Here is a 111009-nt window from a genome sequence, read left to right as displayed (position 1 = left end):
CCGGCAGTTTTCCAATACGTGACATTCAGTTGCTCCTCAATGCCCGCATCAGGCGACGTAACACAGGACTTCACCACCGACACCGGTGGCGCGGGCCTTGCGGTCGGTCATCACGCCCTGGGGCGTGGTGACGATGGCCACACCCAGACCGTTCTGAACCTGGGGAATGGCGTTGCGACCGCGGTAAACACGCAGGCCGGGACGGCTCACGCGCTCGATGCGTTCGATCACGGGACGGCCGGCGTAGTACTTGAGAGCAATCTCAAGTTCGTTCTTGCCGTCGTTGCTCTTGACCTGGAACCCGTCGATGTAGCCCTCGTCCTTCAGGACCTGGGCGATCGCGGTTTTGACCTTCGAAGCCGGCATCGTCACGACGGCCTTCTCGACCATCTGCGCGTTGCGGATGCGGGTCAACATGTCGGCGATAGGATCACTCATGCTCATTTGTGGTTCTCCTAGGGCTTACCAGCTGGCTTTGGTGACACCGGGAATCTCACCGGCGAACGCCATTTCGCGGACCTTGGCACGGGCCAGGCCGAAATAGGCGAAGGTCCCACGCGGACGACCGGTGATCTCGCAGCGGTTGCGCTGACGGGTCGGGTTCGAATTGCGGGGCAGCTTCTGCAGACCCAGACGGGCCGCGTCACGCTCTTCGTCGGTGCGCTTGGCGTCGTTGGCGACGGCCTTGAGCTCGGTGTATTTCTTGGCGAACTTGGCGGCGAGTTTCTCGCGCTTGAGTTCACGTTGGAGTAGTGCTTGTTTAGCCACGCGCCACCTCAGTTCTTGAACGGGAAACGGAAACCAGCCAGAAGAGCCTTGCACTCTTCGTCGTTCTTGGCGGTCGTCGTGATGCTGATGTTGAGACCGCGCAAGGCATCAACCTTGTCGTACTCGATCTCAGGGAAAATGATCTGCTCTTTGACGCCGATGTTGTAGTTACCGCGGCCGTCAAACGCCTTGCCGGAAATACCGCGGAAGTCACGCACCCGGGGCAGCGCCACGGTCACGAAACGATCGAGGAATTCGTACATGCGGGCGCCACGCAAGGTCACCATGCAACCGATGGGCTGCTGTTCGCGGATCTTGAAGCCCGCAATGGCCTTGCGGGCCTTGGTCACCACCGGCTTCTGGCCAGCGATCTTGGTCAGGTCGCCAACAGCGTTGTCCATGACCTTCTTGTCGGCAACAGCCTCGCTCACACCCATGTTCAGCGTGATCTTGGTGATGCGGGGCACCTCCATGATCGACTTGTAGCCGAACTTCTCGACCAGGCTGGGGGCGATCTTGTCGCGGTAGATTTCTTGGAAACGTGCCATGTTCATGCCACCTTGATTTCTTCGCCGCTGGACTTGAAGACGCGCACTTTCTTGCCGTCGGCCAGGAGCTTGATGCCCACGCGATCCGCCTTGCCCGTGGCGCCATTGAAGATGGCCACATTGGACTGGTGAATCGGCATGGTTTTTTCAACGATGCCGCCGGTCACACCCTTCATGGGGTTCGGCTTGGCGTGCTTCTTGACGATGTTCACACCCTCAACCACCAGCTTGCTGTCGTCGGCGCGCAGCACAACCTTGCCGCGCTTGCCCTTGTCGCGGCCGGCAATCACGATGACTTCATCGCCACTACGAATCTTGTTCATGATGATTCCTCAGAGAACCTCGGGCGCCAGCGACACGATCTTCATGAACTTCTCGGTGCGCAGCTCGCGCGTGACCGGTCCGAAGATGCGGGTGCCGATGGGCTCCAGCTTGGCATTGAGCAACACTGCCGCGTTGCCGTCGAATTTGATCAGGGCGCCGTCTTGACGACGGATGCCTTTGGCGGTGCGAACCACCACAGCGTTGTAAACCTCGCCTTTTTTGACGCGGCCACGGGGCGCTGCTTCCTTGATGGTGACTTTGATGACGTCACCCACGCTGGCGTAGCGGCGCTTGGAGCCACCGAGCACCTTGATGCACATCACGGACTTGGCGCCCGTGTTGTCAGCAACATCGAGTCGAGATTGCGTTTGGATCATTTGATTTAAGTCCCAACTTGAATCCCCCCAGCCACCACGGCCGGGAGTGATCAGTCTTGGGCCCGTCGTTGCCAGCCGCATCAACCCTGCAGGCCTGCTGCAGACTGAACACGACCCGCGTCGGTGGGCGGATAACTTCGCCTTTTTACAGCGAAGCCGCAGATTATTGCACTACACCTTTGGATTGTCAACCGGCTTTTGCGCTCAACCGGCGGTACGGCTCGGCAAATAGTGGTCGCACAACGACAGGAACCGGTCAAGCTCCGGGTTCGCGACCTGTTCCTGGGCCAGGATGGCCGCGACGTCGGGCGCCATGCCCGCCGCCGCGCGGGCGTCCAGGAACAGGGCCCGCCAACGCCGGGCCAGCACATCCTCCACCGTGTGGGCGTGCTCATGGCGCGCGGCGTAGCGCACCATGGCCTCGGTCAGCCCCATGCCCAATGAGCGGTCGTGCCCCGGGCAGTCCAGCACCCTTTGACGCTCCGTTCCATACAGATGCAGGCCCGGTGGGGCATAGATCGGTGTGGCCGGCGCGCCGGCGGTGGGCGCGCCCAGCAGCGTGTGGCGTTCGCTCAAGCCACCGGGGCGCCGGGGCAGCAGTGCACTGGTAAAGCAACGGTCCAGCACATCTTCGGCCATCGCCCGGTAGGTGGTCCATTTGCCCCCCGTGACGGTGACGAGGCCATTGGCGTCCACCACGATGGTGTGTTCGCGCGACAGGACCTTGGTGCCGCCCTCGGTGGTTTCCGGTGGCGCCACCAGGGGGCGCAGCCCCACCCAGATGCTGCGGATGTCCGCTTTCGTGACCGGGCGGCTCAGCACGTGGCCGGCCTCGCTCAGGATGAAATCCAGTTCCTCGGCAAAGGCATCGGGTTCGCGGGGCAGGTCCTGGCGCGGCGTGTCGGTGGTGCCGAGCACCAGTTTTCCCAACCAGGGCACGGCAAACAGCACCCGGCCATCGCGCGTCTTGGGCACCAGCAGCGCGTGGTCGCCCGGCAGAAAGTCGCGGTCCACCACCACGTGCACGCCCTGGCTCGGGCTGACCATGCGTTTGGGCGCGTCCTGGGCACTGGCGCCGCTGGAATGGGCGCGCAGCTCGTCGACCCAGACGCCGGTGGCATTGACGACACACCGGGCCCGCACTGTGTATTGCTCTTCAGAAAAGCGATCGCTCACATCGAGCTCGGAGACCGGGTGGCCGGCGTCGTCCATACGGCGCACCGCCGTGACCCGGGCGTAGTTCAGCACCAGCGCGCCCGCGGCTTCGGCGGTGCGGGCCAGGGCCAGGGCCAGCCGGGCGTCGTCGAACTGGCCGTCCCAGTACTGCACGCCGCCGTGCAGCCCCTGGGGATTCACCCCGGGCAAGGCCTCCAGGGTCTGCCGGCGGTTCAGGAAGGCGGTGCGACCCAGCCCGGCGCGCCCGGCCATCAGGTCGTACAGCTTGAGCCCCACGCCGTAGAACGGGGTCTGCCACCAGCCGTAGGACGGCATGACGAAGGGCAGCGGCTGCGCCAGGTGGGGCGCGATGCGCAGCACCGTGGCGCGCTCGGCCAGCGCCTCGCGCACCAGGGCCACATTGCCCTGCGCCAGGTAACGCACGCCGCCGTGCAGCAGCTTGGTGGAACGGGAAGAGGTGCCGCCAGCGAAGTCGTGCGACTCCAGCAGCACCACGGAGAAGCCGCGCAGCGCGGCATCCAGCGCCACCCCGAGGCCGGTGGCGCCGCCGCCCACCACCGCCAGATCAAACAGGGTTTTTTGGGCCAGCGATTGGAGCAGTTCTGCGCGTTTCATGGTGTTTGGGGTGGCCCCTTGCGCCGGTGGGCGCAAGGGGCGGTTGCGACTCGATCGGTCAGGCGTCCTCAGCGGACCTTGCCGTTCTTCCAGGCGTTGAGCAGCTGGTCGTAGGCGATGGTTTCACCCTTGGGCTTCTCGTTGGCCAGCTTGGCCCACGGGGCACCCTTGTCGCTCAGCCACTTCTTGGGGTCTTCCTTCTTGTTGAGTTTGGGCGCGCAGCGGTCCATGCCGGCGCGTTCCAGACGGGCCATCACCTGGTCCATCTGTTCGGCCAGGTTGTCCATGGCTTGCTGGGGCGTTTTCTCGGCGGTCACAGCCTGGGCCACGTTCTGCCACCAGAGCTGGGCCAGCTTGGGGTAGTCGGGCACGTTGGTGCCGGTGGGCGTCCACGCCACCCGCGCCGGGCTGCGGTAGAACTCGACCAGGCCACCGAGCTTGGGCGCCATGTCGGTCATGGCCTTGCTCTGGATGTCGCTCTCGCGAATCGGGGTCAGACCGACGATGGTCTTCTTGAGCGAGGTGGTCTTGGCGGTCACGAACTGCGCGTACAGCCAAGCGGCGGCGGTCCTGTTCTCGTCGTGCTTGTCGAAGAAGGTCCAGCTGCCCACGTCCTGGTAGCCGTTCTGCATCCCCTGCTTCCAGTACGGACCGTTCGGGCCAGGCGCCATGCGCCACTTCGGCGTGCCGTCCTCGTTCACCACCGGCAGGCCCTTTTTGGTCATGTCGGCGGTGAAGGCGGTGTACCAGAAGATCTGCTGCGCGATCTGGCCCTGGGCCGGCACCGGGCCGGCTTCGCCGAAGGTCATGCCGCTGGCTTCTTTCGGCGCGTACTTCTTCATCCAGTCGACGTACTTGGTGAGTGCGTAGACGGCGGCCGGCGAGTTGGTGGCGCCACCGCGCGAGACGCTCGCACCCAGCGGCGTGCAGCCGTCGGCCGAGGCGCGGATGCCCCATTCGTCGACCGGTTTGCCGTTGGGGATGCCGATGTCGGCGGTGCCGGCCATCGACAGCCAGGCGTCGGTGAAGCGCCAGCCCAGCGACGGGTCCTTCTTGCCGTAGTCCATGTGGCCATAGATGGGCTTGCCGTCGATGGTCTTCACGTCTTCGCTGAAGAAGGCGGCGATGTCTTCGTAGGCCGACCAGTTGAGCGGCACGCCCAGGTCGTAGCCGTACTTGGCCTTGAATTTGTCTTTCAGGTCCTGGCGCGCGAACAGGTCGGCACGGAACCAGTACAGGTTGGCGAACTGCTGGTCGGGCAACTGGTAGAGCTTCTTGTCGGGGCCGGTGGTGAAGCTGGTGCCGATGAAGTCCTTGAGGTCCAGACCAGGGTTGGTGTATTCCTTGCCCTTGCCCGACATGTAGTCGGTCAGGTTCATGATCTTGCCGTAGCGGTAGTGCGTGCCGATCAGGTCGGAGTCGGAGATCCAGCCGTCGTAGATCGACTTGCCCGACTGCATCGAGGTCTGCAGCTTCTCGACCACGTCGCCTTCCTGAATCAGGTCGTGCTTGACGTTGATGCCGGTGATCTCGCTGAAGGCCTTGGCCAGCGTCTTGCTCTCGTACTCGTGGGTGGTGATGGTTTCGGACACCACCGAGATTTCGTTCACGCCCTTGGCCTTGAGCTTGGCGGCGGCATCGATGAACCACTTCATCTCGGCGGCCTGCTGGTCCTTGCTCAGGGTGGAGGGCTGGAACTCGCTGTCGATCCATTTTTTGGCCGCGGCCGCATCGGCCCAGGCCAGATTGCATCCCAGGGCCGCGATGGCCGCGACGGCCAGTGCGGTATGACGAAATTTCATGTTGTCTCCTCTAGCAATGTGCTTCCCCGGTGTTGACGCTGAACGGCTCGGCCCCGGGGAAGCAATGGGCCGAATTCAACGGAAAGAGAAAAACGGTCCCGAGTCGCGTTCAGCCTTTGCGCAAGGTCCAGACCAGCCAGACCATGGACAGCACGAACGAGATCCAGATGCTGGGCTCCTGCTCCAGCGACATCCACTCGGTGATCCAGCCGGCGATGCCGACGAAGGCGAGGTTGATGTAGGCCGCCCCGAGCAGGCCGATGAACAGGCGGTCACCGCGCGTGGTGGCCATGGGCAGAAAGCCCTTGCGCATCGTCGTGGGCGACTTGAGCTCCCACACCGTCATGCCGGCGAGCATCAGCACGATGCAGGTAAAAAATATGGCCACCGGCGTGGTCCATGCCATCCACTCAAACATGGTGGCCCCCCTGCGCGCCTGCGGCGCTTCCCCCCGCAGGGGGGACGACGCTGGCGGCCGGGCGAAGCCCGTTCCGCGGCGTCCACTGGACAAAGTCACTTCGCTCCAACATTGCAATTCCTTTCAGAGGTGCTCTTTGTCATACCCGTCCCATGGCGAAACCTTTGGCGATGTAGTGACGGACGAACCAGATCACGATCGCGCCGGGCACGATGGTCAGCACACCAGCGGCCGCCAGCGTGGCCCAGTCCATGCCACTCGCGCTCACGGTCCGGGTCATGGTGGCCACGATGGGTTTGGCGTTGACGCTGGTGAGCGTGCGCGCCAGCAGCAGCTCGACCCAGCTGAACATGAAGCAGAAGAAGGCCGCCACACCCACGCCGGCCTTGATCAGCGGCAGGAAGATGGTGAGGAAGAAACGCGGGAAGCTGTAGCCGTCGATGTAGGCGGTCTCGTCGATCTCGCGCGGGATGCCCGACATGAAGCCTTCCAGAATCCACACCGCCAGCGGCACGTTGAACAGCAGGTGGGCCAGCGCCACCGCCAGGTGGGTGTCCATCAGGCCGACCGTGGTGTAGAGCTGGAAGAACGGCAGCAGGAACACCGCGGGCGGGGTCATGCGGTTGGTCAGCAGCCAGAAGAACACGTGCTTGTCGCCCAGGAAGCTGTAGCGACTGAAGGCATAGGCCGCGGGCAGCGCCACCGTGAGGGAGATCGTGGTGTTGATCGCCACGTAGATCAGGCTGTTGATGTAGCCCGAGTACCAGGACTCGTCGGTGAAGATGGTCTTGTAGTTGTCCCAGGTGAAGGCCTGGGGCAGCAGGCTGAAGCTGGAGAGGATTTCCTGGTTGGTCTTGAAGCTCATGTTGACCATCCAGTAGATGGGCAACAGGGCAAAGATCAAATAGGCGATCAGGAAGACCGTGCGCTTCTTGAACCGGCGATCATTCATGGCCGCCCTCCTTCTCGGTTTGTCCCAGGCGTTGCATCCAGTTGTAGAGCACGAAGCAGAACAGCAGGATGATGAGGAAATAGATCAGCGAGAACGCCGCCGCCGGCCCCAGGTCGAACTGGCCCACGGCCTTCTGCGTCAGGTACTGGCTGAGGAAGGTGGTGGCGTTGCCGGGGCCGCCGCCGGTGAGCACGAAGGGCTCGGTGTAGATCATGAAAGAGTCCATGAAACGCAGCAGCACGGCGATCATCAGCACGCCGCGCATCTTGGGCAGCTGGATGTAGCGGAACACCGCGAATTTGCTCGCGCCGTCGATGCGCGCGGCCTGGTAGTAGGCGTCGGGGATGCTGCGCAGGCCGGCGTAGGCCAGCAGGGCCACCAGCGGGGTCCAATGCCAGATGTCCATCAGCAGCACGGTGAGCCAGGCGTGCAGGGCGTCGCCGGTGTAGCTGTATTCGATGCCCAGACGCTGCAGGGTGGCGCCCATCAGGCCGATGTCGGCGCGGCCGAAAATCTGCCAGATGGTGCCGACCACGTTCCAGGGGATCAGCAGCGACAGCGCCACGATCACCAGCGTGGCCGAGGCCTTCCAGCCGGCGGCCGGCATGGACAGCGCCAGCGCGATGCCCAGCGGTATCTCCAACAGCAGCACGGCCAGCGAGAACTTCAGCTGGTTCCAGAGCGCGGCGTGCAGGTCTTGGTCGCGCATCACGGCGGCGAACCATTCGGTGCCGACGAAGACGCGGCGCTCGGGCGAAATGATGTCCTGCACCGAGTAGTTCACCACCGTCATCAGCGGCAGGATGGCCGAGAAGGCCACGCAGATGAAGACCGGCAGGATCAGGAACCAGGCCTTCTGGTTCACGGGTTTGGTGGTCGCGCTCATGCCATGAGCTCCTCGTTCTTGTAGTAGCAGGTGTGTTCGCCCAGCACCTGCAGCCCCACCCGGTCGCCCACCGCGGGCGGCGTGGCGTCGGGCGCGAGCCGCGCCTTGAGGGTCTGGCCGGCGAGGTCGCAGGTCACCAGCAGGTAGGTGCCGATGTCCTGCACCTGGCGCACGGTGGCGGGCAAGGCGCCGATGGCACCGACCGGCACCAGCCGCAGGTATTCGGGGCGGATGCCCAGCTTGAGATCACCCGCGGGCAGCTCGCGGTCCGCGCTCAGACCGAGGCCGCCCACGCTGAGCGCGCCGTCGGCCACGTTCGCCGGCAGGAAGTTCATGCCCGGCGAGCCGATGAAGTGACCCACGAAGGTGTGGGCCGGCTGCTCGAACAAGGCCTCGGGCGTGCCCATCTGCACCACCTTGCCACGCGTCATCACCACCACCTGGTCGGCAAAGGTCAGCGCCTCGACCTGGTCGTGCGTCACGTAGATCAGGGTCAGCTTGAGCTCGTGGTGGATCTGCTTGAGCTTGCGGCGCAGCTGCCATTTCAGGTGCGGGTCGATCACGGTCAGCGGCTCGTCGAACAGCACGGCCGACACATCGGGCCGCACCAGACCCCGGCCCAGCGAGATCTTCTGCTTCTGGTCGGCGCTCAAACCCGCGGCGCGCATGTCGAGCTGGTGGCTCATCTCCAGCATCTCGGCGATCTGGCCCACGCGGGCCTGGATCTGGTGCGCCGGCACCTTGCGGTTCTTCAGCGGGAACGCCAGGTTTTCCGCCACCGTCATGGTGTCGTAGATGACCGGGAACTGGAACACCTGGGCGATGTTGCGCTGCTGCGGCGTGGCGCGGGTCATGTCCTGGCCGTCGAAGGTCACGCTGCCGTGCGAAGGCACCAGCAGACCCGACATGATGTTGAGCATGGTCGTCTTGCCGCAGCCCGAGGGGCCGAGCAAGGCGTAGGCGCCACCGTCTGCGAAGCTCATCTTCAGCGGCAGCAGCGCGTAGTCGGCGTCCTCTTTCGGGTTCGGCTTGTACGAGTGCGCGAGATCCAGATCAATGCGGCTCATTGGGAAACCTCCGTGCTTCGCACTGCGGTGCGAGCTGGCTTGGAGCGGTCCGGCGCGGCGCTCATCGCTGTGCTCCTTTGCGCTCGGGCGCGATCAGCAGATCCCCCGCCTGGTCGAACACATAGACCTGCGCCGGATTCAGGTGCAGGGTGATGGGGCTGCCGAGCTCAAAGTCGTGCACGCCGGTGAGCTGGGCCACCACCTCGCCCACGCCGGTGTGCACGTGCACAAAGGTGTCCGAGCCCGAGATCTCCGCCAGCTCCACGGTGCCGGGCAGGGTCACATCGCCCTCGCGCGGATGCACCCGCAGGGCGCTGGCGCGCACGCCCACCGTCAGCGCGCGGGTGGCGCGCTCCGGCAGGTTCACGGCCAGGCGCGGCCCGCCGCCCAGCTGCACGCCGCTGTCCACCACCTCGGCCGCCAGCAGGTTCATCGGCGGGTCGCTGAAGGCGCGCGCCACGCGGATCGACTTGGGCACGTGAAAGACCTCGGCGGTCGGCCCGTATTGCAGCAGCTCGCCCGCGTCCATCACCGCTGTGTAGCCGCCCAGCAGCAGGGCTTCACCGGGCTCGGTGGTGGCGTAGACCACGGTGGAGTCGCCGGCGGCGAACAGCTGGGTCAGCTCTTCGCGCAGTTCCTCGCGCAGCTTGTAGTCCAGGTTCACCAGCGGCTCGTCGAGCAGCATCAGGGGCGCGTTCTTGGCCAGCGCGCGGGCCAGCGCCACGCGCTGCTGCTGGCCACCGGAGAGCTCGGCCGGCAGGCGGTCCAGAAAGATGTCGATGTGCAGGCGCTCGGCGAGCTGCCGCACCTGGGCGTCGATCGCGGCGCGCGGCAGGCCACGCAGTTTCAGCGGCGAGGCGATGTTGTCGGCCACCGTCATCGAGGGGTAGTTGATGAACTGCTGGTAGACCATGGCCACGTTGCGTTCGCGCACCGGAACGCCGGTCACGTCGACGCCGTCCACCAGCACCCGGCCGGTGCTGGGCACGTCCAGCCCGGCCATGAGGCGCATCAGGCTGGTCTTGCCGGCCTGGGTCGCGCCCAGCAACACCGTGACCGCGCCGGGCACCGGGGTCAGGCTCTGGGGATAGAGGTGGACCGATGGTCCGACCGTTTTCCCCACGTATTCCAGAGAGAGCTGCATTTCAGGTCCAGAAGAAGGCCAGTCACCCGGGTCGGGTGTTTTCGTTTCGGCGATTCTATTGTTCGTTTATGTTCTTTTTTATTCGGTATTTACCCTTAAGGGCAAAAATAACTTTTCCGTTATGTTCGGGTTGTCCTGTTTCAGAATCCGCTTCCCATGAACCTCGCGCCCCGACACACCCAGTTGCTCGAAGACGTGCGCGCCCGCGGCCCGCAGACCATCGAAGCCCTGGCTGAACGCTTTGGCGTGACCCTGCAGACCGTGCGCCGCGATGTGCAGCGCCTGGCCGAGGCTGGCCTGCTCTCGCGCTTTCACGGCGGTGTGCGCCTGCCGGGCTCGACCACCGAAAACATCGCCTACCGGCAGCGCCAGGCCATGCAGTCCGAGGCCAAGCGCGCCATCGCGCGCGCCATCGCGCAGCGGGTGCCCAACGGCTGTTCGCTGATCCTCAACATCGGCACCACGATCGAGGCGGTGGGCCACGAACTGCTGCGCCACCGCGGCCTGCGCGTGATCACCAACAACCTGCACATCGCCGCGCTGATGAGCACCAACCCCGACTGCGAGGTGATCGTGGCCGGCGGCCTGGTGCGCGGCGCCGACCAGGGCATCGTGGGCGAGGCCACGGTGGACTTCATGCGCCAGTTCAAGGTGGACATCGGCCTGATCGGCATCAGCGGCATCGAGTCCGACGGCACGCTGCGCGACTTCGACTACCGCGAGGTGAAGGTGGCGCGCACCATCGTCGAGCAGTCGCGCGAGGTCTGGCTCGCCGCCGACCACAGCAAATTCAACCGGCCCGCCATGGTGGAACTGGCGCGGCTCGACGAGATCGACGTGATGTTCACCGACGCGTCGCCACCGCCCCCCTTTGGCGAACTGATGGCGCAGGGCCACGTCGAATGCGTGGTGGCCGACCGCTCGGACGACCCCGCCTGATCCCCACCACCTCAGCGAGACAAACCATGACCTACCTGCTCGCCCTGGACCAGGGCACTTCGAGTTCGCGCAGCATCGTGTTCGACCGCGACGGCCATGTGGTGGCCATGGCGCAGCGCGAGTTCCGCCAGATCTACCCCCAGCCGGGCTGGGTGGAACACGACCCGCGCGACCTCTGGACCACGCAGCTGGAGACCGCGCGCGAGGCGCTGGCCAAGGCCGGCCTGAAGGCCAGCGACATCCGCGCCGTGGGCATCACCAACCAGCGCGAGACCACGGTGGTGTGGAACCGCCAGACCGGCGAGCCCGTTTACAACGCCATCGTCTGGCAGGACCGCCGCGCCGAAAGCACCTGCGTGGCGCTGCGCGAGCGCGGCCTCTCCGACACCGTCTTGCAGAAAACCGGTCTGCGCATCGACGCCTATTTCTCGGGCACCAAGCTGCAGTGGATCCTCGACCACGTGCCCGGCGCGCGCGCGCAGGCCGAGGCCGGCGAGCTGGCCTTCGGCACGGTGGACAGCTGGCTGATCTGGCAGCTCACCGGCGGCGCGGCCCACGTGACCGACCACAGCAACGCCGCGCGCACCATGCTGTTCAACGTGCACACGCAACGCTGGGACGAAGAGCTGCTCGCGGCCATGACCATCCCGGCGGCCATGATGCCGACCGCCCTGCCCTCCAGCGCCCATTTCGGCGAGGTACGCCCCGAGTGGCTGGGCGCGCCGCTGGTGATCGGCGGCGTGGCCGGCGACCAGCAGAGCGCGCTGTTCGGCCAGGCCTGCTTCCAGGCCGGCATGGCCAAGAACACCTACGGCACCGGCTGCTTCATGCTGATGCACAACGGCGAACGTTTCCAGACCAGCCAGAACGGCCTGATCACCACCGCCGCCGCGCAGCCGCCCGGCAAGCCGCAGTACGCCTTCGAGGGCAGCGTGTTCATCGGCGGCGCCGTGGTGCAGTGGCTGCGCGACGGCCTGCGCGCCATCCAGTCCAGCAGCGAGGTGCAGGCGCTCGCCGAGAGCGTGCCCGACGCGGGCGGCGTGGTGCTGGTGCCCGCCTTCACCGGCCTGGGCGCGCCCTACTGGCAGCCCGACAGCCGCGGCAGCATCACCGGCCTCACGCGCGGCAGCACGATTGCCCACATCGCGCGCGCCGCGCTGGAAAGCATCGCCTTCCAGAGCGCCGCGCTGCTCGACGCCATGAGCCGCGACGCCGTGGCCAGCGGCGGCGTGCCGGTGAACGAGCTGCGGGTGGACGGCGGCGCCTGCGTCAACGACCTGCTGATGCAGATCCAGGCCGATCTGCTGGGCATTCCGGTGGTGCGGCCGGCCGTGATCGAGACCACCGCTCTGGGCGCGGCCTACCTCGCAGGCCTGCAGTGCGGGCTGTACGCCGGGCTGGACGAACTCTCGAAACAGTGGCGTGCCGAGCGGGTGTTCCACCCGACGCTCTCGCGAGAGCACGCCGCAGAAAAAATGGCGAAGTGGGAGCACGCGGTGCGCCAAACCACGGCGGCATAGCCGCCTCCCCCCGCGAAGGACATGAGCCACCCCCGCCGCGCTGCGCGCGACCCCCTCCAGGGGGCGGCACCAGAGGCCCGGCAAAGCCGGTTCCTCGGTGCCCATCGCCGGGATGGCCTCGTGCGTGACGGATCTCGCTCCGGCGAAAATGCTGGCATGAACACCTCCACCCACCCCATCATCACCTTCATCGGCGGCGGCAACATGGCCAGCGCCATCATCGGCGGGCTGGTCCGCCAGGGCCACCCCACCAGCGCTCTGCAGGTGGTCGAGCCCTGGGACGAGCAGCGCGCGCGGCTGGCGCAGCAGTTCCCGGGCATGACCGTGTTGCCCGCCGCCAGCGCCGACCTCAAACCCTCGGGTCTGGTGGTCTGGGCCGTGAAGCCGCAGACCTTCAAGGAGGCGGCGCTCGCCAGCCAGCCGTTCCTGGGCGACGCCCTGCACCTGAGCGTGGCCGCCGGCATCACCAGCGAGAGCATGGCCGGCTGGCTGCGGACGCAGCGCATCGTGCGTGCCATGCCCAACACGCCCGCGCTCGTGGGCCTGGGCATGACCGGTCTGATGGCGCGCGCCTCCGTGTCGGCGGACGACCGCGCGCTGGTCGAGCGTGTGGTCCGCACCACCGGCGAGCTGGTGTGGGTGAACGTGGAAGCGGACCTGGACGCGGTGACCGCGATCTCGGGCTCCGGCCCTGCCTACGTCTTCTATTTCCTCGAAGCCATGCGCGACGCGGGTGCCCGCATGGGCCTCACGCCCGAGGTGGCGCAGCAGCTCGCCATCGGCACCTTCATCGGCGCGGCCACTCTGGCACAACGCTCCAGCGAACCGCTGCAGACACTGCGCGAACGTGTCACGTCCAAGGGCGGCACCACCTACGCGGCGATCACGTCGATGGATGCGAGTGGTGTGAAAGCGAAATTCGAGGACGCCTTGCGGGCGGCGCAGGCCCGGGCCGCTGAACTGGGCAAAGAATTCGGCAAGTAGAGGCTCACCCCCCACGCCGCGCGCTCACACCCCGAGCACCACACCCACGAACACGGTGAACCCCAGCCAGTGGTTGAGGCGGAAGGCCTTGAAGCAGCCTTCGCGCGTGCGGTCCTTGATGAGGCGGTAGTGCCAGGCCACCTGGGCCAGCGCCACCAGCAGCATGGCACCCCAGACCCAGGGGTTCACCACGGACCACAGCGCGGCGGTCCAGATGCCCAGGAAGACCAGGTAGAACGCCGTCACCGCCGGCACGTCGGCGTCGCCCAGCGTGATGGCCGAGGTCTTCATGCCGATGCGCAGGTCGTCGTCGCGGTCCACCATGGCGTATTCCGTGTCGTAGGCCAGCACCCAGAACAGGTTGCCCGCCATCAGCAGCCAGGCCAGCGGCGGCACGCTGTGCCACACCCCGGCCCAGAAGCCCGGCGCGCTCCAGGGCGCCACGCCGGAGAACAGTTCCAGCACCGGGCCGCCGTTCACCGCCGCGAACGCCATCGGAATGCCGAAGCTGAAGGCCACGCCCAGCACCGCCTGCGGCATGGACACAACCCGTTTGGCGTAGGGATAGACCAGCGACAGCACGAGACCCAGCACCGACCAGGTGATGGTCGCCACGTTGGTCGTGAGCACCAGCAGGAAGGCCACGAAAGCGAGCACGGCGCCCACGCCCAGCGCCTCGCCCACGCCCACGCGCCCGCTGGTCACCGGCCGCTGTGCGGTGCGCTTGACGTGTTTGTCGAACTCGCGGTCGGCCACGTCGTTGACGCAGCAGCCGGCGCTGCGCATGAGGATGGTGCCGGCCACGAACACCAGCAACAGGTGCGGCCCCGGAAAACCACCCGCCGCCACCCACAGGGCGGAGAGCGAAGGCCAGAGCAGCAACAGCCACCCTGCGGGGCGGTTCCAGCGGATCAGGTCGAGGTAAAGGTTCAGTCGATCAAACACTGCAGGACTCAGCGGTCAGGTGGGCGCGCCCGGGATTCCAGCACACGGCAGAACCGCCCTTCAACAAGCTCAGGACGGGCTGCTGGTGTGGTCCCCCTGGGGGAAAACGCGAAGCGGCACAGGGGATCAAGACAATCGCTTCACGCCCGGCAGTTCGCAGGCATAGATCGCATTGCGCAGTTCGGCGATCGCCTCGTAGCGCGTGAAGCTGCGCCGCCAAGCCAGCACCACGCGGCGTGTGGGCGGCTCGCCTTCAAACGGCAGGTAGCGCACGTAGGACGAGTCGCCGAAGTCCTGGCCCGCGTTGGGCGCGCCGTCCAGCGCCGAGCTGGGCACGGACAGGCGGGGCACCAGGGTCACGCCCATGCCGGCGGCCACCATGTGCTTGATGGTCTCCAGCGAGGAGCCTTCAAAGCTCTTGCGGATGCCTTCGGTGTCGTTGGAGAAACGGGCGAACTCCGGGCACACCTCCAGCACGTGGTCGCGAAAGCAGTGGCCCGTGCCCAGCAACAGCATGGTCTCGCGCTTGAGCTGTTCGGAGGTGACGCAGCTCTGGCGCGCCAGCGGGTGGTTCACCGGCACCGCGGCCAGGAAGGGCTCGTCGTACAGCGGTGCGATCGCCAGATTCGTGTCCGGGAAGGGCTCGGCCAGGATGGCGCAGTCGATCTCGCCCAGGCGCAGCTGCTCCAGCAGCTTGACGGTGAAGTTCTCCTGCAGCATCAGCGGCATCTGCGGCGTGCGCTCGATCACCTGGCGCACGAGGTTGGGCAGCAGGTACGGGCCAATGGTGTAGATCACCCCCAGGCGCAGCGGGCCGGCCAGCGGGTCTTTGCCGCGTTTGGCGATCTCCTTGATCGACGCGGCCTGTTCCAGCACGGTCTGCGCCTGGCGCACGATTTCTTCGCCCAGCGGCGTCACGCTGATTTCGCTGGCGTTGCGCTCGAAGATCTTGAGCTCCAGCTCTTCTTCCAGCTTCTTGATGGCCACCGAGAGCGTGGGTTGCGACACATAGCAGGCCTCGGCCGCCCGGCCAAAGTGCCTCTCGCGCGCCACGGCCACGATGTATTTGAGTTCGGTGAGCGTCATGGCCGGTATTTTGCGCCGACTCCACAACGCGCCCCCACGATCGAACTTGTGCTCGATCAACAGGCGATTGGTGACAAATTGTTATATTGCCGTGCCGCACACGCCCAGAGCCGGGCCGTGGCTACGGCTCCACTGCACCAGACCCCTCATGGAGCGGATGAATATGAAAAAACACTTTTGGGCGCTCGCCCTCGCCACGCCCCTGCTGCTGAGCGCCTGCGGCGGCTCTGACGAGACCTCAACAACCGAACCCTATGTTGGCACCTGGCTGAAGTGCAGCCCACCCAGCAACGGTTCCGGCTTGGCGTTAGCGACGCTCTTGATGGTCGAGAAGATCGACAACTCGACGTTGAAGATGACCCCCGTGAGCTACTCCGGCTCCAGCCCCGACTGCAAGGACCTGGGTCTTTCGATCAGACCGTACGTCAGCTACACCTATGTCCTACAGGGCCCGAAGACCATCGGTGATGACGAGGGTGAGAGAGCAGCCATCGTCGAGGGTGTGGGTGCTCCTTTCAAGACCCTGCTGCTGATCAAAGGCGGCAAGCTCTATTTCGGAGACAAAAGCAAGCTCGATGCAGAGGGGTTCCCGGACGCATTTGCCTTCGACGAACCCTGGACCGCTCGGTAAATCCAATCTCGAAGGCTCATGCCTTCAGGTATTCGGCTTTGCTGCCCAACCAGCGGGCGATGTGCTTTTCGGCCGCCGCCGGGTGCTGCGCCAGCATGCGCGCGGCGGCGCCCCGGGCCCAGTCGAGCAAGTGGCCGTCGGTGGCCAGGTCGGCGAAACGCAGCATCGCCGCCCCCGACTGACGGGCACCGAGGAATTCGCCCGGGCCGCGGATCTCCAGGTCGCGCCGCGCGATCTCGAAACCGTCGCTGGTTTCGGCCATGGCCCTGAGGCGCTCGCGCGCGGTTTCGCCCAGGCGCCCGCCTTCGGGCGGGGTGTAGAGCAGCACGCAGGCCGACGCCGCCGCGCCGCGCCCCACCCGGCCACGCAGCTGGTGCAGCTGGCTCAGGCCGAAGCGCTCGGCGTGTTCGATCACCATCAGCGAGGCGTTGGGCACGTCCACGCCGACCTCGATCACCGTGGTGGACACCAGCACGCCCATGTGGCCACTGGTGAACAGCGACATCACCGCCTTCTTCTCGGCCACCGGCATGCGCGAGTGCAGCAGGCCGACCACGGTGCCAGACAACGCGTCACTGAGCTCGGCGTGCGTGGCCGTCGCGTTCGACAGATCGAGCGCCTCGCTCTCTTCGATCAGCGGGCAGACCCAGTACACCTGCCGGCCCTGCGCCACCTGGGCACGGATGCGTTCGATCACCTCGTGGCGGCGCTGGTCGGACACGACCTTGGTGACGATGGGCGTGCGCCCAGGGGGCAGTTCGTCGATGGTGGAGACGTCCAGGTCGGCGTAGTAGCTCATGGCCAAGGTCCGAGGGATCGGGGTCGCCGTCATCATCAGCAGGTGGGGCTCCTGTTCGAGGGGCCCTCGAACAGGCTCAGGACAGGCTTCGACAAGCTCAGCCCGAACGGGATCACCGGCAGGCGAAGTACCGGGCAGCGTCTCAGCCAACCCAACCTCCGTTCGCCCTGAGCCTGTCGAAGGGCTCGCCGAGCCTGGCCCCATCTTGGATCTCAATGCCAGCCGCTGCGCCACCCCAAACCGGTGCTGCTCGTCGATGATGGCCAGCGCCAGGTTCTGGAACACCACCTGGTCCTGGATCACGGCGTGGGTGCCCACCACCAGCGCGGCCTCGCCGCTGGCGATCAGCGCCAGCATCTCGCTGCGCTGCTTTTTCTTCTGGCTGCCGGTGAGCCAGGCCACGCGTTGGCCCAAGGGCGCAAGCAGCGGCTCCAGCCAGCCGACGAGTTTGGCGAAATGCTGCTCGGCCAGGATCTCGGTGGGCGCCATCAACGCGCACTGCCAGCCCGAGTCGATGGCGATGGCGGCGGCCAGCGCGGCCACCACCGTCTTGCCCGAGCCCACGTCGCCCTGCAGCAACCGATGCATGGGCACGGGGCGCGCCAGATCGCGCGCGATCTCCTCGCCCACGCGGCGCTGCGCGCCGGTCAAGGCGAACGGCAGCACCGCGAGCAGCTGTTCGTGCAAACCACCCGGCACCGCGCGCAGCGTGGGCGCGCGCAGGGCATCGCGCTCGCGTTTGGCCGTCAGCTGCGACAGCTGCTGGGCCAGCAACTCTTCGGCCTTCAGGCGCTGCCAGGCCGGGTGGCTGCGGTCTTCGAGCGCGTCGAGCGACACGTCCGGCCCCGGGTGGTGCAGGTAGCGCAGGGCCTCGCGCAGCGTCCAGGTGCCGTGCACCACCGCCTTCAGGCCGTCCAGCAACTCGGGGGGCAGGGTTTCGCTCAGGTCGGCGCGCGCCAGGCCACTGGCCACCACCTTGCGCAGGTAGGCCTGGGGCAGTTGAGCGCTGGTCGGATACACCGGCGTGAGCGCATCGGGCAGTTCACCGCCGGCCGCGTGAAACGCCGGGTGCACCATGGTGCGGCCCATGAAGCCGCCACGCACTTCGCCGCGCACCCGCACCCGCGCGCCCACGGCCAGCGCCTTCTGGTGCGAGGGGTAGAAGCTGAAGAAGCGCAGGGTGCAGGTGTCCGAGCCGTCGTCCAGCGTCACCAGCAGTTGGCGGCGCGGGCGCAGACTAACCTCGCTGTGCGTGACCGTGCCCTCCACCTGCACCGTCTGGCCGTCGCGCGCATCGGCCAGCCGCACCACGCGGGTTTCGTCTTCGTAGCGCAGCGGCAGGTGCAGCGCCAGATCGATGTCGCGCGTGAGCCCCAGCTTGTGCAGGGCTTTCTGCGGGGCAGAAAGCGCCTTGGCGGGGGCGGGCTTGGCGTCGGGCATGGGACAATTCTGCCTGTCTTTTTATCCACCCCTTTCCCGACTTCCACTTGGAACGGGCCTTGTCCGGCCCTCAAGCAGCATGAATCCTTCCACGTCTCCATCGGCCCGCGCATTCACCGTCGCCGACTTCGATTTCCAGCTTCCCGACGAACTCATCGCCCAGCACCCCGCCGCCGAACGCAGCGCTTCGCGCCTGCTCGACGGCACGGGAGCGCAACCGGTGGACCGCATCTTTCGCGAACTGCCGGGGCTGCTGCAGCCCGGCGACTTGCTGGTGTTCAACGACACACAGGTCGTGAAGGCCCGGCTGTTCGGCGAGAAGACCTCGGGGGGCAAGTTCGAGATCCTGATCGAGCGCGTGCTGCTGCCGCACGAGGCACTGGACGGCTCGGGGCAGGAGGTGGTGGCCCACATCCGCGTGAGCAAGAAGCCACAACCCGGTGGCCTGCTGCACCTGGCCGGTGGACTCAAGGGCGGCGGTTTTGACGCGGTGTTCCTGGGCCGTTGGCCCGACGAACAGGGACAGCTCTTCCGCCTGCGTCTGCAAGGCCCGGCCGGCGAAACGCCCTACGAGCTGATGGCGCGCCACGGCCACGTTCCGCTGCCGCCCTACATCACCCACGCGGACGACGCCGACGACGAGCGTCGCTACCAGACCGTGTTTGCCCGCGTGCCCGGCGCCGTGGCCGCGCCCACGGCCGCGCTGCACTTTGACGAAGGTGTATTGGCCGCGCTCGAAGCGCGCGGCGTGCGGCGCGCCAACGTGACGCTGCACGTGGGCGCGGGCACCTTCGCCCCCATGAAGACCGAGCGCATCGAAGAACACGTGATGCACCACGAGCGCTACGCGATCCCGCCCGAGACCCTGCGGGCCATCGCCGACTGCCGCGCGCGCGGCGGGCGCGTGGTGGCGGTGGGCACCACGACCGTGCGCACGCTGGAGAGCTGGGCGCGCTCGGGCGAGACCATGGGCGACACCAACATCTTCATCACCCCGGGTTTTCGGTTTCGGGTGGTGGACGTGCTGGTGACCAACTTCCACCTGCCCAAGAGCACGCTGATGATGCTGGTGAGCGCCTTCGCCGGCCACGAACACGTGATGGCGCTCTACCGCCACGCGGTGGCGCAGGGTTACCGCTTCTTCAGCTATGGCGACGCGATGCTGCTCCACAAGACACCGGTGCCTGGCCAGTCCACCCTGTAACATTTGCTGGCATTTTTCTCAGGCCGTAACGAGCCCACCCGGCACAATCGCCCCCCAACATCCCCAACCCGCACCGAGTGGCCACGTGATCGAAATCTTTCTCCGCCTGGGCCTGGCCCTGATCGTTTCGCTTGGACTGGCCGTGCTGCTGGCCTGGGGTTGGGACAGCTCGGAGCGCAGCGCGGCGGGCGACGAAACGATCCAGCTCAGCGCCGACACTCCCCTCGCGCCGCAGCGCTGAGCCGGCCGCCCGCGCGCCGGGCTCCATAGAATCGGCCGATGCACTCCCCAGGGCTCCCGGCCCATCCGCTTCCCCTCCACCCGCACGCCCCCGGCCCCACGCCAGCCCCGGGCGCAGGCAACGCATGGTGGCGGGTCGGCCTGTGGCGCACCCTGGCCGGGGTCGCCCTGGCCGGCCTGGGCCTGACACCCCCGGCCCAGGCCGCCCCCACACCGCTCTACACCCCGCAAGGCCAGTGCGCCGGCCACCCCGGCGTGGCGCTCACCGTGCCGGCGGGCTGGTGCGTGGGCCTGGTGGCCGACGCCCGCGACGGCCTGCGCATGCCGCGCCGCCTGCTGGAGGTGGCGCCGGGCCGGTTCTGGATCGTGGACATGGGCAGTTGGGAGCCGCGCCGGGGCCGGCTGCTCGAACTGCGCAGCGCCGGCCAGCCCGGCGAACCCGGGCGGCTGCGCACCCTGGCCAGCGGGCTGGACCGGCCGCACGCCCTGGTGCGCGGGCCCGACGGCAAGATCTACATTGGCGAGGCCGGCACCGTCTGGCGCACGCCCGTGGGCGAGACCGTGCAGCGCGAAGACCTGATCACCGGCCTGCCCGCCGACGGCGCCCACCCGCTCAAGGAGCTCGCGTTCGGCGCCGACGGCCGGCTCTATATCAATATGGGCTCCATCACCGACGCCTGCCGCGACGAGCAGCAGCGCCAACCCCACCCCTGCCCCGAAACCACGGGCGCGCAGCCCCGCGCGGCGGTGTACGAAGCGGTGCTGGGCGGCCCCGGCTTCACGCTGCGGTCGCTGCGGCCCTACGCCACGGGGTTGCGCAATTCGCTCGGGCTGGCCGTGGTGCCGGCCCGAGGGCGCCAGCCGGCGCGGCTCTGGCAGGCCGAGAACTCGGTGGACTACAGCGACGCCCAGGCCCCGGCCGAAGAGCTCAACGAACTGGTGGACGGTGCGCATTTCGGCTGGCCGTACTGCGTGAGCGACGCGCGGGCTCGCAGCGTGGTCGCCCGCGGCTACGAAGGCCGGGCGCGCTGCAGCGGCCCCACGCACCGCCCGCCGCACCAGGCCTGGCCCGCGCACGTGGCGCCGCTGCAGTTGCTGCTGGTGCCACCGGCGGGCGCCGGGCAGGCGGCGACGCCCTGGAGCGGGCGGCTGCTGGCGGTCTGGCACGGCTACCGCGCCCAGGGCCAGCGCATCGTGGCCTGGCGGCTGGGCGCCGACGGCCGGCCGCAGGGCCCGCGCGAAGACCTCGTCTCGGGCTGGTCGGCCGCGCCGGGCCTGCGCCCGCTGGGCAACCCGGCCGGCGCCACGGTGGACGCGCAGGGCCGCCTGTGGGTGGTGGAAGACCGCAACCACACCGTGCTGGTGGTGGCCCCGGTCCCGGCCGCGCGCTGACGGCACCCGTCGCGCCGGCGCGGCGCGACTGTTTCGGATTGAGACGGACACCGCGCGCCTTGACAAAGATCAATCCCGCGCCGGGTCCGGCTGCTAGCCTGAAAACATTCCCAGCAAACCCACGGAGAAATGCCCCATGAACCGCCTCTTGATCGCACTGACCACCGCGCTGCTCGCTGCCCAGGCCTGGGCCGCTCCCGGTGACGACCAAATCCTGAAACTCGCCACCAACGCGGGCTGCATGACCTGCCACCACATCGAACCCGGCGGCAAGGGCCCGAACGGCCTGCCCCCGATCGGCCCGGCCTGGCGCGAGGTCGCCGCCAAATACAAGAGCCAGAAAGGTGCGCAGCAGCAGCTGACCGCCACCGTGATGGCCGGCTCCAGCCCCTACGAGAGCCACTGGAAGGGCAAGGTCAGCGGCCTGGCCATGCCGCCCAACAAGGTGGTGGTGTCCGAGGTCGATGCCGCCAAGCTGGTGGCCTGGATCCTGAGTCTGGAGTGACCCCCCTGCGCCGCTGACGCGGCCTCCCCCCTGGGAGGGGGGACCACGCTGGCGGCCCGTCCTGAGCTTGTCGAAGGGCGGTTCCGCGGCGTGTGCTGAAACAGACACCGGCTTTCCCGCCTGAGCACTCGGCGACAATCGCCCCCATGCTCCAGTTCGACCTGCTCAAGACCGAAGGCCACGCGCGCCGTGGCCGCCTCACGCTCAACCACGGCGTGGTGGAAACCCCCATCTTCATGCCCGTGGGCACCTACGGCACGGTCAAGGGCGTCATGCCCTCCAGCCTGGAAGACATGGGCGCCCAGATCATCCTGGGCAACACCTTCCACCTCTGGATGCGGCCGGGCCGCGATGTCATGGCCAGCTTCGGCGGCCTGCACGCGTTCGAGCAGTGGCACAAGCCCATCCTCACCGACTCGGGCGGCTTCCAGGTCTGGTCGCTCGGCGCCATGCGCAAGATCACCGAAGAAGGCGTGCACTTCGCCTCGCCCGTGAACGGCGACAAGCTGTTCATGTCGCCCGAGGTCAGCATGCAGATCCAGACCGGGCTCAACAGCGACATCGTGATGCAACTCGACGAGTGCACGCCGTACGAGACCAACGGCCACCTCACCACCGAAGCCGAAGCCCGCAAGAGCATGGAGATGAGCCGGCGCTGGGCCGTGCGCTCCAAGGACGAATTCGCACGGCTGGAAAATCCCAACGCGCTGTTCGGCATCGTGCAGGGCGGCATGTTCGAGCACCTGCGCCAGGAGTCGCTGGAAGCGCTGGTCGAGATGGACTTCCCCGGCTACGCCATCGGCGGCGTGAGCGTGGGCGAGCCCAAGGAACAGATGCTGCAGATCATGGCGCACACGCCACACCGCCTGCCGGCACACAAGCCGCGCTACCTCATGGGCGTGGGCACGCCCGAGGACCTGGTGCAGGGCGTGGCCGACGGCGTGGACATGTTCGACTGCGTCATGCCCACGCGCAACGCGCGCAACGGCACGCTGTTCACCCGCTTCGGCGACCTGAAGATCCGCAACGCGCGCCACAAGACCGACCACCAGCCGCTGGACAGCACCTGCACCTGCTACGCCTGTGCCGGCAAGAGCGGCGTGAGCTGGGACGCCGGCGGGCGCGACGGTTTCAGCCGCGCCTACCTGCACCACCTGGACCGCTGCGGCGAAATGTTGAGCCCCATGCTCGCCACCGTGCACAACCTGCACTACTACCTGAACCTCATGCGCGAGGTGCGCGAAGCGCTGGACGCCGGGCGCTTCGAGGCCTTGCGCGCACAGTTCAAGGCCGATCGGGCGCGCGGCGTCTGAGACCTGCGGTGACGAGGATGCTCGCCGCCATTGCGCGCCTGCTGGCCGCTGCGTCCAGCGGGTTGATCGTGGCCGGCTGCGCCACCCAGGTGGACTTCGCGCCCGAACCCGGCCAACCCGCCTTGCGTGTACAGCAGCGCCTGCTGCTCACACCGAGCAACGGTGGCTTGCGCATCACCCCCGAAGACCTGCGCCCGGGCGACATCGTGCTCAGTTCGACCCACAGCGTGGTGTCCATGGGTGTGCGCCTGATCACGCTGGCGCCCGTGAGCCACGCCGCGCTCTACCTGGGCGATGGCACCTTCGTCGAGGCGGTCGGTGCGGGCGTGCGCACACGCAGCACGCAGGAATACATGGACGGCGAATCCACCATCGTGGCCTTCCGCCACCCGGGCATTGCCGAGCCCCAGGTGGACGCGCTCAACGCGTTCTCCCGCCTGCACGTGGGCAAGAAATACAACACCGCCGGCATCGTGCTGCAGGCGCCGTTCAGCATCGGGCGGCAGTACTGCGAGTTGCCGTTGATCCCCGGCCTGGTGCGGGATTTCTGCATCCGCGGACTGGCCGCCGTGCAGCTCGGCGCCCTCAAGAACGACCGCTTCTTCTGCTCGCAGTTCGTGCTCGAAGCCTACCGCCACGCCCAGCTGCCACTCACCACCGCCGACCCCAGGCTCATCAGCCCGGCCGACCTGCTGCACATGCGCGAAGGCGATGTGCCCTCGGTGCGCACCGAGCAGGCACTGTTGTATGTCGGACACCTCAAGTCCGGGCCGGTAGCGGCGGAGGCCGAGGTCGCATCCCAGCAACCGGACTGAACCCGGCGCCGGGCCACCCCAAGCCGGATTCACACCCCCTTGGGAGGCAGCGACCTGCGCAGCGGCGGAGCGTGGGAGGTCAATTCCCGACGTGCATCGTGAACACCGCACCGGTGTTCAAACGACAAGTCCCCGAGCCCAACGTGGCCGAGTTCATCGTGTACTGGCAGCTCAGGTAGCTCCCTCGGTTGCCAGCGCCGTTGGCCACGCCATCGCGTGACGAACCGGCCTTGCGCGTGGCCTCGCCCGTGAACGTTTCACCGTTGATGGAGGTGTTGAAACTACCGCGTCCGTGCAGATCGTTCGTCACCGTGGCGTTGACGACGCCGTAAGCGCTGGCCAGATCGTTGGCCGGGTAGAGGCGGGCCGGAAAGGTCAGGGGCAGCGCGGGCGCAGCGACCACTGCGGCATGGGGCGGCGGCACCGCCTGCCCGGTGCGTGGGTCGATCGGCACGACATAACAACCCGCCAATGTGGCGACCGTGGCGGCCAAGCCCAACACAGCCACCCCGCGACGGGTGAGACGAGCAGCAGAAAAGACATCCATAGGGATCCTCAAGGCCCAAGCACATGCTTGTGTCGCGATCCTCGCCAGCGTCGACAAAGAAGTATCGATTTCCGGACAAAGGATCAATACGTTAAACCTTGAGTCGATCCGAACGGTACTTTGAGCCTGGAAACGGGGGTGGCAGTCGGCCTCGAGACCATGCGCCGTCGCGTTTTCCGCCTAGAGTTCGGCCATGACTCAGCCCGCCGTGCCCCGCCACATCCTGCCCGTGCTGGTGACCGCGCAGTTCGCCGGCACGTCCCTCTGGTTCGCGGTCAACGCAGTCATGCCCGACCTGCAGCGCGAGCTGGGCTGGCCGGCCCGTGCGGTGGGGCCGCTCACGTCGTCGCTGCAGTTCGGCTTCATCGTCGGCACCCTGGTCTTTGCACTGCTCGCCATCGCCGACCGCTTCGCGCCGCGGCGGGTGTTCCTGTTCTGCGCGCTCGCGGGCGCGGCCTGCACCGTGGGCGCGTGGGCCATGGTCACGCGCTACGAAGCCTTGCTGGTCTGGCGATTCCTCACCGGTGTGTTTCTCGCCGGCATCTACCCGGTGGGCATGAAGATCGCGGCGCAGTGGTACACGAAGGGCCTGGGTGGGGCGCTCGGCCTGCTGATCGGCGCGCTGGTGCTCGGCTCGGCCAGCGCCCACGCGCTGCGCGCCCTGAGCGGCTCCCTGCCCTGGCCCACGCTCATGCTCGGCGTGGCCGCGCTCGCGGCGGCGGGCGGCTTACTGCTGTTCTTCGGCACCGGCGACCCGCCGCACGCGCATGCCCGCGTGACCACGTTGCAGTGGCGCGCGCTCGGCGCGCTCTGGACGGACGGCCGCGTGCGCGCCTCGGTACTCGGTTACTTCGGCCACATGTGGGAGCTCTACACCATGTGGGTCATGGTGCCGCTGGTGCTGGCCACCCGGCTGCAGGGTGCCGATCTGTCGTGGGCCGCGTTCTGGGTGCTGGGCGCGGGCGCCATCGGCTGCGCCGGCGGCGGCTGGGTGGCGCAGCGCTGGGGCAGCGCGCGCGTGGCGTCGGCTCAACTCGCCACCAGCGGGCTCTGTTGCCTGGCCACGCCCTTCGTGATCGACGCGGGCGCGCCGGTGTTCTATGGCTGGCTGCTGCTCTGGGGCACCACGGTCTCAGGCGACTCGCCGCAGTTCTCCACGCTGACCGCACGCAACGCGCCGCCGCAGGCCGTGGGCAGCGTGCTCACGCTCACCAACAGCATCGGTTTCGGCATCTCTATCGTGAGCATCCTTCTGTTCGTCTCGCTGTCGCAGACGGTGAGCCTGGGCGCGCTGCTGCCCTGGCTGGCGCTCGGCCCGGCGCTGGGCCTGTGGGCCATGTGGCGGCTGGTGCGCGAGGAGCGACAAGAAGTAACAGCCTTCCGGTAAAGTCCGGCCACCAACAACCACCCTGGAGGATTCCCATGCCCGCTCCCGCCTACGCCGCTCAACGCCCCACCGGCGCCTTCATCGGTGCCTCATGGGCCGCCCTGATGGTCGGCGCCCTGGTCTACCTCATGGGTCTGTGGAACGCCGAGATGCAGCTGAACGAAAAGGGCTACTACTTCACGCTGCTGATGTACGGCCTGTTCTCCGCCGTGTCGCTGCAGAAGTCGGTGCGTGACCGCATCGAAGGCATCCCTGTCACCGGCATCTACTACGGCCTGTGCTGGGTGTCGCTGTTGCTGGCGGTGTTGCTGCTCACCATCGGTCTGTGGAACGCCACGCTCTCGGCCAGCGAAAAAGGCTTCTACGCCATGTCCTTCCTGCTGTCGCTGTTTGGCGCGGTCGCGGTACAGAAGAACATCCGCGACGTGGCCCAGTTCAACCGCGCCCATCCCGAGTTCGACAACGCCGCGGCCGAGTAAATCGACCTCGCCGCCGCGCTGCCCTCAGGCGGCAGCGGCGCCCTCGGGTTCCTGCGGCGGCAAGCCTGCCGCGGTTTTCGCCGGCTCAGCCACCGGCTCCTTCGCCGACGCCCCACACGAGAAGCAGTAGCGCGCAAACGCGTTCTTGCGCGTGCTGCAGTGCCCGCAGTGGTCGAACAGGCACAGGCCGCAGTGCGGGCAGAAGTCGGTCTTGCCATCCTTCATGTCCACCGTGCGCTCGCAGCCGGGGCAGACGTTCTTGGTCATGCGCGCCTGCGCCTGGTCGTAGTCCATCTCGCGCTGGCGGGTCTGGGCCGGTTGCGCCTCGGCCTGCTTCTGCCGCTCCAGGTAGCGCTGCAGCGCCTGGATCGCGTAGCGCCCACCGATCACCGTGAGCACGATGCCGACGATGTAGCGCACATAGCCGCCGTAGCTCGGCAGGTAGGGCACCAGCTCCACGAAGAACGCGAAGAGCGCGAAGAAGATGAAGCCCCAGACGAAGGGCCACGACGAGCCCTTGCGGTGCTTCTTGAACAGATAACCCGCGAGCACCAGCAGCGGCAGCGTGAGCGCCAGCCGGTAGCCGAACACCCGCAGCTCCTGCGCGCGCTGCGCGTCCACATACGCGTCGCGGGCCTGGTCTTGCAGGTCTCGCAACTCGGCCTGGGCGCGCTCCTGCGTCTGGTGCGCGTCCAGCGCGGCCTGTTGCTGCCGCTCCACCGCCGAGAACGCCGTGCGCTCGGCCTGCCGCAGGCCGTCGAGCTCGCGGGTGCGCTGCAGCAATTCCTCGTCCTGCTCCGCGCGTTGCGTCACTTGGCGCGTGGCCAGCCAGTTGTCAAAGGTTTCGCGGGCGGCTCGGTTGTTGGCACGTGCCGTCTGCAGCTTGAGCTGCGCCTGCTCCAGCTCGGCCTGCGCTTCTTCGGCCGCGCGCTCGGCCGTCTTGATGGATTCCTTGAGCGCCGGCGTGCGCTGCGGGTCCATGAAGTCTTCCAGCGACTGGCGCTGCTCCACCCGCGGCAGGTCGCCCACGATGGTGCTGCCCAACCCGGTGAGGAACCACGCAAACAGAAACGCCACCAGCCACAGGCCGCGGTGGAACCACTTTTCGGACAGACGCAGGGTCTTGCTCATGTTGTTTCCCTCAGAAGCTGTTGGTTGGGGGCCATTGTGAACCCGCTCACAGCGCAATCCGCTGCGGCGCCGAGCCCAGGCCGGTGCGCGCCAGCCAGTCGAGCACCGAGTCCACCGTCACCGTCTCGATGCGGTCGGAGAAGCGCTTGCTGTTCGGGTGGTCGTCGAAGCGGATGTGCGCCGAGCTGGCGCTCGCGCCCAGCCGCGTGAGCGCGCCCAGGCGCAGCGTGCTCGGCTGGTAGCCCTTGAAGCCCAGCCAGGCCTGCGCCTGCGCGCGGGTCGTGAGGCCCGGCTCGGCGGCCATGGCCAATGTTTCCAGCGCCCACTGGTTGGACTGCTGGTAGCGCGTGCCCCAGGCGTAGGCCACCATGTTGTAGTCGCGCTGATGCAGGCGGATGCTGCGCGCCGGGTCGGTCAGCAGCGCGAGCAGCGGCGCCTGCAGCGCCGGCGCGGGCACGGACCACACCGCCTCGTGCCGCCAGAGGTCGTCCAGAAAAAACTCGCCCAGACCCTGGCGGTAGATCGATCCGGTGCCGGTGCCGCACTGGTTGAGTTTGTGCAACACGCGCCACGGCCCCTCGGCCGTCTTGTAGGCCCAGCCCAGGTGCGAGTAGCGCAACTGGTACTTGCCCAGGTCCTGCCCCGCGCGGCCCAGCACCACCACGCGCGCGCCGCTGCGGGCGAACTCCGCGTCCAGCGCCTGCGCCGTCTGCTGAGCGAGCGCCAGGCCCTGCGTCAGCGTCTGCGGCGTCAGCGGCCGCTGCTCACACGAGCGGCCGGCGTGCGCGGCGGGCGCCATCAGCAGCGCGGTGGCCAGGGTCAGCGCTGTGGGGATCGCTTGAAACGTCTTGTTCATGGTGCCCCCTTTCTTAATATGTGATGCGTTCGTTGTGGAGAAGAGCGCGCCCCAGCTCGTTCGGAATGAAACACAACACCTCACCCGCCGCCGAGAGCAGCACGCCGGCGCCGATCACGCTCACCGCCACCGCTGTGCCCACGCTGGCCGCCACGCCCGAAGCGGCGCGTCCGCTCAGCTCCACACTGGCCTGCGCGCCGTCGGACGCCCGCTCCAGCACGATCACCGTGCCGCGGGCCGACACCTCGACCGCCTTCACCACCAGCACCGCGCCACTCACCGTGAGCGCCACCGGCAGCGCGCTCACCGCCACCGCGCCCACGGCGGCACTGCCCGCCACACCGACCACCGACGCCACCGGCAGGGCAGAAAGCACCAGCGAAGCCTCGCTCTGCGCCCGCGCCGGGCCGGCGGCCAGAGCCAGCGCGAGGCCTGCGGCCAGCAGGGTGTTTTTCAAAAAAATACGTGTCATGTCATCGCTCCTGAAAAAGGGGGAAAGCATTGCGTCGCCAGAGAACGGCCATCTCCGTTCGCCCTGAGCCAGTCGAAGGGCTCGAAAGACGCGGGTTGGCGAGATCGGTTGAAACAGAAGAGAGGTCGCGTCAGGCCGCAGGAGCAGCCGAGCGTTCGGCCAACGCCTGCTGGCGACCCATCACATGCGCCTCGGCCAGGTCCGCCTCGTGGCGGTCGCGCAGCGTCTTGGCCAGCGTGAAGGCCGAGGTCACGAGGTACAGCCAGCTCACGCCCAGGTAGGCCTTGTAGGTCTCGTCGATCTGCATGCGCAGCAGGCCCCAGAGCGTGAGCGCCATCGCCACCCCGAAACCGCCCCAGACCACGAAGCGCCACATCGGCGTCTCGACCTCACCCGTGAGACGGGCCTTCTGCGTGTCACGCACCGCCTTGGACAACACGAACACCGTGGACAGACAGAACACATAACCCATCACCATGAACGCGCGGTCCAGCGCCTGCCCCGGCAGGTAGGCCAACCCAGTGGCGCAGAGAAACACCGCGAGACCGAACGACACCCACACCTGGAGCTGCCAGGCGCGCGTGTCACGCATCACGATGAGGGGGGAACGGGTGCTTGCCATGTGAAACCTCGGGGAGGTTGTTGAACATGGCGCGGATGGTGTGGCGGACGGGTACTGCCAAAGCCATCTTTGTCTACCGGAATCAAAAAATCGCTCTTTGAGACTCGATATTCGGTACTTTTCCCCATCGCCCTTCCTGAACCGGCTGGTCAATGGGAAACGCTAAAAAAACGGAAGCCACACCGTATCCACCAAGCCTCCATTTTTTTCAATTACACGAAAAAACATATGATAAATAGCGACAAACCAACATACTATAGATAGAATTTCATGCAAATGGACGAAACCTGCACCCTCCAACTTCATGCCAACGGCGCCTGGCACGACGTGGCCAGCGTGCGCCTGCACGGCCCGGAGAACGAAGGCTGGAAGGCCAAGACCTACTCGGGCTATGCGGTCGAGTGGGCGTTTGAGCACTCGGGCGCGATCGACGCGCACGCCCTGTGCGCCCAATGGCCGGTGGGCCTGGAACCCATGCAGGTGGCGCACTGGCCGGTGTTCCTGATCGACATGCTGCCGCAGGGCTTTGGCCGACAAGAACTGCTGCGACGCATCGGCCAGTCGGCCACCGCTGGCACCGTGGCCGACTGGAAACTGCTGCTGGCCGGGGCCGGCAACCCCATCGGCCATCTGCGCGCCAAGGAAGCGGCCGAGTGGCTGGGCGCCAACGCCGGCGCCGTGCGCGGCTTCACCGACGACGAAGTGGCGCAGCGCGGTGATGAGTTTTCCGAGTACCTGGCCTCACACGGCCTGTTTGTGGCGGGTTCGTCTGGCGTGCAGGGCGAGTGGCCCAAGGTGTTGCTCACAAGGGCCGACGACGGGCTGCTGTACCTGGACCACACGCTGCCCGACGAGCGTGCGGTGCAGCATTTCATCGTCAAGTTCGGGCGCGGTACCGACCCGCAGCTGGCCAGCATCCTGCTGCACGAAGCGCCCTACATGGGCATCGCCCAACAACTGGGCCTGCGCGTGCACGCGCCCCTGGTGCTGCGCGAGCGCGCGCTGTTCATCCCCCGGTTTGACCGCCAGACAGATCGACGGAACCACACCGGCACCGTGACCCGCCTGGCGCAAGAAAGCATCGCCACCCTCACGGGCATGCCCGGCTTCGAGGCCGTGCCCAGCCACGACCAGGTCTGCCTGGAGCTGATGCGGCATTGCACCGACCCACAAAGCGAGGTGCTGGAATACCTGAAACGCGATGTCGCCAACCTCGCCCTGGGCAACAAAGACAACCACGCCCGCAACACCGCCGTGCAGCGCGACTTCAACGGCCGCATCGCCCTCACCCCGCTGTACGACTTTGCCCCCATGGTCTTGCACCCGGACGGCATCGCGCGGCGCATCCGCTGGAAAGACAACGACGGCGGCCAGCCCGACTGGGGCCGCGTGCTCGACCGCATCGGCGAGCTGAGCGCGCAGGTGCAGAAAGAGCGCCGCAAAAAAGGCCCCGACCCGGTGCAACGCGCACCCCTGGTTGAGGGCCTGAAAGCCATGGCGCCCGCGCTGGCGCGCATCGCCACCGAGGGCGACACCATGGGCCTGGAACCCGAGCTGCTCCAGCTCCTGCGCCCCGGCATCGCAGCCCGCGCGCAAGAACTCGCCGCACTGGCCTGAACACCATGGACAAGCGCTACAACACCCTCAGCATCGCGCAGCAACTGGACCTGCGCCAACAGGCCGTGGAAGACGTGCTCGCGCACCCGGAATGGTCATTGCCGCAAGCCGTGCGGCACCTGAAGAAAACGATGCGCCTGACCACCGCCGAAATGGCCAAGCTCTCCGGCGTCGCCTACCGGACCATGCAAGACATCGAGCAAGAGCGCAGCGAAGGCAGCGTGCAGACCATGAACCGCATCTTCGGCATGCTGGGGCTCAAGCTGGGTGTGGCGCGCGTGGTGCGGGAGGTGGGTTCTTTTGATCAGGGCAGGGAAGAGGGCTGAAATTTGCGCACTGGTCTTGCATCGGACTGGATTTCACCTGCAGCGTTCGCGTTCCCCTGGGCGCAGACACGCAATGGTTCATCTCGCGCCTTCGGGTCAGTGGTAGTCGTCTTCGCGCTGATGCCGCACCGCGCCAATCAAGGCACCCACCAGTACCGCACCGCATGAAAAAACACCGGGGCGGCGAAGATCACGGAGTCGGTGCGGTCGAGCATGCCGCCGTGGCCTTCGATCATGCTGCCCCAGTCTTTCACGCCACGGTCGCGCTTGATGGCGGACATGACCAGGCCACCGAAGAACCCCATGAGGCAGATCAGCAGCGCCATGCCGGCGGCCTGCAGCGGTGAAAAGGGCGTGATGCCGTGCAGGGCCGCACCCAGCAGGGTGGCGCTGGCGACGCCGCCGATGAGGCCTTCCCAGGTCTTGGAGGGCGACAGCACAGGCGCCACCTTGTGTTTGCCCAGCAGCTTGCCCCAGATGTACTGCAGCACGTCGCTGCCCTGCACCACGATCACCAGGAAGGCGATGAGCAGCATGTTCTTGCCTTCGAAACCGGTCACGGGCAGCGTGAGCAGGGCCGGCACATGGCTAATGCAGAAGACGCTGACCATCAGCCCCCATTGCACTTTGGAGGCTCGCTCCAGGAAGCGCTGGGTGTCGCCGCCCGTGGCCGCCAGGATGGGCAGCAGCAGGAAGGCGTAGACCGGGATGAAGATGGAATACATGCCATACCACTCGGTCCACACCAGGAAGTACTGCATGGGCAGGGCCACATAGAAGGCTGCGGCCATGGCGGTGTGGTCGCCGCGCCGGGTGTAGGCCAGGCTCAGGAATTCGCGCAGAGCGTGGAACGAGATCAGGAAGAACAGCGCGACCACCCCGTTCTTGCCAAACAGGAAGGCGACGCCAATGGCGCCCACCATGACCCACCAGGCGTTGATGCGCGAAGTCAGGTTGTCGATGACGGCGTGCGGTGCGCCGTGGGCCACGCGCCACTTGAGCACGGCGGCGATGCTGGAGGCCAGCACGAGCACGCCCGTGACACCGACGAACAACCAGCCCGTGGGGGTGAAGAGCGCCAAGAAGGTGTCTGCGTTCATGCACCGCTCCCGGGTGTCTGGGTTTCGCGGCTCGCGGGCTCTGAGGGTGGCGCCGGGGGCGCGGGGTCGGCCTCGCGGTCGTATTCGGGTCGCAGATCCAGCAGGGCCTGGCGCGCGCGCTGCAGGAACTGCTGTTTGTCTTCCTGGGGAATCAGGGCCAGCGGCTCTCCGAAGCGCACGCTGCAGGCCAGCGGCACGGGCAGCAGGGCGCCCTTGGGCAGCACGCGTTTCAGGTTTTCGATCCACACCGGCACGAAGCGCACATGGCCGAACGACCGAGCGAGGTGGTAGATGCCGCTCTTGAGCGGCAGCAGCACCGTTTCGCCGGTGTTGCGCGTGCCTTCGGGAAAGATGATGAGCGAGTCGCCGGCGGTGAGCGCCGCGCCCATCTGCGCCAGCGGGTCGCCGCTGCCGGGGCCGCCCGTGGCGTCGCGCCGGATCATGAGGGCGTTGAACACGTCGCGGCCGATGAAGCGGCGCAGTGCCGACTTGTCCCAGTAGTCCTCACCGGCCACGGGGCGGGTGAGCGTGCGCAGATCGGGCGGCAGCGCGGCCCACAGCAGCACGAAGTCGCCGTGGCTGGTGTGGTTGGCGAAGTACACGGTCTGGTTGGCCGTGGGGCCCGTGCGGCTCCACAGCGAGCGCAGGCCGGTGATCAGGCTCGCCCCGGTGACGATGGCCCGCCGGGCCAGCGCGGCCAGCAACCGGCGTAGCGACGAACCCTCAGGCTCCATGGGTGGGAGGGGCTGCGGGCGCGTGGAGGGAGAAGGGTCTGGGTTCACAACAAACCTAAAAAAACAGGGACGCCAGCGCTGCGGCGGTTTGCAGCAGCACGAGAGCCAGATGCCGCTGGAGAAGGTTGCGGGTACCGCGCAAGCGGTCGCTCCACGGGCGCTCGGGCAAGGCGCTTTGGCGCAACCCGAGGTGGGCCAATGAGGCGTCCAGCGCGTGCGGGCTGGGCATGTCCCCACGGCCCAGCTGGTGAAACAGGCGCTCGTCCAGCACCAGGCGAAAAGCGAAGTACCGCTCCATCAGACCACACAGCAGCACCACGCCCCACAGCCCGGCCGCCGCCCAAGAAGCGGGTGGCCAGGCCACGCCCACCACCACGGCCAGCAGGCTCAAGCCCAGCGACCACGTGCCCAGGGTGCGCAGGCTGGCGCGCAACAGGGCCGAGAGCGCCAGCGCGTCGGCGCGTTCCTGTTCGCCCATCGCCTGCGGGCTCTGTTGCGGGCTCACCAGCTGTCTCCACCAGCGGCCGGCGAAGCCAGTTGCTTCAAGGCCCCCAGCCAACCCGGCCCCAGCACCAGTTGGGGCCGCGCCTGGCGCGTGCGGGCTTCGGCCTGTGCCAGATCGGGCGCCTCCTTGTGCAGCAACTGCCAAGCCACCACCGCCGCGGCGCTGCGCGAGAACCCGAGCGCGCAACACACCCACACCGGCCCGCCCTGGCGGGCGCCGCGCTGCGCCTGCACCAGGTGCGCCGCGCGCCGCAGGCGGGCCGGGCTCGGCACCACCAGGTCCAGCAGGGGCAGGCAGCGGCTCACTGGCCGGGCAGCGGCGTGCAGCGGCAGTTCCGCGCACAGGCTCACCAGCGCCGGCTGCCCGGCGGCCAGCCATTCGGCGTGGCGCGGGCGCCGCCCCAGCCAGACGCCGGGCACCACCTCCACCCGGGGCGGCAGATTGCGCGTCCAGGCCCAGGCGTTGAGGGCAGCGCCCCACCTGTACGGCGCCAGCAGCCAGCGCGCCGACCAGTGCATGCGGCCCGAGCAGTCCATGCGGAACCCGCGCGCGCCAAAGCCCAGGTAGTTCAAAGCGACCACGGCCAGCGATGCGGCCGGCCAGGCCAGCCAGAGCCCTAAACCGCCCCACCAGAGCGCCAATGCCAACAGACCGACACCGCCCGCGAAGTACAGCGCAGCCAGCTTCAGCCGCTGCGGTTCGCGGCTCAGCCGCCATGCCGCAGGCAACGCCACTTCGCGCTCCAGCGGCCACAGCCACACGCACAACAAGCCGAGCAAGGCGCCGGTGGGGATGTCGATGAAGTGGTGCTGGTAGGTGGTGAGCACCGAGGCGCAGATGGCGAAGGTCCAGACGTGCAGCAGCGCGCGCTGCCAGGCGCTGCGCATCAGCGGGCGGTACCAGTCCCACAGGATCACGGCCAGCGCGATGTGCAGCGAGGGGGCCTGGTTGAAGGGCTGGTCAAAGCCGCGCAGGGCGGCAAACAGGAAGCCGGCGGCGCCGTGGGCCTCGGGCTGCCCGAAGCTGAAATGCAGCGGCCACACCACAAAGCAGGCCACGGCGACGAACTGCGCCGTGAGCAGGCGGGCCGCGTGGCGGTCGATGCGGTGCTTGCTGCGGCTCAGGAACAGCGACAGGCCGTAGAAGGCGTTGATCGACCAGTAGGGGAAGACCGTCCAGTCCCAGAACGGGATGTGCCGCTCCCAGTCGAACACCACCGTGGGTACCTGCCCGGCGGCCCAACGCTGCACCGCCCACCAGTTGGCCAGACCATAGGTCAGGTAGAACAGCGGCGCCAGCAGGGCCAGCCAGGCGGCGGAGCGCCGCCATGGCCAGGCTGCGGGCAGGCCGTTGGTCACAGGACGGTCCGGCGCAGTCACTGGACTACCCTCCGGGCTGCGCACTGCGGGGCTGAGCGCCTTCGGAGCGGCCGGGCGGCGCTCATGCCGCCTCGCGCACCGCCAGGGACACCGTGAAGATGCCCCACCCGTCGATGCGCTGCGTGATTTTCCGGAAGCCCGCCGCGGCCACGAGCTGGTCCATCTCCGCCTGCGTGCGGCGGCGCATCACCCAGGCCTGGCCCTGACGGTGGCTGGTGAGCGCGCGCGCGATCATCTCCAGCTGTGGGTGCCAGGGCTGACCGGTGTAGACCAAATAGCCGCCCGGCTCCACCGCGTCGGCCACACCGGCCAGCGAACGGGCGACCATGGCGTTGTCGGGGAACAGCTCGTACAAGCCCGAGACCGTGGCCAGCGTGGGGCGCGGCGTGGCGCTGGCCACCTGGGCGCGATCGAAGGCGTCGGCCTTTTCAAAACGGGCGGTGGACTGCAGGCCACGTTGAGCGATCAGCGCCTGGCCGTCGCGCACGTTGATGTCGCTGTAGTCGCGCAGCAGCACCGAGGCCACCGGCACCGGGCTGCTGGCCACGGCATCGAGCACGTAGCGCCCGTGGCCGGCGGCGATGTCCATCAGCCGCACCTCGCGCCCGGCGTCGGCCAGGCGTTGCATGGCCTCGCGCAGCAGCTCTTCGACGTGCAGCTTGCGCTGGCGGATGCCGCGCCAGCCGATGGAGTCCAGGTACGCGCGGTCGATCAGGCTGCCCACCAGCGGCGCGCCCTTGGCCTGGTTGCGGTACACGTAGTCCAGCGTGCTGCCGGAGTCGAAGCCGGTTTCGTGACCCAGGCGCACGCCGTCGGACAGCAGGCCCCCGAGCTGGAGCCCGGCCCGCGTGCCGGCCCAGTACAGGCCGCGCGGCGACAGGGGCGAGAGCGGTTCGGCAAGCGCGCGCGCCTCGTCGGCCGTGGCGCCGCGCTGGTCGGCTTGCAGCAGGTTGACCGGGGCGGCCGGGGTGTCGAACTGCCTGAGCAGAAAGCCCCGAAGGGCCTGCAGGGCGCTGGCGCGGTCGCGCTCACCCAGGGTGTCGTGAAAGAAGCCCGGCAGCTCCAGTTTCTCTTTCACCGCGCTGCCCAGGCGCTCGAAGAACCGGTGTTGCGGCGGGTGGTGCACCACCCAGTCGGCGCCCGAGATGAGCAGCTGAGTGGGCACCACGATGGCCTGGGCGTCGGCCACCACGCGCTCGGCCGCGGTGTACAGATCGAGCAGGATGTTGACCGCGATCGGGCGCGAGATCAGCGGGTCGGCCTCGTAGCTGGCGATGCGTTCGGGATCGTGGGTGAGGAACTTCGCCTTCACGTAGCTGTTGACGAAGAACAGCCCGCGCAGCTTGTGCATCAGCGCCAGGCCGGCGCGCGCGAACGGCACGTACAACTTCACCTTGAAGGCGGGCGAGGCCAGCGTCATGCCACGGATGGCGGGGGCGTAATCGTGCGCCCAGGTGGACACCAGCACCGCGCCCACGCTTTGCGCGATGACGTATTGATCGGTCACGGCCACGCCGTGCTCGGCAGCGATGTGATCGACGAAGGTCTGCACGTCGCGCACCGAGGTGGCGAAGCTCGGGCTGTGGCCGCGCTGGCCCGGCGAGCGGCCGTGGCCGCGTGCGTCCCAGGCGAAGAAATCGAATTCGGGCAGGTTCAGCTCGTCGACCAGGTGCGCCATGCGCGCCCCGTGCTCGTGCCCCCGGTGGAACAGGACCACCGCGCCACGCCGCTGTGCCGCCGTGGCCGGCCAGTGCCGGTAGAACAGCGAGACCCCGTCGTGGGTGGAGAAGTGGCGCTCTTGCGCCGGTCGCGTGGTGTTCATGAACTCCCTTTTGTTGTGGATGGCAAAGATGCAGCGGCGCGCTCGGCCAAAGCCGAACGAACGCGGCGCGCGGTGGTGACAGCAATGAGAAAAGCCAGCGACGGCATCAGCAGCGCCGTCCAGCCCGGTATGGGCAAGCCCAGCGCCAGCACCAGGCCCAGCGCGCCAAACACGAAGGCCCGGTCGCTCTTGCCCATGGGTCCGTCGTAGCGGCGGCTGGCCCCCACGGTGGGGCCCAGCGCGCCCGCGAACTCGGACAGCCCGGCCAGCACGATCACCAGCCCGACCCAGAAGGGGTGGCCCGGCAGCACCAGCGCAAACGGCAGGTACAGCGCGGCGTCGGACACCACGTCGGTGAGCTCGTTGAGGAACGCTCCCAGCGGCGTCTGCTGCCCGTGCTCGCGCGCCAGCATGCCGTCCACCGCGTTGAACGCCATGCGCACAAACATCCACAGCGGAACGAGCGCAAAGGCCCGCGGCGATGGCGCCAGGAAGAACAAACCCAGCCCGAGCGCGACCGAGATCACACAGGCCAGCACCGTGACCTGGTTGGCCGTCACACCCCAGGCGTGCAGACGCACCACGCCCGGGCGCAGCAGGTTCTGAAACGCGGGTTTCAATTGATAGATCGACACACGGACCTCCCCTCGCAAACGCTGACCATCATGCGATCAACCCAGCAACCCGCTCCCTCAACCCCTCCGGCGTCACCACCTCGGCCCGCACCGGTTCACCCACGTTCAGCCCCACCCGGTTGAACACCCCGCGCCGGAACGGCCGGACCATGGCAACGCGTTCGCCCTGGCGCTCTTCGACGCGGCTGAAGAACGAGCCCCAGAGGTTGGTGAGCGCCATGGGAATGACGTTCACCGCCAGCCCGTCGGCCTGGGCGCGCTCCAGGATCTTCATGACGCCGGCCTTGAAGGGTTGCAGCGTGCCGTCGCGGGTGATGCCGCCTTCGGGGAAGATGGCCAGCAGATCGCCCTCGCGCAACACGGCGGCGGCGGCTTCGAACGCGGCCTCGTAGGCGGCCGGGTCTTCCTTCTGCGGCGCGATCGGAATCGCCTTGGCCAGCTTGAACAGCCAGCCCAGCACCGGCACCTTGAAGATGCGGTGGTCCATGAGGAAACGCATGGGCCGCGGGCTGGCGGCCATGAGCAGCACCGCGTCCACAAAGCTCACGTGGTTGCAGACGATGACGGCCGCGCCCTGGGTGGGGATGTGTTCGTCGCCCGCCACCTTGAAGCGGTAGACGAAGCGCGACGCGATCCAGGCCACGAAGCGCAGCAGGTATTCGGGCACCAGCATGAAGATGTAGAACGCGACCACGGCGTTGGCCAGACCCACTAGCAAGAAGAGCTGCGGGATGCTGACCCCGGCGCTGAGCAGCGCACCCGCCAGCACCGAGCTGCCGATCATGAACAGCGCGTTGAGGATGTTGTTGGCCGCGATGATGCGGGCGCGGTGCGTGGGCTGGCTGCGCATCTGGATCAGCGCGTACATGGGCACGCTGTAGATGCCGGCGAACAGCGAAAGCAGCGCCAGATCGGCCAGCACGCGCCAGTGCGCGGCCTCGGCCATGAACGGGCCGAGCGCGAGGGCCGCGGTGGACGGCGGCAGGCTGTGGGAGGCGAAATACAGGTCGATGGAGAACACGCTCATGCCGATGGCGCCCAGCGGCACGAGGCCGATCTCGACATGGCGGCGGCTCAGGATTTCGCACAGCAGCGCGCCGATGCCGATGCCGATGGAAAACACCACCAGCAGCAGCGAGGCCACCTGCTCGTTGCCGTGCAACACGTCGCGCGCGAAGCTGGGGAACTGGCTCAGGAACACGGCGCCGAAGAACCACATCCAGCTGATGCCCAGCAGCGAGCGGAACACAACGACGTTCCCGTGTGCCAGCTTGAGGTTGCGCCAGGTTTCGGTGAAGGGGTTCCAGTTGATCCGCAGCGCCGGGTCGGTGGCGGGTGAGACGGGCACGGCCTGGGCCAGCGCGCGGCCGACGATGGCGAGCAGCAGGCAGGCTGCGGCCACGTAGGTCGGGCCCACCAGCGGCATGGCGATCAGCAGGCCGCCGGCCACGTTGCCGAGCAGGATGGCCACAAAGGTGCCCATCTCGACCATGCCGTTGCCGCCGGTCAGCTCGCGTTCGCTCAGGTGCTGCGGCAGGTAGGCGAACTTCACCGGGCCAAACAGCGTGCTGTGCAGGCCCATGAGGAACACGCAGCCCAGCAGCACCGGCACGTTCTGCTGCATGAAGCCCCAGCCGGCCAGCAGCATGATGGCGATCTCCAGGTTTTTCACGAAGCGGATCAACACCTCCTTGGGGTACTTGTCGGCGAGCTGGCCGCTGGTGGCCGAGAAGATCAGGTACGGGAAGATGAACAGCGCGCCGATCACCAGGCCCGCCATGGCCGGCGGCAGCCAGCTCACCTGCAACTGGTAGGTGACCAGCACGGTGAAGGCGAACTTGAAGATGTTGTCGTTGCCGGCGCCGAAGAACTGCACCCAGAAGAAGGGGCCGAAGCGGCGCTGGGTGAGCAGGGCGAACTGGCCGCCCTCATGGGCGCCGGGGCTGGCGTGGCCGGTGGTCGCCGTGGGAAGCGCGGTGGACGTGGTGGCTGGGCTGCTCATGCGGATCTCCTCCAGAGATGTTGTGATCAGGGTTCCGAGGGCGCCGCGCCGCGGCCCGTTGCCCGCGCATTCTGCCGCATGGCCCGCAGCACCGGCCAGGCGGCCAGACCGGCCACCAGGTGCTTGAGGCTGTGGCCCGACACCACCTCGCCGGTGGCGTGGAACACGGCTTCGTCGCCCAGCTCCAGCAGCTTGGCCAGCGCATACAGGCCGATCAGCACGCCCAGGCGCACCCCCAGGGCGCCGGCCCGGGGCTGGTGCAGCGCGAGCCAGACCATGAGCGCCATGCCGCCGAACTGCACCACGGCCCAGGGCAGCACGTTGCCGTGGGTGAGCGGCATCGCCGCCGACAGCAGCGCCACCACCAGCGTCAGGCGCATCACACAGGCGGCGGGTTTCTGCCCCACGCGCTCGGCCACCGCCAGCGCCAGCGCGCCGGCAAAGGTGACCGCCATGCCCATGCGGTCGAGCACCAGACCCTGGGCATCGGGCGCCCAGTGGTACCAGGCCGAGCCGAAACCCGTGGCCAACAGGCCACCGAAGAACACGGCCAGGGCCAGCCGCGTACCCGGCGCCCAGGGACCACCACGCAGCAGCGCCCATCCGCCCAGCAGACCCGCGACCGCCAGCGACAGGTTGGTCCAGACGTCCATGAAATTGGGCACGCCCCAGAGGCTTCTGGCGTCCACGAACGGATGGCCGTGGGCATGCAGCGCGGCGTGGCCGTGGGCGTTGAGCGCCAGGCCGCTGTGCGCCAGCCAGGTCGGCCCGGCGATCACGGCCAGCAGCCAGAGCACGAGCAGCGCGGTGCCCACGGTCACCAGCCGCTGCCCGACGGGTGACAAGGGCATGGATCGCGGCACACACAGGGTGGCGGGGCGGGGGGTGACAGACCTGGCGGACAAGGACATAGAGGCACTCCGGTGGCGCAGGGGCCGGGTAAACCAAAGGAACAAGGGGTGAGACCGGGGCGCAGTGTCTGAGCGGCGGGCGCGCAAACGGGTCAACTTCCGATACAGTGCACCCACTTCCAACCCAAGGTATCGGTATTCGATACCCGATCCGCACGAGCGCCGCGCCGCCCCAAGCCGGTTCGCGCCGCCATGCACAACACGAAGGCATTCCCATGAGCACCACCCAGGACTTGGTCACCGCCCTCAAGAAGGAACTCAAGACCGCGCAGATGACCTACGCCGACCTGGCGCGGGCCATGGGCATGGCGGAATCGAGCGTGAAGCGCATGCTGGCCAAGGGCGACATGTCGCTCTCGCGCGTGGACGAGATCTGCCGCGCGCTGCGGCTGGACTTCGCCGACCTCGCGCGCCGCGTGGCCGACGCCCAGCCGCTGCTGCGCGAGATGACGGCCGAGCAGGAGCGCGCCGTGGTGGCCGACAAGAAGCTGCTGCTGGTCGCGATCTGCGTGCTCAGCCAGTGGACGCTGGAGCAGATCACCGCGGCCTACCGGCTCAGCGAGGCCGAGTGCGTGGCCTGTCTGGCGCAGCTGGACCGCATCGGCATCATCGAGCTGCGCCCGCTCAACCGCTACCGCCTCAAGCTCGCCAAGACCTTCCGCTGGCGGCCGCACGGCCCGGTGATGAACTACTTTCGCGACCACGCCCTGCTCGACTATTTCGCCGGCGGCTTCGACGGCTCGGGCGAGGGCCTGCTGCTGGTGCACGGCTCGATCAGCCGCGCGCTCGCGCCGATCTTCGTGGAGCGGCTGCAGCGCGTGGCGCAGGACTTTGCCCAGCAGCACCAGACCGACCAGAAGCTGGCCGAGAAGGACCGTGGGGGCTACACGCTGGTGCTGGCGATGCGGGGCTGGGAGTTTGAAGCTTTCGGCAGGTTGAGGAGGTGACCTCAAGCGCTGGCATGATGTCGGGCTTGCCCGACAGCGGGCCCACTTCTTTTCCTGCTCCGCACGCCCCCATGAACGCACCCGCCAACGACACGCCCGACCACACCGCTGCGGCCCCCGCTGAAGCCCGCGCCCCTGAGCCCACCGGCGCCGCACCACGCGGCCAGCGGCCCAACCGTGGCCGCCGCCCGCAACGCCCGGCCGCCGAGCGGCCTTCCGGCCCGGCGCCCGCGCGCCAGCACCCGGTGCTGGACCAGTTGGCCAGCCTGTACCCGGTGCTGTTCGGCGAGGTTCTGCTGCCCCTCAAGCGCGGCATTTTTCAGGACCTGCTGGCCGCGCAACCCGACACCCTGGACAAGGACGGGCTCAAAGCAGCGCTGGCGCTGCACACGCGCTCCACGCGCTACCTGACGGTGGTGGCTTCGGGCCTGCCGCGCCACGACCTCAACGGTCAGGCGGTGGAAGAACTCACGCCCGAGCAGGTGCACCACGCGCTGATCGAGGTGTTTCGCCGCCGCGGCGCGCGCAGCCGCGAAGACCTGCGGCCCAAACTGCGCCAGCGCATTCTGAAAGCGTTTGAGGCCTCCGGGCTGGAACGCGACGAATACGCCGAGCGCGTGCACGGCCGCGACGAGGAAGTGAACCAGCTCACCCGCGACGCGCTGGCCGAAGCCGCCCGCCACGCCGCGCGCGAAGAGGCCCTGCTGCGCACCTTCGAGGCCAGCGGAAAGACGCTCGCCGAGTTCGCCGACATGTACGGTCTGCACGTGCTGGACGCCAACCGCACGCTGGAGCGCGCCCGGGCCCGCCTGAGCCGGGCCACCACGCCGGCCACCGAGGCCCCCGCCGCAAACACCGACGCCGCCAGCGCCGAACCCGCGACCGAACCCGGCGATCCCTCCCCCGCCCCATGAACCCGGCCCCGCCCGCCGCCACCGCCGAATCGCCCTATGCGTGGTTCCGGCTGATGGTGTCGCTGGCGTTGATGACGCTGGGCGGTGCGGGCATGTATGCGGTCACGGTGGTACTGCCGCGCATCCAGGCCGACTTTGACGTGGCGCGTGGCGACGCATCGCTGCCCTACACGCTGACCATGGTGGGCTTCGGCCTGGGCGGCATCCTCATGGGCCGCTTGTCGGACCGCTTTGGCGTGATGGTGCCGGTGCTGGGCGGCTCGGTGGGTCTGGGCCTGGGTTTCATCGCGGCGGGCGCCGCCCAGAGCCTGTGGCAGTTCAGCCTGGCGCAGGGCATCCTGATCGGCCTGCTGGGCACCTCGGCCACGTTTGCGCCGCTGGTGGCCGACACCTCGCGCTGGTTCACCCGCCGCCGCGGCATCGCGCTGGCGATCTGCATGAGCGGCAACTACCTGGCCGGCGCCGTCTGGCCACCGGTGATCCAGCACTTCATCGACCACGGCGGCTGGCGCCAGGCCTACACCGGCATCGGCGTGTTCTGCCTGCTGGTGATGTTGCCGCTGGCGCTGGTGCTGCGCCGCCGCCCGCCCGCGCAACCCGGCCCGGAACCCGCAGCCACGGGCGGCCATCACCCCGCCACCGTCCAGGGCGAGCGCCCGCTCGGCCTCTCGCCCGGCACGCTGCAGGCCCTGCTGTGTGTGGCGGGGGTGTCGTGCTGCGTGGCGATGTCGATGCCGCAGGTGCACATCGTTGCCTACTGCACCGACCTGGGTTTCGGCGCGGCGCGCGGCGCGGAAATGCTCTCGGTGATGCTGGGCATGGGCATCGCCAGCCGGCTGATCTCGGGCTGGATCTCGGACCACATCGGCGGCCTGCGCACCCTGCTGCTGGGCTCGGTGCTGCAGGGCGTGGCGCTGCTGATGTTCCTGCCCTTCGACGGCCTGGTGCCGCTGTACCTGATCTCGGGCCTGTTCGGCCTGTTCCAGGGCGGCATCGTGCCGAGCTACGCGCTGATCGTGCGCGAACACTTCTCGCCCGCCCAGGCCGGCGCGCGCGTGGGCACGGTGCTGATGGCCACGCTGTTTGGCATGGCGCTGGGCGGCTGGATGTCGGGCGCGATCTTCGACCTGACCGGTTCCTACCAGGCGGCGTTCCTCAACGGCATCGCCTTCAACCTGCTCAACATCGGCATCGTGCTGTTCCTGCTCAAGCGGGCCCGTGGCACGGGTGCCGGCCAAGCACGGGCTGGGGTTGTTACTGCCTGAGCGTTTGCCGTCCGCGTGACCGCCATGCAGAAACGGTCCAACCCAAGGGCACCGCCGCCGGGCCGGCTTTGCCGGACGGCCAGTGCCGCCCCCCTGAGGGGGTAGCGCGAAGCGCTGCGGGGGTGTCGTTCTACGCGGGCATGGTGAACACGGTCAGCACGCCGGTGTAGCCGTAGAGCCTGTGGTGCGCGATTTCGCCGCCGGCGAAAAAGCCGACCAGGGGCACGTCGCCCAGGGCCCGGCGCACGATCTGCAGCTCGGCGCTGGGGGCGCCAAAGTGCGGGCCACCCCGGCCGGCGCAGCTCACGTACACCGCGCCGGCGATGCGACGCGCCGGGTGGGGCGCGGTCTCCAGCTCGTGGGCCGCCAGCGCCGTGGCCACCGGCAGGCTGAGTTCTTCGGGTTCGAGTTCCTCGCGGATCTCCGCGCACACCCGCGTGAGGTCGGCGCGCGCGGCCTGCGCGTTGCGTTCGCACAGCGCCAGCCGCGTGCCCGGGGGCGGCGTGTCGGCAATGGCGATGCCCCGGCGCCCTGGGTCCAGACCGATGATGTGGCGCACCAGGACTTCGGGGCCGAACTGGCCACGCGCCTGGCGCTCGCGCGGGCCGGCGGCGTCGGCCAGCCGCTGCTGCGGCAGGGTGAGGCCCACCAGGGTGGTGCGCAGCCGGTCGATGGCTTCCTGCGGCCGCTCCAGCGTGATGTCCAGGGAGCGCAGCAACACGTCCAGCGCCGGCTCGCCGTCGAGCGAGAGCACGAGGTTGCCTTCGATGGCGCTGATGCCGCGCTCCCGGTCCACCGGTTGCGCGCCCTGCGTGACGCGAGACACCAGACCCACGTCGGGCCCGAAGGCCACGCCGCTCAGACCACCGTGAAACACGCCACTGGCCGCGCCATGGCCGCGCAGATTGCCCGCGCTGCTGAAGGCGAACTGCACGCTGGCGTCGCGGCTGCCCGCCAGACCGCCGAACAGATACCCGCTGGCGGTGCGCTCGGCCACCTCGGCGATCAGCTCGGCCAGCTCGGGGGTGCCGCTGTCGGCGTGCACCAGCGCGGTGTGGGCCACGAAGCCGTCGGCCCCCGGCTCGCGCCCGCTGGCCGAGAGCGGGGCCACGCCGCTGAACACGCGGTACTGGTCGGGGCTGAGGTCGCACAGCATCACGGCCAGCGCGGGTTCGTCGAAGTACTCGACGTTGTTGGCCGACACCCCCACGCCCACCGTGCCGGCCCAGTCGGTCACCTCGGGCAGCTCGGCGCTGAGGTGCTCCAGGATGGCCCGGGCCTCGCTGGCGTAGTGGTCGGTGATGTAAAGCAGCGCCAGCGCAGGCGCCTTGGCGTGGTCGGGCAGCGCCATCTGCGCGCGCAGCTGCGCCAGCACCAGGGCGGCGGCCATGCGCCATTGGGGGTGGGTGGCGTGGGCGTAGGGAAAGAGTTTCATGGGGTATGGACCACGCCGCTGGCGCCGGGTTCAGTCCGCCCGATCAGCGTCGGCGTGCGCCGCGCGCGGCCTTGCCGGTGGCGGCTTTTTTGGCCGTCGCTTTCGGGGGCGCCGCCTTCGCCTTCTTCGCGACCGTGCGGGTGGTGGGGGCCTGGGCGGGCGGGGCCGGCTGGAAGCCGGTCATGGGGAAGAACGAGGTGGGCAGCGGCCAGTCGCCCGCGGACAGCGGCTGGACCGGCGCCGAGCGGGCAGCCGGTGCCGCGGCGGTGCGCGTGCGCGCGGATGCTTTCCTGGCCACGGGCGCGGGGGTGGCTTTGCGGGGAGCGGTTTTCTTCGCCGCCGGCTGGGGCGTGCTCTTGCGCCCGGTCACGGCCCGCGCCGCCGCCTGGCCCAGGCCGCGCGTGACCTTGCCGGCCACGCCGGTGGCGGTCTTGACGGCCTGCTCGGTCAGGCCGCTGGCCACCTGACGGGTGGTGTCGAGCGCGGTCTGTTTGGCCACGTCTTTCAGCGCGCTGGCCGCGATGGTCTGGAACTGCTGCGACAGGGCGCCCCACCACTGCATGGGGTCCACCACGCCGCCCGCGGGCGCGGTGGCCTGGGCGGCGGCGGTCGGTCGCGCCCGGGTCTTGCGGGGCCGGGCCGCGGGCGGAGGCGCCGGTTCGTGGTCTTCCTCGTCCTCGTCGTCGGTGGTTTCGTCGGCACCATCCGCCCCCGCCTCGGCGGGCGGGGGGCTGCCGTAGGTGCGGGGCGGGATCTCGAGACCGGCGAAGGCGGTGTGGGCGGGGGCGGCGGCGGGCGCGCCACCGGTGAAGCTGGCCACGGTGTCGGCGGCCTTGATCTTGAGCGCGTTGGCCACGTCGCCCAGGCTGAAGTTCATGTTCTTCAGCGTGGCCAGGGTCATCTTCTGCACCTCCAGCGCCTGGATGGTCGCCCCCAGCGCCTTGGAATTCTGGTCGAGCCAGAAGTGCACGGCCTTGAGCTCTTCGATGCGTTTTTCCAGGTCCTCCACGTTGAAGGTGGGAGCCACCCAGTTGCCCAGGTTGGGCAACTGCGGAATGCTGTTGCCGATGCCTTGTGCCACGCCCCCGGCGGCCTGGCCGGCGAGGTTCTGCAGGAACTCAAAGCCCGGCACGAATTTGCCGAAACCGCTGCCCGATGTGTCGCTCATGAAGGTCTCCTGATGGGTCGTTCCGCGGTGGCTCTCAGCCGTCCACGCCGTAGCGGGGCGCGCGCCGTTCCCGCAAGGATGCCACACCTTCGTGCACGTCGGGGCCCCCAAAACCCATGAATTCCAGGGCCAGCGAGGTGTCGAACGCCGGGCCGGCCTGGCGCAGCCAGTTGTTGAGCGAATACTTGGTCCAGCGGATCGCGGTCTGGCTGCCGCTGGCCAGACGGTCGGCCACTTCATAGGCCTTGTCGAGCAGGGCTTCATCGTCCACCGCGAGCGACACCAGGCCGATGCGTTCGGCCTCTTCGCCGCTGATGGGGTCGCACAGCATCAGGTAGTACTTGGCCTTGGCCAGGCCGCAGAGCAGCGGCCAGACGATGGCGGCGTGGTCGCCGGCCGCCACGCCCAGGCGGGTGTGGCCATCGACGATCTTGGCGGACTTCGCGGCGATGGAGATGTCGGCCAGCAGGCCGGCCACCAGGCCCGCGCCCACGGCCGGGCCGTGCATGGCGCTGACGATGGGCTTGTCGCAATTGATCACGTTGTAGACCAGGTCGCGCGCTTCTTTCCAGACGCGGGTGCGCACCCCGAAGTCGCTCGCCATGTCCTGCACCAGCGCCAGATCGCCGCCGCCCGAAAAACCCAGGCCGCTGCCGCGCAGCACGGCGCAGCGCACGCTGTCGTCGCGCCCCACATCGCGCCAGATCTCGCTCAGTTCCCAGTGGCCTTCGTGGCCGGCGGTGGGCAGCTTGCCATTGCCCCCCGGGCCGTCGGCGCGCATCTGGATGTCGAGCACCGAGGGCACGCCCTCCACGGGCGGGCCACGACGGGTGATGGCGAGGGTCTGGTAGCGGCTGTAGTCCACAGGGGTCATGCTGGTCTCCGTTGCCGGGGTCTGACGCCCCGGGATCTGGGTGGAATGATCGGGCGATTCTGCCCCGTTTGACCGGCCGAACCGGCCCGATTCGCCGGAAATCCGCGCCACGGCATGGCGCTGGGGCGCGGGCCAAAACCGCGTCCCATCAGGTGGGACTTGACGTGTGTCAACGCCCCTGTCACGGTACAGGCGCAGTATGTCTGTCATGGCGCCGTCGCGAGCCATCGCCCGGAGCGCTTCCGAGAACCACGAGGAGAGCTTGCATGAGTCAGAACGTTTCCGACACTTTCGCCAACCAGCTGCGCGAGATGCGCACCGAGTTGCTGGGCCAGTTGCGTGGGCAGCGCGGCGGCAAGATTGGCCGCGCCGAGGCGGCCGCGGACGCCCGCGAGGCCAGCAGCGATGACTGGGCGCGGGCCGAGACCGAGCGCGACCTGGCCTTCGGGCTGGAGGAACGCGAGTCCGCCGAACTGGTGGCCATCGACGAGGCGCTCAAACGCATCGCCGACGGCAGCTACGGTCTGTGCATCGACTGCGGCGTCGCCATCGCCACCGCACGGCTGCACGCCAACCCGACCGCGTTGCGCTGCGTCGCCTGCCAGGAGAAGGCCGAGCAGGCCTGACCCCGACCGCACCGACCCGCGGCCCATTGCTTTCATTTGTTCAGGAGGTTTCCCATGCCCACTTTTCACGCCGTCGTCTGGATGGACCGCCGCGAGGCCCACGTGTTGAAGTTCGATCGTGAGCATGTCGAGTCCGAGAGCATCAAGTCCCGCTCGCACCACAAAGCCACCGGTGGCCACGTGGGCTCGCACCAGCTGATGCACGGTCGCGGCCCCGCGGCCAGTGGCAACCACTCCCCCGAAGGCGGGCACAGCTCGACCGACGAAAACTTCTACCACGAGGTCGCGCAGGCGCTCCAGGGCGTGCGCGAGATTCTGGTCACCGGCCCGGCCCAGGCCAAGGACGAGTTCCGCACCCATTGCCAGCACCACGAAAAGGACATCGCCAGCGCCATCGTCGATGTGGTCTCCGCCGACCACCCCACCGACCGCCAGCTGGTGGCCATGGCGCGCCAGTATTTCCTGAAGCACGACCAGAACGCCGGCGACCCCACGCAGCGCTGAGCCGCGGCGGCGGCGCTGCACATTCACGGGGGGTTTGCTATCCTGCCCGGATGCCGACCCACAGCCCTCAGACCCTTCCCGCCCGAAGCCTGTTCCACCTGGCGTTTCACGTCACCGACCTGGACGAGGCACGCCGCTTCTACGGTGGCGTGCTGGGTTGCGCCGAAGGCCGAAGCACCGACACCTGGGTGGACTTCGACTTCTTCAGCCATCAGATCTCGCTGCACCTGGGCGAGCCCTTCAAGACCACACGCACAGGCCGCGTGGGCGACCACCTGGTGCCCATGCCGCACTTTGGTCTGGTGCTGTTGCTGCCCGACTGGCGGGCGCTGGCCGAGCGGCTGGAGCGCGTGGGCACGGACTTCGTGCTGCGCCCGCAGGTCCGTTTTGAAGGCCAGCCGGGGGAGCAGTGGACGATGTTCTTCTGCGACCCGTTCGGCAACCCTATCGAGATCAAGGGTTTTGCCTCGCTCACGCAGGTGTATGCCCAATGATGGCGGCGCGGGTACCGATGCGGTGGGTCGATGAGCGGCCCGTTCGCGGCGCCAGACGTCGCCACACGCGCGTCGGTTGGCCGGTAGCATCGACCCCCTGAACGTCGCTCAAGAGGCGCGCACCCAGCGCCCGAGCCTGCATCCCCAAACACCCCCATTTCCCCACCAAGCCATCATGCGTTCATCCTCTTCCTCCTCCGGTCTTTCGCGACGCACTTTCAGCGGCCTGATCGCCGGCGCAGCCGTGCTGGGCACACCCGCCTTGAGAGCCCAGTCGGGCAACCGGGTGGTGCTGGGCCAGTCGGCCGCGTTCACCGGCGCGGCCGCCCAGTTGGGCATCCAGTTCCATGCCGGTGCCAAGCTGTACTTCGACCAGCTCAATGCCCAGGGGGGCGTGAACCAGACCCAGATCGAGTTGCGCCAGCTCGATGACGGCTACGAGCCCGACCGCTGTGCGGAGAACACGCGCAAGCTGCTGGACGACGAGGTGTTCGCGCTGTTTGGCTACATCGGCACGCCCACCAGCGTGGTGGCGCTGCCGCTGGCGATCAAGGCCCAGACCCCATTCTTCGCCCCGTTCACCGGCGCCATGGGGCTGCGCCAGCCGTTCAACCGCATGGCGTTTCACATGCGGGCCTCGTACAACGACGAAACCGCACTGATCGTGCGCCAGCTCACCAACCTGGGTCTGAAGAAGATCGCGGTGTTCTACCAGAACGATGCCTATGGCAAGGCCGGCCTGAGCGGCGTGAACCTGGCACTGGAAGCCCAGTCCCTCAAGCCGGTGGCCACCGCCACCGTGGAGCGCAACTCGGTCGACGTGGCCAGCGCGGTGAACACCATCAACGCGGCCCAGCCCGACGCGGTGGTGCAGATCAGCGCCTACGCGTCCTGCGCCGCCTACATCCGCGCCGCGCGCAAGGCGGGCTACGGCGGCAGCTTCTACAACGTGTCGTTCGTGGGCACGCAGGCGCTGGCCGATACCTTGGGCAAAGAAGGCGCCGGCGTGGCGGTCACGCAGGTGGTGCCTTCGCCGTACAGCTCGGCCCGGCCGCTGACGCGCGAGTTTCTGGCGATGATCGCCCAGGGCGGCAACAAGGTGCAGCCCAACTTCTCCAGCATGGAAGGCTTCATGGCGGCTAAGCTGTTCACCGAAGGCCTGCGCCGCGGCGGTGCGGGCCGGCCAACCCGCAACAGCCTGATCGAGGGACTGGAGAGCATCCGCGACCTGTCCATGGGCGGGTTCAACGTGTCGTTCGGCCCCGACAACCACGTGGCATCGAAGTTCGTGGAGCTCTCCATGCTCACCGGCGACGGACGGATCCGCACCTGAGACCCTGGTCGGACAAGCCCCGGGCCGGGCCACCGCTGCGCCCGGGCCCGGAACGTGTTCGCGGTCTCAGCGATCCAGCGGCGCGATCTTCTGGTCGATCGCCCCGAAGACGCTCTGGCCGTCCTTGCCCTTCATCTCGATGCGGATGGTGTCGCCGAACTTCATGAATTCGGTGGTCGGCTGGCCGTCCAGAATGGTTTCGATGCAGCGCTTCTCGGCGATGCAGCTGTAGCCCTTGGGCCATTCCTGGCGCCCGTCCACCTCGATCGCCTTGTTGCTCACGGTGCCCGAGCCCACGAGGGAACCGGCGCGCACGTTGCGCGTCTTGCAGATGTGGGCGATCAGCTGGCCGAAGTGGAAGGTCATCTCCGGGCCGGCGTCGCACATGCCGACCTTGCGGCCGTTCCAGGTGGACTGCAGCGTGAGGTTGACCCGGCCACCGGCCCAGGCATCGCCCAGCTCGTCGGGCGTGACCGCCACCGGGCTGAAGGCGCTGGCGGGCTTGCTCTGGAAGAAGCCGAAGCCCTTGGCCAGTTCGGCCGGGATCAGGTTGCGCAGCGACACGTCGTTCACCAGCATCAGCAGGCGCACGCCGTCCAGCGCCTGCTCGGGGCTGGCTCCCATGGGCACGTCGCCCGTGACCACGGCGATCTCGGCTTCGAAGTCGATCCCGAAGTCTTCGCTGGGCACGACCACGTCGTCGCAAGGACCAATGAAGTCGTCGCTGCCGCCCTGGTACATCAGCGGATCGGTGTAGAACGAAGCCGGCACCTCGCTGCTGCGCGCCGCACGCACCAGCTCCACGTGGTTGATGTAGGCCGAGCCGTCGGCCCACTGGTAGGCCCGCGGCAGCGGCGCCATGCACTGGGCGGGGTCAAACGGGAACGCGTGGCGCGCCTTGCCCTGGTTGAGCGTGACGTACAGGTCGTGCAGCTGGGGGGCGTGGAAGTTCCAGTCGTCCAGCGCCTGCTGCAGCTTGTGGGCGATGCCCGTCGCATAATGAGCGGTTGACAGATCGCGTGAAACAACCACCAGTTGTCCGTCGCGTGAGCCGTCTTTGTAAGTGGCGAGTTTCATGCAAGTCTCCTGCTGCGGGTTCTTTGAGATGCCATGATTCTGCCCCCGGCCAACCGCTCACACGACCGACCGCCGGGTGGCGCTCCCCAGGGAGCCATCATGCACATGGAATTACGAATAGTGAAATCAGTTAACCTATCCGTAAGAACCGGATTCTAAAACAAAGTCCCGACGCGCATGCAATGACCCCGGAATTCCCCCTGGAACCCGCCCACGGTCCCACCGTGCAAAACCGAACGCCCACCATGCCCGCTGCCCCTCGCCCCTCCGCCACCGCTGTCGCACCGGCCCGCGCACCGCGGCGCGCGGCCCCGCCCGCCACGGAACCGAGCGACGATGACGAGCCCTTGCGCGCGGGCATCCAGTCGGTCGAGGTCGGCTTCGAGCTGCTCAACGCGCTCTCCAACGCGCCGGGCTCGCTGATGCTGCGCGACCTGGCCGCGGCCGCCGGCATGAGCGCGGCCAAGGCACACCGCTACCTCGTGAGCTTCCAGCGCATGGGCCTGGTGATGCAGGATCCGGCCACCACCCGCTACGACCTCGGCCCCGCGGCCCTGCGCCTGGGCCTGGCCAGCCTGAGCCGGATCGATGGCGTCAAGCTCGCTCGCGAGCGGGTCGAGGCCCTGCTGCTGGAGACCGGCCACACCCTGGCCATCGCGGTCTGGGGCAACCAGGGGCCGACCATGGTGCACTGGGCCGAAGCCCCCCAGACGGTGCCGGTCACGCTGCGCCTGGGCGACGTGATGCCGCTGCTGACCTCGGCCACCGGACGCTGCTTTGCCGCGTTCATGGGCCACGAAGGACGCGATGCCCAACGCATCGCCCCCATGATCCGCGACGAGCTCGCGCGCCTCAAGAAACTGCCGCGCAACGGATTCGCGGTGGCGGATCTGCCGCAAAGCCAGGCCGACGTGCAGGCCATGCTGGAGGAAACCCGCCGCCACGGCCTGGGGCGTGTGGTCCACAGCCTGCTGCCGGGCGTGGGGGGCTTCTGCGCCCCGGTGTTCGATGCCCAGGGCCATCTGGCGCTGGGCCTGGTGGTGCTGGGCTCGGTGACCACGCTCGACACGGCCTGGGACGGTGCACCCGCCACCGCCCTGCTGCGCTGCGCGCACCAGCTCAGCGCCGATCTGGGCCACACCCCGTCGCGCTGAAAACGGTCCTTCCCGCTTGCTCCGCCCCATGTCCCGTTCCCGTCTCGACGCCCCGCCCCGCTGGACCGTGCTGCTGGGCCTGGCCGCCGCTGTGCTGGCGCTGCACCTGCTGCTGTTGAGCGGCGGCGTGTCCAGCTGGTCGCTGGACCTGCTGGATGCCCCCGAGTCGGACACCGGCGTGGCGGCCTTGCCCGCGGATCCAACGGCCCACCCCGAGGCGGCCGCAGCGCCGCTGCCCGACGCGCCGCCCCCCGTGACCACCAGCACGGTGCGCTGGATCGTGCCCAAGCCCGTGCCCCCGGCGCCGCCACCGCCTCCCAAGCCCAAACCCAAGGTGGAGAAGAAACCGCCGCCACCGGCGCCCGAACCCGAAGAACCGCCACCGGTCGAGGTCGCTGAAGCGCCGCCGGAGCCACCGCCGGTGGAACCCGAATCCAAGCCGACCCCACCCGCCGAGCTTGCTCCGCCGCCGGAGCCTGCGCCCGAAACACCCGCGGTCGACACCGCGGCGACCAGCGCGGCCCGGGAAAACGCGAGCGCGGTCGACGCTTCGTTGCAGAACGCCCTGCTCTCGCCCAGCGCCGATCTGCGCTACGACGTGAGCGCCGACGCCAAGGGCATGCCCTATTCGGCCCGGGGCCATCTGACATGGGAACAGGACGGGCGGCGCTACAAGGCCCGCATGGAAATCAGCGTGCTGTTCCTGGGCAGCCTGGTACAGACCAGCGAGGGAACGATCGGCAGCAAGGGCCTGGTGCCCGAGCGCTTCACCGACCGCAAGCGCAGCGAACGCGCGGCCCATTTTGACCACGCCACCCAACGCATCCGCTACAGCAACAACGCTCCCGACGCCCCCCTGCTGCCCGGGGTCCAGGACCGGCTCACGATCAACCTGCAGCTGGCCGCCCTGTTCAACGCCCAGCCATCGGCCTTTCACGAGGGCCAGACCCTGCGCTTGCCGGTCAGCGGCATCGATGCGGCGGAAATCTGGCTGTTCCAGATCGGACCCCAGACTCGACTGACCGTGCCCGCGGGCGATTTCGATGCCCGCAAGCTGACCCGCAACCCGCGCCGGCCCTACGACCGCATGGTCGAAATCTGGCTGGCCCCGGCCCTGCACCACCTGCCGGTCCGCATGCGCGTCACCGAGCCCAACGGCGACTACTTTGATCTGCAGCTGCGCACGATGCCGGAACTCGGTGCCGCGGCGCCGCCTCCGCAATGAGCTGGCACGCTCCGGATCCGGCCACGCACAAGTGAGTCCCCACACACAGATGTGGCCGATCCGTGCCTTGGACCTCGGGAATGTGCCAAAAATGACACGCATCTTGAATCTTCACCGGCCGTGACCATCTAAATCACCAGACGGACTGCATAAGTCCGACCAATTGCCGATATAAGGTTCATGAGGAACACAGGTTTCTCTCTTTCAAGGATGTCAGTCATGCACATGCTCTACGACTCGGATGCCTTTGCCGTGGTCCACATCCTCGCCAACGCCCAGATCGAAGGCGAGGTCGAGCAGGACCAGGGTCCACAAATCCCGCGCCACGGTTTCGAAATCGTGGACAAACGGTCGGGCAAAGAGGTCTACCTGGACGGCTCCTGGGCCGAAATGTTCCAGATCCAGATCACCGCCTGGCAACAGAACACCCCTTCGCAGGAAGAGGTGGAAGACACGCTCGAAGGCTATGCCACGCTGGCGCAGATGCCGGTGGTGATGCATTGAGGCTCCCCCCGCGCCGCGCCTAGGGGCGCGTCACCCCCCGGGGGGCGATGCCTGCGGCCCGGCGGAGCCGGTTCCGCGGCATCCTTGGAAACTTCCCCTCTCGCGTTTTGCCCGGTTTTGACCGGGCTTCGTTTTTTTCAGGCCTTGTCTTTGCGACTCAGCCAGCGGTACACCGGCTCGGCCAGCACCAGCACCGCCACCAGGCGGCAAACCTGAAACGCGGTGACCATCGGCACGCCGAGCTGCAGCACCTTGGCGGTGATGGCCATCTCGGCGATGCCGCCGGGTGCCGTGCCGAGCACCAGCGTGGCCGGGTGCAGGCCGGTGAGCGCCGCCAGCAGCCAGGCGAAGCCGGCGCACAAGCCCATCATCACGGCGCTGGCGAACGCCACCGAGGCCAGCCAGCGCGGCGCGGTGTGCACGAACGCCGGGTTGAAGCGCACGCCCAGGCTCACGCCGATGACGAGCTGGGCCGCGGCGCTGAGCCACCCCGGGATGGCCGACAGCGTCACCCCCGACAGCGTGAGCAGCATGGTGACCAGCAACGCCCCCATGAACCAGGGGTTGGCACGGCGCAGCCGCCGCATCAGCAACACCCCCGCCAGCGTGAGCAGGCCGAGCCAGAGAAGGCCGCTGGCCTGCACCACGCGCGAGGCGGGCGGCAAGGCGTCCAGCCCGCTCACGCCCCAGAACTGCATCGCAAACGGGACCGTCAGCGTCACCAGCAGCACGCGCAGGCTGTGCGCGGCGGCCACCAGATCGGTGCGCGCGCCCTGGCGCTCGGCGATCAGGGTCATTTCGGACGCACCCCCGATGGACCCCGCGAAATAGGTGGTGCTGCGCAGCTGCGCCGGGGTGAGCCCGCTCAGGTGCCCGGCGTGCACGCGGCGCATCCAGGCACCAAACCCCAGACCGAGCGCCAGCGCCCAGGCGATGCCCAGCGCCACGCCCCACCACAGCCCCGCCACCAGCACACCGACGGCGGGCGTGAAATACAGACCCAGCGCGGTGCCGATGACCCACTGCCCCGCGTTGCGCAATGGAATCCAGCTTTCCGTGGGGGCCCCCAGCACCGACACCAGGGACGTGGCCACCAGCGGGCCGATCATCCAGGGAATGGGCGTGCCCAGCCACACGCACAGCTGGGCCGCCGCACAAGCCAGCAGCAGGGTCAGGGCCGTGCGCGTCCAGGACGCGGGCCGCAACGGGAAAGAGAACATCGCGCGGAGATCGGAAAGACGGACGGCACCGGGTGGGCCGGGGGACGTAGTATCGGCGGATGAACTGTCGAAGCCCTGTCATCCGGGTGGCGGCCTGGGTCGCGGTGGGGGCGGTGGCGGCCGCGCTGCTGTCCGGTTGTGCGGCCTCCCTGGCGCCGCGGCCCGACCCCGACGCATCGGCGGGCGCGCTGCTGGAGCGCCTGCTGCCCACACCCCTGCTGCTGGTGGGCGAACAACACGACGCCCCCGAACACCAGGCGCTGCAGCGCGCGCTGGTGCAGCAGTTGGCCGCGCGCCAACGGCTGGCCGCGCTGGTGGTGGAAATGGCCGAGTCCGGCACGCGCACCACCGGTCTGCCCCGCGATGCGAGCGAAGCTCAGGTGCGGCAGGCCCTGCGCTGGGGGCCGGACAACGGCGGCTGGCCCTGGCCCACCTATGCGCCGGTGGTGATGGCGGCGGTGCGCGCCGGGGTGCCGGTGCTCGGCGGCAACCTGCCCCGCGCCGAGATGCGCGCGGCCATGGGCCAGGCCGAGCTGGACGGACTGCTGCCCAGCGCCGCCCTGGAGCGCCAGCGCAGCGCCATCCAGGAAGGCCACTGCGACCTGCTGCCCGCGCCACAGATCGCGCCCATGACCCGCATCCAGATCGCCCGCGACCAGGCCATGGCCCGCACCGCGGCGGCGGCCGTGCGGCCCGGGCAGACGGTGCTGCTGGTGGCGGGCAACAACCATGTGCAGCGCGACCTGGGGGTGCCGCTGCACCTGCCGACGGGGCTGGCGCACCGTGTCGTGTTGTCGCTGGCCCGACCCGCCAACGCCGAAGTGGCGCCGCCGAGCGGGTCCACGCCCGGGTCCGACGCGGTCTGGAGCAGCCCACCGCGCGCTCCGCGTGACTACTGCGGCGACATGAAGCGCAGCCTGGGCCGCTGACCAGCCAGACCGGCAGCGGCACATGCGGAAGGTCTGCTTGTCAAAGCGAGCCCGTTCAGTACACCACGCCCAGGGCCATTTTGCCCACCGTCGGCAATCCCGCTGCCGTCCAGGCCGGCAGGCCACCCCGGTACCAGTACACCTGCGCATGGCCGGCCTGCACCGCCCGCAGCGCCGCATTCGCCGACAGCCAACCCGCCCTCGCTCCGCCATAGAACACCAGCGGCTGTGTAGGATCGGGTGAGGCGGCCCGGATCAAACCCTCGAACCGCTGGTGAACGGCGGCCTCCTGGGAGGCGTCATCGAAGGCACCTCCCGCCCCCAGCAAGGCGAATGCCCCGGGCACCATGCCTTCGTCGGGCGACACATCCACCACGATCGGGAGCTTGACGTCCTTGAGCATGCGCACCAGCTCCGCCGTGTCGATGCGCTCCACACCGCGCAGCCTGCAGGGCGCCGCTGTATCGAAACCCGCCTGCTCCAGCGGTTTGCGCTGCCAGGCCTCGCCGCTGCAGAAGTCGGCCTTCTCATTGGCCACCGCCCCGGGAGATGCGGGCGGCAACTGGGCCAAGGCCTCCCGGGTCTGACGAGACTGCCATTCGAACAGCGGCCGGAGATCCTGGTCGTCCAGCGCAAGCAGACGGCACAACCTGGGCTTGCCGTTGCGCTGGTTGCACCCAAGGAGCGCTCGGGCCATGGCCAGCTCGGGGGAACTGGCCCCACCCGTGACGTGCGCCCGAGTCATGGGTCCACCCGACATCCCTTCATCCCAGGCGATGGCCCGGTGCACAGGCGCCATTGCGAAGGTCTTGAAAAAATTCTCCAGTTCCGGGCAGTCCCCTTTGGGGCAAAGTTCCTGACGCACTTGTTGCGCCCAGGCCGCCAGATCGAAGGGCGCGTCGTTCACCGCCCGACCAAAGAGCCTGAGCTGAAGTCGCATCGAGACCGGCAGGTCCACCGCGACGGTCTCGCGCTGCGTCACCAGACCCAGGGTGAAGGCATCCTTGCCTTCCTGCGGCTTGCAGGTTGTGGGTTGGTGCGCATTGAGGCACAGCGCGGCCTGACTGGCCTGGGCCGGATTGCGCTCGATGTCGCGCAGGATCAGAAAACCACGGGGGTCCTTGAAACCATAGATCGCCTCGTTGATCAGTCCGTCGTTCATCGCCGTCCCGATCTGGCGGCGGAAAAACGCATAGAGGGCAGGCCCGATGCCATGTGCAAGCCGCCCCGAGTCGATGTCGTAGCCCCCGTGAATGCCCAGCAGGGTGCTGCCCGGGGTCCGGCCCGACCCGAAGCCGCGCGTCTTTCCCGCCACGAACATCACGGCACAGGCCGACAAGCACCTGCCCACGGCCACCGTGTCCAGCCCGGCATCCCGAACGGCTTCTCCGACCGTCAACGCGGTCCAGAGGTCCCCGCCCGGCGAATCCACCAGGACCAGACGACGCAGCCCAGGCTGGGACAGCTGTGCCCTGAACGACTGAAAGTCCTCGCCACCAACCGCCCCTGTCGCGAACAGGGTGTCCTCCACCCGCTCCAGGGTCATCGCCCCCGCCTCCAGGTGCGCCAGCAGGCAGATCCCGGCCAGCCACCCCTTCATTCCCCTTCGCACGGTTTCCATCAAGTTCCATTCCCCACTCTTGCGGCGTCCTCGCCGCACGGGATTTCACCATACGGGCCGTCCACCACCCTGCGACAATCGCCCACCATGAACCACACCTACGTTCTCACCCTGTCGTGCCAGGACCGTCCCGGCATCGTGCACGCCGTCTCGGGCTTCCTGCTGGAGCGCGGCGGCAACATCGAAGAAGCCGCCCAGTACAACGACCACGACACCGGCCTGTTTTTCATGCGGGTGCAATTCACCTGCAGCCAACTCACGCAGGACGACCTGCGCACGCACCTCAAGCTGTTCGCCGAGCCCTTCGCCATGCGCTGGAGCCTGCACCCGCTGGCCGAGCCGATGAAGACCGTGATCTTCGTCAGCAAGGAAGGCCACTGCCTGAACGACCTGATGTTCCGCTGGAAGAGCGGCCTGCTGCGGCTGGACATCCGCGCCATCGTCAGCAACCACCGCGACTTCTACCAGCTCGCCGCCGGCTACAACGTGCCCTTCCACCACATCCCGGTGAGCGCCGCGACCAAGGAACAAGCCGAAGCGAAACAGCTGGAGGTGATCCGCAGCGAAGGCGCGGAGTTGGTGGTGCTGGCGCGCTACATGCAGATATTGAGCAATCACCTGTGCCGCGAACTCTCGGGCAAGGCGATCAACATCCACCACAGCTTCCTGCCCAGCTTCAAGGGCGCCAAGCCCTATTACCAGGCGCACGACCGCGGCGTGAAACTGATCGGCGCCACGGCCCACTACGTGACGGCCGACCTCGACGAAGGGCCGATCATCGAACAGGACGTGGCCCGCGTGGACCACACCGACGACGTGGAAGACCTCACCGCACGGGGCCGGGACACCGAAAGCCAGGTTCTGGCCCGCGCCGTGAAATGGCACAGCGAGCACCGCGTGCTGCTCAACGGGCACAAGACGGTCGTCTTCAAGTGATGAACAGGACGCCCCCGATGCGGCCCTGAGGTGACTTCGTGACGATCCGCATCCCTCCGATCCAGTGCCTGCTGACGTTCGAGGCCCTGGCGCGCCTGCGCAGCGTGACGCAGACCAGCGAGGAGCTGTGCGTCACACCCAGCGCGGTGAGCCACCGCATCAAGCAGTTGGAGCAGATCCTGGGCACCAAGCTGTTTGGCCGGGCCGACTTCTCGCTCACCACCGAGGGCAGCGAATACCTGGCCCACGTGCGCGAAGGCCTGGCCACGCTGCAGAAATTCCCGAGCAATGCGGCCACGCCCGGGCGGCGCAAGCTGCGCCTGGCGGTCACGCCCACCTTCGCCCGCTCCATCCTGCTGCCGCGCCTGAAGCAGTTCAGCGAGGCCTACCCGGAGATCGACCTGACACTGCAGGTCAGCATCCCGCTGCTGGACGTGGTGGCCGAGGACGCCGATCTGATGATCCGTTTCGGCACCGGCCGCTACGCCGACGTGGAACACGTCTGCCTGATGAAGGACGAGATCACGCCGCTGGCCTCACCGGCCTTCGCGCGCGAACACGGTCCGTTCGAAACACCCGAAGACCTGGAGGGTGTGCCGCTGCTGCGCAGCCCGCTGGAACCCTGGCGCACCTGGTTCGCGGCGCACGACCTGGACTGGCCCGAGCCGGTGGACGGCTCGCAATTCAACGACATCGGCCTGATGTGCGACGGCGCCGCCGCCGGCATGGGCGTGGCCCTGGTGCGGCTCAAGCTGGCCGCGCCCTGGCTGGAACACGGCACGCTGGTGCCACTGTACGAACGCCACGTGCCCAGCCCGCACGCCCACTACCTGTGCTGGCGCACCGGCACCATGGACCGCTGGGAATGCGCGGCGTTCGCCGAGTGGCTCAAAAAGTCGTTGAGCTGAAAACGGCTCCTTGGGCCAGAGACACCCAACCCTTCCGCCGGAGCGCATGAGCACCCGCCAGGGCTCCCGTGGAACCGGCTCCGCCGGGCCACAGGGAGCGTCCCCCTCCCGCCGCAGGCGAGAGAGGGGGCTGAGGACCGCGGCTCCTAAGCCTGCCTGCGCAGGCTTGGACGGGACGAAGAGGCATCGCCTCTGGCGATGTCGCGGCCTGCAAGGCGCGCGTCAGCGGCGCAGGGGGTGCTTATTCAATATTCAGGCGTTGGCCGGCCAGCGCCACCTTCTTGGGCAGGGTCAGCGTCAGCACCCCGTTTTCGTACCTGGCCCGGGCGCTCTGGTTGTCGATGTCGGTCGCCAGCTGGAAGCTGCGGGACACCGCGCCGTAATAGCGCTCGGTGCGCAACACCTTCTCGTCCTGGCTCTGGCTGTCTTCCTGCTTGATCTCGGCCCGCAGGGTCACCACACTGCCCTCGACCGTGACGTGGATGTCTTCCTTGGACACACCGGGCACTTCGGCCACCACGGTGTAGGCCGACGGGGTTTCCTTCACATCGATCTTGATCTGGGACGGTGACGGCAAGGAGTCGCCGTGCAGGGGACGGACGTAAAAACCCGGGGCGACGTCCCTGAAGAAGTCGTCGAACAGACCGGAACGGGCGATCAGATGGTTCATGGCATGGACTCCTGAATGGATGGGAAAAACGGGCGGTCACAGCGCCGCCCATGGCAAATACATAGCGGTGCACCCGGCGGTTTCAAGACCCCGGTGTTTGAGCTGCATCAAGCCGCTGCCTCACAGGTCCTTGCAAGTTTCTTCAACCCGCGGCGTGGTCCCCTGTCCTAAACTGGCGCGCATGAACGCCCCCACCGCCAGCGCCGACATCACCCGGGCCGAACGCGCCGCCCGCCAATCCGACGTGGTGCGCGCGCTGCAGGCGGTGCTGCCCGCCCACGCGCTGCTCTGGCACAACGAAGACACGACGCCTTACGAATGCGACGGCCTGACCGCCTACCGCCAGCGGCCGCTGGTGGTGGCCCTGCCCGAGACCGAAGACCAAGTGGCGGCCGTGCTCAAGGCCTGCCATGCGCTGGAGGTGCCCGTGGTCGCGCGCGGCGCGGGCACCGGCTTGTCGGGTGGCGCCATGCCCCACGCGCTGGGGGTGACGATGTCGCTGGCCAAGTTCAACCGCATCCTGCGCATCGATCCGCGCTCGCGCACGGCCCTCGTGCAGGCCGGTGTGCGCAACCTCGCCATCAGCGAGGCCGCCGCGCCCCATGGCCTGTACTACGCGCCCGACCCGAGCAGCCAGATCGCCTGCACCATCGGCGGCAACGTGGCCGAGAACTCCGGCGGCGTGCACTGCCTGAAATACGGCCTCACCGTGCACAACGTGCTGCAGGTGCGCGGCTTCACGATGGAAGGCGACCCGGTGCGCTTCGGCGGCGAGGCCCTCGACGTGCCCGGCCTGGACCTGCTCTCGCTGGTGATCGGCAGCGAGGGCATGCTGGCCGTGGTCACCGAAGTCACCGTGAAGCTGGTGCCCAAGCCCCTGCTGGCGCGCTGCATCATGGCCAGCTTCGACGACATCCGCAAAGCCGGCGACGCGGTGGCCGCCGTGATCGCCGCGGGCATCATCCCGGCCGGCCTGGAGATGATGGACAAGCCCATGACCGCCGCCGTGGAAGATTTCGTGCACGCCGGCTACGACCTCAGCGCCGCCGCGATCCTGCTGTGCGAGAGCGACGGCACCCCCGAGGAAGTGGAAGAAGAGATCGGCCGCATGAGCACCGTGTTGCGCGACCACGGCGCCACCGCCATCGCCATCAGTCGCGACGAAGCCGAGCGCCTGCGCTTCTGGAGCGGGCGCAAGAACGCTTTCCCGGCCAGCGGTCGCATCAGCCCCGACTACATGTGCATGGACTCCACCATTCCGCGCAAGCGCCTGGCCGACATCCTGCTGGCCATCGGCGAGATGGAACAGAAGTACGACCTGCGCTGCGCCAATGTGTTCCACGCCGGCGACGGCAACCTGCACCCGCTGATCCTGTTCGATGCGAACGATGCCGACCAGTTGCGACGCTGCGAGCTGTTCGGCGCCGACATTCTGGAAACCAGCGTCGCCATGGGAGGCACGGTGACCGGTGAACACGGCGTGGGCGTGGAAAAACTCAACAGCATGTGCGTGCAGTTTTCGGCCGAGGAAAACGCGCAGATGTTCGGTGTCAAACGGGCTTTCGATACCAAAGAACTACTGAACCCGGGCAAAGTCATACCCACACTGCAACGTTGTGCCGAATACGGCAAGATGCTGGTGCGCGGCGGGCGGCTGGCATACCCCGATCTGGACCGTTTCTGACTGTCAAATTTGACGATGCAAACAGAGGGGCCTCAGGTACAGTAACGCGCAATGAGCGCGCCTTTCCCCGAGTCAGAGCAACGCCAGGCTGCGCTTCCCCGCGATCTGGTCGGTTCGGCGCGCGAGCAGGCGCTTTTGCGCGAGATCGAAGTCCTGAGGGCCGAGAACCTGCGCCTGCGCAACCTGCAGGCCAGCCCCCCCGGCACGGCCACCGACACCGACCTGCTGCTGCCGCTCGACCACCCGCCGCCCGCGGCCCACGAACCCGCCGAAGCGGCCACCGACCAACTGGAATACCAGGCGCTGTTTGCGGCCTTGGCCAGCGCGTTTCCGATCGGCATTTTCCGCACCGATGGCGTGGGCATGTTCACGCATGTGGACGACGCTCTGCTGCGCATCTTCGGTCTGGACGCGCAGGACTTCCACCACATGGGCTGGCTGCGCCGGGTGCACCCCGACGACCTGGAGCGTGTGAAGGCGTGCTGGAGCCAGGGGGTCGCGCGTGCCCGGAGCCAGAGCGTCGAATTCCGGTTGCAGCGCCCGGACGGCGAAGTCGTGCACCTGTCGATGCGCAACGTGCCGGTGCACGACGCCGAAGGCCGTTTCCTGAGCCAGCTGGGCTTTGTGCAGGAGATCACCCAGCTGCGCACCCTGGAGGCCGAAGCGCGCCTCAAGGACGAACTTAACCGCCAGATCATCGCCAGCAGCCCGGACTGCACCAAGGTGCTCGACCTGCAAGGCCATGTGCTGCAGATGACCGCGCAAGGCTGCCGGCTGGTGGAGGTTGACGACTTCGAGCAGGTCCGCGGCAGCGACTGGACCAGCTGGTGGCCCGAAGGTGGGCAGGAACTCGCCCGCGCAGCGATCGGCTCCGCCTGCCGGGGGGAAAACGCCCGCTTCATCGCTTTTGGCGAAACCTTCAAGGGCACGCCCAAATGGTGGGACACCATGGTCTCACCGATCCGCGACGCGCAGGGCCATCCGGTGATGCTGCTGGCGATCTCGCGCGACATCACCGAACTGCACCAGCAGCAGGAAGCGATCCAGCGCTTCAGCGCCGAGCTGGAGGACCGCGTGCGGGAACGCACCGAGGAACTCGCTGCCGCCAACACCCGGTTGAGCCAGACCTTGCGCGAGGCACAGGACCTGTACGACCAGGCGCCGTGCGGCTACTACTCGCTGGATGCGCGGGGCGTGATCCAGATGATCAACCAGACGGCGCTGCAGTGGCTGGGCCTCCCGCGCGAGGACGTCGTGGGCCGCCTGAACTTTCGCGATCTGGTGCAGCCCGAATACCTGGCGCAACAGGAGTCCCGCCGCCATCTGCTCACCAGCACCGGACGGCTCGAACCCGAAGAAGTGGGCATCAGGATGCCCGACGGCAGGCCCTTCATCGCGCTGGCCTCCAGCACCGCCGTGTACGACGACCAGGGCGTGTTCCTGCGCACCAACAGCACCCTCCTCAACATCACCGAGCGCAAGGTGGCCGAGCAGGCTCTGCGCGAGAACCAGCGTTTCCTGCAGACCGTGACCGACCAGGTTCCCGGGCTGATCGCCTACCTCGACGCATCCCTGTGCTTCCGCTTCGCCAACGCCGAACACCAGCGCATGTACGGCATGGACCCGGCCAGGATCATCGGACGGCCGGTCCGCGAATGCATCCCGCCCGAGGTGTGGGCAGAAATCGGCCCATACCTGCAGGCCGCGCTCGCCGGCCAGATGCAGAGTTTCGAGACCTGGCGCCGGTTGACCGACGGAACGCCGGTCTACGTGAGCACCAAGTACCTGCCCGACGTCCACGAAGGACGGGTGCATGGCGTGTTCGTACAGACCATCGACATCACCGAGCGCAAACGCGTCGAGGAGCGCGTGCGCCAGCTCAACGACGAGCTCGAACAGCGCATCCAGGAGCGCTCGGCGGAGCTGCTCGAGAGCGAGCAGCGTTTCCGCCTCATGGTGGACAACCTGCGCGAGTACTGCATCTTCTTCATGGACGCCGATGGCCTCATCACCGACTGGACCGACAGCGCCCAGCGCCTGGAAGGCTACGCACCCACCGAAACGCTGGGGCGGCACTACTCGGTGCTGTTCCGACAGCACGACCCCAGCGAGGCCTTGGACAGCGCCAACCAGATGCTGCGGCTGGCGGCCTCGCGTGGGCAGCACGAGCTGCACAGCTGGCACGAGCGCAAGGATGGATCGCGGTACTGGTCCCACTCGCTGCTGATCGCGCTGCGCGACGACGGCGGTGAACTGCGCGGTTTTGCCAAGATCAACCGCGACATGAGCGATGCCAAGCGGCTCGACGACCTCATGCGCAACATCAACGACGAGCTGGAGAACCGGGTGGCCGAGCGCACGGAACAGCTGCTGGCCGCCAACAAGGACCTGGAGTCGTTCTCCTATTCGGTCTCGCACGACCTGCGTTCACCGCTGCGCCACATTTCGAGTTTCGTCAGCCTGCTGGAGGAACATCTGGACGGCCAGATCGACGAGACCACGCAGCGTTACCTCGGCACCATCGGCGGCTCGGCGCGGCACATGAGCCAGCTCATCGATGGCCTGCTGGCGTTTTCCCGCCTCGGCCGCTCGGCGGTCAACCTCACGGCGGTGGACTTCACCCTGCTGGTGGACGCGGTGGTCAGCCAGCTGGCCCACGACACCGAAGGCCGTGTGGTGGACTGGGTGATCGCCCCCGACCTGCCCGTGGTCCAGGGCGACGCCTTGCTGCTGCGCGAGGTCTGGGCCAATCTGCTGGGCAACGCCTACAAATACACCCGGCCACGCGAACGGGCCCGCGTCGAAGTGGGCTGGAGCGTGGACCCGGTGGCGGGCTACACCTTCTATGTGCGGGACAACGGCGTCGGCTTCGACACCAAGTATTCACAGAAACTGTTCGGCGTGTTCCAGCGCCTGCACCGCGCTTCCGAATTCGAGGGAACCGGCATCGGGCTTGCCCTGACGCGACGCATCCTGGAGAGGCACGGTGGTAGCATCTGGGCAGAAAGTCAGTTGGGTGAAGGCAGTGTGTTTTATTTCTCGCTCCCTTTTGAGGGGGCCAGTCCTACTGATTTTTCGCGGGACACCATTCCCGCGGCACTCGAACCATGAACAAGAACGCCGAAGCCATCCTGCTCGTTGAGGACAACCCCGACGACGCCGAGCTGACCAAACTGGCGCTTGCGCGCCATGGGCTGGATGGGCGTGTGACCCACGTCTCCGACGGCATGCAGGCGCTGGACTACCTCTACCGCCGCGACCGCTACAGCGACCGCAGTGGTGGCAACCCGGTGCTGGTTCTGCTGGACCTGAAGATGCCGCTGCTCGATGGCATCGGCGTGCTGCGCGAGATCAAGGGCTCGGACATCCTGCACAACATCCCGGTGGTGGTGTTGACCTCCTCGACCGAACCCAGCGACCTGCAACGCGCCTACGACGCCGGCACCAACGCCTACATCGCCAAGCCCACCGAGTTCTCGCAGTTCCTCAGCGCCATGAAACACGTCTGCGAGTTCTGGATCAACATCAACCAGTCCGCGCCGCAGTCCAACCCCTCGGGCATGCGCGGCACCGGATTCGGCGAACTCGCCTGAAGTCCCCCCCGCGCCGCCTGCGGCGTCACCCCCCAGGGGGCGGCACTGGCGGCCCGGCAAAGCCGGTTCCGCGGTGCCCTGGGCAATATCGTTTCATGCGTCGGGGTAGCGCTCCGGAAACGGATACGGCTCCTCACCAGGTATCGATGAAGCGTGGCCCAGCGGGCTCGGCCACGCGCGCACCCGCCAGCCCCCGGGCCAGCCACTCACGGGTCTGCGCCGGGTCGATCACCGCGTCGATCTCCAGTGTGGTGGCCATCTGCTGGGCCGAGCCGTTGGCCACCTGCCGCTGCAGCAACGACTCGAACAAGGCCTCGCGCTGCGGCCCTTCGGGCAGCGCCTCCAGCTCCTTGCGGTAGCCCAGGCGCACCGCGCCCTCCAGCCCCATGGCGCCGAACTCGCCGCTGGGCCAGGCCACGGTGAACACGGGCGCGTGAAAGCCCCCGGCCGTCATGCCCATGGCGCCCAGGCCGTAGCCCTTGCGCAGCACCACGCTGAAGAACGGCACCCGCAGGCTGGCCGCGGTCACGAACAGGCGGCTCACATGCCGCACCTGGGCCCGCTCCTCCATGGCGGGGCCGACCATGAAGCCCGGCGTGTCCACCAGGCTCACCAGAGGCAGGCCGTGCGCGTTGCACAGCTGCATGAAACGCGCGGCCTTGTCGGCGGCGTCGGCGTCGATGGCGCCGCCCAGGTGCAACGGGTTGTTGGCCATCAGGCCCACGGGCCGGCCTTCGATGCGCGCCAGTGCGGTGTGGATGCCGACGCCGAAGCCCGTGCGCAGCATCAGCAGGCTGCCCTGGTCCACCAGCCCGCCCATCGCGGCGCGGGTGTCGTAAACCCGCAAACGGTTCTCGGGCACCAGGTCGCGCAGCCCCTGCGCATCGGGCGCGACCCAGTCCGGCAGTCGTCCCTGGAAGAACGACAGGTAGTGGCGCGCGGCGGCCACGGCCTGCGGCTCGTCGTCCACCAGCAGGTCGATCACGCCATTGGCGTGCTGCACCTCGGAAGGGCCAATGTCTTCGGGCCGGAACACGCCGAGCCCGCCACCCTCCACCATTGCCGGGCCGCCCATGCCGATGTTGCTCCGGCGGGTGGCGATGATCACGTCGCTGCACCCGAGCAAGGCCGCATTGCCGGCAAAACAGCGGCCCGCTGCGATGCCCACCACCGGCACCTGCCCCGACAGACGCGCGAAGGCGGCGAAGCTGCCCACATGCAGGCCGGCCACGATGGGCATGTCGGTGTCGCCCGGACGCCCGCCACCGCCTTCGGCGAACAGCACCACCGGCAGCTTCTGCGCCAGTGCGATGCCCAGCAGGCGGTCGGTCTTGGCGTGGTTGCGCAGGCCCTGCGTGCCGGCCAGCACGGTGGCGTCGTAGGCCATCACCACGGTGCGTGCGCGCTCGGCACCGTAAATGTGGCCGTTGACCGAACCGATGCCGGCCACCATGCCGTCGGCGGGCGTGTTCGCGATCAGGTCGTCTTCCGAGCGGCGGCGGCGCTGCGCGGCCACCGCGAGCGCGCCGTATTCGAGAAAGCTGTCGTCGTCGCACAGGTCGGCGATGTTTTCGCGCGCCGTGCGCAGACCGAGGGCATGGCGCCTGGCCACGGCCTCGGGACGGCCCTCGTCCAGCGTGTGCGCCAGCCGCTGCTGGAGCCGCCGCAGGTCGTCGCGCGGACCGGGTGGCGCCCCGTTCGCGGCCGGCACCGAAGCAGGACTATCGACACCCGCGCCGACCACCTGCTGCGGTGTCAGCGGGTCCAGACGCAGCAGCACCGCCCCGGCCTCCACCGTCTCCCCTTCGGCGAAAAACCGTTCGGTCACGCGCCCGGCGCGCTCGGCGCGCAGCTCGTGTTCCATCTTCATGGCTTCGAGCACCAGCAGCAGGTCCCCGGCCTGCACCGCGTCGCCAGGGGCGACGAGCCATTGCACGATCTGGGCCTGCAGGGGAGAGCGCACGGTGTTCATGCGGCCATTCTGGCGGCCGGGCCGTTTTCACGCACCCGGCGCCGGTCGTGCGGGCGACAGGCCGCTCAGTGCGCCGGCCCGGCGAACAGCGCCACGTTGCCGCCCGCCGCCGTGGTGTTGATGGTCAGCGTTTGCTCGGCACAGAAGCGCAGCAGGTAGTTGGGCCCACCCGCCTTCGGGCCGGTGCCGGAGAGGCCTTCGCCACCGAAGGGCTGCACGCCCACCACGGCGCCGATCATGTTGCGGTTCACGTAGACGTTGCCCACGCGCGCCGCCGTGGCCAGTGCCTGGGCCCGGCTGTCGATGCGGGTCTGGATGCCCAGCGTGAGGCCGTAGCCCAGCGCGTTGATCTGGCGGATCACGTCCATCGGGTCGCCGCCCCAGCGCACCACCTGCAGCACCGGGCCGAAGATCTCGGCCTTCACATCGGCGATGGCACCCACCTCGAACATCTGCGGCGGGATCAGGTTGGGCAGCATGGTGGCCGGCGTCGCAACCGGCAGCAAGGGCTTCGCTTCCGCGTGCAAACGCTGCAGATGGCGGGTGATGCCGTCAAAGGCTTCGGCGTCGATCACCGGGCCCAGGTCGGTCGCCAGCTCGGCGGGGGGGCCCGCCACCAGCTCCTTCGCCGCACCCTGGATCATTTCGATCACGTGGTCGGCAATGCCTTCGTGCAGGCACAGCAGGCGCAGGGCCGAGCAACGCTGACCCGCGCTGCGGAAGGCACTCTGCACCACCGCGTCGGCCACCTGCTCGGGCAGGGCCGTGCTGTCCACCAGCATGGCGTTGATGCCACCGGTCTCGGCGATCAGCGGCACGATGGCGCCGTCCTTTGCGGCCAGCGCGCGCTGGATGATCTTGGCCACCTGGGTGGAGCCGGTGAACACGACGCCGGCAATGCCCGGCTGCGCCACCAGCGACGCGCCCACCGTCTCGCCCGGGCCGTGCAGCAGCTGCAGGGCCTTGGCCGGCACGCCGGCGGCGTGCAGCAGCTTCACCGCTTCGAGTGCGACCGCCGGGGTCTGCTCGGCGGGTTTGGCCAGCACCGTGTTGCCGGTCGCCAGCGCCGCAGCGACCTGGCCCATGAAGATAGCCAGCGGGAAGTTCCAGGGGCTGATGCAGACCCAGGCGCCACGGCCTTCCAGCCGCAGCGTGTTGCTCTCGCCCGTGGGGCCGGGCAGGGTTTGCGGCGCCATCACGCGCTCGGCGTCGTTGGCATAGAAGCGCAGGAAGTCCACCGCCTCGCGCACCTCCGATACGGCGTCGCCCCAGGTCTTGTGGGCCTCTTTCACCAGCAGGGCGCAGAAGCGCGGCAGCTGCTGTTGCAGCGCGTCGGCTGCGCGCCTCAGCGTGGCGGCACGCTCGGCCACCGGCGTGTGGTTCCAGCCGGCGAAGGCGGCCACGGCTTTGGCGCACGCGGCTTCGGTCTCGGCGGTACTGGCCTCCGGGATCGCGGGCACCAACGTACTGGCCAGCGCAGCCAGCAGCGGCTCGCGCATCGAGGCCACCGCCAGGTCCAGGCCCTGGCTGTTGGCGCGCTTCGCGCCGTACAGATCGGCCGGCAGCGGCAACGAGGGCTGGGGTTCGAGGCGCAGCGGCGAGATCAGCAGCTCGTCCATGCCCACCGACTCGTCGGCCAGCTGGTGCACGAAGGACGAGTTGGCGCCGTTCTCCAGCAGGCGGCGCACCAGGTAGGCCAGCAGGTCGCGGTGCGCGCCCACCGGGGCGTACACGCGGCAGGCCACCAGCGGGTTCTTCAGCACCTCGCGGTAGATGCCCTCGCCCATGCCGTGCAGGCGCTGCAGCTCAAACGGCACACCGTGGCGGGCCGACATCTGCAGGATGGCCGCGATGGTGCCCGCGTTGTGCGTGGCGAACTGCGGAAAGATCGCATCCGGCACGTCCAGCAAGGCCCTCGCGCAGGCGAGGTAGCTCACGTCGGTGTGGTGTTTGTGGGTAAACACCGGGTAGGTGGGAAAGCCCTGTTCCTGCGCGCGCTTGATCTCGGCGTCCCAGTACGCGCCCTTGACCAGGCGGCACATGAACCTGATCTTGTACCGGCGCGCCAGCGCGGCCACGTGTTCGATCAACTCGACCGCGCGGGTCTGGTAGGCCTGCATCGCCAGGCCCAGGCCGGCCCACCGCGGGCAGTGCTCGGCCACCAGTTGGGCCAGCGCCTCGAACACGTCGAGCGAGAGCTCCAGCCGGTCCACCTCCTCGGCGTCGATGGTGAGGTTGAGGTTGGCCTCAGCGGCCGCGCGGCACAGCGTCCACACGCGCGGCACCAGCTCGTCCATCACGCGCCCGTGCTGCACGTCTTCGTAGCGCGGGTGCAGGGCGCTGAGCTTGATGGAGATACCATCGTTGTGCGCGGGCGAGCGCGCCGGGTCGGCGGTGCGCGCGATCGCGGCGATGGCGTTCTGGTAGCTCGCGAGGTAACGCAGCGCGTCGGCATCGGTGCGCGCGCCCTCGCCCAGCATGTCGAAACTGAAGCGCAGCTGGTCCAGCTTCTTGCGCGCCGAGGCGGCTTCCTTCATGCCCTCCTCGATCGTCTGGCCCAGCACGAACTGGCGGCCCAGCAACTGCACCGCGCGCAGCGTGGCGGCCACCACGGTCTTGGCGCCGAGCTTGGCCATCAGGCCCGTTTCGCCGCCCGACTCCGGTAGAAATTTCTTGGACATGGCGATGGCGGTCGAGGACAACCGAGCCAAGGTCGAGTCGGCCGCGCTGTCAAAGTCGGCCCGGCCCAGCTGGTCCGCGGTCAGCGCGATGGCGGTTTCGGCATCGGGCACGCGCAGCAGCGCCTCGGCCAGGCGCATCAGGGCCAGACCCTCGGCGCTGGAGATCGGGTATTCCTTGAGCAGGCTTTCCATCGCCCAGAAGGGCGGCGGGTTCTCGCGCACGGCGCGCACCCAAGGCGCGGCCACGGTGGCGGCGGCGGCCCAGTCCAGCGCGCCCTGCAGCGCGGCCAGGCGCTGGGCGACGATGGCCGTCTCAGGCCGGTAGGGGAAGGGCAGGCGGTCGGTGGTGCGGGGCATGGAAGTCTCCGAGAATCGGCTGGGGTGGTGAATTCCGTGATGGTGCCGGCTCGTATGGTGAATTTCTGACTGTTTTTAACCGTTACACCGGATAATTCACCATCCATGAGCGAAACCACCCACGAACTCGATCGCATCGACCTGCGCATCCTGAATGTGCTGCAGTCCGACGGCCGCATCGCCAACCTGAAGCTGGCCGAGGCCGTGGCGCTCTCGCCCACCGCCGTGCTCGCGCGCACCCAGCGCCTGCAGCGCGACGGCTACATCCTGGGCTACGAGGCGCGGTTGAACCCGCTCAAGCTCGGCCGCGGGATGATGGTGTTCGTGGAAGTGCTGCTGGACCGCACCACGCCCAACGTCTTCAACGAGTTCAAGGCTGCGGTGCAGGTGCGCGACGAGATCATGGAATGCCACATGGTGGCCGGCGGTTTCGACTACCTGCTCAAGACCCGCATGGCCGACATGGCCGCCTACCGCGACTTCGCCGGCAACGTGCTCTGGCAGTTGCCCGGCGTGCGCGAGACGCGCACCTACGCCGTGATGGAAGAAGTGAAGAACAGCACCCGGCTGCCGCTTTGAAAAGACACCGGCCGGGGCGACAATGCACCCCATTTTCTGGAGCCCCCATGATCAAACCCATCTCCGCCGCCCTGCTGACCGCCCTGACGCTGTGCGCCACCGCCTCGCTGGCCCAGAGCACCCGACCGGGCCTGTGGGCCGTCGAACACAAGATGGGGGGCAACCCGGAGCTTGAGCAGGCCATGGCCCAGATGCAGAAGCAGCTGGCGTCCATGCCGCCGGAGCAGCGCAAGCAGATGGAGGCCATGATGGGCCAGCAGGGCGTGAGCATGGCGCCCGGCGCCAAGGGCGGCATGGCCCTGAAGATCTGCATCACCCCGGAGATGGCGGCGCGCCAGGAACTGCCCAGCCAGACCGAGGGCGACTGCACCACCACCATCCACTCGCGCAGCGCCAGCGCGCTCAAGATGAGCTACGTCTGCAAGAACCCGCCGTCGTCCGGCGAAGGCACCTACACCTTCAGCGGCGACACCGCCTACACCATGAAAATGGTCATGAACACCACCCGCCAGGGCAAGCCCGCGTCCATGACCATGGAAGGCCAGGGCAAATGGCTCTCGACGGACTGCGGCAGCATCAAGCCGATGGCGCTGCCCAAGCGCTGAACCTCCCTGGCGCCAAGCGCAGGCGTGGCATCAGCCCCGCGGCGCTTGCCGCGCAGGAAGACGTGGATCAGGTGGCCGCTGGGGTCGACGGCTCTGGCGGCGCGGCGCGGCTGCCGAACACCGCCCGCCCCACGCGCACCATGGTGGACCCGGCGGCCACCGCAGCCTCCAGATCGTCGCTCATGCCCATGGACAGGGTGTCGAGCCCGAAGCCCCGGGCATTGAGCCCGTCGAACAACGCGCGGGCCTGCAGGAACACCGCGCGCTGGGCTTCAAACTCGGCCGCGGGCTCGGGAATGCACATCAGCCCGCGCAGGCGCAACCCGGGCAAGGGGGCCACCGCCTCGGCCAGCGCGGTCAGGTCGGCAGGTGCCACGCCCGACTTGGTCGGCCCGCCGTCCACGTTCACCTGCAGACACACCTGCAGCGGCGCCATGCCGGTGGGGCGCTGCTCGCTCAGGCGCTGGGCAATCCTGACCCGGTCCACCGACTGCACCCAGTCAAAATGCGCCGCCACCAGACGCGTCTTGTTGCTCTGGATGGGGCCGATGCAGTGCCATTCGATCGCGGCGCCCGGCCGGGTTTCGCGCAGGGCCAGGATCTTCTCCACCCCTTCCTGGATGTAGTTCTCGCCAAAAGCGTGCTGGCCCGCGGCCAGCGCCTGCTGCACCGCCTCAGGGCCGAAGGTCTTGGAGACCGCCAGCAGAGTGACGGCTTGCGCATCGCGTCCCGCCAGGGCACAGGCCCGCGCCAGGCGCTCGTTCACTTGTTGGAGATTGTCTGAAATCGTCGTCATAATCCATCGTCATACCACCACAGCACGGGACCCCTGGATGGATATCACGCAACTGCTCGCCTTCAGCGTCAAGAACAAAGCCTCCGACCTTCACCTCTCGGCCGGGTTGCCACCCATGATACGGGTGCATGGCGACGTGCGCCGCATCAACGTCGAGCCGCTGGACCACAAGATGGTTCACAGCATGGTGTACGACATCATGAACGACAGCCAGCGCAAGCAGTACGAAGAATTCCTGGAATGCGACTTCTCGTTCGAGATCGAAGGCCTGTCGCGTTTTCGCGTCAACGCCTTCAACCACAACCGCGGCGCGGGCGCGGTGTTCCGGACCATCCCGAGCAAGATCCTCACGCTGGAGCAGCTCAACGCGCCCAAGATCTTTGGCGATCTCTCCCTGCGTCCGCGCGGCCTGGTGCTGGTGACCGGCCCCACCGGCTCGGGCAAGTCCACCACCCTGGCGGGCATGGTCAACCACCTCAACGAAACCGAATACGGTCACATCCTCACGGTGGAAGACCCGGTCGAATTCGTGCACGAGTCCAAGAAGTGCCTGGTCAACCAGCGCGAAGTCGGCCCGCACACCTTGAGCTTTGCCAACGCGCTGCGCTCGGCCCTGCGCGAAGACCCGGACGCGATCCTGGTGGGCGAAATGCGCGACCTGGAAACCATCCGCCTGGCCATGACGGCGGCCGAAACCGGCCACCTGGTGTTCGGCACCCTGCACACCTCCAGCGCGGCCAAGACCATCGACCGGATCATCGACGTGTTCCCCGCCGAAGAAAAAGACATGGTGCGCGCCATGTTGTCCGAATCGCTGGTGGCCGTGATCTCGCAGACCCTGTGCAAGACCAAGGACGGCTCCGGCCGGGTGGCTGCGCACGAAATCATGCTGGGCACCAGCGCCATCCGCAACCTGATCCGCGAGGCCAAGGTGGCCCAGATGTATTCGGCCATCCAGACCGGCAACAGCGTGGGCATGCAGACGCTGGACCAGAACCTGTCCGACCTCGTCAAGCGCAACGTGATCAGCGCGGCCGAGGCACGCAGCAAGGCCAAGATTCCCGAGAACTTCCCAGGCTGAACATGCACTCCCCGTTGCGGGCTTCTTCAAAGACAAGGTAAGACCTCATGGAACGCGATCAGGCATCCAAATTCATCAACGACCTGCTCAAGCTCATGCTCAGCCGCGGGGGCAGCGACCTGTTCATCACGGCCGACTTTCCGCCGGCGATCAAGGTGGATGGCAAGGTCGTCAAGGTTTCACCGCAGCCGCTGAACGCCTCCCACACGCTGGCGCTGGCGCGCGCGATCATGAACGACAAGCAGGCCGCCGAGTTCGAGCGCACCAAGGAGTGCAACTTCGCCATCGCGCCGCCGGCCATCGGGCGCTTCCGGGTCAGTGCATTCATCCAGCAGGGCAAGATCGGCATGGTGCTGCGGACCATCCCGGCCGTGCTGCCCACCATCGACAAGCTCGGCCTGCCCCAGGTGCTCAAGGACGTGGCGCTGTCCAAGCGTGGGCTTTGCATCCTGGTGGGCTCCACCGGCTCGGGCAAGTCCACCTCGCTGGCGGCCATGGTGGACTGGCGCAACGAAAACACCCACGGCCACATCATCACCATTGAAGACCCGGTCGAATTCGTGCACCCGCACAAGAACTGCGTGATCACGCAGCGTGAGGTGGGCCTGGACACCGACAGCTGGGAAGCGGCGCTCAAGAACACGCTGCGCCAGGCGCCCGACGTGATCCTGATGGGCGAAATCCGCGACCGCGAGACCATGGAACACGCGATCCAGTTTTCCGAAACCGGTCACCTGTGTCTGGCCACCCTGCACGCCAACAGCGCCAACCAGGCGCTGGACCGCATCATCAACTTCTTCCCCGAGGAGCGCCGGCCACAGCTGCTGATGGACCTCTCGCTCAACCTGCGCGCCCTGGTCTCCCAGCGCCTGGTGCCCCGGCAAGACAACAAGGGGCGCCATGCCGCGGTCGAGATCATGCTCAACTCGCCACTGATCTCCGACCTGATCTTCAAGGGCGACGTCTCCGAGATCAAGGAGATCATGAAGAAGAGCACCCAGATGGGCATGCAGACCTTCGACCAGGCGCTGTTCAACGCGTTCGAGGCCAACCTCATCACGTTTGAAGATGCGCTGCGCAATGCCGATTCGCTCAACGACCTGCGCCTGCAGATCAAGCTCAACAGCCAGCGCGGCAAATCGGTGGACCTGGCCGCCGGCACCGAGCACATGACGATCGTCTAGAGAAACACCCCCGCCGGGCTTCGCCCGCCCCCTTTTAGGGGGCAACGCGAGTGGCCCGGCAAAGCCGGCTCCACCGCGTTCTGGGTCAGTCCTCTCGCTCCGGCTGCACCGAGACGCCGCATTTCTGGTTTTCCTTTCCCTTTATTGCAGGATCCCTCTCATGAGCAGCATTGCTTCGAAAACCTACGAATCTGTTGCGCCGAAGAGGGTCGCTTTTCTTGGCTTGGGCGTCATGGGTTTCCCGATGGCTGGGCATCTGTCCCAAGCCGGGCATTCGGTGACAGTCTACAACCGGTCGCCGGCCAAGGCGCAGGCCTGGATGGCGGAGTTCGGTGGCGCCGCCAAGGCCACGCCGCGCGAAGCGGCCGCGGGGGCCGACATCGTGTTTTCCTGCGTGGGCAACGACGACGACCTGCGCTCCATCACCCTGGGGGCCGACGGCGCTTTCGCCGGCATGGCGCCGGGCACGGTGTTCGTGGACCACACCACCGCGTCGGCCGACGTGGCGCGCGAGCTGTACGCGGCCGCGAAAGCCCTGGGGCTGGCCTTTGTCGACGCCCCCGTCTCGGGTGGCCAGGCCGGCGCGCAGAATGGTGCCCTCACCATCATGTGTGGTGGCGACGCGGCAGCGTTCGACGCCGTCAAACCGGTGGCCATGGCGTTCTCGCGCGCCTTCACCCTCATGGGTGCCAGCGGCGCCGGTCAGCTCACCAAGATGGTCAACCAGATCTGCATCGCCGGACTGGTGCAGGCCCTGGCCGAAGCCATCGCCTTCGGCCAGAAGGCCGGACTGGACATGCCCCAGGTGCTCGACGTGATCGGCAAGGGCGCCGCCCAGAGCTGGCAACTGGACAACCGCGGCAAGACCATGGTGGCCGACCAGTTCGACTTCGGTTTCGCGGTGGACTGGATGCGCAAGGACCTGGGTCTGGTGCTGGACGAGGCCAAGCGCAATGGCGCGCGGCTGCCAGTGACCGCGCTGGTGGACCAGTTCTACGCCGACGTGCAGGCCATGCAGGGCAACCGGCTCGACACATCGAGCCTGATCAAGCGCTTGAGGTAGGCCCACCCCCGCGTCGCCTGCGGCGCCACCCCCTCAAGGGGGCGATGCCAGTGGCCCGGCAAAGCCGGTTCCACGGCATCCTGGGATCAAGACACGCGCGCCGGAGGCCCCGTGCTGGCGACGCGACCTTGTTTATTTCGCTGGAGCGGACTGCGGCTGCAGACGCGACAGCTCTTCGTCGCTGATGATCTCCAACACCCGCACCACGCGCTGCACACTGGAGGTGTTGCGCACGATCTCGGTGGCGCGGTCGGCTTCGCGCTGGGTCACGCGGCCCATCAGAAACACCGTTCCGCGGTTGGTCACCACCTTGAACGAATTGGCGGACAGGTCCTTGGCGTCCAGCATCGCGGCCTTCACCCGGCCGGTCAGCAGGGTGTCGGCGGTGCGCTCGCGCAGCGTCGGGCTGTTGGCGACGTCGAGTTCGTTGACCACGCCGGCCACATTGGCCACCTGGCCGACAACCTGACCCGCCAGCTCCTTGTCGCGCGCGCTCACCACCTCACCGGTCAGCAGCACCCGGCGGTTGTAGCTGGTCACGTCCAGCCGGGCCCGCGTGCCCATCTGGTCGCGCAGCCGGTTGGCGGCCCGCAGCTCAATGGTCTGGTCGTCCAGCTGGGCACCCGAGGTGCGGCGGTCGGTGGCCACCAGGGCGCTGCCCACGGCCGCGCCACCCATCATCAGGGGGGCACAGGCCGACACGGTGGCACCCAGCAGAACGGAGGCCAGGACGGTGGCCGCGAGGCGGCTGTGGCGGGGTTGTTGCGTCTGATTCATGAGGGACTCTCCTGTTCGTTGTTCAACTCGTCGGGCAGGCCCAGCAACTGGGCATCCACACCGTCGCAAATACAGTGCAACACGATGTGATGCACCTCCAGAATCCGGGCCGGCAGCTCGTGCGGCACGCACACGTGCACGTCGGTGTCGCGCAGCATCTGCGCCAGACGGCCGCCACGTGCGCCGGTGAGCGCCACCACCGTCATGTCGCGTTCGTGCGCCGCTTCCACCGCCGCCAGCATGTTGGCCGAGCTGCCGCTGGTGGACAACGCCAGCAGCACGTCGCCAGCGTGGCCCAGCGCGCGCACCTGGCGGGCAAAGATGGACCGGGCATCAAAATCGGTGGCGATGCCGGTGAGCACCGCGGCGTCGGACGAGAGCGAGAACGCGGCCAGCTCCGGGCGTTCGCGCTCGTAGCGGCCCACGAAGCTGGCGGCGAAGTGCTGCGCGGCCGCAGCCGAGGCCCCGTTGCCGCAGGTCAGCACCTTGCCGCCACCGGTCACGCTGGCGAGCACGGCCGTGGTCGCGGCCTCGACCACCGGGGCGAGCGACTGGGCGCACTGGTACTTCAGGTCGGCGCTGTCGATGAATTGTTGCTGGATGCGTTGCAGAAGCATGGGGCGATCATAGCGGCGGGGCGGGTGTCAAAAGGTAGCGGACGCATCAAAAGCGGCGCGCAACCATTCGAGCCGAACCGGTGGCGCGGCCGGGTCCGGGCGCTCGCCAAGCGGCGTGGGCCGACCGTGCACCAGCACCACGTCGAAACGGCATGGGGGCTCTGAGCCCCAGCGCAGCAAAAAGTGCCGCGCCGCGAACACGATGCGGCGCTGTTTGGTGGCGGTGATGCTCGCCGCCGCACCGCCCTGGCGGGCACTGGCGCGCTGGCGCACCTCGACGAACACCAGCGTGCCGTCGGCCTCGCGCATAATCAAATCGAGTTCGCCACCGCCGCGGCCCGGGGTTTTGAAATTGCGCTGCACCAGGCGCAAACCCTGGCGCTGCAAATGCGCCAGCGCGGCGTCCTCGGCCACGTCGCCACGCTGCTTGGTGGTGATGGTCGGCGCCGCCTCGGGGCGGTCTGGCCGGGTGGGTGAACCCTGTTTCCGGAAATTCCACATTGTCTGCACACACTCCCTCCCTGTTGGCCGCCGCCCGTGAAGCGGCCGCTCACCAGCATTATCCGCAAGGCGCGCTCTACATGGTGGCCACGCCGATCGGCAATCTGGCCGATATCGGCCTGCGCGCGCTGCAGGTGCTCTCGCTGGCCGACACCGTGGCCTGCGAGGACACGCGCCACACCGCCGGGCTGCTGCAGGGCTATGGCCTGCACAAGCCGCTGCTGGCGCTGCACGAGCACAACGAGGCCGAGGCGGCCCAGACGGTGGTGCAGCGGCTGCGCGAGGGCCAGCGGGTGGCCTATGTGAGCGACGCCGGCACCCCCGGCGTGAGCGATCCGGGCGCGCGGCTGGTGGCCGCGGTGCACGACGCCGGGCTGCGCAGCGTGCCCGTCCCGGGCGCCAGCAGCATCACCGCGCTGCTCAGCGTGGCCGGCCACAGCGGCTGGAACGGCCACTTTGTGTTCGCCGGCTTTCTCTCACCCAAGGCCGCCGAGCGGCAGCGCGAGGTGCAGGGCCTGGGCGCCGACGAGCGCGCCTGCGTGCTGCTCGAAGCACCGCACCGCATCGAAGCGCTGGCCAAGGACCTGGCGGTGCTGGGCGAGCGGCGGCTGACCGTGGGCCGCGAGCTGACCAAACAATTTGAAGAAGTGGCGCAGATGCCCGCGAGCGGCTTTCCCGCCTGGCTGCAGGCCGGCGCGCACCGCACGCGGGGCGAATTCGTGCTGATGCTGCACCCGCTGGCCACCACCGGTGGTGAAGAAGGCGCGGTGGACGCCGCGGCGCTGCGCGTGCTGGACCTGCTGCTGGCCGAGCTGCCGCTGAAAACCGCGGTGCGCCTGTGCGCGGACATCACCGGCCAGCCACGCAACGCGCTGTACAACGCGGCGCTGGCCCGCCGCAAACCGGCCGACGACGAAGAGGACGACTGAGAGGCTGAAAGCCCCGGGCGCCAAAGCGCCGTTCAGCGCCTCAGAGCGGGACCCGGGACATGGTGTCCGGTCCCTTGCGGGCACCACCAGCGCCCGGCGGCGCCAGCGGCGCGTCCGGCACTTCGGTGGCCTGCACATCCACCACGTCATCGCCCGTGGGCCGTTCGCCGCGCCCCGGCCACACGCCCTGGGCATAGCGTTGCGAGTTCTGGCGCATGCGGCTGAACATCACCACCGGCGCGGGTTTGCGCCCCGTCAGCAACGACCACAGCGACACCCCGAGCACGACCACGATGGCGGCCAGCAGGAAGCTGAGCACGAACACGCCCGCGGCCAACACCAGCACCAGTTTGAAAACGCCGCGCAGCACACGGCTCAGAAAATCGGCAAATCCATTCATGTATCAGTGAGCCCATCGGGCCAGGAGAGTTCCGGGACCAGGCGCCCGCCGCCATGTCCATCTGCAATACATCGGTCAACGCCACCCCAGCTGAGGCCATTTTCGCCGTTTGCAAGCCGGGCGGGTGACACACACGCCCGGCGCCCCGGCTGCTATGCTGGCGCGCATCTGCGCCCGCGGCGCCCCTTGGCCCGCACACACCCCCATGAAACGCCTGTCCCAATACTTTTTCCGCGGTCTCATCACCTTCCTGCCCCTGGCCATCACGGTGTATGTGCTGGTGCTGTTCGTGACCTGGACCGAACGCACCGCCATGTGGCTGATCCGCCCCGTCATCGGCAACTTCTACCTGCCCGGCCTGGGCATCGCGCTGGGCGGGGTGCTGATCCTGGCGCTGGGCATGCTGATCTCCCAGCCCATCACGTCGCGCCTGCTGTCCTGGGTCGAGCTGCCGTTCACCAACCTGCCGGTGGTGAAAAGCATCTACACCTCGCTGAAGAACTTCGCCGATTACTTCGCGCCACACGATCAGGATGCCCAGCAGGTCGTGCTGCTGAAGTGGCCGGGCAACGAGCTGGGGATCGTCGGTCTGGTCACGCGCCAGTCGATGCAGGGGCTGCCCGGCGCCCTGGGTGAACTGGACCAGGTGGCCGTGTACCTGCCCATGGGCTACATGATCGGCGGCTACACCGTCTTCGTGCCGCGCAGCTGGACCACGCCGATCGACATGTCGGTCGAAGAGGCCATGCGCATGGCCCTGATCGCGTTCATGGCCTCGAACCGCGGCGCACCGCCGGCCGCGCCCCCGTCCACCTGACGCCAACCCGCACAGCCACCATGAGCATCCGCCACCTCGACGCCCTCTTCAACCCCGCATCGGTGGCCGTGTTCGGTGCCTCGATGCGCCCGGCCAGCGTGGGCGCCACGGTCTGGCGCAACCTGCTGATCGGCGGTTTTGCCGGAGCGCTCTACCCGGTCAACCCGAAACACGCCGAGCTCGATGGCGTCAAGACCTACGCCAGTGTGGCGGCGCTGCCGCAGGCGCCCGACCTGGCCGTGATCTGCACGCCCGCGGCCACCGTGGTGCGGCTGATCAAGGAGCTCGGCGCGCGTGGCACGCGCGCGGCCATCGTCGTCACGGCCGGCCTGAGCGCGGCGCAGAAGCAGGCCATGCTGGAGGCCGCGCGCGTGCACACGCTGCGCATTCTTGGCCCCAACTGCATCGGCATGCTGGTGCCCCACCTGGGGCTGAACGCCAGCTTCGCGCACATCGGGGCGCGCCAGGGCGAACTGGCCTTCGTCTCGCAGTCGGGCGCGCTGGTCACGGCCATGCTGGACTGGGCCGGCTCGCGCGGCATCGGCTTCTCGCACTTCGTCTCGCTGGGCGAGCGCGCCGACGTGGACTTCGGCGACATGCTCGACTACCTCGGCAGCGATCCCAAAACCCGCGCCATCCTGCTCTACATCGAAAGCATCGAGGGAAGCCGCAAGTTCATGTCGGCCGCACGCGCCGCAGCGCGCAACAAGCCGGTGATCGTGGTCAAGGCCGGGCGTTCGAGCGCGGGCCAGGCCGCGGCGGCTTCGCACACCGGCGCACTCGCGGGCTCCGACGCGGTGTTCGACGCGGCCATTGCCCGCGCCGGCATGTTGCGCGTGGACACGTTGCACGAGCTGTTCCTCGCGGCCGAGACGCTGGCGCGTTTCCGCGACGGCCCCTCGGGCGGGCTCATCGTGCTCACCAACGGCGGCGGCGCCGGTGTGATGGCGGCCGACGCCGCGGCCACCGACAACGTGCCGCTGACCCCGCTGGACGACGCGCTGCTGGCGCGGCTCAACGCCGTGCTGCCCGCCCACTGGTCGCGCGCCAACCCGGTGGACATCATCGGCGACGCGCCGGCCCAGCGCTACGTGGACGCGCTCGAAGCGCTGTCGCACGACCGCGAGAGCGCGGTGCTGTTCATCCACGCGCCCACCGCCATCGTGCCCAGCCTGGACATCGCGCAGGCCCTGCTGCCGCAGGTGGGCACCACGCCCCAGCGCGTGCTGGGCTGCTGGCTCGGCGACACGGCCGTGGCCGCGGCGCGCCAGACCTTCCGCGACGCCGGTGTGCCCGACTTCAACACACCCGAAGAGGCGGTGCGCGCGTTTTGTTTCCTGCGCACCTTCCGCCTGCACCAGGAAGAGCTGCTGCAGACGCCCGTGGCCCGCGGCGCCGCCCGGGCGGTGGACCTGCCGCGCATCCGCGCCATCGTGGACGGCGTGCTCGCCAGCGGGCGCGAGCTGCTGACCGAACCCGAGGCCAAGGACTTCCTCGCCGCCGCCGGCCTGCCGGTGGTGCCCACGCGCGTGGTCGAGGCCGACGCGGCCGAAGCCCAGGCCGCGGCCGAGGCCATGGGCTACCCGGTCGCGCTCAAGATCCTCTCACACGCCATCACGCACAAGTCCGACGTCGGCGGGGTGCGCCTGAACATCGGCAGCGCCGCCGAGCTGGCCGAGGCCTGCGCCGCGATGCTCGCGCGCGTGGGCGAGCTGCGGCCCGACGCCGACGTGCAGGGCTTCACCGTGCAGCCCATGGTGCGCAAGAAGCACGCGCACGAACTCATCGTCGGCGCCAGTGTGGACCCGGTGTTCGGCCCGGTGATCCTGTTCGGCGCCGGCGGCGTGGCGGTGGAGGTGCTGGCCGACCGCGCGCTGGCCCTGCCGCCGCTCAACACCGCGCTGGCGCTGGCGCAGATCCACCGCACGCGCATCGCGAAACTGCTGCACGGCTACCGCGACGAACCCACCGCCGACCTCGATGGCATCGCCCAGGTGCTGGTGGCCGTGTCGCAGCTGCTGGCCGAGGTGCCCGAACTGGCAGAACTGGACATCAACCCGCTGCTGGTCAACCACGAGAGCGCGGTGGCGCTGGATGCGCGCGTGCGCCTCTCGGCCCGGCGCCCGGCCGGCGCGGCGCACTTCGCCATCCTGCCCTACCCGGCCGAGCTGATCGAAACCTGGACCTGGCGCGAGCAGTCCGTGGTGCTTCGCCCCATCCGGCCGGAGGACGAGGCCCAGCACCGCGCCTTTCTGGAGCGGCTGGACCCCGAGGACATCCGCCTGCGCGTGTTCTACAGCCGCCGCAGCATCGAACACAGCGAGCTCGCGCGGCTCACCCAGATCGACTACGCGCGCGAGATGGCCTTCATCGCCACCCGCGCCACGCCCGAGGGCGGCGAGGAGACCCTGGGCGCGGTGCGCGCCACGGTGGACCCGGACAACCACACCGCCGAGTTCGGCGTCATCGTGCGCTCCGACCTCAAGGGCTCGGGCCTGGGCCACCGGCTCATGGACAAGATGATTCGGTACCTGCGCGAGCGCGGCACGCGGCGCCTGGTGGGCACGGTGCTGCGCATCAACCACGGCATGCTGGAACTTGCCCACACGCTGGGCTTCCAAGAAGCCGACAACCCCAACGATCCGGACAACCACGACACGCGGTTCGTGTCGCTGGATCTGCAGCCCCCCGTCCATCCCGACGACCGTTCGGGCTGAGCCTGCCCAAGCCCTGGCGCACACGGCTTTCACAGGCTCCCCGAACGGCAGGCATTCCCCCGTTCAAGGAGCCCGCGATGCCATCAAACCACCCACCCTCTCGCCGCGCACTGCTGCTGCGCGGTGCCACCGTGATCGCCGCCACCGCCGCGCCGGCATGGCTCACCCCGGCCCGGGCCCAGACCGAGCTGCGCCCCACACCCAGCCAGACCGAAGGCCCCTACTACCCCGTGGCGCTGCCGGCCGACACCGACTTCGACCTGCTGCGCAACGGCAGCGCGCGTTACGGCCAGGGCCAGCCGGCCTGGGTCGAAGGCACCGTGACCGACACCCAGGGCGTGCCGGTGGCGGGCGCGGTGGTCGAGATCTGGCAGTGCGACCAGGCCGGCCACTACCACCACCCCGGCGACGGCGGCCGGGCCGATCCGGCCTTTCAAGGCTTTGGCCGGGTCGGCGTCGGCCGCGACGGGCGCTACCGCTTCCGCACCCTGCGGCCCGCGCCCTACAGCGGGCGCACGCCGCACATCCACGTCAAGGTGAAGCTGGACCGCGCGGAACTGCTCACCACCCAGCTCTATGTGGCGGGCGACCCCGGCAATGCGCGCGACTTCCTGTGGCGCCGCCTGGGTGAACAGGGCCAGGCCGCGCTGACCCGCCCCTTCGTGGCGGCCACCGATGGCCTGCGCGCGGAATTTCCCATCGTGGTTCGGGCCTGAGCCAGCCCCTTGACCCCGGTGCACGGCATGGAAAACCGGCACTGCGTCACGCCGAGTGGGGATTCTTGACCCGGGTGGATGCAAAAACCTAGGGTTTACCCTATACTGCACTGCAACATTTGTTGTTTGCCCGATAGGAGAAACGCCATGTCCAGCGTCCTTGCCCACACCACCCACCCCTCCCTGGCCGGCCCGATCGCCGCCTGGTTCCACGCCGGCCTGCAACGCGCCCGTGCCCTGTGGAACGCACCACTTCTGGCCGCCGCCCAGCGGCGTCCGCTGACCCGTTTCGAAGAAGCCGAACAGGTGCGCGCCATGGCCATGGACCTGGTCGACTCCGACCCGGCTTTCGCACAAGACCTGTTCGCCGCCGCCGATCGGCACGAGCTGGAATAACCCGCCGGGGGACGGCAGGGGCGGCCCGGCAAAACCGGTTCCGCCATGCCCTCGGTCAAACCCCTCGCGACTAGGGGCGTTTCCATTCAGACGTCGAAGCGCACCCCCTGCGCCAAGGGCAGCTCGCGCGAGTAATTGATGGTGTTGGTGGCACGGCGCATGTAGGCGCGCCAGGCGTCCGAACCCGACTCGCGCCCGCCGCCGGTGTCCTTCTCGCCGCCGAAAGCACCGCCGATTTCGGCGCCCGAAGTGCCGATGTTCACGTTGGCGATCCCGCAATCGGAGCCCGTCGCCGAGAGAAAGGCCTCGGTCTCGCGCAGGTCGTTGCTGAAGATCGCCGAGGACAGGCCCTGGGGCACGGCGTTTTGCAGCGCCACCGCGTCCTCGAAGCGCTCGTAACCCATCACGTACAGGATCGGCGCGAAGGTCTCGTGGCAGATCGTGTCGGTTTGCGCGGGCATCTCCACGATGGCCGGCTTGACGTAGTAGGCGTTCGGAAACGGCACTTGCAACACCCGCTCACCACCGAACACCTGACCACCCTGTTCAACGGCCGCGCGCAAAGCGCTTTGCATGGCCTCGAAACTCCGCGCGTCGATCAGCGGCCCGACCAGGGTGTCGGCCGCCAGCGGGTTGCCGATGGGCAGGCCGGCGTAGGCCTTCTTCAGCCGCTGCACCAGGGCTTCCTGGTGGCTCTTGTGCACGATCAGGCGGCGCGTGCTGGTGCAGCGCTGGCCGGCGGTGCCCACGGCGGCGAAGGCGATGCCGCGCACGGCTAGGTCGAGGTCGGCCGTGGGCGCGACGATGACCGCGTTGTTGCCGCCCAGCTCCAGCAGCGAGCGGCCGAAACGGCGCGCCACCCGGGGGCCGACCTCGCGCCCCATGCGGGTGCTGCCGGTGGCCGACACCAGGGCCACGCGAACGTCGTCCACCAACGCCGCCCCCACCTCGCGCTCGCCGATCACCAGAGCTGAAAGCCCGGCGGGGGCGTCGTCGCCGAAGCGCCGGGCGGCGCGCTCGAACAGGGCCTGGCAGGCCAGCGCCGTCAACGGCGTTTTCTCCGACGGCTTCCAGACCACCGCATCGCCGCAGACCACGGCCAGCGCGGCGTTCCACGCCCAGACCGCGACCGGGAAGTTGAAGGCGCTGATCACGCCCACCACACCCAGTGGGTGCCAGGTTTCCATCATGCGGTGGCCGGGGCGCTCCGAGGCGATGGTCAGGCCGTACAACTGGCGCGAGAGGCCGACCGCGAAGTCGCAGATGTCGATCATTTCCTGGACCTCGCCCAGGCCTTCGGAACGGATCTTGCCCGCCTCCACCGAGACCAGCTCGCCCAGGGTCTGCTTGTGCTCGCGCAGCGCCTCGCCGAACAGGCGGATCAGCTCGCCACGGCGCGGCGCGGGCACGCTGCGCCAGGCCTTGAAGGCCACGTCGGCACGACCGACGGCCGCCGCGACCGCTTCGGTCGAGGCCGGGTGCACGGCGCCGATCACGCTGCCGTCGATCGGCGAACGCACGGCAAGCGCCCCTTCGGCGAATGCGCTGGGGTTCACACCCAGGCGGGCCAACAGCTGCGAAACGGTTTGGGACAGGGGATGGGACATGGGAATTTCCGGAGATGTTGGGGGAAGCAGAAGTCGAAGGAGCGAAGGACCGATCGGGTGGGTTGAAGCATGCCCATGCGTTGTGCCGGGCCGTGGAACCGGCGCCGTCAGCCCAGCGACCGCGCACCGACGAAGTGCGAGAGCTGTGCGCCGATCTCGTAGAAGGCTTCCCGCGGGGCCTTCAGCCGCACGGGCACGGCGCCGGAGACGGGCAGCGACAGGTCGGCCACCGTGATCTCGCCCAGCACCAGACGCGCCAGCTCGCGGCCCAGGACCGTGCCGGGCGCGATGCCGCGACCGTTGTAGCCACAGAAGGCCACGGTGTTGCGGGCCAGTTGGTGAAAACGCGGCAAGGCATTGGCCGTCATGCCGATCTCCCCGTACCACTCGTGTTCAAAGGCCACGCCACGCAACTGTGGAAACAGCTTGGCCAGGGCGCGGCGTCCCCAGTCGCGGTGGATGGGCCGCCCCACGCCCCGGAGCGCCCCCACGCTGCCCAAGACCAGGCGGCCCTGGCGGTCGAGGCGGAAGGAAGACAGCACCTGGCGGGTGTCCCAGGCGCCCTGGCGCTCCGGCAGGATGTGGCTCAAGAGCGCGGGCGGCAACGGGGCCGTCGCCATATTGAAATAGGGCAGCCGGACCAGTTCGGCCTGCAGCGCGCCCCAGGGCCCGTCGGCGCTGGAGTAGGCGTTGGTCGCCACGATCACCCAGGGCGCGTGAACGGCACCGCCGCCGACGGTGTTCACGCGCCAATGCCGGCCCTCGTCCTGCACGGCGCTGACCACCGTCTGGGTGTGCAGCTGCGCGCCTGCGGCCACGGCGGCATGGGCCAGCCCCCGGGCGTAGGCCAGGGGCTGGACCGTGCCCGCACGCAGGTCCAGCAGCGCGCCCAGGTAGGCGTCGGTGCCGGTTTTCTGCGCCGTCTCGGCCTGGGACAGCACCCGCACGGGCGCGCCCAGGGCCTGCCATTGGCACGCGCGCTCCTGCAGTTCGCGCAGGCCCGCGGCGTCGGGGGCGCAGTGCAAGGTGCCGCTGCGCTGCGGTTCGCAGTCCATGCCGTGGCGCTCGATCAGCTCGAACACCTGCGAGGGCGCGTTCCCCAACCGGTCCAGGAGCCGGTGGCCCAGCGATTCACCCAGCTCGCCGGGCAGCGCGGAGGGCATGACCCACATCCCGGCGTTGACCAGACCCACGTTGCGCCCCGAGCCGCCAAAGCCCACCTCCTGCGCCTCCAGCACCACCACGCGGGCACCGCGCTGCGCCAGCACCAGCGCGGCCGACAGGCCGGTGTACCCGGCGCCGACCACAACCGCATCGGCGTGCAGCGTCGCACGCAACGCCGACGTGACCGGGGCCGGGGGCGCGGAGGCCTCCCACAGGCCGTGAGAGTGAGGGTCGTGGTTCATGGGGCTGTTGACATGGAATCCCGCAGGCACCGGGAACACGCTCAGATCATTCTGAAATGTCCTCAAGCTGGCGATCGGGAAACGCAGTCTCTCCGGGAGTTCGAGTCAGGTCAAACGATAATCCCGACCCACATCATTCCAATTTGGAATGATCAATCCCATGACCATGGCCCTGTTCCCGTCCCGCTTCCTGCCCTCGATGGGCATGCTCAAGGCGTTTGAGGCGGCCGCCCGGCTGGGCAGCTTCACGGCCGCCGCGGGCGAACTCCACCTCACGCAAAGCGCGGTCAGCCGGCAGATCCGGGGCTTGGAGGACCAGCTCGGCGCCGAGCTGTTCATCCGTGAGCGGCAGACGGTGCGCCTGACCCTGGCGGGCGAAGCCTACGCTCAGGAAATCCGGGCCGCGTTGCAGCGCCTGTCGGCCGCCGCCCTGGCCTTTCGGGCCAACCCCCACGGAGGAACGCTGAACCTGGCCATCCTGCCGACGTTTGGCACCCGCTGGCTCGCGCCCCGCCTGCCCCAGTTTCTGGCGCACCACCCGGGCGTGACCATCAACCTGACGACGCGGCTGGTGCCCTTTGACTTCCAGGCCGAACCGATGGACGCTGCCATCCACTTCGGCACGCCGCACTGGCCCGGCGCCACGCTGGATGTCCTGATGAACGAAACGGTGGTGCCGGTGTGCAGCCCTGGACTGTTGGCCCAGCACCCGATCCGATCCGCCGCCGACCTGCTCCGCGCACCCTTGCTGCACCTGGTCAGCCGCCCCGACGCCTGGGAACGCTGGTTCGCCGCGATGGGCGTGCACGCCGCCGAGGTCCACGGCATGCTGGTCGATCAGTTCGCGATGGCCGCGCAAGCCGCCACCGCCGGACTCGGCTGCGCCCTGTTGCCCCGGTTCCTGATCGACGGCGAGCTGGCGCGCGGCGAGCTGGTCATGCCGGTGGAGGGACCCGTGGACAGCGGGAGCTACTACCTGGCCTGGCCCGCACACCGTGAGAGCCACCCGCCGCTGCAGGCGTTCAGGGACTGGATCCGGCGCGCCGCACAGCCGCAGGCCTGAACGGGACGCGCTCCTGCACCAGGGGCCGCCCCAGCACGCAGGCAATCCACCCCAACAAATCAACCAGACAAGCTGGGAAAGTCCCTGCTCACTCCGGAGAGCGAGGGATTCAACCAAGGGACATCGCGGAACCGGCTTCGCCGGGCCGCAGATGCCGTCCCCCCTCCCAGCGCCGCAGGCGCGCCAGAGAGGGGGGAAGCCGCGTCAGCGGCGCAGGGGGGTGATCTCTACTTGATCATCCACTCGTGCGCCGGGTCGTTCTTGAAGACCCAGAAGCGGTTCGGCCCGGCCATCACGTTCAGGTAGTACAGGTCGTAACCGTGCGGGGCCACCACGGGGTGGTAACCGCGCGGCACCATCACCACGTCGTGGTCTTCCACCGCGCAGGCCTCGTCCAGGCTGCGGTCGTCGGTGTAGACGCGCTGGAAGGCGAAGCCCTGCGGCGGGTTGAGGCGGTGGTAGTAGGTCTCTTCCAGCAGGGTTTCGGTCGGCGGGGTTTCCTGATCGTGCTTGTGCGGCGGGTAGCTGCTGGAATGGCTGGCCGGCGTCATCACCTCCACCACCAGCAGGTGGGCGGCGCCGGGGTCGTCGTGCGGCAGGATGTCGCAGACGTAGCGGGTGTTGGTGCCTTTGCCGCGCACGCTGCGCCGCATGCTGGCGGGGTCGATCACGCGCACCGGGCGGGCCTGGCCATCGCCGGGGGCGGTGCACAGAGCCAGCTCGGCGTCGCGCGCGGCGCGCACCTGCACGGTCTTACCCGGCGGCACATAGATGGCGGCGGGCGAGGTTTCCTCGAACACGCTGCTGCGGGTGCCCAGGTTGGCGTGCGTCTGGCCGTCCACGGTCACGTCCACGCTGCCGGTCAGCACCACCAGGCACAGCTCGCGTTCGCCGGTGTCCACCGCTTCCGATTCACCGGCCGCCAGGCGCAGGGCGCGAAAGCCCACGTGGGTCCAGCCCGCGCGCTCGGGCGTGACGTTGACGATCTCGCGCCCGGTGGGCGCGGCTTTGGCGAGTAAAGGACTGACCATTTGAAGCTCCTCGCGATCAGTTCAGGGCGTCCACCAGGCCTCGCAGAGTGCGATAGCCCTTCTGCGCGTATTCGTAGCTCGGCGCCACGGCCGGGTCCTGCTCGGCCTCCACCACCAGCCAGCCCTGGTAACCGTTGTCTCTCAGCGTCTTGAGCGCAGCGGCGTAGTCGATGCTGCCGTCGCCGGGTACGGTGAAGGTGCCGTTGATGACGCCGTGCAAAAAGCTCCAGCCGTCGTTGCGCGCCTGCGCGATCACAGGGGTGCGCACGTCCTTGCAGTGCACGTGCACCACGCGCTTGACGTGTTTCTTGAGCAACTCCACCGGGTTGGCCGCGCCACCAAAATAGGCATGGCCGGTGTCGAACAGCAGGAAGACCTTGGCCGGGTCGGTCAGGGCCATCAGCTTGTCCACGTCGGCGGGCGACTCGACGTAGGCGCCCATGTGGTGGTGGTAGGCCAGCTGGATGCCGTAGGTCTTGAGCAGGTGATCGCCGAAGGCGTTCAGGCGCTCGGCGTAGGCCTGCCACAGGGCCTCGTTGGCGAACTGCGGGCGCTTGGACACGGGCGTGTCCATCTGGCCCTGCACGGTGCCGGCGCATTCGCCGTACACCACCACCTTCACGCCGTTGTACTGCAGCTTGCTCATGTGGGCTTTGCAGCGTTCGATCTCGGCGGCCACTGCCTGGGCGTTGTCCTGGCCCGGCTCCAGCTCGGCCAGGAAGCCCGAGTACCAGCCCGACACACAGGCCAGGCCGAATTCGTCGAGCTTGGCCTTGAGGCCGGGTCCGTCTTTCGGGAATTTGTTGCCCAGCTCGAAGCCTTCGTAGCCGATTTCCTTGCCTTCCTTCAGCGCGGTTTCCAGCGGGGTTTCACCGCCGAGTGAGGGCAGGTCGTCGTTCATCCACGACAGGGGGTTGATGCCAATGCGGACGTTCCAGCTCATGGGTTTTCCTCAATACAGGTTTTCAGAGAATCACAGGGTTTTGACCAGCACACGCCGAAGGTCCGGCTCTGCCGGCCCAAGGGCGTGGCCCCTGGGGGTGACGCGAAGCGGCGCGGGGGGAGGCGTTTTCATATGCGCTGCTGTTTCTGGGCATCGCTGTTGCGGGCATGGGCTTCGCGCACTTCGGCCCGCTGCGACACCTCGGGGATCGCCACCTCCCACCAGCAGCCGCCATCGGTGGTGCGGGTGTGGGTGGTGTCGATCACGATCACCTGGGTGCGCTTGGCCTGGCGGGCCTTGACCATGGCGGCCTTGAGTTCGGCCACGTCCTGGACGTGCACAGCGTCGGCGCCCATGGCGCGCGCGTGCATGGCGAAGTCGATGGTGCTGCGCTCGCCGCCTTCGGGCACGCAGTCGTCGAGCAGGTTGTTGAACGCCGGGCTGCCGGTCGCCGTCTGCAGGCGCTGGATGCAGCCGTAGCCCCGGTTGTCCAGGATCACCACGATGATCTTCTGGCCCAGCAGCACCGAGGTGGCCAGCTCGGAGTTGGCCATCATGTAGGAGCCGTCGCCCACCAGCACGATGGATTCCTGCTCGGGCCGGGCCATCTTCACGCCCAGGCCGCCAGCCACTTCGTAGCCCATGCAGGAATAGCCGTATTCCATGTGGTAGTTGCCGGGCAGGCTGGCGCGCCAGAGCTTGTGCAGCTCGGCGGGCAAGGTGCCTGCGGCGCACAGGGCCACGTCGTGCTGGCCGCTGTCCAGGCCCAGCTCGGTGGCCGAGTCGCGCACCGCGCCGATGACCTCGGCGTCGTAGGGCAGCACGCCCTGCGGCACGTTCGTCGTCAGCTCGGTGATGCGGGTGTTGGCGGCCTCGGCCTGCTGTTGGGCGCGGGCTGTCCAGGCAGGGTCGGCGGCCCAGCCGGCCAAGCCCGTTTCGAGCTGGCCCAAGCCCACGCGCGCATCGGCCACCAGGGCCGTGCCGCTCCACTTGCCGGCGTCGTAGGGCTGCACGTTCAGGCTCAGCAATTTCGCCCGTGGGAACAGGGCGTGCGAGCCGGTGGTGAAGTCCTGCAGGCGGGTGCCCACGGCGAACACCACATCCGCCTCGCGCGCCATGTCGTTGGCCCAGGACACGCCGTCCACGCCGATGGCGCCCAGGTTGAGCGGGTGGTCCCAGGGCAGGCTGCTCTTGCCGCCGTGCGACTCGACCACGGGCACGCCGTGGGCGTCAACAAAGGCGCGCAACGCAGCCCAGGCCTGGCTGTAGAGCACGCCGCCGCCGGCGACGATGAGCGGGCGCTTCGCACTGCGCAACAGGGCGACGGCGTGGGCCAGTTCGCGCTCGTCCGCCGGCGGACGGCGGAAACACAGCACGCCGGGGCTCAGGAAATCCTCGGGGCAGTCGAAGGCCATGGCCTGCACGTCCTGCGGCAGCGAGAGGCAGGCCGGGCCGCAGTTGGCCGGGTCCGTCATCGTCTGAATCGCGCGCGGCAACGCGGTGAGGATGTGCTCGGGGCGGGTGAGGCGGTCGAAGTAGCGCGTGACGGGGCGGAAGCAGTCGCTGGCGCTGACGTCGCCCTGGCCGAAGCTTTCGATCTGCTGCAGCACCGGGTCCGGGCGGCGGTTGGCGAATACGTCACCGGGCAGCAGCAGCACCGGCAGGCGGTTGACGTGCGCCACCGCAGCCGCCGTGACCATGTTGGTGGCGCCCGGTCCGATGCTGGTGGACACGGCCATGATGCGCTGGCGGAACTGCGCCTTGCTGTAGGCGATGGCGGCGTGCGCCATGGTCTGTTCGTTGTGCGCGCGGTAGGTGGTGAGGTGGTCGCGTTCGGCCGCCAGGGCCTCGCCCAGGCCGGCCACGTTGCCGTGGCCGAAGATGGTGAACACGCCGCCGCAATAGTGCTCGATGGAAGTGTGGCCGTCGAGGTGCTCCACCTCCACGCGCAGGGCGGCCAGGTGCTGGACCAGCGCCTGCGCCATCGTGAGTCGTACGGTTTTCATGGTTTCAATCTTCGAATGCTTTCGGCGCGCGTGCCTTCGACTCAGGATGCGGTGGAACCGGCTTTGCCGGGCCACTCGCATCGCCCCCTGGAGGGGGTGACGCCGAAGGCGGCGCGGGGGTGTTCCATGTTCAGGCCACAGCGCGAACGGCTGCGTGACGGCTTCTCCACGCATCCACCAGCACCGCGAAGTTGCGGGCGACTTCGTCCACCAAGGCCGCGTCGTCGATCTCGCCCCTGAACCATTTCAGGGACGCATCGGCCCACAGGGTACGACCAACCATGAAACCCTTGACGATGGGGTTGGTGGCGTTGGCAAAACTGGCGGCCAGAAACGCCAGCGGCTGGTTCAGGCCCAGGATGACGGCGCCGCGGCAATGGCGGTCGCGCTCGCTGATGAGGGCCTCCAGCTCGCGCCAGCCCTGCGCCTGCATGGGCGCGAGCTTCCACCACTCGGGCTTCACGCCCAGGTTGTAGAAGCGTTTGACGGCGCGCAGCACGGCGGCGTCGGCCGTGCCCTCGGGCGTCAGCGCCTTCGGGGGAATGATCTCCAGCAGCAGCTCGTTGCCGCTCTCGCGCGTGGCTTCCCACAGTTCCAGCACGGTCTGTTCCTGCTGCAGGCGCAGTTCGAAGTGATCGTCCGGGTGGTAGTGCACCAGGCACTTGACGACCTGCTCGGTCGGCCAGTGCATCAGCGCGCTGCCCACCGAGCGCGTGCCGTCGAAGCGCAGCGGGCGCGAGCCGGGCAGCTCGACCGGACGGCCCACCCACCAGCCGCGCCCGGTGGCGCTGGCCAGGGCGTCGCGCCCGTAGTCGCCGCCGTCGATCAGCACGCCGACGTGGCCCTGCAGCTGACGGCTGCGCTCGACCTGTTCGGCCGCCTGCACCAGCAGCTTCTTCAACGCGGGAATGCGCGATTCGGCCGCGCCGGCGGCGCGCGCGATGTCGTAGAACTGGCTGCGGTGGTCGAAGGCCACCACGCACAGCTCGCTCCAGCTGGGGCGGGCGGCGGTCACGCGGTGCAAGTGGGCCAGCTGCTCGTCGGCGTCCACCTTCGGGTTGCGGCTGCCGCCGAACCAGTGCGCCAGCTCGGCCGGGGTGGGCATGGCGGCGGAGCAGGCGTGGCGCGAGACCACGATGGCGCCGCAGGCGTTGGCCACGCGGGTGGACTCGGCCCAGTCCTTGCCCTGCAGCAGGCTGGCCATCAGGCCCGACAGAAACGCGTCGCCCGCGCCCAGCACGTTGAGCACCTCCACGCGCTCGCCCCGGTAGGTGGGCGCAGCGTCGATGTCGTCGGGCACGGCGCCCTCGACCACGCAGCAACCCAGGGCACCGCGTTTGACCACCAGCGTGGCCTGCGGGCACAGCGCGCGCACGGCGCGCAGGCTGCCAATCAGGTCGCCCGCCATGCCTCCGGCTATGAAGAACTCTTCTTCGGTGCCCACCAGCAGGTCGAACAAGGGCAGCGAGGCCTGCAGCTGGCGCGTCACGCCGGCGTCGGCCACGTAGCGGTTCTCGCCCGCGCCGCGCGAGGTGAGCCCCCACAGCACGGGGCGGTAGTCGATGTCGAGCACGGTCACGGTGCCGTGGCGGCGCGCGGCCTGCAACGCCTTGTGGGCGGCGGCGCGCGTGCCCTCGGTGGACAGGTGCGTGCCGGTGATGGCCAGCGCGCGGCACTGGGCAACAAAGTCTTCGCTGATGGCCGCCGCGTCGATGGCCATGTCGGCGCAGTTCTCGCGCACGAACAGCAGCGGGAAGGTGTCGCGGTCCTTGATGCCCAGCAGCACCAGGGCGGTCAGGCGCTCGGGGTCCACCTGCACCTGGCTCACGTCGCAGCCTTCCTGCCGCAGCGTTTCGGTGAGGAAGCGGCCCATCTGCTCGTTGCCCACGCGCGAGATCATGGCGCTGCGCAGCCCCAGGCGGGCCACGCCAAAGGCCAGGTTGGCCGAGCTGCCACCCAGGTACTTGGCCATGCTGCGCGCATCTTCCAAGCGGCTGCCGAACTGTTGTGCGTAGAGGTCCACCGCTAGGCGGCCCAGGCAGGCCAGGTCGTGCGTGCGCCCCTGCGGGAATGAGAGCTTGGGCATCAGATGGTCACTCCTTCCAGGTCTTCCATCAGCGTCGCCATCTCGGCGCCGCCGGCCATCATGTCCAGCAGCGCTTCCTTGGTGATGTCGGCCTTGGCGTAGGTGCCCATGGACTTGCCCCGGTTGAGCAGGGTGAAACTGTCGCCCACCGGGTAGGCGTGGTTGGCGTTGTGGGTGATGAAGATGACCGAGATGCCGCGTGCCCGCGCCTTGACGATGAGCTTGAGCACGTTGGCGCTCTGCTTCACGCCGAGCGCTGCGGTGGGTTCGTCCAGGATCAGCACGCGGGCGCCGAAGTGGATGGCGCGTGCGATGGCCAGGCACTGCTTTTCACCGCCCGACATGGTGCCCACCATCTGCCCCGCGTCGCGCACGCGGATGCCCATCTCGCTGAGCTTCTCCACCGAGATGCGCTCGGCCGTGGAATGGTCCATCACCGGCAGCACGCCGAAGAGCTTGCGCACCGGCTCGCGGCCCATGAAGAAGTTGCGCGCCACGCTCATCAGCGGCACCAGCGCCAGGTCCTGGTACACAGTGGCAACGCCCGCGTCCAGCGCGTCGCGCGGCGAGCGCAGGCGCACCTCCTGGCCGTCGACCAGGTACTGGCCCTTGTCGGGCAGGTGCACACCGGCCAGCGTCTTGATCAGCGTGGACTTGCCCGCGCCGTTGTCGCCCAGCAGGCAGTGCACCTCGCCCTTTTTCAGCCGCAGCGTCACGCCGTTGAGCGCGATGACGGGGCCGAAGAACTTGGAGATGTCTTCGAGTTGAAGGATGTAGTCACTCACAAGATGTTCCTTCAGAAAATCGGTAAACGGGGTGCCACGAAGCAACGCCCACCCAAGGCCACCGCAGAACCGGCTTCGCCGGGCTGCCAGTGGCGCCCCCCTGGGGGGGTGACGCCGAAGGCGGCGCGGGGGGGCACGTCCGGCTCAGCGCAGGGGGTGTTCACGTTCTGCCCATCGCATAGCGACGCCGGATGTAGTTGTTGAACAGCACGGCGATCAGCAGCATCACGCCCAGGAACACGCGGTACCAGTTGTTGTCGATGCTGGTGTAGCCAATGCCGATCTGCACCATGCCGAAGATCAGCGCGCCGAACGCCGCGCCGATCACCGAGCCGTAGCCGCCGGTGAGCAGGCAGCCACCGATGACGGCCGCGATGATGGCTTCAAACTCTTTCTGCAGGCCCCGGTCGGCGGCCGCCGAGCCGGCGTCGGCCACCTGCAGCACCGCGAACAGCGTGGCGCAGAAGGCGGTGAACATGAACAAGCCGATCTTGACCCTGGCCACCGGGATGCCCACGTTCTTGGCGGCGTTGGCGTCGCCACCCACCGACAGGATCCAGTTGCCCGCGCGGGTACGGGCCAGCACGAAGGCGCCCACCGCCGTGAGCAGCAGCCACCACACCACCACCTTGGGCACGCCAATCGCCAGCGCGGTGCCGTCGTCGCGCGCCGCCATCCAGCCCGCTGCGGACAGCGCATCGAACAGGCCGGTGAGCACATGGCCATGGAACAGGGCGTTGACGATGGGGTCGGCCATCATGGCCTCGTGCAGCACCACGTCGCCACTGCTGGAGAGGATGGTCTTGCCGGTCAGCAGCACCGCCACGGCGAGCGACAGGCCGCGCAGGATGAAAAAGAACGCCAGCGTGACGATGAAGCTGGGCAGCCCCGTCTTGATCACCAGCCAGCCGTTGAGCCAGCCCAGCGCCATGGCGCAGGCAAAGGCGAACAGCACGGCCAGGCTCGGTGCCCAGCCCCACTCCAGAATCGGGATCGCCACCATCATGCCGGCGAAGCCGATCATGGAGCCGACCGACAGGTCGAACTCGCCCGCGATCATCAGCAGGGCCGCGCCCACGGCGATGATGCCCAGGAACGCCGCCACGGTGCCCCAGTTGACGGAGCCCTCGGCATTGAACATGCCCGAATCGCCCGCGGCCATCACGAAGATCGCCACCACGAGCAGGGTGCCCGCCATGGCACCGAACTCGGGACGCGCGAGCAGCTTGCGGACCAGGCCGACTTCGCGCATGCGCTCGTCGCCCGGCAGATGGGCGGGCGTGCCGCTCAGGTTTGCACTTGCCATTTCAGATTTCCTCGGATGCATGTCACCAGACAGCGGGCCGGCACCACAGAAGGTGACGCCAGCCCACCTGCAAGATCAGCGGTACTGACCGGCGTACTTCTCCACCTTGGGCAGGGTGTCCTTGGTCACGAAGCCCGGGCCGGAGCCGATGTGGCGCGCGCCGAAGGCCGGTGCCAGGCCGTACTCCTTGAAGCGGGCCTGGGTCTTGGCGTTGGCCTGGATGGATTCGGACACCTTCTTGATGTCGCTCGTCTTCATGGCCTTCATGGAGGCCATCACCGCCACCGGGATGTAGCCCTGCAGGTAGGGCTGCTGGTCGATGCCGAACTGGATCGTGCCGCTCTTGATGCCCTTGCCGATCTCGTCGGACAGGTCAAAGGTGGCGAACCACATCTTGCCGGCCTGGCCGCTCTTTTCCAGCGCCTTGAGCGTGGGGTGGGCCGAGGTCGGGCCCAGGGCCAGCACGGCCTGGGTGCCGCCGTTCTGGCGCAGGTAGGCGCTGACCTTGGACTCGACGGTGGTCGGGTCGTCGCCGGAGTCGATGGTGCTCTTCTTGAAGTCGGCGCCGATGGCTTCGGCAAAACCGCGGCAGCGGTCGAACGAGGCCGGGTTGGTGGCGTAGTGGTTCACGCACAGAAAGCTCTTCACGCCCGCGGCCTTGGCGCGCTCGCCCGCGCCCTTGCCGGCTTCGTACTCGGGCTGGCCCACGTGCATGATGGCGCCGAGTTTTTCGCTCTGGGCCGTGGTACCGGAGTTGATGGTGATCAGCGGAATTTTCTTGTCGGTGACCTTCTTGAGCGCGCCCTGCAGCACGTTGAAGTCGGCGATGGTGGTGATCACACCGTCCACGTTCTGCGCCGCGGCCTGCTCGATCAGGCGGGCCATGTCGGCCAGGTCACCGTTGGCCGGGTTGCGGTACTCGACCGTCACACCGTAGTCCTCGCCCGCCTGCTTGACGGAGTTCTTGATGGTATTCCACCACGAGTCCGAATCCGGGGCGTGGCTGATGAGGATGTAGCGGCCCTCGGCGTGGGCGGCGCCGGCGGCCAGCAGGGCAGCCAAGGCCAGGGTCTTGAGCACGGGGCGCAGGGATGAAGCGTTCATGTTGTCTCCAGTCGGTTGTCGGGTTGGGGAAGCGAAAGCCAGCGTGCCGTCAGGGGCGGGCAAGACCCAGCCAAACGGTGGCACGGGCGGATGTTAAAACCGAAAAGGAATATTTGTTCTAGATGTTTTCCCTAATGAAAGATTTTTTCTATTTTTCCATTTCTCGGCTACAGTTCGTTCCACCGCAGCGGTGCCCTTCATCCTGCCTTTCACGCCACCCCACACCATGACCCCAGCCAAGCCGCTTACCCCGGTGGACGAGTTCCTGCAACGCCTGGTGCGCGAGCACGGGCAGCTCAGCCGCCAGCTCAAGCTCATCGGCGCCTACATCGAGCAACACCGCGACCACGTGGGGCTGGAACGCATCCAGGACATCGCCGACCACTGCGGCGTGCAGCCCTCGGCCGTGGTGCGTTTTGCCAAACATTTCGGTTTCTCGGGCTTCTCGGAGATGCAGGCCCTGTTTCGCGCCGGCCTCTCCACCCAGATCGCCCCCAGCCGCAGCTACCAGAACCGCATCCGCGAAGCCGTGGCGCGCAGCGACCACCCACTGGACAGCACCGGCATCGCCCAGGAGTTCGTGGGCGGGGCCGTGGCCGGTCTCGAAGAGCTGCGCCGCCAATTGCCCGACCTGCCCATTGACCGCGCGGTGGACCTGCTGGCCCACGCGCCCTCGCTCTGGGTGGCGGGCGCGCGCCGCGCCTTCCCGGTGGCCACCTACCTGGCCTACGCCCTGCAGCACACCGACAAGCCCGTGCAGTTGGTGGACTTCACCGGCGCCATGCACAGCGGCCAGCTGCGCGGCCTGCGCCAGGGCGATGTGATGGTCGCGGTGAGCTTCGCCCCCTACGCCGAAGAAACCATGGGCGTGGTGCGGCAGGCGGCCAACGCCGGCGTGCCGGTGATCGCCATCACCGACAGCCGCGTCGGCGCGCTGGCCCAGATGGCCGACGTGGCGCTGGTGGTGCAGGAAAGCGCGGTGTTCGGCTTTCGCGCGCTCTCCAGCACCATGGCCCTGGCGCAGTGCCTGTTCATCGCCCTGGCCTACCGGCTCGAACTCGAATACAAGCCCAGCGGTGCCGCGTCGCGTTGATCCGTTTTCCTCCACCCCCCCAACCAACCCTCCCCATATGAAGAACGTTGCTGTTTTTGGCGCCGGCCGCATTGGCCGCATCCACGCCACCAACCTCGCCGCCCAGCCGGGCGTGCAGCTCAAGTACGTCTGCGACGCCGTGCCGTCTGCCGCCGCCGACCTGGCCCAGACCCTGGGCGCCCAGGTCGCCAACATCGACACGGTGTTCGCCGACCCGTCCGTCGACGCGGTGGCCATCTGCTCACCCACCACCACCCACAGCGACCTGATCGCGCGCGCCGCCGCGGCCGGCAAACACATCTTCTGCGAGAAGCCGGTGGACCTTTCCGTGTCGCGCGCCGAGGCCGTGGCCCAGGCCGTAGCCGCTGCCGGCGTGGGCTGCATGATCGGGTTCCAGCGCCGCTTCGACCCCACCTTCAACGAAGCCCGGCGCCGCATGGACGCGGGCGAGATCGGCACGCCCGAGATGCTGGTGATCACCAGCCGCGACCCCGGCGCGCCGCCGGTGGAGTACATCAAGCAGTCGGGCGGCATCTTCCGCGACATGCTGATCCACGACTTCGACGTGTTCCGCTGGATCCTGTGCGCCGACGGCGACGAGGCCGCCTGGCTCAGCGCCACCGGCTCGGTGCTGACCGATCCGGCCGTGGGCGCCGCGGGCGACTTCGACTGCACCGCCGTCACCATCCGCACCCGCAAAGGCCGGCTGTGCCAGATCAACACCACGCGCCGCGCCGCCTACGGCTACGACCAGCGCTTCGAGGTGCTGGGCTCGGCCGGTCTGCTGCAGTGTGGCAACCACACACCCACCGAGGTGAGGCACTGGGGCGCGGGCGGCATCCAGGCCGACAAGCCCGAGGCCTTCTTCCTGCAGCGCTACGCCGCCGCCTACCGGCTGGAGATCGAACACTTCTTCGCCTGCCTGCAAAGCGGCCAGCCGTTCAAGACCACCGTGCAGGACGGCGTGCTGGCGCAGAAGCTGGCCGATGCCGCGACGCAGAGCGCCACCACGGGCCAGCCCGTGACGATGTAACCCCCCTTGCGCCGCTTCGCGGCTTCCCCCGGAGGGGGGGACCACGCCAGTGGCCTGGCAAAGCCGGTTCCACGGCGTGCGCTGGAGCAGAGACGCAAGCCCTTCACTCTCAAGGACTGTCATGAGCATTCCAACACTCAACGTCGGCATCGCCGGCCTCGGCCGTCTGGGCAAACGCCACGCCGAACAACTCGCCCGCCACACCCCGGGCGCGCGCCTGGTGGCGGCCTGCAGCCCGGTGGCCGCCGAACTCGACTGGGCGCGCAACGAGCTGGGCGTGGGCCGCTGCCACGGCACGCTCGACGCGATGCTGGCCGATGCCGACATTCACGCCATCGTGCTCGTGACGCCGACCACGCTGCACGCCGACCAGACCACCGCCTGCCTGCGCGCGGGCAAACACGTCTTCGTCGAGAAACCGCTGTCGCTGGACGTGGCCACCTGCGAGGCCGTCGAAGCCGTGGCGCGGGACTTTCCACAGCTGGTCGCCATGGTGGGCTTCGTGCGCCGTTTCGACCCGAGCTACGCCGAAGCCAAGGCCGCCATCGACAGCGGCGACCTGGGCAGGCCCTTCCTGGTGCGCTCGCAGACCTGCGACCAGAACGACGAATCGGGCTTCTTCGTGCGCTTTGCCGGCTCGTCGGGCGGCATCTTCATGGACTGCAGCGTGCACGACATCGACCTGGCGCGCTGGATGCTCGGCAACCCCAGGGCCACCCGCGCCTTCGCCAGCGGCAGCATCGCCCTGCACCCCGCGCTGGCCGAGCACGGCGACGTGGACAACGGCCTGGGCATCGTGGAGTTCGAAGGTGGCGCGCGAGCCGTGTTCTACGCCAGCCGCACCATGCCGCACGGCCACGAAACCACCACCGAGGTGATCGGCACCACCGGCACGCTGCAGGTGGGCATGGGCGCGCACCTGAGCCGCGTGCAGTACCGCGACGCCTGCGGCGTGGGCCACCGCGCCCTGCCCGACTTCTTCGCGCGCTTCGGCGACGCCTTCCGGCTGGAGATGGAAGCCTTCGTGGCGGCCTGCCGGGGCGAGCGCCCGAACCCGCTCACATTGAACGACGCCACCGAAGCCACCCGCATCGGCCAGGCCCTCACGCAGTCGCTGCGCAGCGGGATGCCGGTGACGCTCTGATGCCAGGGCGATCCGGCGCCGGGCCGCCCCAAGCCGGATCAGCCCCCTCGGGGGGGGGGCAGCGACCCGCGCAGCGGCGGAGCGTGGGGGTCAGTCCCTCAGCCCATCAGCCGCGTCAGCGCTTCCTGGTACTTGGCCGAGGTTTTCTCGATCACCTCCTTGGGCAGGCGCGGCGAGGGCGGCGTCTTGTCCCAGGGCTTGCCGCCGACCTGGGCGGTCTCCAGCCAGTCGCGCAGGAACTGCTTGTCGTAGCTGGGCGGGTTCTGGCCCACCACATAGCTCTCCAGCGGCCAGTAGCGCGAGCTGTCGGGTGTGAGCACCTCGTCCATCAGCACCAGCTTGCCGGCCTTGTCCAGACCGAACTCGAACTTGGTGTCCGCGATGATGATGCCCTTCTTGAGCGCGATCTCGGCCGCGGCCTTGTACAGCGCGATCGACACGTCGCGGATCTGCGCGGCCAGCTCGGGGCCGATCATGGCCACGGTCTGCTCGAAGGTGATGTTCTCGTCGTGCTCGCCCATCGCCGCCTTGGCCGCCGGCGTGTAGATCGGCTCGGGCAGCTTGGAAGCGTTCAACAGCCCCTCGGGCAACGGCACGCCACAGACCGAGCGGCTTTCCTGGTATTCCTTCCAGCCGCTGCCGGCCAGGTAGCCGCGCACCACGGCCTCGACCGGGATCGGCTTGAGGCGCTGCACCAGCATGGAGCGGCCTTCGACCTGCGGCACCTCGGCGGGCGACACCACGCTCTCGGGCGCCTCACCGGTGAGGTGGATCGGGCAGATGTTCAGGCCCTTGGGGCCGAGCTGGTCAAACCAGAACAGCGAGAGTTTGGTGAGCAGCCGGCCCTTGCCGGGGATCGGCTCGCCCATGATCACGTCGAAGGCGCTGATGCGGTCGGACGCCACCATGAGGATGCGGTCGTCGCCCACGGCGTAGTTGTCGCGCACCTTGCCGCGCGCGAGCAGGGGCAGGGAGTTCAGGGCGGAGGTGTGGAGGGCGGAAGTCATGATCGGGCGCAGAAGAGTGACAGCCAAGAAAAAAGCCCGGTGACCGAACAGTCAACGGGCTCCGAACCATTCCGGGCGATTATCGCAGGTCGGTCGTGGGGTCAGACGATCCGGCGCCGGGCCGCCCCAAGCCGGATCAGCCCCCGGAGCCGGCATGGACCGGGTCCCGCCCCGGTCCAGGGGCAGCGACCCGCGCAGCGGTGGGGCGTGGGGGCTCAAACCACTTTCTGCGCCAGCTCACCCTGGGCGTACTTCGCGGCCATCACGCTAAGCGTGTCGCCCTTGATTTTGCTGCCCTGGCCTTCGCAGCCGAATTCCAGGTAGCGCGCCTTGCACACGGCCTTGGCGGCTTCGCGGGCGGGCTTGAGCCATTCGCGGGCGTCGAACTTCTCGGGGTTTTCGGCCAGGAACTTGCGCACCGCGCCGGTCATGGCCATGCGGATGTCGGTGTCGATGTTGATCTTGCGCACGCCGTGCTTGATGGCTTCCTGGATCTCCTTGACCGGCACGCCATAGGTTTCCTTCATCGCACCGCCGTACTGGTTGATGATGGCGCGCAGCTCCGGCGGCACGCTCGACGAGCCGTGCATCACCAGGTGGGTGTTGGGGATTCGGGCGTGAATCTCTTTCACGCGGCTGATGGCCAGGATGTCGCCGGTGGGCGGGCGGCTGAACTTGTAGGCGCCGTGGCTGGTGCCGATGGCGATGGCCAGGGCGTCGAGCTGGGTGGCCTTGACAAAGGTGGCGGCTTCTTCCGGGTCGGTCAGCATCTGGGAATGGTCCAGCTTGCCTTCGGCGCCGATGCCGTCTTCCTCGCCGGCGTCACCGGTTTCCAGGTTGCCCAGGCAGCCGAGTTCGCCTTCCACCGTGACGCCGCTCTTGTGCGCCATCTCGACGACCTTGCGCGTCACGTCGACGTTGTAGTCGAAGCTGGCGGGCGTCTTGCCGTCTTCCATCAGCGAGCCGTCCATCATCACCGAGCCGAAGCCCAGGCCGATGGCGCCTTCGCAGACCTTGACGCTGGTGCCGTGGTCCTGGTGCATCACCATCGGGATGTGCGGATACATCTCGGCAGCGGCCTGGATCAGGTGTTTGATGAAGGCTTCACCCGCGTATTTGCGGGCGCCGGCCGAGGCTTGCAGGATGACGGGCGCGCCGACCTCGTCGGCCGCGGCCATGACGGCCTGAACCTGTTCGAGGTTGTTGACGTTGAACGCCGGAATGCCGTAGCCGTTGGCGGCGGCGTGGTCGAGCAGTTCGCGCATGGAAACGAGAGCCATGAAAAATCCCCTAAGGCAAAGTTGGTAACCGGTCTGTAACTCGGGGGAATTTTACCGCCCGTGCGGTCGGCCATGAACGCTCCGGGCGTAACGGTATGCACGCGCACCGCGCAGACACCATTCGTCACAAAACTCTGGGGAACTGCGGCCCCGGAACCATGACCCCTTCCTGTTCGGAATACAAACTGGAAGAGGAAGGAAGCATCCATGCCATGTCGCACCCTGATCGCGGCGCTGACGTCTGCCGCAGCGCTCCTCGCGCCAACGCTCTCGCACGCCCAGGTCACGCTCATCCCCGATGGGCAGTGGCGCTACCTGCTGACGGCCGGCGCCAACGTCTCGTCCGGCAACAACAAGGCCGGCTCGATGAACCTGGCGGCCGAGGGCGCCCAGCAGTCCCCCGACGACAAATGGACCTGGAGCGCCAAGGCCGACCGGGCGCAGAACGCGGGTGTGGCGACCACCGAGCGCTACGGTCTGCGCACCCAGTACGACCGCGATCTGTCGCCCGACTGGTTCGGCTTCGGTTCGGGCGAGACACTGCGCGACAAGCTGGCCAACATCGCGGCCCGGTATTCGCTGGCCAGCGGCCTGGGGCGCCACGTCTGGCGCGAAGACCGTGGCTACTTCGACGTGTCCGTCGGTCTGGGCTATTCGCACGACCGCTACGTCACCCCCACCGACATCAGAGGCACCCCGCGCGGCACCTACGGCCGGCTGGAGCTGGTGTTGGCGGAAGAGTCCAGCCACCGGCTGACCGACACCACCAGCCTGCGCCAGAAGTTCAGCCTGTACCCGGACCTGCGCGAATCGGGCCGGTACCGCGCCGTGCTCGACACCGGCCTGACCGTGGCGATGACCGAAGCGATGAACATCACGGCGGGGTTGAGCTACCGCCACGACAGCAAGCCCGGCCCCGACATCAAGAAGGGCGACGCGATGTTCGTGACCGGGGTGTCGTTCCGGCTGGATTAGAAGAGTCACCCCCTGCGCGGGGGGCGCCTTACACCGCGCGACAGATCTTCAGGGTGTTGGTGCCGCCGGGCTGGCCCATGGGCTCGCCCACGGTGATGGCGTACACATCGCCGCTTTGCACGATGCCCTTGTTTTTCAGGTGCGCCTCGGCGTCGGCCAGGGCGGTGTCGCGGTCGGCGCTGGTGTCCATCAGCAGCGGGCGCACGTTGCGGTAGAGCGTCATCTTGCGCTGTGCCGTGAGGCTGGAGGTGACGGCGTAGATCGGCATGCGCACGTTGTGCCGGCTCATCCACAACGCGGTCGAACCCGACTCGGTCAGCGCCACGATGGCCTTGGCGCCCAGGTGGTGGGCGGTGAAGAGCGCGCCCATGGCGATGGACTGGTCGATGCGCTTGAAGGTCTTGCCCTTGAAGTCGGCGCTGAGCTCGGCGTACTCGGCCTTCTCGGCCTCCTGGCAGATGTTGGCCATCTCGCGCACGGTCTCCAACGGGTACTTGCCGGCCGCGGTCTCGGCGCTGAGCATCACGGCATCGGTGCCGTCGAGCACGGCGTTGGCCACGTCGCTCACCTCGGCGCGCGTGGGCACCGGGTTGACGATCATCGACTCCATCATCTGCGTGGCGGTGATCACCACCTTGTCCATCTCGCGCGCCAGTCGGATCATGTGCTTCTGCAGGCCGGGCACGGACGCGTTGCCCACCTCCACCGCCAGATCGCCGCGCGCGACCATGATGCCGTCGGACACCTTGAGGATGTTTGCCAGCTCGGGAATGGCCTCGGCGCGCTCGATCTTGGCGATGAGCGCCGGCTTGTGGCCCGCGGCCTCGCCGGCCACGTTGCAGAGCTGGCGCGCCAGCTCCATGTCGGTCGCGTTCTTGGGGAAACTCACCGCCACGTAGTCGGCCTTCAGGCCCATGGCGGTCTTGATGTCTTCCATGTCCTTGGCGGTCAGGGCCGGCGCGGTCAGGCCGCCGCCCTGCTTGTTGATGCCCTTGTTGTTGGACAGCTCGCCGCCGAGCTTCACGGTGGTGTGCACCGCCGGGCCGACCACCTTGTTCACCGTCATCACGATCAGCCCGTCGTTGAGCAGCAGGGTGTCGCCGGCCCTCACGTCGCGCGGCAGCTCCTTGTAGTCCAGGCCCACGCCGTCGATGTCACCCGGCTCGGTGCGCGAAGCGTCGAGCACGAAGGGCTGCCCCGGCTCCAGCATCACCTTGCCGGCGGCGAACTTGCCCACGCGGATCTTGGGGCCCTGCAGGTCGGCCATGATGCCGACCTCGCGCCCGGCGCGCTGGGCCGCCTCGCGCACCAGGGTGGCGCGGTCGATGTGGTCCTGCGCGGTGCCGTGCGAGAAATTGAGCCGCACCACGTTCACCCCGGCGCGGATCATGGCCTCCAGCAGGGCCGGATCGCTCGAAGCGGGACCGAGGGTGGCGACGATTTTGGTGGCGCGTTGGGGCATGCATGTCTCCTGGGCGGTTTGGACGGAAAAACGACCACCGTCCGATGAAACGGGCGGTGGCCTTGTAATTTGGTTTCAATTATCGGTGAAACCAGTTACATCCGGGTTTCAGACTGCGGGCCGGCGGCATGGCTGTGTACAGACAATCAAGTCAGTCGCCGCATTCTTACAATGTGAGAAACGTCTTTCAGACACACATCGAAGGCGTCTCTAGCCGGATGGAGCTGTCGCCCCGCAGCCGGTCGGGGGCTTGAGGTCTACGAGCGGTGTGCAGCGGTTGCAGTAGTTCGCAGGGCGCCATACAAGGTCCGCTCAGTTGGCCGAAGCGGACATTCAAGATGCCTCATGAACCTCTGCTCCACGTGAAATGAGTGGCCGCTTGGCGCGCGGGAGGAATCGGCCACCCATACCCCGCTCAAATCTCCGTCTGCTCTGAAATTTCGAGAGCTTCATCGACCTCGATGCCGAGATATCTCACGGTCGATTCGAGCATCGAGGGGCCTGTCCGGAATTCTATGTTTGAGGCATAAACATGACCTGCAGGTTGTCACAAACTCCCTTGCGCCGCTGAAACACCGTAGCGCGATCCACCGTCAGTGGACAAGGACATGCCGATGATGCATTTGCGTCAGACCGTCCCTTTTTGGGGGGCAAATCCGAGTCAACGGTTCGCTTCATCTTGTGAGCTACTGCAGGTCTATGTCGTTCCGTAGCGCCTCGACCGCCATGTCGATGAAGGCGCGCACCTTGCGGGTACCGTGCCGGCCTTCGCGGTGCACAACGTGGATTGGCACCGCAGGGCGTTCGAAGGCTTCGAGCAACAGTGCAAGAGACCCTTCTTTCACTCCCCGTGCAATCTGATAGAGCGGCAGGCGCGTAATGCCGAAACCTGCGACTGCGCACTCGGCCGCAGCCTCATTCATCGAGGTCGTAAATCGCGGCTGCAGCCGTATCGTTGCAGACTTGCTGCCGTCTCGGAACCTCCACTCGGGCGTTGGCGATACTCCCGTGGCGGCTATGACGACGTGCTGCGACAGGTCTTCGGGGCGTTTCGGCGTTCCACGTTGTCGCAGATAAGTTGGCGACGCACAGAGGACCTCGCGTACTTGGCCAACTTTGATGGCTTGCAAAGACGAGTCTGGTAACTCGCCAATGCGTATCGCGACATCGACTCCCTCGTCCACCAAGTTGACCATCCGGTCCACGAACCAGCAGTTGATTTCCACCTCAGGAAATCGAGTTAGGTAGTCGCGCGCAATCGGGGAGACATACATGCACCCAAAGTTCACCGTTGACGTAACGGTGAGTTGGCCTCGCGGCAATGCGTGTGCACCAGCGGCCGCGCTGTCAGCCTCCTCAATGTCCACGAGGATTGTCCGGCAGCTTTCTGCGTACCTCATTCCCGCCTCAGTGACCCTGACGGAGCGGGTCGTACGCGTCAGCAGTCTTACACCCAGATGTTCCTCGAGCTCGCAGACGGCGCGCGTAACGACCGAGGGCGACACATTGAGTCGGCGTGCGGCAGACGCAAAGCCACCAGTCTCTACGACCGCGAGGAATGTCGCCATGGCCTGTATTCGATCCATCGATGAACGTCCAACGAACTTCGGGTCGGGAATGGCGCCAGAACCCGGATGTGTTTACTGAAATTTCGAGAAAAGTGAATTGCAGTCCGAAGTGATTCTAAAGACGGCGGCGACAAAAGATCATTCGCGTCACGGACACGGAATCGCCTGTTCGGACATCAAAAAAGGATCATTCATGAAGCTCTACCACCACCCCCTATCCGGCCACTCGCACCGCGCACGCCTTTTCCTCAGCCTTGTCGGCGTGAAGCATGAGCTGGTCGAGGTTGACCTCGCGACCGGCGCGCACAAGAAGCCGGAGTTTCTCGCACTGAATCCACTCGGGCAGGTCCCGGTGCTCGACGACGATGGCACGGTGGTGGCGGACTCTAACGCGATCCTTGTTTACCTCGCTAAGAAGCTCGACCTGCACGAATGGCTGCCGCAGGACCCCGCTTCGTTGGCCACGGTACAAAAGTGGCTCAGCGTGGCAGCTGGGCAGATCGCCTATGGCCCAGCGGCAGCCCGACTCATCAATGTGTTCGGCGCCGACTTCAGGCCCGAGGAAGTTATTGGACGCGCGCACGCGATCCTGGCAGTGATCGAGGCGCAACTCGCAGGCCATAGCTTCATTGCCGACTCGAAGCCCACCGTGGCGGACGTGGCGTTGTACAGCTACATCGCTCGTGCGCCCGAAGGCAACGTCGACTTGCAGTCCTATCCAAATGTGCGCGCATGGCTCGCGCGGATTGAGGCACTGCCCGGCTTCATCGAGTTCGGCAAGACGCCGGTCGGCCTGGCTGCCTGACGCACCCACAGCCCCGAGTGACCGCGGATGACCAACAACCCTTGCACGCGAGAGTTCTATGAAAGCCCCAATCAACGCCCCTGCTGATTCACCCTGGCATGCCGGCGAACTCGCCATCCAGGACAGCGTCGGCGCGGTACGGGCCATGGACCAGCCAGGGCGCCTGTACGTTCGGAACTTCTTGCTCGACCAGCACCGCACTTTCTATCCGCTGCTGCACTTCATCGTGCTCGGCGCGGTCGACGCGCAGGGTGATGCGTGGGCGACAGTGCGCGCTGGCGAGCCCGGGTTCCTTCAGTCGCCCGACCCCGTGACGCTGGTCGTGCGTGCCCCGCGCGATGCGGCCGATCCCGCCGAAAGCGGCATGGAGGATGGCGACGCGGTGGGCGTGCTCGGTATCGACCTGATGACACGCCGGCGCAACCGCATGAACGGCAATCTGCGCCGCTCCGGCGAAGGCACGCTGGACATCGGTGTGGTGCAGAGCTTTGGCAACTGCCCGCGCTACATCCAGAACCGGGAATTTTCGTTCGTACATGACCCGGCCTTGCCTTCGAGCGAGCCGGCGGTCCACCTCGACGCGCTCGATGCGCGGGCACACGAGCTTATCGAACGGGCTGACACTTTCTACGTCGCTTCGTACGTGGACGGCCAAGACGGCGTGCGGCAGGTTGACGTGTCGCACCGAGGCGGTAAGCCGGGATTCGTACGCATCGGCAGTGACGGCGTGCTGACCATTCCTGACTTCTCGGGCAACCAGTTCTTCATGACGTTGGGAAATTTCCTCCTGAACCCGAATGCGGGCTTGCTGTTCATTGACTCGGATACCGGCGACGTGCTGCAGATGACGGGCGAAGCAAAGGTGATCCTCGACGCTCCGGAGATCGCAGCCTTCGAAGGTGCCGAGCGCTTGTGGACCTTCACTCCCCGTCGCGTGGTCTACCGTCCCCAAGGCCTGCCGTTGCGCTGGCGCATGACGGCAGACGGCTGGTCGCCCAACCTGCGAATGACCGGCAGCTGGGAAGACGCGGACCGGCGCATTGCGGCGAAGGCGCTGGCCCAGCAATGGCGGCCTTTCCGGGTGACCCGCGTGGAGCATGAAAGCAGTTCCGTTCGCTCGCTATACCTTTCGCCCAACGACGGCGTCGCGACGGTTCTTCCGCTGCCGGGCCAGCACCTGCCGATTCGCATGACGCTGCCGGACACCGCTGAAACGCTCTTGCGCACTTACACGTTGTCGCTGGCGCCCTCTGACGGCGAGTACCGCATCAGCGTGAAGAGGGACGGTAAGGCCTCGCGGCACCTGCACAGCCTTCACGTGGGCGACCTGCTGGAGGCGCGGGCACCGGCTGGCAGCTTCACGGTGGATGCTGCGCAACGGCGGCCGTTGGTACTGATTGCTGCGGGCATCGGCATCACTCCCATCCTGGCAATGCTGCGGCACCTCGTGCACGAGGGCGAGCGCACGCGGGTCTTGCGGCCGACCTGGCTGTTCCAGTCGGCGCGCACGCTCGAAGAGCGCCCGTTCGACGCTGAGCTCGCCTCACTGGTGGAAGCCGGCAAGGGGAAGATTCGGTGGGTGCGCACGCTCAGTCAGCCCGGCGCCGCGGTGCTCGGCCGAGACTACGACAAGGAGGGCCGTATTGACATCGAATTGCTGAAGGCCACGCTGCCGTTCGGTGACTATGACTTCTACCTCTGCGGCCCGTCCGGGTTTATGCAGGCCACCTACGACGGGCTGAGCGAACTCAACGTTGCCGACGACCGCATCCATGCTGAGACCTTTGGTCCTTCCTCGCTCAAGCGTTCGAGCGATGCAGGCGTCCGTGCGGCCGAAGCGGCCGTGTTGGCACCTGCGGCCACGGAATCGGTGCGAGTGGTCTTCACTGAGTCGGGCATTGAAGAGCGCTGGAGTCCCGAGGGCGGCTCGCTTCTCGACGTGGCGGAGGCGCGGGGGCTCACACCGCCATTCGGCTGTCGAGGCGGAAGCTGCGGCACCTGCAGAACGCTTGTGCTCAAGGGCGCGGTGACCTATGCAATGCAACCTTCGTTCCAGGTAGAAGCGGACGAAGCACTAATCTGCTGCGCGTTGCCAGCGCAGGGCATGCAAGCGTCGAATGAGGCTCTGCAGCTGGCAATTTAGCCACCCGACCCGGCGCTTCTTTATAGGCTATTTCCAACAGCGATCGAAAGGACTCGCTATGACATCACAAGCTGCTATCCAACCCGTCATGCCGTCTCCGCGGCGGTAGCGTCGGCCCTGGGTCTCAAACCATTCATCCTTGTCGCACATCCCTCCGGTCATCCTTGTCGCACATCCCTCCGGTGGCGTTGCGGCGTTTGACCACCTGCGCCAATTCCTCACGCCCAGCACTATGGGCATCCGGATGGCTTCGTTGACCAGATCGCGAATCTGACGACGTTTGCCGCTGGAGATCAGTAAGACCCGCGGGCGCTAGCGCTCAGACAAGACGCTGCGTCCTTTTTTAATCTAGGAGAATTTCATGACAGTCAATTCAGTTCCTTTCACTTCTTCGCGACGTGAGATGCTGGCGGCCTCCGCCGTGTTGTTCGCCAGCGGCATCGGTGGCCTCGGACAGGTACATGCACAGGGCGCGACCAATGCGCCCCTGCCCCGCCGTCCGGAAGACGTGACCCCGTACATTTCAAGCGCCATCACCGCGGGTGACCTCGACGGCGCCATGAAAGTCTACGTTGCAGACGCGGTTTTCGTGTCCAAGCCCGGCACCAGCGTGCGAGGCCACAAGGCCATTCGTGCATCCTTGTCCGAATTCATGCAGCTGAAGCTGCCAATCAAGGCGACTGACAAACAGATCCTGGTCAGCGGAGACGTTGCGCTCCTGATCTCCGACTGGATCATCGAAGGAAACGGGCCTGACGGCAGGCCCGTGAAGATGTCGGGAACTTCCTCCGATGTTGTCCGCCGGCAAGCGGATGGGATTTGGCGGTTCATGATCGACAACCCGTTCGGTACTGTCTGAACCTGCACCCGCCGCAAGTTCAGGCAGGCCTGATCGGCCTGCGGCGGATGGCGGTAGCTATCGCGGGAGAGCCCTACAAGACGGCACGGGCGTTCGGACAAATGGTGCTCGCTCACCCTGCGCCGGATCGCCTCGCGCCTGACCTGTGGGGATAGCGCTTCACCCCCAGAACGCTCTTGAGCGAATGCATGTCCAGGTGCGCCTCGGCCAGCAGCCGCTTGAGCTTGGCGTTCTCGGCTTCGAGCTCGCGCAGGCGCTGGGCTTCAGAGACCTGCATGCCGACGAACTTGGCGCGCCACTTGTAAAACGTCGCGTCGCTGAAACCGCCGTTGCGGCACAGCTCCTTGATCGGCATGCCGGCCTCGGCCTGCTTGAGGAAGCCGATGATTTGTTCTTCGGTGAATCAGCTCTTCTTCATGTCCGTCATTCTCCTGGTGGGTGACGGACTTCACTAGCTTCAGATTAGTACGTCTACAGGGGGCAGGTCAGGTTCCGGCGACAGCTGACATTGGTCTGCAAAACATGGCCGGCCGCTGTCAGCCAATTGTGTTGAAAAACTCCGCTGAGGCCTGTTTCTGGCCCATGGTTTGCATGCGCTTCGTCATCGACGGAGGTGCAC

At 67.9% G+C, this 111009-nt stretch carries 104 protein-coding genes and 1 pseudogene (1 of these 105 only partly in view); 48 read left to right on the top strand and 57 right to left on the bottom strand.

The annotated features are described in order from the left end of the window. From rplF to AC07YZ_RS23075, 13 genes are all read right to left on the bottom strand, one after another. Positions 1-25: the 5' end (the start) of a 50S ribosomal protein L6 gene (gene rplF / locus AC07YZ_RS23135; protein ID WP_226490204.1), read on the bottom strand. It extends 509 nt beyond the left edge of the window; 25 of the gene's 534 nt are visible here — the first part of the coding sequence; its start codon is at positions 23-25; its stop codon lies beyond the left edge, outside the window. Between the two features lie 23 nt (positions 26-48). Then, entirely contained in the window at positions 49-444 is a 396-nt protein-coding gene (gene rpsH / locus AC07YZ_RS23130; RefSeq protein ID WP_226490205.1) for a 30S ribosomal protein S8, read from the bottom strand. 18 nt (positions 445-462) lie between these two features. Then, positions 463-768, bottom strand: coding sequence for a 30S ribosomal protein S14 (gene rpsN, locus AC07YZ_RS23125; protein WP_226490206.1), 306 nt, complete (start codon positions 766-768; stop codon positions 463-465). 8 nt (positions 769-776) lie between these two features. After that, on the bottom strand, positions 777-1316 hold the full coding sequence (gene rplE, locus AC07YZ_RS23120) for a 50S ribosomal protein L5 (RefSeq protein ID WP_226490207.1): 540 nt from the start codon (positions 1314-1316) through the stop codon (positions 777-779). Between the two features lie 2 nt (positions 1317-1318). Then, the gene (rplX, locus tag AC07YZ_RS23115; RefSeq protein ID WP_068174934.1) at positions 1319-1639 is read right to left on the bottom strand and encodes a 50S ribosomal protein L24; all 321 of its coding nucleotides are present in this window, start codon (positions 1637-1639) and stop codon (positions 1319-1321) included. Between the two features lie 9 nt (positions 1640-1648). Then, positions 1649-2017 (bottom strand): 50S ribosomal protein L14, encoded by a 369-nt coding sequence (rplN, locus tag AC07YZ_RS23110; RefSeq protein WP_056268999.1) that lies wholly within the window; start codon positions 2015-2017, stop codon positions 1649-1651. Positions 2018-2221: 204 nt separating this feature from the next. Beyond that, on the bottom strand, positions 2222-3808 hold the full coding sequence (locus tag AC07YZ_RS23105) for a glycerol-3-phosphate dehydrogenase/oxidase (RefSeq protein ID WP_494796516.1): 1587 nt from the start codon (positions 3806-3808) through the stop codon (positions 2222-2224). A gap of 68 nt (positions 3809-3876) precedes the next feature. Further along, positions 3877-5610, bottom strand: coding sequence for an ABC transporter substrate-binding protein (locus tag AC07YZ_RS23100; protein WP_226490209.1), 1734 nt, complete (start codon positions 5608-5610; stop codon positions 3877-3879). A 109-nt stretch (positions 5611-5719) separates the two neighbouring features. Continuing rightward, positions 5720-6028, bottom strand: coding sequence for a DUF2160 domain-containing protein (locus AC07YZ_RS23095; protein ID WP_226490210.1), 309 nt, complete (start codon positions 6026-6028; stop codon positions 5720-5722). Between the two features lie 139 nt (positions 6029-6167). Further along, positions 6168-6980: a carbohydrate ABC transporter permease gene (locus AC07YZ_RS23090; RefSeq protein ID WP_226490211.1), complete on the bottom strand. Its 813-nt coding sequence runs from the start codon at positions 6978-6980 to the stop codon at positions 6168-6170. Then, a complete protein-coding gene (locus AC07YZ_RS23085) occupies positions 6973-7866 on the bottom strand; it encodes a carbohydrate ABC transporter permease (RefSeq protein ID WP_226490212.1) in 894 nt (297 codons plus the stop codon). The genes AC07YZ_RS23090 and AC07YZ_RS23085 overlap by 8 nt, the downstream gene beginning before the upstream one ends. Next, positions 7863-8933, bottom strand: coding sequence for an ABC transporter ATP-binding protein (locus AC07YZ_RS23080; protein ID WP_494796515.1), 1071 nt, complete (start codon positions 8931-8933; stop codon positions 7863-7865). The genes AC07YZ_RS23085 and AC07YZ_RS23080 overlap by 4 nt, the downstream gene beginning before the upstream one ends. 61 nt (positions 8934-8994) lie before the next feature. After that, complete coding sequence (locus AC07YZ_RS23075) at positions 8995-10077, bottom strand: ABC transporter ATP-binding protein (RefSeq protein WP_226490214.1); 1083 nt, start codon at positions 10075-10077, stop codon at positions 8995-8997. A gap of 156 nt (positions 10078-10233) precedes the next feature. Between AC07YZ_RS23075 and AC07YZ_RS23070 the strand changes: the two genes are divergently transcribed. The 3 genes from AC07YZ_RS23070 (at position 10234) to proC (ending at position 13520) form a co-directional block, all read left to right on the top strand. Then, complete coding sequence (locus tag AC07YZ_RS23070) at positions 10234-11016, top strand: DeoR/GlpR family DNA-binding transcription regulator (protein WP_494796514.1); 783 nt, start codon at positions 10234-10236, stop codon at positions 11014-11016. A gap of 26 nt (positions 11017-11042) precedes the next feature. Next, the gene (glpK, locus tag AC07YZ_RS23065; protein WP_226490216.1) at positions 11043-12536 is read left to right on the top strand and encodes a glycerol kinase GlpK; all 1494 of its coding nucleotides are present in this window, start codon (positions 11043-11045) and stop codon (positions 12534-12536) included. Positions 12537-12692: 156 nt separating this feature from the next. Then, complete coding sequence (gene proC, locus AC07YZ_RS23060) at positions 12693-13520, top strand: pyrroline-5-carboxylate reductase (protein ID WP_494796513.1); 828 nt, start codon at positions 12693-12695, stop codon at positions 13518-13520. A 24-nt stretch (positions 13521-13544) separates the two neighbouring features. On the opposite strand, the gene AC07YZ_RS23055 is transcribed toward proC, so the two are convergent. Further along, complete coding sequence (locus tag AC07YZ_RS23055) at positions 13545-14465, bottom strand: 4-hydroxybenzoate octaprenyltransferase (RefSeq protein ID WP_494796512.1); 921 nt, start codon at positions 14463-14465, stop codon at positions 13545-13547. 126 nt (positions 14466-14591) lie between these two features. After that, the gene (locus AC07YZ_RS23050; RefSeq protein ID WP_226490221.1) at positions 14592-15551 is read right to left on the bottom strand and encodes a hydrogen peroxide-inducible genes activator; all 960 of its coding nucleotides are present in this window, start codon (positions 15549-15551) and stop codon (positions 14592-14594) included. A 163-nt stretch (positions 15552-15714) separates the two neighbouring features. On the opposite strand from AC07YZ_RS23050, the gene AC07YZ_RS23045 reads away from it, so the two are divergent. Continuing rightward, complete coding sequence (locus tag AC07YZ_RS23045; RefSeq protein WP_494796511.1) at positions 15715-16182, top strand: hypothetical protein; 468 nt, start codon at positions 15715-15717, stop codon at positions 16180-16182. Between the two features lie 16 nt (positions 16183-16198). Here AC07YZ_RS23045 and recG read toward each other — a convergent pair whose 3' ends face one another. Next, positions 16199-18421 (bottom strand): ATP-dependent DNA helicase RecG, encoded by a 2223-nt coding sequence (gene recG, locus AC07YZ_RS23040; RefSeq protein WP_494796510.1) that lies wholly within the window; start codon positions 18419-18421, stop codon positions 16199-16201. Between the two features lie 79 nt (positions 18422-18500). Here recG and queA point away from each other — a divergent pair, with 79 nt between their 5' ends. The 6 genes from queA (at position 18501) to AC07YZ_RS23010 (ending at position 23890) form a co-directional block, all read left to right on the top strand. Beyond that, positions 18501-19625, top strand: a complete 1125-nt coding sequence (queA, locus tag AC07YZ_RS23035) for a tRNA preQ1(34) S-adenosylmethionine ribosyltransferase-isomerase QueA (RefSeq protein WP_494796509.1) — start codon at positions 18501-18503, stop codon at positions 19623-19625. Between the two features lie 85 nt (positions 19626-19710). Beyond that, positions 19711-19866, top strand: a complete 156-nt coding sequence (locus AC07YZ_RS23030; RefSeq protein ID WP_494796508.1) for a hypothetical protein — start codon at positions 19711-19713, stop codon at positions 19864-19866. 38 nt (positions 19867-19904) lie between these two features. Then, the gene (locus AC07YZ_RS23025) at positions 19905-21257 is read left to right on the top strand and encodes a PQQ-dependent sugar dehydrogenase (protein WP_494796507.1); all 1353 of its coding nucleotides are present in this window, start codon (positions 19905-19907) and stop codon (positions 21255-21257) included. A 136-nt stretch (positions 21258-21393) separates the two neighbouring features. Beyond that, the gene (locus AC07YZ_RS23020) at positions 21394-21762 is read left to right on the top strand and encodes a c-type cytochrome (RefSeq protein WP_494796506.1); all 369 of its coding nucleotides are present in this window, start codon (positions 21394-21396) and stop codon (positions 21760-21762) included. A 146-nt stretch (positions 21763-21908) separates the two neighbouring features. Continuing rightward, positions 21909-23075 carry a tRNA guanosine(34) transglycosylase Tgt gene (gene tgt / locus AC07YZ_RS23015; RefSeq protein WP_494796505.1) on the top strand — a complete coding sequence of 389 codons (1167 nt, stop codon included), beginning with the start codon at positions 21909-21911 and terminating at the stop codon, positions 23073-23075. Positions 23076-23092: 17 nt separating this feature from the next. Further along, entirely contained in the window at positions 23093-23890 is a 798-nt protein-coding gene (locus AC07YZ_RS23010; protein WP_494796504.1) for a C40 family peptidase, read from the top strand. A 79-nt stretch (positions 23891-23969) separates the two neighbouring features. On the opposite strand, the gene AC07YZ_RS23005 is transcribed toward AC07YZ_RS23010, so the two are convergent. Continuing rightward, positions 23970-24392 (bottom strand): hypothetical protein, encoded by a 423-nt coding sequence (locus AC07YZ_RS23005; RefSeq protein WP_494796538.1) that lies wholly within the window; start codon positions 24390-24392, stop codon positions 23970-23972. A 238-nt stretch (positions 24393-24630) separates the two neighbouring features. Between AC07YZ_RS23005 and AC07YZ_RS23000 the strand changes: the two genes are divergently transcribed. Then, positions 24631-25824: an MFS transporter gene (locus tag AC07YZ_RS23000; RefSeq protein ID WP_494796503.1), complete on the top strand. Its 1194-nt coding sequence runs from the start codon at positions 24631-24633 to the stop codon at positions 25822-25824. A gap of 35 nt (positions 25825-25859) precedes the next feature. Next, positions 25860-26303 carry an inner membrane protein YiaA gene (gene yiaA, locus AC07YZ_RS22995; RefSeq protein WP_494796502.1) on the top strand — a complete coding sequence of 148 codons (444 nt, stop codon included), beginning with the start codon at positions 25860-25862 and terminating at the stop codon, positions 26301-26303. Between the two features lie 24 nt (positions 26304-26327). Here the strand turns inward: yiaA and AC07YZ_RS22990 are convergent, their stop codons facing one another. The 4 genes from AC07YZ_RS22990 to AC07YZ_RS22975 form a co-directional block, all read right to left on the bottom strand. Beyond that, complete coding sequence (locus AC07YZ_RS22990; protein WP_494796501.1) at positions 26328-27434, bottom strand: serine endopeptidase; 1107 nt, start codon at positions 27432-27434, stop codon at positions 26328-26330. A gap of 46 nt (positions 27435-27480) precedes the next feature. Then, the gene (locus tag AC07YZ_RS22985) at positions 27481-28290 is read right to left on the bottom strand and encodes a DUF2145 domain-containing protein (protein ID WP_494796500.1); all 810 of its coding nucleotides are present in this window, start codon (positions 28288-28290) and stop codon (positions 27481-27483) included. A 13-nt stretch (positions 28291-28303) separates the two neighbouring features. Then, on the bottom strand, positions 28304-28762 hold the full coding sequence (locus AC07YZ_RS22980; RefSeq protein WP_494796499.1) for a hypothetical protein: 459 nt from the start codon (positions 28760-28762) through the stop codon (positions 28304-28306). Between the two features lie 130 nt (positions 28763-28892). Beyond that, on the bottom strand, positions 28893-29384 hold the full coding sequence (locus AC07YZ_RS22975; RefSeq protein WP_494796498.1) for a YiaA/YiaB family inner membrane protein: 492 nt from the start codon (positions 29382-29384) through the stop codon (positions 28893-28895). 276 nt (positions 29385-29660) lie between these two features. Here AC07YZ_RS22975 and AC07YZ_RS22970 point away from each other — a divergent pair, with 276 nt between their 5' ends. Continuing rightward, positions 29661-31001, top strand: coding sequence for a type II toxin-antitoxin system HipA family toxin (locus AC07YZ_RS22970; protein ID WP_494796537.1), 1341 nt, complete (start codon positions 29661-29663; stop codon positions 30999-31001). Positions 31002-31006: 5 nt separating this feature from the next. Then, complete coding sequence (locus AC07YZ_RS22965; protein WP_494796497.1) at positions 31007-31327, top strand: helix-turn-helix domain-containing protein; 321 nt, start codon at positions 31007-31009, stop codon at positions 31325-31327. A gap of 137 nt (positions 31328-31464) precedes the next feature. On the opposite strand, the gene AC07YZ_RS22960 is transcribed toward AC07YZ_RS22965, so the two are convergent. The 8 genes from AC07YZ_RS22960 to AC07YZ_RS22925 form a co-directional block, all read right to left on the bottom strand. Further along, positions 31465-32427 carry a phosphatidate cytidylyltransferase gene (locus AC07YZ_RS22960; RefSeq protein ID WP_494796496.1) on the bottom strand — a complete coding sequence of 321 codons (963 nt, stop codon included), beginning with the start codon at positions 32425-32427 and terminating at the stop codon, positions 31465-31467. Continuing rightward, positions 32424-33161, bottom strand: coding sequence for a lysophospholipid acyltransferase family protein (locus AC07YZ_RS22955; RefSeq protein WP_494796495.1), 738 nt, complete (start codon positions 33159-33161; stop codon positions 32424-32426). The genes AC07YZ_RS22960 and AC07YZ_RS22955 overlap by 4 nt, the downstream gene beginning before the upstream one ends. Before the next feature lie 55 nt (positions 33162-33216). Beyond that, a complete protein-coding gene (locus AC07YZ_RS22950; protein ID WP_494796494.1) occupies positions 33217-33666 on the bottom strand; it encodes a hypothetical protein in 450 nt (149 codons plus the stop codon). Then, positions 33663-35024, bottom strand: a complete 1362-nt coding sequence (locus AC07YZ_RS22945) for a phosphatase PAP2/dual specificity phosphatase family protein (protein ID WP_494796493.1) — start codon at positions 35022-35024, stop codon at positions 33663-33665. Before AC07YZ_RS22945 ends, AC07YZ_RS22950 begins: the two co-directional genes overlap by 4 nt. 82 nt (positions 35025-35106) lie before the next feature. Then, entirely contained in the window at positions 35107-36867 is a 1761-nt protein-coding gene (locus AC07YZ_RS22940) for a bifunctional alpha/beta hydrolase/class I SAM-dependent methyltransferase (RefSeq protein ID WP_494796492.1), read from the bottom strand. After that, the gene (locus AC07YZ_RS22935; protein ID WP_494796491.1) at positions 36864-37502 is read right to left on the bottom strand and encodes a CDP-alcohol phosphatidyltransferase family protein; all 639 of its coding nucleotides are present in this window, start codon (positions 37500-37502) and stop codon (positions 36864-36866) included. Before AC07YZ_RS22935 ends, AC07YZ_RS22940 begins: the two co-directional genes overlap by 4 nt. 28 nt (positions 37503-37530) lie before the next feature. After that, positions 37531-39504: an MFS transporter gene (locus AC07YZ_RS22930; RefSeq protein ID WP_494796490.1), complete on the bottom strand. Its 1974-nt coding sequence runs from the start codon at positions 39502-39504 to the stop codon at positions 37531-37533. Between the two features lie 26 nt (positions 39505-39530). Further along, on the bottom strand, positions 39531-40355 hold the full coding sequence (locus AC07YZ_RS22925) for a hypothetical protein (protein WP_494796489.1): 825 nt from the start codon (positions 40353-40355) through the stop codon (positions 39531-39533). A 275-nt stretch (positions 40356-40630) separates the two neighbouring features. Between AC07YZ_RS22925 and AC07YZ_RS22920 the strand changes: the two genes are divergently transcribed. The 3 genes from AC07YZ_RS22920 (at position 40631) to AC07YZ_RS22910 (ending at position 43541) form a co-directional block, all read left to right on the top strand. Continuing rightward, positions 40631-41362, top strand: coding sequence for a helix-turn-helix domain-containing protein (locus AC07YZ_RS22920; protein WP_494796488.1), 732 nt, complete (start codon positions 40631-40633; stop codon positions 41360-41362). A gap of 71 nt (positions 41363-41433) precedes the next feature. Then, positions 41434-42276, top strand: coding sequence for a ProQ/FINO family protein (locus AC07YZ_RS22915; RefSeq protein ID WP_494796487.1), 843 nt, complete (start codon positions 41434-41436; stop codon positions 42274-42276). After that, entirely contained in the window at positions 42273-43541 is a 1269-nt protein-coding gene (locus AC07YZ_RS22910) for an MFS transporter (RefSeq protein ID WP_494796486.1), read from the top strand. Before AC07YZ_RS22915 ends, AC07YZ_RS22910 begins: the two co-directional genes overlap by 4 nt. 130 nt (positions 43542-43671) lie before the next feature. Here the strand turns inward: AC07YZ_RS22910 and AC07YZ_RS22905 are convergent, their stop codons facing one another. The 3 genes from AC07YZ_RS22905 to AC07YZ_RS22895 are packed head-to-tail and all read right to left on the bottom strand — an operon-like array spanning position 43672 to position 47018. Continuing rightward, entirely contained in the window at positions 43672-44976 is a 1305-nt protein-coding gene (locus AC07YZ_RS22905) for an FIST signal transduction protein (RefSeq protein WP_494796485.1), read from the bottom strand. A 43-nt stretch (positions 44977-45019) separates the two neighbouring features. Then, on the bottom strand, positions 45020-46144 hold the full coding sequence (locus AC07YZ_RS22900) for a PhaM family polyhydroxyalkanoate granule multifunctional regulatory protein (protein WP_494796484.1): 1125 nt from the start codon (positions 46142-46144) through the stop codon (positions 45020-45022). A 34-nt stretch (positions 46145-46178) separates the two neighbouring features. Next, positions 46179-47018 carry an enoyl-CoA hydratase/isomerase family protein gene (locus AC07YZ_RS22895; protein WP_494796483.1) on the bottom strand — a complete coding sequence of 280 codons (840 nt, stop codon included), beginning with the start codon at positions 47016-47018 and terminating at the stop codon, positions 46179-46181. A gap of 266 nt (positions 47019-47284) precedes the next feature. On the opposite strand from AC07YZ_RS22895, the gene AC07YZ_RS22890 reads away from it, so the two are divergent. From AC07YZ_RS22890 to AC07YZ_RS22875, 4 genes are all read left to right on the top strand, one after another. Beyond that, entirely contained in the window at positions 47285-47644 is a 360-nt protein-coding gene (locus tag AC07YZ_RS22890; RefSeq protein ID WP_494796482.1) for a TraR/DksA family transcriptional regulator, read from the top strand. A gap of 54 nt (positions 47645-47698) precedes the next feature. Next, entirely contained in the window at positions 47699-48148 is a 450-nt protein-coding gene (locus AC07YZ_RS22885; protein ID WP_226490251.1) for a hypothetical protein, read from the top strand. A gap of 50 nt (positions 48149-48198) precedes the next feature. Further along, the gene (locus tag AC07YZ_RS22880) at positions 48199-48642 is read left to right on the top strand and encodes a VOC family protein (RefSeq protein WP_494796481.1); all 444 of its coding nucleotides are present in this window, start codon (positions 48199-48201) and stop codon (positions 48640-48642) included. A gap of 175 nt (positions 48643-48817) precedes the next feature. Beyond that, positions 48818-49975, top strand: a complete 1158-nt coding sequence (locus tag AC07YZ_RS22875; protein WP_494796480.1) for an ABC transporter substrate-binding protein — start codon at positions 48818-48820, stop codon at positions 49973-49975. A gap of 66 nt (positions 49976-50041) precedes the next feature. Here the strand turns inward: AC07YZ_RS22875 and AC07YZ_RS22870 are convergent, their stop codons facing one another. Further along, positions 50042-51052, bottom strand: coding sequence for a fumarylacetoacetate hydrolase family protein (locus tag AC07YZ_RS22870; RefSeq protein ID WP_494796479.1), 1011 nt, complete (start codon positions 51050-51052; stop codon positions 50042-50044). A 245-nt stretch (positions 51053-51297) separates the two neighbouring features. On the opposite strand from AC07YZ_RS22870, the gene AC07YZ_RS22865 reads away from it, so the two are divergent. From AC07YZ_RS22865 to AC07YZ_RS22855, 3 genes are all read left to right on the top strand, one after another. After that, positions 51298-52206 (top strand): IclR family transcriptional regulator, encoded by a 909-nt coding sequence (locus AC07YZ_RS22865; protein ID WP_494796478.1) that lies wholly within the window; start codon positions 51298-51300, stop codon positions 52204-52206. A gap of 28 nt (positions 52207-52234) precedes the next feature. Then, entirely contained in the window at positions 52235-53431 is a 1197-nt protein-coding gene (locus tag AC07YZ_RS22860; protein ID WP_494796477.1) for a DUF3108 domain-containing protein, read from the top strand. Between the two features lie 219 nt (positions 53432-53650). After that, positions 53651-53935, top strand: a complete 285-nt coding sequence (locus AC07YZ_RS22855; protein WP_226490257.1) for a BTH_I0359 family protein — start codon at positions 53651-53653, stop codon at positions 53933-53935. 137 nt (positions 53936-54072) lie between these two features. Here AC07YZ_RS22855 and AC07YZ_RS22850 read toward each other — a convergent pair whose 3' ends face one another. After that, positions 54073-55155: an AbrB family transcriptional regulator gene (locus tag AC07YZ_RS22850; protein ID WP_494796476.1), complete on the bottom strand. Its 1083-nt coding sequence runs from the start codon at positions 55153-55155 to the stop codon at positions 54073-54075. A gap of 59 nt (positions 55156-55214) precedes the next feature. Between AC07YZ_RS22850 and AC07YZ_RS22845 the strand changes: the two genes are divergently transcribed. Then, positions 55215-56084 (top strand): ChaN family lipoprotein, encoded by an 870-nt coding sequence (locus AC07YZ_RS22845; RefSeq protein ID WP_494796475.1) that lies wholly within the window; start codon positions 55215-55217, stop codon positions 56082-56084. Positions 56085-56139: 55 nt separating this feature from the next. Here AC07YZ_RS22845 and AC07YZ_RS22840 read toward each other — a convergent pair whose 3' ends face one another. After that, positions 56140-57705: a rhodanese-like domain-containing protein gene (locus tag AC07YZ_RS22840; protein WP_494796474.1), complete on the bottom strand. Its 1566-nt coding sequence runs from the start codon at positions 57703-57705 to the stop codon at positions 56140-56142. 87 nt (positions 57706-57792) lie between these two features. Between AC07YZ_RS22840 and purU the strand changes: the two genes are divergently transcribed. Beyond that, on the top strand, positions 57793-58641 hold the full coding sequence (purU, locus tag AC07YZ_RS22835; RefSeq protein WP_226490261.1) for a formyltetrahydrofolate deformylase: 849 nt from the start codon (positions 57793-57795) through the stop codon (positions 58639-58641). Positions 58642-58679: 38 nt separating this feature from the next. Beyond that, positions 58680-59549, top strand: a complete 870-nt coding sequence (locus tag AC07YZ_RS22830; RefSeq protein WP_226490262.1) for a LysR substrate-binding domain-containing protein — start codon at positions 58680-58682, stop codon at positions 59547-59549. 241 nt (positions 59550-59790) lie between these two features. On the opposite strand, the gene AC07YZ_RS22825 is transcribed toward AC07YZ_RS22830, so the two are convergent. Then, on the bottom strand, positions 59791-60219 hold the full coding sequence (locus tag AC07YZ_RS22825) for an Hsp20/alpha crystallin family protein (RefSeq protein ID WP_494796473.1): 429 nt from the start codon (positions 60217-60219) through the stop codon (positions 59791-59793). 181 nt (positions 60220-60400) lie between these two features. Between AC07YZ_RS22825 and AC07YZ_RS22820 the strand changes: the two genes are divergently transcribed. From AC07YZ_RS22820 to AC07YZ_RS22810, 3 genes are read left to right on the top strand one after another with little or no spacing between them, the layout of a single operon-like run. Then, positions 60401-61903, top strand: coding sequence for an FAD-linked oxidase C-terminal domain-containing protein (locus AC07YZ_RS22820; RefSeq protein ID WP_494796472.1), 1503 nt, complete (start codon positions 60401-60403; stop codon positions 61901-61903). Positions 61904-61954: 51 nt separating this feature from the next. Beyond that, positions 61955-65014 (top strand): PAS domain-containing sensor histidine kinase, encoded by a 3060-nt coding sequence (locus AC07YZ_RS22815; RefSeq protein WP_494796471.1) that lies wholly within the window; start codon positions 61955-61957, stop codon positions 65012-65014. Further along, entirely contained in the window at positions 65011-65496 is a 486-nt protein-coding gene (locus tag AC07YZ_RS22810; protein WP_226490266.1) for a response regulator, read from the top strand. The genes AC07YZ_RS22815 and AC07YZ_RS22810 overlap by 4 nt, the downstream gene beginning before the upstream one ends. A 133-nt stretch (positions 65497-65629) precedes the next feature. On the opposite strand, the gene AC07YZ_RS22805 is transcribed toward AC07YZ_RS22810, so the two are convergent. Together AC07YZ_RS22805 and AC07YZ_RS22800 are read right to left on the bottom strand one after the other, a co-directional pair. Further along, positions 65630-67459, bottom strand: coding sequence for a carboxyl transferase domain-containing protein (locus tag AC07YZ_RS22805; protein WP_494796536.1), 1830 nt, complete (start codon positions 67457-67459; stop codon positions 65630-65632). A 74-nt stretch (positions 67460-67533) separates the two neighbouring features. Next, positions 67534-70506: an L-glutamate gamma-semialdehyde dehydrogenase gene (locus tag AC07YZ_RS22800; RefSeq protein ID WP_494796470.1), complete on the bottom strand. Its 2973-nt coding sequence runs from the start codon at positions 70504-70506 to the stop codon at positions 67534-67536. Between the two features lie 105 nt (positions 70507-70611). Between AC07YZ_RS22800 and AC07YZ_RS22795 the strand changes: the two genes are divergently transcribed. Both AC07YZ_RS22795 and AC07YZ_RS22790 read left to right on the top strand, forming a co-directional pair. Beyond that, positions 70612-71085, top strand: coding sequence for an Lrp/AsnC ligand binding domain-containing protein (locus AC07YZ_RS22795; RefSeq protein WP_226490269.1), 474 nt, complete (start codon positions 70612-70614; stop codon positions 71083-71085). A 47-nt stretch (positions 71086-71132) separates the two neighbouring features. Beyond that, positions 71133-71690, top strand: coding sequence for a DUF3617 family protein (locus tag AC07YZ_RS22790; protein ID WP_494796469.1), 558 nt, complete (start codon positions 71133-71135; stop codon positions 71688-71690). Between the two features lie 67 nt (positions 71691-71757). Here AC07YZ_RS22790 and AC07YZ_RS22785 read toward each other — a convergent pair whose 3' ends face one another. After that, complete coding sequence (locus AC07YZ_RS22785) at positions 71758-72486, bottom strand: YggS family pyridoxal phosphate-dependent enzyme (RefSeq protein ID WP_226490271.1); 729 nt, start codon at positions 72484-72486, stop codon at positions 71758-71760. Positions 72487-72523: 37 nt separating this feature from the next. On the opposite strand from AC07YZ_RS22785, the gene AC07YZ_RS22780 reads away from it, so the two are divergent. The 3 genes from AC07YZ_RS22780 (at position 72524) to AC07YZ_RS22770 (ending at position 75814) form a co-directional block, all read left to right on the top strand. Next, entirely contained in the window at positions 72524-73567 is a 1044-nt protein-coding gene (locus AC07YZ_RS22780) for a type IV pilus twitching motility protein PilT (protein ID WP_226490272.1), read from the top strand. Positions 73568-73614: 47 nt separating this feature from the next. Further along, complete coding sequence (locus AC07YZ_RS22775) at positions 73615-74751, top strand: PilT/PilU family type 4a pilus ATPase (protein WP_226490273.1); 1137 nt, start codon at positions 73615-73617, stop codon at positions 74749-74751. A gap of 160 nt (positions 74752-74911) precedes the next feature. After that, entirely contained in the window at positions 74912-75814 is a 903-nt protein-coding gene (locus AC07YZ_RS22770; RefSeq protein WP_494796468.1) for an NAD(P)-dependent oxidoreductase, read from the top strand. A 132-nt stretch (positions 75815-75946) separates the two neighbouring features. Here AC07YZ_RS22770 and AC07YZ_RS22765 read toward each other — a convergent pair whose 3' ends face one another. The 3 genes from AC07YZ_RS22765 to AC07YZ_RS22755 are packed head-to-tail and all read right to left on the bottom strand — an operon-like array spanning position 75947 to position 77709. Continuing rightward, on the bottom strand, positions 75947-76591 hold the full coding sequence (locus AC07YZ_RS22765; protein ID WP_226490275.1) for a BON domain-containing protein: 645 nt from the start codon (positions 76589-76591) through the stop codon (positions 75947-75949). Further along, the gene (locus AC07YZ_RS22760; RefSeq protein WP_226490276.1) at positions 76588-77208 is read right to left on the bottom strand and encodes an SIS domain-containing protein; all 621 of its coding nucleotides are present in this window, start codon (positions 77206-77208) and stop codon (positions 76588-76590) included. Before AC07YZ_RS22760 ends, AC07YZ_RS22765 begins: the two co-directional genes overlap by 4 nt. A 27-nt stretch (positions 77209-77235) precedes the next feature. Beyond that, positions 77236-77709, bottom strand: coding sequence for a YraN family protein (locus tag AC07YZ_RS22755; protein WP_494796535.1), 474 nt, complete (start codon positions 77707-77709; stop codon positions 77236-77238). On the opposite strand from AC07YZ_RS22755, the gene rsmI reads away from it, so the two are divergent. Continuing rightward, on the top strand, positions 77709-78638 hold the full coding sequence (rsmI, locus tag AC07YZ_RS22750; RefSeq protein WP_494796467.1) for a 16S rRNA (cytidine(1402)-2'-O)-methyltransferase: 930 nt from the start codon (positions 77709-77711) through the stop codon (positions 78636-78638). The genes AC07YZ_RS22755 and rsmI overlap by 1 nt on opposite strands. Positions 78639-78678: 40 nt before the next feature. Here rsmI and AC07YZ_RS22745 read toward each other — a convergent pair whose 3' ends face one another. Further along, positions 78679-79038 (bottom strand): DUF485 domain-containing protein, encoded by a 360-nt coding sequence (locus AC07YZ_RS22745; protein WP_494796466.1) that lies wholly within the window; start codon positions 79036-79038, stop codon positions 78679-78681. Between the two features lie 205 nt (positions 79039-79243). Here AC07YZ_RS22745 and AC07YZ_RS22740 point away from each other — a divergent pair, with 205 nt between their 5' ends. From AC07YZ_RS22740 to AC07YZ_RS22725, 4 genes are all read left to right on the top strand, one after another. Beyond that, positions 79244-79855 carry a DUF502 domain-containing protein gene (locus AC07YZ_RS22740; protein WP_226490279.1) on the top strand — a complete coding sequence of 204 codons (612 nt, stop codon included), beginning with the start codon at positions 79244-79246 and terminating at the stop codon, positions 79853-79855. Between the two features lie 20 nt (positions 79856-79875). Continuing rightward, positions 79876-82572 carry a bifunctional acetate--CoA ligase family protein/GNAT family N-acetyltransferase gene (locus AC07YZ_RS22735; RefSeq protein ID WP_494796465.1) on the top strand — a complete coding sequence of 899 codons (2697 nt, stop codon included), beginning with the start codon at positions 79876-79878 and terminating at the stop codon, positions 82570-82572. Positions 82573-82649: 77 nt separating this feature from the next. Further along, positions 82650-83288, top strand: coding sequence for a dioxygenase family protein (locus AC07YZ_RS22730; protein ID WP_494796464.1), 639 nt, complete (start codon positions 82650-82652; stop codon positions 83286-83288). Between the two features lie 147 nt (positions 83289-83435). Beyond that, on the top strand, positions 83436-83684 hold the full coding sequence (locus AC07YZ_RS22725) for a hypothetical protein (RefSeq protein WP_226490282.1): 249 nt from the start codon (positions 83436-83438) through the stop codon (positions 83682-83684). Positions 83685-83770: 86 nt separating this feature from the next. On the opposite strand, the gene amaB is transcribed toward AC07YZ_RS22725, so the two are convergent. Both amaB and AC07YZ_RS22715 read right to left on the bottom strand, forming a co-directional pair. Further along, a complete protein-coding gene (gene amaB / locus AC07YZ_RS22720; protein WP_494796463.1) occupies positions 83771-85291 on the bottom strand; it encodes an L-piperidine-6-carboxylate dehydrogenase in 1521 nt (506 codons plus the stop codon). Between the two features lie 107 nt (positions 85292-85398). Next, positions 85399-86697, bottom strand: a complete 1299-nt coding sequence (locus AC07YZ_RS22715) for an NAD(P)/FAD-dependent oxidoreductase (RefSeq protein ID WP_494796462.1) — start codon at positions 86695-86697, stop codon at positions 85399-85401. A 160-nt stretch (positions 86698-86857) separates the two neighbouring features. Between AC07YZ_RS22715 and AC07YZ_RS22710 the strand changes: the two genes are divergently transcribed. Continuing rightward, on the top strand, positions 86858-87760 hold the full coding sequence (locus tag AC07YZ_RS22710) for a LysR family transcriptional regulator (protein WP_494796461.1): 903 nt from the start codon (positions 86858-86860) through the stop codon (positions 87758-87760). A gap of 227 nt (positions 87761-87987) precedes the next feature. On the opposite strand, the gene iolB is transcribed toward AC07YZ_RS22710, so the two are convergent. From iolB to AC07YZ_RS22675, 7 genes are all read right to left on the bottom strand, one after another. Further along, complete coding sequence (gene iolB / locus AC07YZ_RS22705) at positions 87988-88791, bottom strand: 5-deoxy-glucuronate isomerase (protein WP_494796460.1); 804 nt, start codon at positions 88789-88791, stop codon at positions 87988-87990. A 16-nt stretch (positions 88792-88807) separates the two neighbouring features. Continuing rightward, positions 88808-89734: a myo-inosose-2 dehydratase gene (gene iolE, locus AC07YZ_RS22700; RefSeq protein WP_494796459.1), complete on the bottom strand. Its 927-nt coding sequence runs from the start codon at positions 89732-89734 to the stop codon at positions 88808-88810. 128 nt (positions 89735-89862) lie between these two features. After that, complete coding sequence (gene iolD / locus AC07YZ_RS22695) at positions 89863-91740, bottom strand: 3D-(3,5/4)-trihydroxycyclohexane-1,2-dione acylhydrolase (decyclizing) (RefSeq protein ID WP_494796458.1); 1878 nt, start codon at positions 91738-91740, stop codon at positions 89863-89865. Between the two features lie 130 nt (positions 91741-91870). After that, on the bottom strand, positions 91871-93826 hold the full coding sequence (locus AC07YZ_RS22690; protein WP_494796457.1) for a bifunctional 5-dehydro-2-deoxygluconokinase/5-dehydro-2-deoxyphosphogluconate aldolase: 1956 nt from the start codon (positions 93824-93826) through the stop codon (positions 91871-91873). Then, on the bottom strand, positions 93826-94611 hold the full coding sequence (locus AC07YZ_RS22685; RefSeq protein WP_226490290.1) for an ATP-binding cassette domain-containing protein: 786 nt from the start codon (positions 94609-94611) through the stop codon (positions 93826-93828). The genes AC07YZ_RS22690 and AC07YZ_RS22685 overlap by 1 nt, the downstream gene beginning before the upstream one ends. Positions 94612-94771: 160 nt before the next feature. Then, on the bottom strand, positions 94772-95917 hold the full coding sequence (locus AC07YZ_RS22680) for an ABC transporter permease (protein WP_226490291.1): 1146 nt from the start codon (positions 95915-95917) through the stop codon (positions 94772-94774). A 75-nt stretch (positions 95918-95992) separates the two neighbouring features. Next, positions 95993-97021 carry a sugar ABC transporter substrate-binding protein gene (locus AC07YZ_RS22675; RefSeq protein ID WP_226490292.1) on the bottom strand — a complete coding sequence of 343 codons (1029 nt, stop codon included), beginning with the start codon at positions 97019-97021 and terminating at the stop codon, positions 95993-95995. Positions 97022-97247: 226 nt separating this feature from the next. Here AC07YZ_RS22675 and AC07YZ_RS22670 point away from each other — a divergent pair, with 226 nt between their 5' ends. The 3 genes from AC07YZ_RS22670 to AC07YZ_RS22660 all read left to right on the top strand — a co-directional run bounded on the left by AC07YZ_RS22670 (position 97248) and on the right by AC07YZ_RS22660 (position 100291). Continuing rightward, on the top strand, positions 97248-98114 hold the full coding sequence (locus tag AC07YZ_RS22670; protein ID WP_226490293.1) for a MurR/RpiR family transcriptional regulator: 867 nt from the start codon (positions 97248-97250) through the stop codon (positions 98112-98114). 37 nt (positions 98115-98151) lie between these two features. Beyond that, positions 98152-99147 (top strand): inositol 2-dehydrogenase, encoded by a 996-nt coding sequence (gene iolG / locus AC07YZ_RS22665; RefSeq protein ID WP_494796456.1) that lies wholly within the window; start codon positions 98152-98154, stop codon positions 99145-99147. A 121-nt stretch (positions 99148-99268) separates the two neighbouring features. Beyond that, the gene (locus tag AC07YZ_RS22660; RefSeq protein WP_494796455.1) at positions 99269-100291 is read left to right on the top strand and encodes a Gfo/Idh/MocA family protein; all 1023 of its coding nucleotides are present in this window, start codon (positions 99269-99271) and stop codon (positions 100289-100291) included. Between the two features lie 98 nt (positions 100292-100389). On the opposite strand, the gene AC07YZ_RS22655 is transcribed toward AC07YZ_RS22660, so the two are convergent. Together AC07YZ_RS22655 and fba are read right to left on the bottom strand one after the other, a co-directional pair. Further along, on the bottom strand, positions 100390-101298 hold the full coding sequence (locus tag AC07YZ_RS22655; RefSeq protein ID WP_494796454.1) for a phosphoribosylaminoimidazolesuccinocarboxamide synthase: 909 nt from the start codon (positions 101296-101298) through the stop codon (positions 100390-100392). 215 nt (positions 101299-101513) lie between these two features. Next, positions 101514-102578, bottom strand: coding sequence for a class II fructose-bisphosphate aldolase (fba, locus tag AC07YZ_RS22650; protein WP_494796453.1), 1065 nt, complete (start codon positions 102576-102578; stop codon positions 101514-101516). Between the two features lie 207 nt (positions 102579-102785). On the opposite strand from fba, the gene AC07YZ_RS22645 reads away from it, so the two are divergent. Further along, positions 102786-103553 carry a DUF481 domain-containing protein gene (locus tag AC07YZ_RS22645; protein ID WP_494796452.1) on the top strand — a complete coding sequence of 256 codons (768 nt, stop codon included), beginning with the start codon at positions 102786-102788 and terminating at the stop codon, positions 103551-103553. 28 nt (positions 103554-103581) lie between these two features. On the opposite strand, the gene pyk is transcribed toward AC07YZ_RS22645, so the two are convergent. Beyond that, entirely contained in the window at positions 103582-105015 is a 1434-nt protein-coding gene (gene pyk, locus AC07YZ_RS22640; protein WP_226490303.1) for a pyruvate kinase, read from the bottom strand. Positions 105016-105701: 686 nt separating this feature from the next. Beyond that, on the bottom strand, positions 105702-106601 hold the full coding sequence (locus AC07YZ_RS22635; protein WP_494796451.1) for a LysR family transcriptional regulator: 900 nt from the start codon (positions 106599-106601) through the stop codon (positions 105702-105704). A gap of 175 nt (positions 106602-106776) precedes the next feature. Here AC07YZ_RS22635 and AC07YZ_RS22630 point away from each other — a divergent pair, with 175 nt between their 5' ends. From AC07YZ_RS22630 to AC07YZ_RS22620, 3 genes are all read left to right on the top strand, one after another. Beyond that, positions 106777-107388 (top strand): glutathione S-transferase family protein, encoded by a 612-nt coding sequence (locus tag AC07YZ_RS22630; RefSeq protein ID WP_494796450.1) that lies wholly within the window; start codon positions 106777-106779, stop codon positions 107386-107388. A gap of 58 nt (positions 107389-107446) precedes the next feature. Next, a complete protein-coding gene (locus tag AC07YZ_RS22625; RefSeq protein WP_494796449.1) occupies positions 107447-109531 on the top strand; it encodes a 2Fe-2S iron-sulfur cluster-binding protein in 2085 nt (694 codons plus the stop codon). 361 nt (positions 109532-109892) lie between these two features. After that, the gene (locus AC07YZ_RS22620) at positions 109893-110390 is read left to right on the top strand and encodes a YybH family protein (RefSeq protein WP_494796448.1); all 498 of its coding nucleotides are present in this window, start codon (positions 109893-109895) and stop codon (positions 110388-110390) included. 62 nt (positions 110391-110452) lie between these two features. On the opposite strand, the pseudogene AC07YZ_RS22615 reads toward AC07YZ_RS22620, so the two are convergent. Beyond that, positions 110453-110745: pseudogene (locus AC07YZ_RS22615) on the bottom strand (transposase); the annotation flags it as partial. Positions 110746-111009: the final 264 nt, after the last annotated feature.

It is taken from the genome of Hydrogenophaga sp. GW101-3F08 (assembly GCF_059424585.1).
The sequence above is the reverse complement of the archived record's forward strand: the minus strand, read 5'-3'. Positions and strand labels throughout refer to the sequence as shown.

Bases quoted from the DNA above. Each gene is read 5' to 3' on its own strand.
- rpsH (WP_226490205.1), bottom strand. From the start codon at position 444: ATGAGCATGAGTGATCCTATCGCCGACATGTTGACCCGCATCCGCAAC.
- rplE (WP_226490207.1), bottom strand. From the start codon at position 1,316: ATGGCACGTTTCCAAGAAATCTACCGCGACAAGATCGCCCCCAGCCTG.
- rplX (WP_068174934.1), bottom strand. From the start codon at position 1,639: ATGAACAAGATTCGTAGTGGCGATGAAGTCATCGTGATTGCCGGCCGC.
- rplN (WP_056268999.1), bottom strand. From the start codon at position 2,017: ATGATCCAAACGCAATCTCGACTCGATGTTGCTGACAACACGGGCGCC.
- AC07YZ_RS23105 (WP_494796516.1), bottom strand. From the start codon at position 3,808: ATGAAACGCGCAGAACTGCTCCAATCGCTGGCCCAAAAAACCCTGTTT.
- AC07YZ_RS23100 (WP_226490209.1), bottom strand. From the start codon at position 5,610: ATGAAATTTCGTCATACCGCACTGGCCGTCGCGGCCATCGCGGCCCTG.
- AC07YZ_RS23095 (WP_226490210.1), bottom strand. From the start codon at position 6,028: ATGTTTGAGTGGATGGCATGGACCACGCCGGTGGCCATATTTTTTACC.
- AC07YZ_RS23090 (WP_226490211.1), bottom strand. From the start codon at position 6,980: ATGAATGATCGCCGGTTCAAGAAGCGCACGGTCTTCCTGATCGCCTAT.
- AC07YZ_RS23085 (WP_226490212.1), bottom strand. From the start codon at position 7,866: ATGAGCGCGACCACCAAACCCGTGAACCAGAAGGCCTGGTTCCTGATC.
- AC07YZ_RS23080 (WP_494796515.1), bottom strand. From the start codon at position 8,933: ATGAGCCGCATTGATCTGGATCTCGCGCACTCGTACAAGCCGAACCCG.
- AC07YZ_RS23075 (WP_226490214.1), bottom strand. From the start codon at position 10,077: ATGCAGCTCTCTCTGGAATACGTGGGGAAAACGGTCGGACCATCGGTC.
- AC07YZ_RS23070 (WP_494796514.1), top strand. From the start codon at position 10,234: ATGAACCTCGCGCCCCGACACACCCAGTTGCTCGAAGACGTGCGCGCC.
- glpK (WP_226490216.1), top strand. From the start codon at position 11,043: ATGACCTACCTGCTCGCCCTGGACCAGGGCACTTCGAGTTCGCGCAGC.
- proC (WP_494796513.1), top strand. From the start codon at position 12,693: ATGAACACCTCCACCCACCCCATCATCACCTTCATCGGCGGCGGCAAC.
- AC07YZ_RS23050 (WP_226490221.1), bottom strand. From the start codon at position 15,551: ATGACGCTCACCGAACTCAAATACATCGTGGCCGTGGCGCGCGAGAGG.
- AC07YZ_RS23045 (WP_494796511.1), top strand. From the start codon at position 15,715: ATGAAAAAACACTTTTGGGCGCTCGCCCTCGCCACGCCCCTGCTGCTG.
- recG (WP_494796510.1), bottom strand. From the start codon at position 18,421: ATGCCCGACGCCAAGCCCGCCCCCGCCAAGGCGCTTTCTGCCCCGCAG.
- queA (WP_494796509.1), top strand. From the start codon at position 18,501: ATGAATCCTTCCACGTCTCCATCGGCCCGCGCATTCACCGTCGCCGAC.
- AC07YZ_RS23025 (WP_494796507.1), top strand. From the start codon at position 19,905: ATGCACTCCCCAGGGCTCCCGGCCCATCCGCTTCCCCTCCACCCGCAC.
- AC07YZ_RS23020 (WP_494796506.1), top strand. From the start codon at position 21,394: ATGAACCGCCTCTTGATCGCACTGACCACCGCGCTGCTCGCTGCCCAG.
- tgt (WP_494796505.1), top strand. From the start codon at position 21,909: ATGCTCCAGTTCGACCTGCTCAAGACCGAAGGCCACGCGCGCCGTGGC.
- AC07YZ_RS23010 (WP_494796504.1), top strand. From the start codon at position 23,093: ATGCTCGCCGCCATTGCGCGCCTGCTGGCCGCTGCGTCCAGCGGGTTG.
- AC07YZ_RS23000 (WP_494796503.1), top strand. From the start codon at position 24,631: ATGACTCAGCCCGCCGTGCCCCGCCACATCCTGCCCGTGCTGGTGACC.
- yiaA (WP_494796502.1), top strand. From the start codon at position 25,860: ATGCCCGCTCCCGCCTACGCCGCTCAACGCCCCACCGGCGCCTTCATC.
- AC07YZ_RS22990 (WP_494796501.1), bottom strand. From the start codon at position 27,434: ATGAGCAAGACCCTGCGTCTGTCCGAAAAGTGGTTCCACCGCGGCCTG.
- AC07YZ_RS22985 (WP_494796500.1), bottom strand. From the start codon at position 28,290: ATGAACAAGACGTTTCAAGCGATCCCCACAGCGCTGACCCTGGCCACC.
- AC07YZ_RS22980 (WP_494796499.1), bottom strand. From the start codon at position 28,762: ATGACACGTATTTTTTTGAAAAACACCCTGCTGGCCGCAGGCCTCGCG.
- AC07YZ_RS22975 (WP_494796498.1), bottom strand. From the start codon at position 29,384: ATGGCAAGCACCCGTTCCCCCCTCATCGTGATGCGTGACACGCGCGCC.
- AC07YZ_RS22970 (WP_494796537.1), top strand. From the start codon at position 29,661: ATGGACGAAACCTGCACCCTCCAACTTCATGCCAACGGCGCCTGGCAC.
- AC07YZ_RS22965 (WP_494796497.1), top strand. From the start codon at position 31,007: ATGGACAAGCGCTACAACACCCTCAGCATCGCGCAGCAACTGGACCTG.
- AC07YZ_RS22960 (WP_494796496.1), bottom strand. From the start codon at position 32,427: ATGAACGCAGACACCTTCTTGGCGCTCTTCACCCCCACGGGCTGGTTG.
- AC07YZ_RS22955 (WP_494796495.1), bottom strand. From the start codon at position 33,161: ATGGAGCCTGAGGGTTCGTCGCTACGCCGGTTGCTGGCCGCGCTGGCC.
- AC07YZ_RS22940 (WP_494796492.1), bottom strand. From the start codon at position 36,867: ATGAACACCACGCGACCGGCGCAAGAGCGCCACTTCTCCACCCACGAC.
- AC07YZ_RS22930 (WP_494796490.1), bottom strand. From the start codon at position 39,504: ATGAGCAGCCCAGCCACCACGTCCACCGCGCTTCCCACGGCGACCACC.
- AC07YZ_RS22925 (WP_494796489.1), bottom strand. From the start codon at position 40,355: ATGCCCTTGTCACCCGTCGGGCAGCGGCTGGTGACCGTGGGCACCGCG.
- AC07YZ_RS22920 (WP_494796488.1), top strand. From the start codon at position 40,631: ATGAGCACCACCCAGGACTTGGTCACCGCCCTCAAGAAGGAACTCAAG.
- AC07YZ_RS22915 (WP_494796487.1), top strand. From the start codon at position 41,434: ATGAACGCACCCGCCAACGACACGCCCGACCACACCGCTGCGGCCCCC.
- AC07YZ_RS22910 (WP_494796486.1), top strand. From the start codon at position 42,273: ATGAACCCGGCCCCGCCCGCCGCCACCGCCGAATCGCCCTATGCGTGG.
- AC07YZ_RS22905 (WP_494796485.1), bottom strand. From the start codon at position 44,976: ATGAAACTCTTTCCCTACGCCCACGCCACCCACCCCCAATGGCGCATG.
- AC07YZ_RS22900 (WP_494796484.1), bottom strand. From the start codon at position 46,144: ATGAGCGACACATCGGGCAGCGGTTTCGGCAAATTCGTGCCGGGCTTT.
- AC07YZ_RS22895 (WP_494796483.1), bottom strand. From the start codon at position 47,018: ATGACCCCTGTGGACTACAGCCGCTACCAGACCCTCGCCATCACCCGT.
- AC07YZ_RS22890 (WP_494796482.1), top strand. From the start codon at position 47,285: ATGAGTCAGAACGTTTCCGACACTTTCGCCAACCAGCTGCGCGAGATG.
- AC07YZ_RS22885 (WP_226490251.1), top strand. From the start codon at position 47,699: ATGCCCACTTTTCACGCCGTCGTCTGGATGGACCGCCGCGAGGCCCAC.
- AC07YZ_RS22880 (WP_494796481.1), top strand. From the start codon at position 48,199: ATGCCGACCCACAGCCCTCAGACCCTTCCCGCCCGAAGCCTGTTCCAC.
- AC07YZ_RS22875 (WP_494796480.1), top strand. From the start codon at position 48,818: ATGCGTTCATCCTCTTCCTCCTCCGGTCTTTCGCGACGCACTTTCAGC.
- AC07YZ_RS22870 (WP_494796479.1), bottom strand. From the start codon at position 51,052: ATGAAACTCGCCACTTACAAAGACGGCTCACGCGACGGACAACTGGTG.
- AC07YZ_RS22865 (WP_494796478.1), top strand. From the start codon at position 51,298: ATGCCCGCTGCCCCTCGCCCCTCCGCCACCGCTGTCGCACCGGCCCGC.
- AC07YZ_RS22860 (WP_494796477.1), top strand. From the start codon at position 52,235: ATGTCCCGTTCCCGTCTCGACGCCCCGCCCCGCTGGACCGTGCTGCTG.
- AC07YZ_RS22855 (WP_226490257.1), top strand. From the start codon at position 53,651: ATGCACATGCTCTACGACTCGGATGCCTTTGCCGTGGTCCACATCCTC.
- AC07YZ_RS22850 (WP_494796476.1), bottom strand. From the start codon at position 55,155: ATGTTCTCTTTCCCGTTGCGGCCCGCGTCCTGGACGCGCACGGCCCTG.
- AC07YZ_RS22845 (WP_494796475.1), top strand. From the start codon at position 55,215: ATGAACTGTCGAAGCCCTGTCATCCGGGTGGCGGCCTGGGTCGCGGTG.
- AC07YZ_RS22840 (WP_494796474.1), bottom strand. From the start codon at position 57,705: ATGGAAACCGTGCGAAGGGGAATGAAGGGGTGGCTGGCCGGGATCTGC.
- purU (WP_226490261.1), top strand. From the start codon at position 57,793: ATGAACCACACCTACGTTCTCACCCTGTCGTGCCAGGACCGTCCCGGC.
- AC07YZ_RS22825 (WP_494796473.1), bottom strand. From the start codon at position 60,219: ATGAACCATCTGATCGCCCGTTCCGGTCTGTTCGACGACTTCTTCAGG.
- AC07YZ_RS22820 (WP_494796472.1), top strand. From the start codon at position 60,401: ATGAACGCCCCCACCGCCAGCGCCGACATCACCCGGGCCGAACGCGCC.
- AC07YZ_RS22815 (WP_494796471.1), top strand. From the start codon at position 61,955: ATGAGCGCGCCTTTCCCCGAGTCAGAGCAACGCCAGGCTGCGCTTCCC.
- AC07YZ_RS22810 (WP_226490266.1), top strand. From the start codon at position 65,011: ATGAACAAGAACGCCGAAGCCATCCTGCTCGTTGAGGACAACCCCGAC.
- AC07YZ_RS22800 (WP_494796470.1), bottom strand. From the start codon at position 70,506: ATGCCCCGCACCACCGACCGCCTGCCCTTCCCCTACCGGCCTGAGACG.
- AC07YZ_RS22795 (WP_226490269.1), top strand. From the start codon at position 70,612: ATGAGCGAAACCACCCACGAACTCGATCGCATCGACCTGCGCATCCTG.
- AC07YZ_RS22790 (WP_494796469.1), top strand. From the start codon at position 71,133: ATGATCAAACCCATCTCCGCCGCCCTGCTGACCGCCCTGACGCTGTGC.
- AC07YZ_RS22785 (WP_226490271.1), bottom strand. From the start codon at position 72,486: ATGACGACGATTTCAGACAATCTCCAACAAGTGAACGAGCGCCTGGCG.
- AC07YZ_RS22780 (WP_226490272.1), top strand. From the start codon at position 72,524: ATGGATATCACGCAACTGCTCGCCTTCAGCGTCAAGAACAAAGCCTCC.
- AC07YZ_RS22775 (WP_226490273.1), top strand. From the start codon at position 73,615: ATGGAACGCGATCAGGCATCCAAATTCATCAACGACCTGCTCAAGCTC.
- AC07YZ_RS22770 (WP_494796468.1), top strand. From the start codon at position 74,912: ATGAGCAGCATTGCTTCGAAAACCTACGAATCTGTTGCGCCGAAGAGG.
- AC07YZ_RS22765 (WP_226490275.1), bottom strand. From the start codon at position 76,591: ATGAATCAGACGCAACAACCCCGCCACAGCCGCCTCGCGGCCACCGTC.
- AC07YZ_RS22760 (WP_226490276.1), bottom strand. From the start codon at position 77,208: ATGCTTCTGCAACGCATCCAGCAACAATTCATCGACAGCGCCGACCTG.
- AC07YZ_RS22755 (WP_494796535.1), bottom strand. From the start codon at position 77,709: ATGTGGAATTTCCGGAAACAGGGTTCACCCACCCGGCCAGACCGCCCC.
- AC07YZ_RS22745 (WP_494796466.1), bottom strand. From the start codon at position 79,038: ATGAATGGATTTGCCGATTTTCTGAGCCGTGTGCTGCGCGGCGTTTTC.
- AC07YZ_RS22740 (WP_226490279.1), top strand. From the start codon at position 79,244: ATGAAACGCCTGTCCCAATACTTTTTCCGCGGTCTCATCACCTTCCTG.
- AC07YZ_RS22735 (WP_494796465.1), top strand. From the start codon at position 79,876: ATGAGCATCCGCCACCTCGACGCCCTCTTCAACCCCGCATCGGTGGCC.
- AC07YZ_RS22730 (WP_494796464.1), top strand. From the start codon at position 82,650: ATGCCATCAAACCACCCACCCTCTCGCCGCGCACTGCTGCTGCGCGGT.
- AC07YZ_RS22725 (WP_226490282.1), top strand. From the start codon at position 83,436: ATGTCCAGCGTCCTTGCCCACACCACCCACCCCTCCCTGGCCGGCCCG.
- amaB (WP_494796463.1), bottom strand. From the start codon at position 85,291: ATGTCCCATCCCCTGTCCCAAACCGTTTCGCAGCTGTTGGCCCGCCTG.
- AC07YZ_RS22715 (WP_494796462.1), bottom strand. From the start codon at position 86,697: ATGAACCACGACCCTCACTCTCACGGCCTGTGGGAGGCCTCCGCGCCC.
- AC07YZ_RS22710 (WP_494796461.1), top strand. From the start codon at position 86,858: ATGACCATGGCCCTGTTCCCGTCCCGCTTCCTGCCCTCGATGGGCATG.
- iolB (WP_494796460.1), bottom strand. From the start codon at position 88,791: ATGGTCAGTCCTTTACTCGCCAAAGCCGCGCCCACCGGGCGCGAGATC.
- iolE (WP_494796459.1), bottom strand. From the start codon at position 89,734: ATGAGCTGGAACGTCCGCATTGGCATCAACCCCCTGTCGTGGATGAAC.
- iolD (WP_494796458.1), bottom strand. From the start codon at position 91,740: ATGAAAACCGTACGACTCACGATGGCGCAGGCGCTGGTCCAGCACCTG.
- AC07YZ_RS22690 (WP_494796457.1), bottom strand. From the start codon at position 93,826: ATGCCCAAGCTCTCATTCCCGCAGGGGCGCACGCACGACCTGGCCTGC.
- AC07YZ_RS22680 (WP_226490291.1), bottom strand. From the start codon at position 95,917: ATGGCAAGTGCAAACCTGAGCGGCACGCCCGCCCATCTGCCGGGCGAC.
- AC07YZ_RS22675 (WP_226490292.1), bottom strand. From the start codon at position 97,021: ATGAACGCTTCATCCCTGCGCCCCGTGCTCAAGACCCTGGCCTTGGCT.
- AC07YZ_RS22670 (WP_226490293.1), top strand. From the start codon at position 97,248: ATGACCCCAGCCAAGCCGCTTACCCCGGTGGACGAGTTCCTGCAACGC.
- iolG (WP_494796456.1), top strand. From the start codon at position 98,152: ATGAAGAACGTTGCTGTTTTTGGCGCCGGCCGCATTGGCCGCATCCAC.
- AC07YZ_RS22660 (WP_494796455.1), top strand. From the start codon at position 99,269: ATGAGCATTCCAACACTCAACGTCGGCATCGCCGGCCTCGGCCGTCTG.
- AC07YZ_RS22655 (WP_494796454.1), bottom strand. From the start codon at position 101,298: ATGACTTCCGCCCTCCACACCTCCGCCCTGAACTCCCTGCCCCTGCTC.
- fba (WP_494796453.1), bottom strand. From the start codon at position 102,578: ATGGCTCTCGTTTCCATGCGCGAACTGCTCGACCACGCCGCCGCCAAC.
- AC07YZ_RS22645 (WP_494796452.1), top strand. From the start codon at position 102,786: ATGCCATGTCGCACCCTGATCGCGGCGCTGACGTCTGCCGCAGCGCTC.
- pyk (WP_226490303.1), bottom strand. From the start codon at position 105,015: ATGCCCCAACGCGCCACCAAAATCGTCGCCACCCTCGGTCCCGCTTCG.
- AC07YZ_RS22635 (WP_494796451.1), bottom strand. From the start codon at position 106,601: ATGGATCGAATACAGGCCATGGCGACATTCCTCGCGGTCGTAGAGACT.
- AC07YZ_RS22630 (WP_494796450.1), top strand. From the start codon at position 106,777: ATGAAGCTCTACCACCACCCCCTATCCGGCCACTCGCACCGCGCACGC.
- AC07YZ_RS22625 (WP_494796449.1), top strand. From the start codon at position 107,447: ATGAAAGCCCCAATCAACGCCCCTGCTGATTCACCCTGGCATGCCGGC.
- AC07YZ_RS22620 (WP_494796448.1), top strand. From the start codon at position 109,893: ATGACAGTCAATTCAGTTCCTTTCACTTCTTCGCGACGTGAGATGCTG.